The sequence below is a fragment of the Micromonospora fulviviridis genome (assembly GCF_014648395.1).
In the GTDB taxonomy this organism is placed as follows: Bacteria; Actinomycetota; Actinomycetes; order Mycobacteriales; family Micromonosporaceae; genus Micromonospora; species Micromonospora fulviviridis.
This window is the reverse complement of sequence record NZ_BMRA01000018.1, coordinates 1-91,444: the sequence shown is the minus strand read 5'-3', so window position 1 is coordinate 91,444 and position 91,444 is coordinate 1. Positions and strand designations below refer to the sequence as shown.

Below are 91,444 nucleotides of genomic sequence, written 5' to 3'. Positions count from 1 at the left end.
TCGCCGAGCCGGAGGCCGCCGCCGTGCCGGGGAACCGAACCAGCCCCCGGTGCCCCGCACCGGCAATGCCCCGCCGGTGCCCGGTGCCGGGCCCGACGCCGACCGCCGGCCGGAGGGACCCGCGCCGACCCCGCGCCGCGCCCCCGCCGCCGCCCCGCCCGGCTCCCAGCCCGGTCCCGGCGCCGCCGTGCCGCCGGCCGGCCGGCGAGCCGGCGCCGCCCCTTCTACGCCCGGCGGCCGCACGGCCCCGGACGCACCGGCGGTCCCGCCCGGTCGCCGTGGCGCTCCCGACGACGTCGCGATGCCGGCCGGTGGGCACGCGGCGCCCGAGAGCCCCGCCGTGCGGCGCGGCCGCCGCGCCGGCCCGGACGAGGCGGCGACGCCGTCCGGCCGACGGGCCGCCGCCGACGACGGCATGGCGCCGGGTCGCCGGGGTGCACCCGACGACGACACGGCGATGCCGTCCGGCCGGCGGGCCGCCGGCGACGGCCCGGCCGCGCCCGGCCGTCGTGCCACGCCTGACGGCACGGCCGGCCGCCGTGCCGCGCCCGATGCTCCGGCCGGCCGCCGCGCCACTCCCGATGCTCCGTCCGGTCGTCGTGCCGCGTCCGATGCTCCGGCCGGCCGTCGTGCCGCGTCCGAGGCGGCGGGTGGACCCGGCGCGACCGGCGACGCTCCGCCGGCCCCGCGTCGCGGGGCGCGCGGGGAGGCCGACGAGCCGCGGCCGCAGCGGCCCGAGCGGCCCGCCGACTGGCTGCGGCAGGCCGGCCGCACCTCGCACAGCGACCCCGCCATGCCGGCGGTCCGCCGCCCCGGCGGCCCCCCGGCCGACGAGCCGACCGCCGCCCGGCGCGGCGGGCCGGCGGGACCCGACCACGGCCCGGCCGGCCGCGTCGGCGCGGCCGTGCCGCCGGTGAAGCCCGACCAGCCCGGCCCCGCCCGTGGCGCGGCCCGACCCGGCGGCCCGGCCGCCCGGCCTACCGCTCCGGACGACGGCGCCCGTGGCGCCGCCCGACCGGACCGGGACCGCACCGGCGGTTTCCCGGCCGGTGGTGACCCGACCCGCACCGGCGGTGTGCCCACCGGCGACCGTCACGGCGGACGGGGTCCGGGCGCCACCGCTGGGTTCCCGGCCGGTGACCCGGCACGTACCGGAGGCCTGCCGGCCGGCGGGCGTGGTCCGGGCGGCGACCCGGCGCGCACGGGCGGCTTCCCCGCCGGTGATCCCGCACGGACCGGTGGCTTCCCCGCCGGCGGCGACCCGCGTGGTCCCGCCCGCGGCGCGGCCCGCCCGGACGGCGCCGTGCCGCCGGCGGGCGACCCGCACCCGGCCGGCGAGCCGGGCCCACGCGCCGCGGCCGTTGCGCCCCCGGTGGCCCGCGCGGCCGCCTCGGTGGCCCGCCCCGCGGCNNCGGCCGGCCGGCCGGGCCACCCCGCCCGCGCCGGACCCCACCCGACCCGGCCCGGCCGGCCCGGGCGCCGTACCGCCGGGACGCGGCGCGCCGGCGGTGGCGCGGGCCGCGGCGGTCGTACCGCCCGGAGAGCCGGCGGTGGCGCGGGCCGCCGCGGTCGTACCACAGGGCGAGCCGGCGGTGGCGCGGCCGGGACCGGGCGACGGCGCCGGACCGGCGCTGCGGCGGGCCGAGGGCGCGCCCGGGGAGGCCGACGACACGGCGGGCGGCCTGCGGGGCGCCCGCTCGGAGCTGCGCCGGCAGATGCGTGAGCGACGGCGGCTGCGGATGGGCATCCTCGCCCTGGTCAGCGTGGTGCTGCTCGGCGCGGTGCCGCTCTTCTTCGGGCTGCGCACGCTGAGCCACGACCCGGTCTTCGACACCCTCGACGCGCTGGGCGTGCCGTCCTGGGCGGCGGCCAAGACGGTGGACAACGTGAGCGGCAGCCGGTGGTGTTTCCAGGACTGCCGGCTGCGCGAACGCACCGTCGAGTCGCAGAAGGCGTGGAAGGAGACCGCCCAGGTCTACGAGGCGGCGCTGTCCCGCGACGGCTGGGAGCGCTGGAAGGTGGACCGCTGCCCGGAGCAGCAGGTCAAGGGGAGCTACACCTGCTGGCGCCGGGACGAGCTCACCCTCGACCTCTGGGTCCGCGAGCCCACCTGCGTGCCGGCTCCGGAGGCCGGCCAGGCTCCGCCGTCTCCGGCGCCCGCGGCCGCAGCGGGGGAGTGCGCCGGCTCGTTGGTGTCGGTGAAGGTGCGCAACGCGATCGACGACGAGCGCATTGGACCACAGCCGAGCACCGATCCGTCACTCACCGGTGAGGACCCGTACCCGACCCTCACCGACGATCCGCTCGGCGAGGCGACACCCTCACCGTCGTGAGCCGGTTTCCATCACGGACGGTAGGGTCTGGGGCTGGCGGGGCCCGTCCGCCCCGTTGACCGGTCAGGGGTCGGCGTGCGGCGGACCGGGTAGGTACGGTCGCGCGTCCCGGGGCGTCGGGCCCCGGGACACTGCTTGAGGAGGACATGGGCGTGAGTGGTGGAGAGATCGCTGCGCTGATCGCGGCCGGCGCGTTCCTGATGCTGGTGCTCGTGCTGGCGGTGCCGATCCTGCGGCTGCGGCACACCGTGGACGCGACGACCCGCATGATCGCCGACCTGAACGACCGCACCGCGCCGCTGCTCGGTGACGTGAACACCACGGTGAAGAACGTCAACACCGCCCTGGAGCAGGTGCAGACCTCCCTGGACGGTGTCAACCTGCAACTCGCCAAGGTGGACACCATGACCACCCACGCGCAGAACGTCACCGCCAACGTGGCGAACCTGGCCGCCGTGGTCTCCGCCGCCGCCGCGAACCCGCTGGTCAAGGTCGCCGCGTTCGGCTACGGCGTGCGCAAGGCCGCCGCCGCCCGCCGGCACGCGGAGACCGAGCGCGAGGTGCGCGACACCATCAAGCAGCAGCGCCGGGCCGCCAGGCGCGGCAACCGCTGACCCGGCCGGCGAACAGCGGGAGGATGAGAGCATGAGGCGGTTGTTCTGGCTGGGCATCGGGCTGGCCGTGGGCGTGCTGGTGGTCCGTAAGGCCACCCGCACGGCGCAGGCGTACACGCCGGCGGGCATCGCCAGCGGGCTGTCCGAGTCCGCCGGCGGACTCGTGGAGTCGGTCCGGAGTTTCGTGGACGACGTCCGGGCCGGGATGGCCGAGCGCGAGCAGGAGATCCACGAGGCCTTCGCCCGCGGCGAGGCGTACGACGACCAGTTCGCCGAGCTGCGGGAGGACCCGCGTATCGGCGACCGAGAGATTTTCCCGGAGGAGCACCAGCGATGAAGACGGCGGAGATCAAGCGGCGGTACCTCGCCCACTTCGAGGCCAACGGCCACGCCGTGGTGCCGTCCGCTCCGCTGCCCGCCATCAGCGACCCGAACCTGCTGTTCGTCAACGCCGGCATGGTGCAGTTCGTCCCCTACTTCCTGGGCCAGCAGACCCCGCCGTACCGGCGCGCGGTCAGCGTGCAGAAGTGCATCCGGACGCCGGACATCGACGAGGTCGGCAAGACCAGCCGGCACGGCACGTTCTTCCAGATGAACGGCAACTTCTCCTTCGGCGACTACTTCAAGGACGGCGCCATCCCGCTGGCCTGGGACCTGGTCACCAAGCCGGTCGAGGCGGGCGGTTTCGGGCTGGACCCGGAGCGGATCTGGCCGACGGTCTACCTGGACGACGACGAGGCGTTCCAGATCTGGCGTTCGGTCGGCGTGCCCGCCGAGCGGATCGTCCGCCGGGGCAAGGCCGACAACTTCTGGTCGATGGGCATCCCCGGCCCGTGCGGCCCGTGCTCCGAGCTGTTCTACGACCGCGGCCCCGAGTACGGCCGCGAGGGCGGCCCGGCGGTCGACGAGGACCGCTACATGGAGTTCTGGAACCTCGTCTTCATGCAGTTCGATCGGGGTCCGGGCACCGGCAAGGAGGACTACCCGATCCTCGGTGAGCTGCCGGCGAAGAACATCGACACCGGCATGGGCCTGGAGCGGATGGCCTCCATCCTCCAGGGCGTCGACAACCTCTACGAGATCGACGAGGTCCGGCCGATCCTGGACCGGGCCGCCGAGCTGACCGGCAAGCGCTACGGCGCGCACTCCGGCCACGTGGCCAGCGAGTCGCACCCGGACGACGTGCGGCTGCGGGTGATCGCCGACCACGTGCGTACCGCGCTGATGCTGATCGGTGACGGGGTGACCCCGTCCAACGAGGGCCGCGGCTACGTGCTGCGCCGGATCATGCGCCGCGCCATCCGCGCGGTCCGCCTCCTCGGCTACCAGGACCGGGCGCTGCCCGAGCTGCTGCCGGTGGCCCGGGACTGCATGGCCCCGTCCTACCCGGAGCTGGCCGAGGAGTTCGGCCGGATCTCCCAGTACGCGTACGCCGAGGAGGACGCCTTCCTCGCCACGCTGCGCGCCGGCACCACGATCCTGGACACCGCCATCGCGGAGACCAAGTCGGCCGGGCAGGCGTCGATCTCCGGCGACAAGGCGTTCCAGCTGCACGACACGTACGGCTTCCCGATCGACCTGACCCTGGAGATCGCCGCCGAGCAGGGCCTCCAGGTCGACGCGGAGGGCTTCCGCCGGCTGATGGCCGACCAGCGAAGCCGGGCCAAGGCCGACGCCCAGGCGCGCAAGACCGGGCACACCGACGTGTCGGCGTACCGGTCGGTGCTGGACGGCGGCGGGGCGGTGGAGTTCACCGGCTACACCGAGCTGACCCGGGAGTCCCGGGTGCGCGCGCTGCTGGCCGGCGGCGCCGAGGTGGCCGCGGCGGTCGAGGGCGACACCATCGAGCTGGTGCTCGACACCACCCCGTTCTACGCCGAGGGCGGCGGCCAGCAGCCCGACCAGGGTCTGATCACGGTCGGCGGCGGCCAGGTCGAGGTCTTCGACGTGCAGCAGCCGGTGCCGGGGTTGATCGTGCACCGCGCCAAGGTGCTCCGCGGCGAGGTGCGCGCCGGGGAGACGGGCTACGCCGAGATCGACGTGTCCCGCCGGCGGGCCATCTCCCGCTCGCACACCGCCACGCACCTGGTGCACCAGACCATGCGCAACTTCCTCGGTGAGTCGGCCACGCAGGCGGGTTCGCTGAACGCGCCGGGCCGGCTGCGGTTCGACTTCAACACCCCGACCGGGGTGGCGCCGAGCGTGCTGCACGACGTGGAGCAGCAGGTCAACGAGGTGCTCCTGGCCGACCTGGAGGTGCACGCCTTCATCACCACCCAGGAGGAGGCGCGCCGGATCGGCGCCATGGCGCTGTTCGGCGAGAAGTACGGCGAGCGGGTCCGGGTCGTCGAGGTCGGCGACTACGCCCGGGAGCTGTGCGGCGGCACCCACGTGGCCCGCTCGGCCCAGCTCGGCCTCGTCAAGATCCTCTCCGAGGCGTCGGTCGGCTCCGGCGTGCGCCGGATCGAGGCGCTGGTCGGCATGGACGCCTTCGGCTTCCTGGCCCGCGAGCACCTGCTGGTCTCCCGGCTCGCTGAGCTGTTCCGGGTGCCGGGCGACCAGGTCGCCGACCGGGTGGAGCAGACCGTCACCCAGCTCCGCGACGCGGAGAAGGAACTGGAGAAGCTCCGCGCCCAGCTCGTGCTCGGCGGGGCCGCGGCCCTCGCGGCGCAGGCGAAGGACGTCCGCGGCGTCGCGTACGTCGGCACCGAGGCGCCCGAGGGCGCGGCCGGCAACGACGTGCGGACCCTGGCCCAGGAGATCCGGGGCCGGATCGACCCGGCCCGCCCGGCCGTGGTGGCGGTGGCCGCCCGGGCCAACGGGAAGGCGTCCCTGGTGGTGGCCGTGAACCAGGCCGCCCGGGGGCGGGGCCTGACCGCGAAGGATCTGGTGAAGGCGGCCTTCTCCGGTCGGGGCGGCGGCAGCGACGACCTCGCCCAGGGCGGCGGCCTGCCCGCCGCGGAGGCGCCGAACCTGCTGGCCACCGTGGAGAAGGCGATCGCCGACGCCTGATGTACGCACCGATCGACGCCAGGGCGGACCACCGGGTCCGCCCTGGCCTGTACCGGAGGAAAGGTGTCCGGTAGATGGCTGAACTGTCCCGTGGTGTCCGGCTCGGCGTCGACGTCGGCCAGGTCCGTGTCGGGGTGGCCCGATCCGACCCGCACGGCGTCCTGGCCACCCCGCTGGTCACCCTCGCCCGCGACCTGACGGCCGCGCCGGACGCGGTGCCCACCGACATCGCCGAGCTGGTCCGGCTCGCCGCCGAGCACGAGGCGGTCGAGATCGTGGTCGGCCTGCCGGTCAACCTCGCCGGAAAGCACGGCCCCGCGGCGGAAAACGTCTCGGCCTATGCTGCCCGGTTGGCCGATGTAATGGGGCCGATTCCGGTGACGCTGACGGACGAGAGGATGTCGACCGTGGTCGCGAGTCGTAGGCTGGCCGAACGGGGCGTCCGGGGAAAGCGCCAACGGGCGGTGGTCGACCAGGCCGCCGCGGTGGAGATTCTGCAGAGCTGGCTGGACGCGCAGCGGAGGCGGACGCAATGATCGACGATCTTGATCTGGGCTTCGACGAGGCGGAGAGGGGGGAGAAGGGCCGGCACCGGCGCAGCGCCGTGCGCAAGCGCAACGGCGGTTCGGGCGGTGGCCGGGGCAAGACCATCTTCGCCCTGCTGATGGCGCTCGTGCTGCTGGGCGGCATCGGTGGTGGCGCGTACGTCGGCTTCGACCGGATCCGCAACCACTTCGTCACGCCGGACTACGACGGCCCGGGCACGGGCGAGGCGATGGTCGAGGTGAAGGCCGGCGACACCCTCACCGACATCGGCAACACCCTCTACGACGCCGGCGTGGTGAAGAGCACCAAGGCGTTCATCGAGGCGGCCGACGCGAACTCACGCAGCAAGAACATCCAGGTCGGCCGGTACAAGGTCCGCAAGCAGATGAAGGCCGCGGACGTGATCACGCTGATGCTCGACCCGAAGAGCCGGGTGGTCAACGGGGTGACCATCCCCGAGGGCACGATCAGCCTGAACATCTACCAGATCCTCTCGAAGCAGACGAAGATCCCGGTCAAGGACTTCCAGGACGCCGCGAAGGATCCGGTCAAGCTGGGCGTGCCCGCCTTCTGGTTCAACCGGGAGGACGGCAAGAAGGGCCCGAAGAGCATCGAGGGCTTCCTCTACCCGTCCACCTACGAGATCCCGCCGAAGGCCACCGCCGAGCAGATCCTCTCGATGATGGTGAACGAGTTCCTCCGCGTCACCCAGGAGCTCAACTTCGTCGACCGGGCGCAGAAGGAGCGCAAGATCTCCCCGTACGAGGCGCTGATCACCGCCTCGATCGCCGAGGCCGAGTCGGTGAACGCGGTCGACCTGCCCAAGGTCTCCCGGGTGATCTACAACCGGGTCTACGCCGGCAAGATCGGCTGCAGGTGCCTCGGCATCGACAGTGGCATCAACTACTACTTCCGCCTGCAGGGCAAGGACCCGAAGGACTCCGACGACCTGCTGCAGAGCGAGATCAACGACCTGAAGAACCCGTACAACACGCACAACGTGGCCGGCCTGCCGATCACCCCGATCAGCAACCCGGGCCAGGCCGCGCTCAAGGGCGCCCTGGAGCCGCCGCCCGGCGACTGGATCTTCTTCATGACGGTGGACCAGAAGGGCACGATGGGCTACGGCTCGAACGACGCCGACTTCCGGAAGCTGCAGAAGCAGATGTGCGACAACAAGGTGCTCACCGGGGAGAACTGCACCTGATGAAGGCCGCCGTCGTGGGCCGGCCGATCGCCCACTCGCTCTCCCCGGTGATCCACAACGCCGGGTACGCGGCGGCCGGGCTGACCGGGTGGTCGTACACCCGGATCGAGTGCGCAGCCGACGAGCTGGCCGGCCTGGTCGCGGGCCTGGGCCCGGAGTGGGCCGGCCTGTCGGTCACCATGCCGGGCAAGGAGGCGGCGCTCGCGCTGGCCGACGAGGTCTCGCCGGTCGCCGCCGCGGTGGGCGCCGCCAACACCCTGGTACGCCGGCCGGACGGCACCTGGTACGCCGACAACACCGACGTCGCCGGCATGGTCGACGTGCTCACGGCCGCCGGCTGCGCGTCGGGCGCCACGGTCACGGTGCTCGGCGCGGGTGGCACCGCCCGGGCGGCCGTCGCGGCGGCGGCCCGGATCGGCGCGGCCGAGGTGACCGTGGTGGCCCGCCGGCCCGAGGCGGTGCACGAGCTGTGCCCGATGGCCGAGGCGGTCGGTGTCCCGCTGGTCGGCGCGCCCTGGGACGGCGACCCGGCGCACGCCCGGGCCGACCTCGTGGTCTCCACGGTGCCGAAGGGCGTGGCCGACCCGCTCGCGGACAACTTCGACTGGCGGCCGGCCACGGTCTTCTTCGACGTGGTCTACGACCCGTGGCCCACCCCGCTGGCCGCGGCGGCGCTCGCCGCCGGTTGCCGGGTGGTCTCCGGGCTGGACCTGCTGCTGGCCCAGGCGGTCGGCCAGTTCGAGCACTTCACCGGCGTCCCCGCGCCCCGGGAGGCGATGCGCGCCGCGCTGGCGCAGGCACGCGCCGCGGCCTGACGGCGAGTCCCGCTCGGGTCTCCGAACCCGCCGCGCGCCCGCCGCCCGGACGGTCGCGTCCGCAGGGCGGGACGCGGTGGGCAGGGCGACGCGGCGGACACCGGGCGTGACAGACTGACCGCTGTGTTGCGCTGGCTGACTGCAGGTGAATCGCACGGACCCGCCCTCGTCGCGCTGCTGGAGGGAGTACCCGCCGGCATCGAGGTGACCACCACGGAGATCTCCGGCGAGCTGGCCCGGCGCCGGCTCGGCTACGGCCGGGGCGCCCGGATGTCCTTCGAGCAGGACGAGGTCGAGATCATCGGCGGGCTCCGGCACGGCGTGACGATCGGCAGCCCGGTGGCCGTCCGGGTGGGCAACTCGGAGTGGCCGAAGTGGCGCACCGTGATGGCCGCCGACCCGGTCGACGCGGAGGAGCTCGCCGGGCAGGCCCGCAACGCTCCGCTCACCCGCCCCCGGCCCGGCCATGCCGACCTGGCCGGCATGCAGAAGTACGGCCACACCGACGCCCGGCCGATCCTGGAGCGGGCCAGCGCCCGGGAGACCGCCGCACGCGTCGCCGTGGGCGCGGTCGCCAAGGCCCTGGTGAAGCAGGCCCTCGGCATCGAGATCGTCTCCCACGTGGTGGAGCTGGGGCCGGTCGCCGCGAAGCCGGGCCTCCGGCCCACCCCGTCCGACGCCGCCCGGATCGACGCCGACCCGCTGCGCTGCCTCGACCCGGAGGCCAGCGCCCGGATGGTCGCCGAGGTCGACGCCGCCAAGAAGGCTGCCGACACGCTCGGCGGCGTGGTCGAGGTGCTGGCGTACGGGGTGCCGCCGGGCCTGGGCAGCCACGTGCAGTGGGACCGCAAGCTCGACGCCCGGCTGGCCACCGCGCTGATGTCGATCCAGGCCATCAAGGGCGTGGAGATCGGCGACGGCTGGCTGCAGGCGCGCTCCCGCGGCTCGGAGGCGCACGACGAGATCCTGCCCACCGCCACCGGCGTGCGGCGGGTGACCGACCGCGCCGGCGGCCTGGAGGGCGGCATCACCACAGGTGAGCCGCTGCGGGTGAAGGCGGCCATGAAGCCGATCTCCTCGCTGAACCGGGCGCTGTCCACGGTCGACGTGGTCACCGGCGAGCCGGCCACCGCCATCAACCAGCGCTCCGACGTGTGCGCGGTGCCGGCTGCGGCCGTGGTGGCCGAGGCCATGGTGGCGCTGGTGCTGGCCGAGGCGGCGGTGGAGAAGTTCGGCGGCGACTCGGTCGCCGAGATGCGGCGCAACCTGTCCGGTTACCTCGACGCCCTGGTGATCAGGTGAGCACCCGGCCGGTCTGCGTGCTGGTGGGGGCGCCCGGCTCGGGCAAGACCACGGTGGGGCAGGCGCTCGCCGCGGTGCTCGGCGTCGGGTTCCGGGACACCGACACCGACATCGAGCAGCTCGCCGGCAAGCCGATCCCGGAGATCTTCGTGGACGAGGGGGAGGAGCACTTCCGTACCCTCGAACGGGCCGCCGTGGCGGCGGGGCTGGCCTCACACCCGGGGGTGCTCGCCCTCGGCGGCGGCGCGGTCCTCGCCGAGGAGAACCGCGCCGCGTTGATCGGGCACACCGTGGTGCACCTGTCGGTGGAGCTGCCCGACGCGGTGAAGCGGATCGGCCTGGGTTCCGGCCGGCCGCTGCTGGCGCTGAACCCGCGCGCCACGCTCAAGCACCTCATGGAGCAGCGCCGGCCGCTCTACGCCGAGGTGGCCACCGCGACGGTGCTCACCGACGGGCGCGACCCCGAGGAGATCGCCACCGAGATCGCCGCCCTGCTCAAGCCCTGACCGCGACCGGCCGCGGCGCCCGCTCCGGCCGCCACGTGACGAGCAGGGCGAGGGCGAGCAGGATCTCGGCCAGGTCGCCGCCGTAGTACATGACCGTGGCGCCGGCCCGCAGCTCGTCCCCGGTCGCCGGCACGTCCACCAGCACGCCGGCGTAGAGCAGTTGGGCGAGCACGGCGTGCGCCACCACGCCCACCCCGAGCACCACGAGGCGGACCGGAACTTGGGGGCGGTGCGGTCCGGGGTCCGGGCCGGCGACCGACCAGCTGAAGAGGTAGCTGCTGAGCACGAAGTGCAGCAGCACCAGCCCGTGCAGCGCCGGCTGGGTCAGGGTCGCCCGGTACAGCGGGGTCAGGTACAGCAGCCAGAGGCCGCCCGCCGTGAGCAGCAGCCCGGTCACCGGGTGGGCGAGCACCCGCGGGACCGGGTGCCGCAGCAGCCGCAGCGCCGCCCGCCCGATCCGCCGGTCCACCGTGCGCAGCGCCAGCGTGCCGGGGGCGCCGAGCACCAGGGCGAGCGGCGCCAGCATGCCGAGCAGCAGGTGCTGCGCCATGTGCCCGGGCAGGTCGGCGGCGGGCAGCAGCAGCCCGGCCGCGAGCAGCGCCGCGCCGAGGCCGAAGCTCGCCGTCCGCCGGTGGTCCCACCCGGGCCGGCCCGGGTCCCGTTGCCGCAGCGCCGCCGCGAGGTAGGCCCAGAACAGCGCCAGGGGTACGAGCGCGGCGGCCGGGAAGCCGCCGGCCGGGTGCCCGGCATGGACGAGGCTCACCGCCGCTCCGCAGCGCAGAGGTCGACGACGGCGGCCCGCCGCTGCACCGCCCAGCCGACCGCGACGAGGACCGCGCCGAGGGCCAGGAAGCCCAGGTCCCACCAGAGCCGGTGCGGCCCCCCGTGCACGTGGTGGATGCCGAGGATCTGGTGGTCGACGATCCCCTCGACGAGGTTGAACAGGCCCCAGCCGACCAGCGCCCAGCCCCACAGGGCGGGGGAGCGCCACAGCCGGCCCCGGGACCGGGTGACCCGGGCGTAGAGCAGGGCCAGACCGGTCAGCACCGCCACCCAGGTGACCGTGTGGAACAGCCCGTCCCAGACGGTGTTCATCTGCAGCCCGGGCACGGTGTCGACCGGGTACGGCCTGATCCCGACGCGGTCGCTGTCGGTGCTGCTCAGCATGTGGTGCCACTGGAGGAGCTGGTGGAGCAGGATGCCGTCGGCGAAGCCGCCCAGTCCCACTCCGAGGATCGTGGCCGGCACCCGGATGTCCGCGCCGTCGATGGTTGGTCGGGTCATGCCTGCACCTCCGCCATTGGGGGTTTCGTCCCACAGTTACCTTCCGCACCTGTCCGGTCAACCCTCTGTGACGCCGCGCCGGCCACGGAGTGGACAGTCGCCGCCGCGACGCCGCCCGCTCGACTAGGCTGCCCGCGATGGACGAGGTGACCCGGATTCCGGTCGGCGGCGACCGGCCGTACGACGTGCTGGTGGGACGCGACCTGCTCGACCCGCCGCCCCGGCTGCTGCCCGGCGCCGAGCGGGTGGCCTTCCTGCACGCGCCCCCGCTCAAGGGGCTGGCCGAGGAGCTGGCCGGGCGGGTGCGCGCGGCCGGGGTGGCGCCGCTGCTCATCGAGGTGCCGGACGCCGAGGCGGGCAAGCACGTGGACGTGGCCGCGGCCTGCTGGGACCGGCTCGGCGAGGCCGGCTTCACCCGTAGCGACGCGGTGGTCGGGGTGGGCGGCGGAGCGGTCACCGACCTGGCCGGGTTCGTCGCGGCCAGCTGGCTGCGCGGGGTGCGCTGGGTGCCGGTGGCTACCTCCCTGCTGGGCATGGTCGACGCCGCCGTCGGCGGCAAGACCGGGATCAACACCGCGGCCGGCAAGAACCTGGTCGGCGCCTTCCACCCGCCGGCCGGGGTGATCTGCGACCTGGCGACCCTGGACAGCCTGCCGCGGGCCGACCTGGCCGCCGGGATGGCCGAGGTGGTCAAGTGCGGGTTCATCGCAGACCCGGTGATCCTCGACCTGGTGGAGCGGGACCCGGCCGTCGCGCTGGACCCGACCGGGCCGGTGACCCGCGAGCTGATCGAGCGGGCGATCCGGGTCAAGGCCGACGTGGTCTCCGGCGACCTGCGCGAGTCCGGGGTGCGCGAGGTGCTCAACTACGGGCACACGCTGGCACACGCGATCGAGAAGGTGGAGGGCTACCGCTGGCGGCACGGTCACGCCGTCGCCGTGGGCCTGGTCTACGCGGCCACCCTGGCCCGGCTCGCCGGGCGGCTGGACGCGGCCACCGCGCACCGGCACCGGTCCGTGGTGGCGGCGCTCGGCCTGCCCACCGGCTACCGGGCCGACGCCTGGCCCGAGCTGCTCGCCGCGATGCGGGTGGACAAGAAGGCCCGGGGCAGCCGGCTGCGCTTCGTGGTGCTGGACGGCCTGGCCCGCCCGGCGATCCTGGAGGCGCCGCCGGACGAGCTGCTGGCCGAGGCCTACCAGGAGATCAGCTCATGAGGGTGTACGTGCTCAACGGGCCGAACCTGGGCCGGCTCGGCACCCGCCAGGTCGACGTCTACGGGGTGACCAGCTACGCCGACCTCGTGGCCCTGTGCGAGCGGACCGGTCGTGAGCTGGGGCTGGACGTGGTGGTCCGGCAGACCGACGCCGAGCACGAGCTGCTGGGCTGGCTGCACGCGGCGGCCGACGAGGGCGCGGCGGTGGTGCTCAACCCGGCCGCCTGGTCGCACTACTCGATCGCGGTCCGGGACGCCTGCGCCATGCTCCGCGGGCCGCTGGTCGAGGTGCACATCTCCAACATCCACGCCCGTGAGGAGTTCCGGCACCACTCGGTGGTCTCGGCGGTGGCCACCGGGGTGATCTGCGGGCTGGGCGTGGACGGCTACCGGCTGGCCCTGCACCACCTGGCCGGCCGCCTCGCCGCCGGCGACGCCTGAGGAGCCGGCCCGAATCTCGCCGGCCGCGCCGGCCCGGCGGCGGTGGCTCTCCGTAGTTTTGTTGCCCGCGTCACGCACGGTGATTCCGTTGCCGACCCCGCCGGACGCCCGCTTCCCGCTTTGCTCTGCAGCCATCCACGCACTGCACCACTGACCTGCGACGATGTGAGTTCCCCCGACCGCGCTGCGGCCGACCCCGGTCGCGGAGAGTCACTGCTGCGTTGGTGGGTGCAGAGCAAAGGCGGCGATGGGGGTGGCCTGAGGTGGTCGGGGTGGTTGCACTGAGTGACGTTCGGCACGTCCGGAACGGGTGAACCGGGTCGGTAGGCCATGGCCGGCGCTCAGCACGGCGGACCCGGTTCGACACAGCTAGTAGACTTCCTAGGTCTGTCCGCCAATTGATGATCAAGGCAGGAAATGGCCACCACCAACGACCTCAAGAACGGCCTGGTACTCAACCTCGACGGCGAGCTGTGGGCCGTCGTCGAGTTCCAGCACGTCAAGCCCGGTAAGGGCGGTGCGTTCGTGCGTACCACGCTGAAGAACGTGCTGTCCGGCAAGGTGGTCGACAAGACCTTCAACGCGGGCACCAAGGTCGAGACCGCCACCGTTGACAAGCGCACCATGCAGTACCTCTACGCCGACGGCGAGGACTACGTCTTCATGGACCTGGAGACGTTCGACCAGATCACCGTCCCCGGCGGCACCGTCGGCGAGGCGGCCAACTACCTCCTCCCGGAGGCCGAGGCCACCGTCGCCACCCACGAGGGCGTGCCGCTCTACATCGAGCTGCCGACCTCGGTGGTGCTGGAGATCACCTACACCGAGCCGGGTCTGCAGGGCGACCGGTCGACCGGCGGCAACAAGCCGGCCACCGTCGAGACCGGCGCGACCGTCCAGGTGCCGCTCTTCATCACCACCGGCGAGAAGATCAAGGTCGACACCCGCGACGGCCGTTACCTCGGCCGAGCCTGATGGCCGAGGGTCCCAAGCAGCAGATGCCGGCGCGCCGCAAGGCGCGCAAGCGGGCGCTGGACGTGCTCTTCGAGGCCGACCTGCGGGACCGGCCGCCGGTGGAGGTGCTCGCCGGCTACCTCGAGCGGATCGAGAAGCCCCGCCCGGAACACCTGGGCTACGCGGTCGGCCTGGTCGAGGGCGTCGCGGCGCACCTGGACCGGATCGACGAGGTGATCGCCAGCTACGCCGAGGGGTGGACGCTGGACCGGATGCCCGTCGTCGACCGCAACCTGGCCCGGATCGCGGTCTACGAGTTGCTCTACGTGGACGAGATCGACGACGCGGTGGCGATCAGCGAGGCCGTCGAGCTGGCCCGCCAGATGTCGACCGACGACTCGCCGCGCTTCCTCAACGGCATCCTCGGCCGCATCGCCGAGTACGCCACCCGCTGACGCTCCGGCAACACCCGCTCGGCGCGTCCGGCGCCGCGCTGCTGACGACGAAGGGCCCGCGCCGAACGGCGCGGGCCCTTCGTGTCGGGCGGGTCAGGACGCGAAGAACGCGCGCGGGTCGGCGACCAGCACCCCGTGCTCGGTGAGCCGCTCGATCAGGCCCGACGGCGAGGCGTCGTAGACGATCGCGAGGGCACGCAGGTCGTCGGCGCGGATGGAGAGCACCCGGCCGTTGTAGTCACCGCGCTGCTGCTGGATGGCACGGGCGTACCGGGCGACGTAGGCGAGGTCCTCGGAGGCCTCGTCGTAGAGCCGCTCCAGGTCCAGGACGATCTTGCTGGTGGGCTCGTGGCGCACCCCGCTGCCGTCGGGCAGGAGCTCCGAGACGGGAACGCGGTAGAAGTCGGCCAGCTCCGCCAGGCGGGACACGGTGACGGCCCGGTCGCCGCGCTCGTACGAGCCGACCACCACGGCCTTCCACCGCCCGTTCGACTTCTCCTCCACCCCCTGCAGGGACAGGCCCTGCTGCTGGCGGATGGAGCGCAGGCGGGCGCCCAGCGACTTGGCGTATTCAGAGGGCATTCGGACACTCCCAGTGCTGCTCGGGGTTCTCCCAGCTATCGCTACGGAGCGTGACGGTACGGGGATTGCGACACGGGGTCAAGTGTTGGTGACGACCCCAGTTGGGAGGGCGTACGGCTTGTCCGCATTTCTCCACGCTGACCCGCTGGTCAGTACCGGCGGCGGCCGGCCCGGTGACCGCTGGTAACGTGGCGTGAAGCCCCGGTCCGGGTCCCTGCGGTCCGCCGGAGTCGATCAGACGTCCTTTAACGACCCGTCCCGTGAGGCGGGGAAGGAGGTCCGCCGTGGCCTACCCACCGGCTGCCCACTCGTCGCCGCCGCGACAACCCTCGGTGAAGGTGATCCTCGCCGCCGCCGACGTGTCGCGGGTGGTCGACCGCATCGCCCACCAGATCCTGGAGAAGACCCAGGGCGCCGCCGACACCGTGCTGCTCGGCATCCCCACCCGCGGCGTCCCGCTCGCGCGGCGCCTCGCCGCCCGGATCAGCACCTTCGAGGACGTCACCGTCCCGGTCGGGGTGCTCGACATCACGCTCTACCGCGACGACCTGCGCCGGCACGCCACCCGCGCGGTCGGCCCCACCGACCTGCCCCCTGACGGGATCGACGGCAAGCGGGTGATCCTCGTCGACGACGTGCTCTTCTCCGGCCGCACCGTGCGGGCCGCACTGGACGCGCTCAGCGACGTCGGCCGCCCGGCCTCGGTGCAGCTCGCCGTCCTGGTCGACCGGGGGCACCGCCAGCTGCCGATCCGCGCCGACTACGTCGGCAAGAACATTCCCACGGCGCTCGCCGAGAACGTCAAGGTCACCCTGGCCGAGACCGACGGCGCCGACGAGGTCCGGCTGCACGGGGGTGCCGCATGATCCGCCACCTGCTCTCCGGGGCCGACCTGGACGCGGCCACCGCCACCCAGATCCTGGACACCGCGGCCGAGATGGCCACCGTGGCCGGCCGCGAGGTCAAGAAGCTGCCCGCGCTGCGCGGCCGCACCGTGGTGAACCTCTTCTACGAGGACTCCACCCGGACCCGGATCTCGTTCGAGGCGGCCGCCAAGCGGCTCAGCGCCGACGTGATCAACTTCTCCGCCAAGGGCTCCAGCGTGGCCAAGGGGGAGAGCCTCAAGGACACGGCGCTCACCCTCCAGGCCATGGGGGCCGACGCGGTGGTCGTCCGGCACCCCGCCTCCGGCGCCCCGCACCGGCTGGCCAACTGGGTCGACGGCTCGGTGGTGAACGCCGGCGACGGCACCCACGAGCACCCCACCCAGGCGCTGCTCGACGCGTACACGATGCGCTCCCGGCTCGGCCGCCTGGACGGCCTGCACGTGGCGATCGTCGGCGACGTGCTGCACTCCCGGGTGGCCCGCTCCAACGTGCTGCTGCTCTCCACCCTCGGCGCGAAGGTCACCCTGGTCGGCCCGCCGACCCTCATCCCGGTCGACATCTCGCCCGCGCTCGCCCCCGGCACGGACGTCTCCTACGACCTCGACACCGTTCTTCCCGGTGTGGACGTGGTGATGATGCTGCGGGTGCAGCGGGAGCGGATGAACGACTCCTACTTCCCCTCGGCCCGCGAGTACGCCCGCCGCTACGGGCTGGACGGCCCGCGGATGCGCCGGCTGCCCGAGCACGCGATCGTCATGCACCCCGGCCCGATGAACCGGGGGATGGAGATCACGCCCGAGGTGGCCGACTCGCCCCGCTCCACCATCGTCGAACAGGTCGCCAACGGGGTCTCCGTGCGGATGGCCGTCCTCTACCTGCTGCTCGGAGGGAACAACCGGTGACCGCGTACCTCATCAGGAACGTGAGTGTGGTCGGCGGCGCGCCGACCGACCTGCTGATCCGCGACGGCGTCGTGGCCGAGACCGGCGCCGGGCTGACCGCGCCGGACGCCACGGTGCTCGACGCCACCGGCCTGGTGGCCCTGCCCGGCCTGGTCGACCTGCACACCCACCTGCGCGAGCCGGGCCGGGAGGACGCCGAGACCGTCGAGTCCGGCTCCCGGGCGGCGGCGCTCGGCGGCTACACCGCGGTCTGCGCCATGGCGAACACCTCGCCGGTGGCCGACACGGCCGGCGTGGTCGAGCAGGTCTGGCGGCTCGGCCGGGAGGCCGGCCTGGTCGACGTGCAGCCCATCGGCGCGGTCACCGTCGGCCTGGCCGGCGAGCGCCTGGCCGAGCTGGGCGCGATGGCCGACTCGGCGGCCCGGGTGCGGATCTTCTCCGACGACGGGCACTGCGTCGCCGACCCGAAGCTGATGCGCCGGGCGTTGGAATACGTCAAGGCGTTCGACGGTGTGATCGCCCAGCACGCCGAGGAGCCCCGGCTCACCGAGGGCGCGCAGATGCACGAGGGTGAGGTCTCCACCCGGCTCGGGCTGACCGGCTGGCCGGCGGTCGCCGAGGAGGCGATCATCGCCCGCGACGTGCTGCTGGCCGAGCACGTCGGCAGCCGGCTGCACATCTGCCACGTCTCCACGGCCGGCAGCGTCGAGGTGCTTCGGCACGCCAAGGCGCGCGGCGTGAAGGTGACCGCCGAGGTGACGCCGCACCACCTGCTGCTGACCGACGAGAAGGCGACCACCTACGACCCGGTCTACAAGGTCAACCCGCCGCTGCGCACCGCGGCCGACGTCGCCGCGCTGCGGGCCGCCCTGGCCGAGGGCGTGATCGACATCGTCGCCACCGACCACGCGCCGCACGCCGTGGAGGACAAGGAGTGCGAGTGGGCGTACGCCCGGCCGGGCATGCTCGGCCTGGAGACGGCGCTCTCCATCGCGCTGGACGTGCTCGGGCCGCAGTGGGACCTGATCGCCGAGCGGATGTCCCGCGCCCCGGCCCGGATCGCCGGGCTGGACTCCCACGGCCTCGACCCGGCCCCCGGCGTGCCGGCCAACCTGACCCTGGTCGACCCGGCCGCCCGCCGCGTCGTGGAGCCGGCGGAACTGGCCAGTCGCAGTCGCAACACCCCGTACGCCCGCATGACGCTGCCGGGTCGCATCGTGGCGACCTTCCTGCGCGGCGAGCCGACGGTCCTGGACGGAAAGGCAGTGCGATGACCAAGCGGAGGCCCGCGATCCTCGTCCTCGAGGACGGGCGCACGTTCCACGGCGAGGCGTACGGCAGCGTCGGGGAGACCTTCGGCGAGGCCGTCTTCAACACCGGCATGACCGGCTACCAGGAGACCCTCACCGACCCCTCCTACCACCGCCAGGTGGTGGTGCAGACCGCGCCGCACATCGGCAACACCGGCGTCAACGGCGAGGACGACGAGTCCGGCCGGATCTGGGTGGCCGGCTACGTGGTGCGCGACCCGGCCCGGATCGGCTCCAACTGGCGGGCCACCGGCGGCCTGGAGGACCGGCTCGCCGCCGAGGGCGTGGTCGGCATCAGCGGCGTGGACACCCGGGCGCTCACCCGGCACCTCCGCGAGCGCGGCGCCATGCGGGTCGGCATCTCCAGCGTCGACGACGACCCGGCCGCCCTGCTCGACCGGGTCCGCCGCGCGCCGCAGATGGTCGGCGCGGACCTCTCCGCCGAGGTGACCACCGACAAGCCGTACGTCGTCGAGGCGGTCGGCGAGCACCGCTTCACCGTCGCCGCCCTGGACCTGGGCATCAAGCGCAACGTGCCGCGCCGGCTCGCCGCCCGCGGCGTCACCACCCACGTGCTGCCCGCCGGCTCCTCGATCGACGACCTGCTGGCCACCGGCGCGGACGCCGTCTTCTTCTCGCCCGGGCCGGGCGACCCGGCCACCGCCGACGGGCCGGTCGCCCTGGCGCGGGAGGTGCTCGGCCGCCGGATCCCGCTGTTCGGCATCTGCTTCGGCAGCCAGATCCTCGGCCGGGCGCTCGGCTTCGGCACCTACAAGCTCGGCTACGGCCACCGCGGCATCAACCAGCCGGTGCTCGACCGGGCCACCGGCAAGGTCGAGGTGACCAGCCACAACCACGGCTTCGCCGTCCAGGTGCCGGGCGCGCAGGCCGGCGCCGTCGTCCCCGACCAGGTGATCGACACCGAGTTCGGCGGCGTCCAGGTGTCCCATGTCTGCCTCAATGACAACGTGGTCGAGGGGCTGCGGGCCAAGGACGTGCCCGCCTTCACCGTCCAGTACCACCCGGAGGCGGCGGCCGGCCCGCACGACGCGGACTACCTCTTCGACCGTTTCGCCGAGCTGATCGAGGGGCGCAAGGATGCCTAAGCGGACCGACCTCAAGCACGTGCTCGTGATCGGCTCCGGGCCGATCGTCATCGGCCAGGCCTGCGAGTTCGACTATTCCGGCACCCAGGCCTGCCGGGTGCTGCGCAGCGAGGGGATCCGGGTCAGCCTGGTCAACTCCAACCCCGCGACGATCATGACCGACCCGGAGTTCGCCGACGCCACGTACGTCGAGCCGATCACCCCGGAGTTCGTCGAGCTGGTCATCGCCAAGGAGCGCCCCGACGCGCTGCTGCCCACCCTGGGCGGGCAGACCGCGCTGAACACCGCGGTCGCCCTGCACGAGGCGGGCGTCCTGGAGAAGTACGGCGTCGAGCTGATCGGCGCCAACATCGACGCCATCAACCGCGGCGAGGACCGGCAGCTCTTCAAGGACATCGTGGCCAAGGCCGGCGTACGCCTCGGCCTGGCCGACCCGTCGTCCCTGGTGCCCCGCTCCCGGGTCTGCCACTCGATGGACGAGGTCCGCGACACCGTCGGCGAGCTGGGGCTGCCGGTGGTGATCCGGCCGTCGTTCACCATGGGCGGCCTCGGTTCCGGCATGGCGCACACCGACGAGGACCTGACCCGGATCGCAGGCGCGGGCCTGGCCGCCAGCCCCGTGCACGAGGTGCTCATCGAGGAGAGCGTGCTCGGCTGGAAGGAGTACGAGCTCGAACTCATGCGCGACCGCCACGACAACGTGGTGGTGGTCTGTTCGATCGAGAACGTCGACCCGATGGGCGTGCACACCGGCGACAGCGTCACCGTGGCGCCGGCCATGACGCTGACCGACCGGGAGTACCAGCGCCTGCGCGACCTGGGCATCGCGGTGCTCCGCGAGGTCGGGGTCGACACCGGCGGCTGCAACATCCAGTTCGCGGTGAACCCGGCCGACGGCCGGATCGTCGTCATCGAGATGAACCCGCGGGTGTCCCGCTCCTCGGCCCTCGCGTCGAAGGCCACCGGCTTTCCGATCGCCAAGATCGCCGCGAAGCTGGCCATCGGCTACACCCTCGACGAGATCCCCAACGACATCACCCTGAAGACCCCGGCGGCGTTCGAGCCGACCCTGGACTACGTGGTGGTGAAGATCCCCCGGTTCGCGTTCGAGAAGTTCCCCGGCGCGGACCCGGAGCTGACCACCACCATGAAGTCGGTGGGCGAGGCCATGAGCCTCGGGCGCAACTTCACCGAGGCGCTGAACAAGGCGATGCGCTCCATGGAGACCCGGGCCGGTGGGTTCTGGACCCAGCCGGACCCGGCGGGCGCCACGAAGGAGAACACCCTCGCCGCGCTGCGGATGCCGCACGACGGCCGGATCTACACGGTCGAGCGGGCGCTGCGGCTGGGCGCCTCGATCGCCGAGGTGGCCGAGGCGTCCGGCGGGATGGACCCCTGGTTCCTGGACCAGATCGCCGCGCTGGTGGAGCTGCGGGCCGAGATCGTCGACGCCCCGGTACTCGACGCCGAGCTGCTGCGCGCGGCCAAGCGGGCGGGCCTGTCCGACCGGCAGCTCGCCGCCCTCCGCCCCGAGCTGGCCGCCGAGGACGGCGTCCGCACCCTGCGCCACCGGCTCGGTATCCGGCCGGTCTACAAGACGGTGGACACCTGCGCGGCCGAGTTCGAGGCGACCACGCCGTACCACTACTCGACCTACGACCAGGAGACCGAGGTCGGGCCCTCGGACCGGCCCAAGGTGCTCATCCTGGGTTCCGGGCCGAACCGGATCGGGCAGGGCATCGAGTTCGACTACTCCTGCGTGCACGCCGTCATGGCGCTCCGGGAGGTCGGCTACGAGACCGTGATGGTCAACTGCAACCCGGAGACCGTCTCCACCGACTACGACACGGCCGACCGGCTCTACTTCGAGCCGCTCACCTTCGAGGACGTGCTGGAGGTCTGGCACGCCGAGGACACCTCCGGCAAGGCGGCCGGCGGCCCCGGCGTGGTCGGGGTCATCGTGCAGCTCGGCGGGCAGACCCCGCTCGGCCTGGCCCAGCGGCTCAAGAACGCCGGCGTGCCGATCGTCGGCACCTCCCCGGAGTCGATCCACCTGGCCGAGGAGCGCGGCGCGTTCGGCGCGGTGCTGTCCCGGGCCGGGCTGCGCGCCCCGGCGCACGGCATGGCCACCTCCTACGACGAGGCCAAGGCGATCGCCGACGAGATCGGCTACCCGGTGCTGGTCCGCCCGTCGTACGTGCTCGGCGGGCGGGGCATGGAGATCGTCTACGACGACGCCACCCTGCGCGACTACATCGGCCGGGCCACCGACATCTCGCCGGACCACCCGGTGCTGGTGGACCGCTTCCTCGACGACGCCATCGAGATCGACGTGGACGCCCTGGTCGACGCCGACGGCGCGGTCTACCTGGGCGGCGTCATGGAGCACATCGAGGAGGCCGGCATCCACTCCGGCGACTCCTCCTGCGCCCTGCCGCCGATCACCCTGGCCGGCTCGCACCTGGCCCAGGTACGCCGCTACACCGAGGAGATCGCCCGCGGGGTCGGGGTGAAGGGCCTGCTCAACGTCCAGTACGCGCTCCAGGGCGACATGCTGTACGTGCTGGAGGCCAACCCGCGCGCCTCCCGGACGGTCCCGTTCGTCTCCAAGGCCACGGCGGTGCCGCTGGCCAAGGCGGCGGCCCGGATCGCGCTGGGCGCCACCATCGCCGAGCTGCGCGCCGAGGGGTTGCTGCCGCCCACCGGGGACGGCGGGACCATGCCGGCCGACTCCCCGATCGCGGTCAAGGAGGCGGTGCTGCCGTTCAAGCGGTTCCGCACCCCGTCCGGCAAGGGCATCGACGTGCTGCTCGGCCCGGAGATGAAGTCCACCGGCGAGGTGATGGGCATCGACACCAACTTCGGGCACGCCTTCGCCAAGTCGCAGTCCGCCGCGTACGGGTCGCTGCCGACCGCCGGGAAGATCTTCGTCTCGGTGGCCAACCGGGACAAGCGCGGCATGATCTTCCCGATCAAGCGCCTGGCCGACCTGGGCTTCGACATCGTGGCCACCACCGGCACGGCCGAGGTGCTCCGCCGGCACGGCATCGCCTGCGAGCAGATCCGCAAGCACTACGAGTCGGGCGAGGGCGAGGACGCGGTCTCCCTGATCCTCGGCGGCGACGTGGCCCTGGTGGTGAACACCCCGCAGGGCTCCGGCGCCAGCGCCCGCTCGGACGGCTACGAGATCCGCAGCGCCGCCGTGACGGCCGACATCCCCTGCATCACCACGGTGCCGGGAGCGGCGGCGGCGGTGATGGGCATCGAGGCGAGGATCCGCGGCGACATGCGCGTCCGCCCCCTCCAGGAGCTCCACGCCGCCCTCCGGGCCGGCGAGTGACCCCCGGGCTCACCCCGTCGATCATGAGGCTGGCGGCGGTCGAGGAGATCGACTTCGCCGTCAACCTCATGATCACCGAGGTGGGGGTGGACGGGCGGTGATCTTCGAGAAGGTTGTTCGGCCTCGGTTGTTCGGCATCGGGGGTGGGGACGCCGAGGCGGCGCACGAGTGGACACTGGAGCGGCTGGCCTCGGTGTCGCGGCGGCCGGCCGTGCTGGCGGCGCTGCGGGCGCGGTACTTCCGGGCGGCGCCGCGGACGGTGTTCGGGGTGGACTTCCCGAACCCGGTGGGGCTGGCGGCCGGGATGGACAAGAACGGGGTGGCGCTGCCGGCGTGGCCGGCGCTGGGCTTCGGCTTCGTCGAGGTCGGCACGGTCACCGCGCACGCCCAGCCGGGCAACCCCCGGCCCCGGCTGTTCCGGCTGCGCGACAGCGAGGCCGTGGTCAACCGGATGGGCTTCAACAACGCCGGCGCCGAGGCCCTCGCGGCCCGGCTGGCGGCGCTGCCGCGCCCGCTCGGCGTACCGCTGGGCATCTCGCTGGGCAAGTCCAAGGTGACCCCGCTGGACGAGGCCGTCGAGGACTACCTGGCCTCCTACCGGGCGCTGAAGGGGCACGGCGACTACTTCGCGGTCAACGTGTCCTCACCGAACACCCCGGGGCTGCGGTCCCTTCAGGACCGGTCCCACCTGGACGCGCTGCTCGCGGCCCTCGTCGGGGAGAAGCCGGTGCTGGTGAAGATCGCCCCCGACCTCACCGAGCCGGCCGTCGCCGAGCTGCTGGAGGTCTGCCTCGCCCGCGGCGCGGCCGGGGTGATCGCCACCAACACCACGCTGGCCCGCGACGGGCTCGCCCCCGCCGACCGGGCGCGGGGAGCGGAGACCGGCGGCCTCTCCGGCCGCCCGCTGGCCGCCCGCGCCCGTGAGGTGGTCGCCTTCGTGCACCGCGAGACCGGCGGCCGGCTGCCGGTGATCGGCGTCGGCGGCATCCTCGACCCGGACGACGCGGCCCGGATGTTCGACGCCGGCGCGAGCCTGATCCAGCTCTACACCGGCTTCATCTACCGGGGCCCGGCCCTGGTCCGCGCCGCAACCCGAACGACCCCACCACCACCCCGCTGACCCCCTTCCTCCGCGCGATCTTCCAGTTCGTGCCCGGCGCATCGCCCGTTCCGGGGCGGATCGCGGGCCGGAACCGCAGGATCGCGGGGGAGGGAGGGGGAGGGAAGGAGAGCCTGTGACGCCTGAGGAGATCCTTGCCGCTGATCGGCGGCACGTGTGGCATCCCTATGCGGCTCTGCCGCCGGCCAGCTCGCCGTACGTGGTGGACAGCGCCGAGGGGGTCCGGCTGCGGCTGGCCGACGGCCGGGAACTGGTCGACGGGATGTCGTCCTGGTGGGCGGCGATCCACGGCTACCGGCACCCGGTGCTGGACGCGGCGGTCACCGACCAGCTCGGCCGGATGAGCCACGTGATGTTCGGCGGCCTCACCCACGAGCCCGCCGTACGCCTGGCGCGGACGCTGGTGGAGCTGGCTCCGGACGGCCTGGAGCACGTCTTCCTGGCCGACTCCGGCTCGGTCAGCGTCGAGGTGGCGGTGAAGATGTGCCTGCAGTACCAGCGGGCCGTGGGGCGGCCGGAACGCCGTCGGCTGGGCACCTGGCGGGGCGGCTACCACGGCGACACGTTCCACCCCATGAGCGTCTGCGACCCGGAGGGCGGCATGCACCACCTCTGGGGCGACGTGCTGCCCCGGCAGGTGTTCGCGCCGGTGCCGCCGGCCGGCTTCGACACCCCGCCCGACCCGGCGTACGAGGCGGCGCTGGTGGACGCGGTGGAGCGGCACGCGGGCGAGCTGGCCGCGGTGATCGTGGAGCCGGTGGTGCAGGGCGCCGGCGGGATGCGGTTCCACCACCCGCACTACCTGCGGGTGCTGCGCGAGGTGACCCGGGCGCACGGCATCCTGCTGGTCTTCGACGAGATCGCCACCGGCTTCGGCCGGACCGGCGCCATGTTCGCCGCCGAGCACGCCGGCGTCGCCCCGGACGTGCTCTGCGTCGGCAAGGCCCTCACGGGCGGCTATCTCACCCTGGCCGCGGCGCTCTGCACCCCCGAGGTGGCCCGGGCCATCTCGGCCGACGGGGTGCTGGCGCACGGCCCGACCTTCATGGGTAACCCGCTCGCCTGCGCCGTCGCCAACGCCTCCCTGGAGCTCCTGCGGGCCGGGGACTGGGCGGGGCGGGTGGCGAGGATCTCCGACGGGCTGCGCGCCGGCCTGGAACCGCTGCGCGGCGCCCCCGGCGTGGCCGACGTGCGGGTGCTGGGCGCGATCGGCGTCGTCCAGCTCGACCACGAGGTGGACATCCCCCGGGCGACCGCCGCCGCGGTGGCGCAGGGCGTCTGGCTGCGGCCGTTCCGGGACCTGGTCTACACCATGCCCCCGTACGTCACCGACGAGGCGGACGTGGCGCGGATCGCGGCCGGGGTCGAGGCGGCCGTCAAGGCGGGCTGAGCCGGCGGGAGGCCACCGGCGACCGGCGTCCGGTGGCGGCAGGACGCCCGGCCGCGCGGCGGCCGGGACAGGACCACGAGCGGCGGCGTACCCGTCGCGGACACCGCGGCCCGAGGCCGCGCCAGGAGAGGGAGAGACGCGATGGAGACCTTCGGCGCCCGCCTGCACCGGGCCGTGGCCGAGCGGGGACCGCTCTGCGTGGGGATCGACCCGCACCCCGGGCTGCTCGCCCGCTGGGGACTGTCCGACGACGTCGAGGGCCTCGACCGGTTCTGCCGGATCGTGGTGGAGGCCATCGGCGACCGGGTGGCCGTCGTCAAGCCCCAGTCGGCGTTCTTCGAGCGCTTCGGGTCCCGTGGTGTCGGAATTCTTGAGTCAACTATCCGACAGTTGCGAAATTCGGGCTCGCTCGTTCTGCTCGACGTCAAGCGCGGCGACATCGGCTCGACGGTCAGCGCGTACGCCTCGGCCTACCTCGATCCATCCAGCCCGCTGTATGTCGACGCGGTCACCGCGAGTCCCTACCTGGGAGTAGGTTCGCTCGCCCCGATGTTCGAGTTGGCCGCCGCGCACGGCGGCGGGGTGTTCGTCCTGGCGCTCACCTCGAACCCCGAGGGAGCCTCCGTGCAGCGTGCCGTCGGGGCCGACGGGCGCACCGTCGCGCAGACCGTCATCGACGAGATTTCCCAGCTCAACCGGGGTGCCGATCCTCTCGGCAGCTTCGGTCTGGTGGTCGGCGCGACGATCGGCGACACCGGTCACGACCTCGCCGCGGTGAACGGTCCGCTGCTCGCGCCCGGGCTGGGCGCGCAGGGCGCGACGGCCGCCGACCTGCGTACCGTGTTCGGCTCCAGCCTGCCCTCGGTGCTGCCGTCCTACTCCCGCGAGGTGCTGGGCGCGGGGCCGGACCAGGAGGCCCTGCGGGCCGCGACCGACCGGGTGCTGGCCGAGTGCCGGGCCGCCCTGGCCGCCGCGTGACTGACTGACGGCTCGGTCACTTTCCGTTGATCTTCGCGCGCCCACGTTGCCGAGAACTCCGTTGACCGCTAGTTTTCCACGCGCTGGGAACCACGGACCCCTTTGGTTGCCAGCGACACCACGTTTCACAGATGCGGCGGTGCGCCCCGCCCGTCGTACTAGGGACCTGAGGAGAACTGGTGCCGCTCCCGTCACTGACCCCCGAACAGCGCGCTGCCGCGCTGGAGAAGGCCGCGGAGATCCGCAAGGCCCGTGCTGAGCTGAAGGAGCAGCTCAAGCAGGGCAAGACCACCCTCGCCACCGTCCTCGAGCGGGCCGAGTCCGACGACGTCGTGGGCAAGCTGAAGGTTTCGGCCGTGCTCCAGGCGATGCCGGGCATCGGCAAGATCCGAGCCACCCAGATCATGGAGAAGCTCAAGATCGCTGACAGCCGTCGGCTGCGTGGCCTGGGCGAGCAGCAGCGCAAGGCGCTGCTTGGAGAGTTCGCCGCCAACTGAACGGCCCACCGTGTAGAAACAAGCGGTGAGCATGGATGACGAGGCGCGCCCGGCGGCTCGGCTCACTGTCCTGGCCGGCCCTTCTGGGGCCGGCGGGGGGAGTGTCGTCGAGCTGGTCCGGGCGCGCCTCCCGTCCGTGTGGGTGCCGGTGGCCGCGACCACCCGGCCGGCCTGCCCCGGCGAGGTGGACGGCGTCGACCGGCTCTTCCTGGACGCGACCGGCTTCGACCGCATGGTCGCGGCCGACGAGCTGCTGGAGTGGAGCCGGATGGGGCCGTACCGGCGCGGGGTGCCGCGCGCGGGGGTGCGGGCCCGGCTCGCGGAGGGGCAGGCGGTGCTGCTCCCGCTGGACCTGCCGGGCGCGCTCGCCGTCCGGGCCGTGGTCCCGGACGCGCGGCTCGTGCTGCTCACCCCGCCGGCGTACCGGCCGGACCCGGCCGTCGCGGCCGCCTTCGCACACGCCGTGGTGCACGACCGGACCGAGCGCGCGGCCGAGGAGCTGGTAGGCTTGCTCGGTTCTTCCTTCCTGGCTCCGGCCCGACCGCGCCCGAGCGGTTGAGAGGCCACCGCCTCCGGGCGGTGCACAAAGACGCAGAGGTTATTTCGTGGGATCCATCGCCAACCCCGAGGGCATCACCAACCCGCCGATCGACGAGCTCCTCGAGAAGACCACCTCGAAGTACGCGCTGGTCATCTTCGCCGCCAAGCGCGCGCGCCAGGTCAACGCCTACTACAGCCAGCTCGGTGAGGGCCTGCTGGAGTACGTCGGCCCGCTGGTGGAGACCACCCCCCAGGAGAAGCCGCTCTCCATCGCCATGCGCGAGATCAACGCGGGTCTGCTCACCGCCGAGCCGACCGACCAGCCGTAAGCCCCGCCCGCGCCGATGGCCGCCGAGATCGTCCTCGGGGTCGGTGGCGGCATCGCCGCCTACAAGGCGTGTGAGCTGCTCCGGCTCTTCACCGAGTCGGGCCACCGGGTCCGGGTCGTGCCGACCGCGTCGGCGCTCCGGTTCGTCGGGGCGCCGACCTGGGCCGCGCTCTCCGGCCAGCCGGTCACCGACGACGTCTGGTCCGACGTCCACGAGGTGCCGCACGTCCGCCTCGGGCAGCACGCCGACCTCGTCGTGGTGACACCCACCACCGCCGACCTGCTCGCCAAGGCCGCCCACGGCCTCGCCGACGACCTGCTCACCAACACGCTGCTGACCGCGCGCTGCCCGGTGGTGCTGGCGCCGGCCATGCACACCGAGATGTGGGAGCACCCGGCCACCGTCGCCAACGTGGCCACCCTGCGGTCCCGCGGCGTCGTGGTGATCGAGCCCGCCGTCGGCAGGCTCACCGGCAAGGACACCGGCAAGGGCCGGCTGCCCGACCCGGCCGAGATCTTCGCGGTCGCCCGCCGGGCCCTCGCCCGGGGCGGCGCCGCCCCGGCCGACCTGGCCGGCCGCCACGTGGTGGTCACCGCCGGCGGCACCCGGGAGCCGCTCGACCCGGTCCGCTTCCTCGGCAACCGCTCCTCCGGCAAGCAGGGCTACGCCTTCGCCCGCGCCGCCGTGGCCCGGGGCGCCCGGGTCACCCTGGTCTCGGCCAACGTCGCGCTCGCCGACCCGGCCGGCGTCGACCTCGTGCGGGTGGGCAGCACGGAGGAGTTGCGCAAGGCCACCCTGGAGGCGGCCGCCGACGCGGACGCCGTGGTGATGGCCGCCGCACCCGCCGATTTCCGTCCGGCGACGTACGCGCCCGGTAAGATCAAGAAGTCGGACGACGGCAGCGCGCCCACCATCGAGCTGGTGACCAACCCGGACATCGCGGCGGAGCTCGGCCGACGCCGGCGGCCGGAGCAGGTGCTGGTGGTCTTCGCCGCGGAGACCGGCGACGCCGAGGCCAACGGCCGGGCCAAGCTGGCCCGCAAGCGCGCCGACCTCATCGTGATCAACGAGGTCGGGGTGGACAAGGTCTTCGGGGCCGAGACCAACGCCGCCACGGTGATCGGGGCGGACGGGTCCGTGCACCGGATGCCCGAGCAGCCCAAGGAGGACCTGGCCGACGCCGTCTGGGACCTCGTGGCCGCCCGGTTGCGGGAGCGGTCCTGACGGTTGGTCACTCTCCGGTTCCCCGGGTCACCCTGGGAGCACGGTGACTAAACTGCCGCCGAGCGACCTTTAAAAGTCTTCACATGCTTAGGAGTGCCGTGACACGTCTCTTCACGTCCGAATCGGTCACGGAAGGCCACCCGGACAAGATCGCCGACCAGATCAGTGACGGCATTCTCGACGCACTGCTCTCCAAGGACCCGCACAGCCGCGTCGCGGTCGAGACGCTGATCACCACCGGCCAGGTGCACGTCGCCGGCGAGGTGACCACGAAGGCGTACGCCGACATCCCGACCATCGTGCGGGACACCATCCTGTCGATCGGCTACGACTCGTCGAAGAAGGGCTTCGACGGCGCCTCCTGCGGCGTGAGCGTCTCCATCGGCGCCCAGTCGCCGGACATCGCGCAGGGCGTGGACAACGCGTTCGAGCTGCGTACCGGCTCGTCGGAGAGCGCGCTGGACGCGCAGGGCGCCGGCGACCAGGGCATGATGTTCGGCTTCGCCTGCTCCGAGACGCCCGAGCTGATGCCGCTGCCCATCGCGCTCGCCCACCGGCTGGCCCGCCGGCTCGCCCAGGTGCGCAAGGACGGCACGATCCCCTACCTGCGGCCCGACGGCAAGACCCAGGTGACCATCGAGTACGACGGGCTGCGCCCGGTCCGGCTCGACACCGTCGTGGTCTCCAGCCAGCACGCGGCCGACATCTCGCTCGAGTCGCTGCTCACCCCGGACGTCCGCGATCACGTCATCACCCCCGAGCTGGAGGGCCTCGGCCTGGACACCGAGGGCTACCGGCTGCTGGTCAACCCGACCGGGCGCTTCGAGATCGGCGGGCCCATGGGCGACGCCGGCCTCACCGGCCGGAAGATCATCGTCGACACCTACGGCGGCTACGCCCGGCACGGTGGCGGCGCGTTCTCCGGCAAGGATCCGTCCAAGGTGGACCGCTCGGCCGCGTACGCCATGCGCTGGGTGGCCAAGAACGTGGTCGCCGCCGGCCTGGCCGAGCGCTGCGAGGCGCAGGTCGCGTACGCGATCGGCAAGGCCCACCCGGTGAGCCTCTTCATCGAGACCTTCGGCACCGAGACCGTGCCGGTCGCCTCGATCGAGAAGGCCGTGGCCGAGGTCTTCGACCTGCGCCCGGCCGCGATCATCCGGGACCTCAACCTGCTCCGCCCGATCTACCAGCAGACCGCCGCCTACGGCCACTTCGGCCGGGAGCTGCCGGACCTGACCTGGGAGAGCACCGACCGGGCCGCCGACCTCAAGTCGGCCGCGGGAGCCTGACCGGCACCAGGCGCGGCGACCGGCGACCCGCCGAGGGGTCGCCGGTCGCTCGCGTCTGCGTGGATGTGCCGCTGCCGCACCTCGACCGCCCCTTCGACTACCTCGTTCCGGACACCCTGGACGCCGACGCCCGGCCCGGGGTGCGGGTGAAGGTCCGCTTCGCCGGGCAGCTCGTCGACGGCTGGCTGCTGGAGCGCGTGGCGGAGTCCGCGCATCCCCGGTTGGCGTACCTGGAGAAGGTGGTCTCCCCGGTGCCGGTGCTGGCGCCGGAGGTGGCCGAGCTGGCCCGCGCGGTCGCCGACCGCTACGCCGGCAGCCTCGCCGACGTGCTCCGGCTCGCCGTCCCGCCCCGGCACGCCCGGGTCGAGAAGGACGTCACCGCGACCGCCCTCGCCGGCGCCGACGCCACCCCGCCGACCCCCGCCGACCCCGCCACCGTGCCGGCCGCCGGCACCGATCGCGCCACTCCGGCGTCCGCCGGCGCCGGCGATCCGGCCACTCCGGCGGCCGCCGATGCCGCCGGCCCTGCCGATCCCGCCACCCGGGCGCACGTCGACGACGCCACCCCGGCGACCGGCTCCGTGGACACCGGCCCGGGCGCTGCCGACCCCGTCGACCCGCGCGGGTGGCGGGACTACCCGGCCGGGCCGGCGTTCCTGCGTGCCCTCACCGCCGGGCGGGCGCCCCGGGCCGTCTGGTCCGCGCTGCCCGGCGAGGACTGGGCCGACCGGTACGCCGACGCCGTGGCCGCGACCGTGGCCGGCGGCCGGGGCGCCGTGGTCGTGGTGGCCGACGCCCGGGACCTGGACCGGCTGGACGCCGCCCTGACCGCCGTCCTCGGGCCCGGCCGGCACGCCTGCCTCTCCGCGGCCGCCGGACCGGCCCGCCGCTACCGCGCCTTCCTCGCCGCCCGCCGCGGCGACGTGCCCGTGGTGATCGGCACCCGGGCGGCAATGTTCGCCCCGGTCGAGCGGCTCGGTCTGGTCGCCGTCTGGGACGACGGCGACGACCTGCACGCCGAGCCCCGCGCGCCCTACCCGCACGCCCGGGACGTGCTGCTCACCCGGGCCCAGCTCGCCGGGGTCGCCGCCCTGGTGGGCGGGTACGCCCGCACCGCCGAGGCTCAGCTGCTGGTGGAGACCGGCTGGGCTCGAGAGGTGGTCGCCGACCGGGCGACCGTACGGGCCCGGATGCCGGCGATCGTGCCCACCGGGGACGACCCGCACCTGGCCCGGGACCCCGGTGCCGCCTCCGCCCGGCTGCCCAGCCTGGCCTGGACCACCGCCCGGGACGCGCTCCGCGCCGACCTGCCGGTGCTGGTGCAGGTGCCCCGCCGCGGCTACCTGCCCTCGGTGGCCTGCGCCGACTGCCGCACCCCGGCCCGCTGCCCGCACTGCGCCGGCCCGTTGGGCCTGCCGTCGGCCGAGGGGACGCCGGCCTGCCGCTGGTGCGGCCGGGTCGCCGCCGCGTACGCCTGCCCGGAGTGCGGCGGGCGGCGGCTGCGCGCCTCGGTCACCGGGGCCCGGCGGACGGCCGAGGAGCTGGGCCGGGCCTTCCCGGGGGTGCCGGTGCGCACCTCGGGGCGGGAGGAGGTGCTCGCGACGGTGCCGGCCGGCGCCGGCCTGGTGATCGCCACCCCCGGCGCGGAACCGGTCGCCGAGGGCGGTTACGGGGCGGTGCTGCTGCTCGACTCGTGGGCGCTGCTCACCCGGGCCGACCTGCGGGCCGGGGAGGAGGCGCTGCGCCGCTGGCTGGCCGCCGCCGCGCTGGCCCGCCCCGGGCCGGCCGGCGGCCGGGTGGTGGTGGTCGCCGACGGCGCCCTCGTGCCGGTGCAGGCGCTGCTGCGCTGGGACTCCGCCTGGTTCGCCACCCGGGAGTTGGCCGAGCGCCGCGAGCTGGGCTTCCCGCCGGCGGTGCGGATGGCCAGCGTCACCGGCGTGGCCGACGCGGTGGCGGACCTGCTGGCCGGCGCCCGGCTGCCCGACGGCGCCGAGGTGCTCGGCCCGGTGCCGGCCGACGAGGGACGGGAACGGATGCTCGTCCGGGTGCCCCGGGCCCGGGCCGCCGCTCTGGCCGGGGCGCTGCACGCGGCGGCCGGGCAGCGCAGCGCCCGCAAGGCGGCCGACCCGGTCCGGCTCCAGATCGACCCGCTCAGCCTGTTCTGAGCCCGGCGGCCACCCGTGACGTGGCGCACCCGGGCCGTCGCGTACGGTCGTGACCTGGGGTTTGTCGGACACCTCGTCCGGCAAATGGGTGGAAGACGCGTGATAGCATCGCCCGTCATGCCCAGGCGCACGACGGCTCCCGGGCGCGGCGCGGTGAAGCGGGAGTGCGTCGAGCCGACGCGGATTCGATGATGTCAATCAGCCGGTGATCAGGGGTGGACCAGTCGTGACCGTTCGTCAGTCGATCGTCTTCAACGGTGACCTCGGCAGCGGCAAGAGCACCGTTTCCGTCGAGATCGCCAAGCGGCTGGGGCTGCGCCGGGTCAGCGTCGGCGACCTCTACCGCCAGATGGCCCAGGAGCGGCAGATGACCGCCCTCCAGCTCAACCTGCACGCCGAGCTGGACCAGGCCGTCGACGGCTACGTCGACCAGCTCCAGCGGGACATCGCCGCCTCCGGCGAGAGCCTGGTGATGGACTCCCGGCTGGCCTGGCACTTCTTCACCGACGCGCTCAAGGTGCACATGATCACCGAGCCGACCGAGGCGGCCCGCCGGGTGCTGGCCCGCCCGTCCGGCCCGGCCGAGAGCTACACCTCGCTGGAGGAGGCGAAGGCCAAGCTCCGCGAGCGCAGCGAGAGCGAGCGCGGCCGGTTCATCGTGCGCTACGGCGTCGACAAGGCCCGGCTGCGCAACTACGACCTGGTCTGCGACACCACCCGGGCCACCCCGGAGCAGGTGATCCAGCACGTCGTCGACGTCTACGAGGGCCGGCTCGGCGCGGAGGTGCTGCGCGACGGCCAGCCGCTGCTGCTGCTCGACCCGGCCCGGGTCTACCCGACCGAGGACATCACCGCCCTGCGCGGCCTCTGGGACTCGGAGTTCGTCGGTGAGGTGGCCGGGTCCGGCGACGAGGCCCTGGAGCCGCTGACCATCGGCTACACCGGCGAGTACTTCTTCGTGGTCGACGGCCACCGCCGGCTCAGCGCCGCCCTGCAGAGCGGCTTCCCGCTGGTCCCCGCGCGGCTGGTCGCCGAGGTGGACGAGCCGGTGGTCGGCGGGATGAGCGCCGTCGACTTCTTCGCCGCCCAGGTCCGGCCCGGCCTGATCCACGACTGGGAGGCCGCGCACGGCCTCCAGTTGCCGCTGCCCGAGCACGCCCTGCTCGGCGGGGGCGCGGTGCTGGCGGGGGAGCCGGGCGCCGGCGCCTGAGGCGTACCGCCCGGGTGGCGGGGGATCGCCGGATCGGGCCGGCGGGAGCATGATGGAGGCTTCCGACGCCCGGGGAGGCCGACCGTGGACCCTGCCGACGCCCTCGCCCTGCTGCTGTCCCCCGAGGGGCGGGTGAATCCCTACCCGACCTACGAGCGGCTGCGCGGCCACGGCCCGGTGGTCCAGGCCGGGCCGGCGTTCCATCTGGTCACCGGCTACGCGGAGGCCGACGCGATCCTGCGCGACGCCCGGTTCGGCGTGATGGACGACGACCTGCGCGACCAGTTCCTCCCCGGCTGGCGGGAGAGCCCCGCCGTCGCCTCGATCTCCCGCTCGATGCTGCGCACCAACCCGCCCGACCACAGCCGGATGCGCCGGCTGGCGGCCGGCGCCTTCACCCCGCGCCGGATCGCCGCCATGCGGGACGTGGTCGAGGCGCAGGCCGACGAGCTGGTGGACGGGATGGTGGCCCGGGCCGCGTCGGGTGAGCCGGTCGACTTCATGGCCGAGTTCGCGTACCCCCTGCCGGTGGCGGTGATCTGCGCGCTGCTCGGCGTGCCGGCGGCGGACCGGCCGCTGTTCCGGCGCTGGGCCACCGATCTCACCGGGGTGCTGGAGCCGGAGATCAGCCCGGACGAGCTGGCCCTCGCCGACCGGGGCGCCACCGAGCTGCGGGACTACTTCACCGACCTCGTCGCGGCCCGCCGGCGCGCCCCGGCCGACGACCTGACCACCGCGCTGGTGCAGGCGCACGACGGCGACGGCGACCGGCTCTCCGGCGACGAGCTGCTGTCGAACCTGGTCGTCCTGCTGGTGGCCGGTTTCGAGACCACCACCAACCTGCTCGGCAACGGCCTGGTGGTGCTGCTCGACCACCCGGCCGCGGCGGCGACCCTGCGCGAGCGCCCCGAGTTCGCCCCCGGCTACGTCGAGGAGCTGCTGCGCTACGACTCGCCGGTGCAGCTCACCTCGCGGACGAGCACCGCGCCGACCCGCTACGGCGGGGTGGACCTGCCCGCCGGGAGCTGGCTCATCCTGCTGCTCGGCGCGGCCAACCGGGACCCCGGCCGCTACCCGGAGCCGGCCCGGTTCGACCCGTGGCGCCCCGCGGTGCACCCGCTCTCCTTCGGCGCCGGCCCGCACTACTGCCTGGGCGCCGGCCTGGCCCGGCTGGAGGCGCAGGTGGCGTTCCCGCTGCTGCTGCGCCGGCTGCCCGGCCTCACCCTGGCCGGGCCGGGCGAGCGGCGGGTCCGGCTGACCCTGCGCGGCTACGCCACCCTGCCGGTCACCGTCGGTGACGAAGCGTCCCCGGTCACCGATCGCGGTACGCCGGCCGGGGCGACCGGACCGACTCCGTAGACTGGTACGGCACCACTCGTCCCAGACAAGGAGCCACTCCGCGTGACCGTTCAGCCCATCCGTCTGTTCGGCGATCCGGTGCTGCGCACGCCGGCCGACCCGGTCGTCGACTTCGACGCCGAGCTGCGCAAGCTCATCGCCGACCTGACCGACACGATGCGCGAGCAGAACGGCGCCGGCCTGGCCGCGCCGCAGCTCGGGGTGGGCCTGCGGGTGTTCACCTTCGACGTGGACGACGTCCTCGGTCACCTGGTGAATCCGGTGCTGGAGTTCCCCGACGAGGAGGAGCAGGACGGCCCGGAGGGCTGCCTGTCCATCCCGGGGCTCTACTTCGACACCAAGCGCCGGCAGAACGTCATCGCCAAGGGCTTCAACGGCTACGGCGACCCGCTGCAGATCGTCGGCACCGGCCTGATGGCCCGCTGCGTGCAGCACGAGACCGACCACCTCGACGGGGTGCTCTTCGTCGACCGGCTCGACCCGGCCGGCCGCAAGGAGGCCATGAAGGCGATCCGCCAGGCCGAGTGGTACGACGAGGCCGCCCCGCCGACCGTCAAGCTCAGCCCGCACGCCGCGGGCAACCCGTTCGGCCTGGGGCGGTGACCCGGATGCGCCTGGTCTTCGCCGGCACGCCGGCCGTCGCCGTTCCCGCGCTGGACGCCGTCGCCGCCTCCGGCCACGAGCTGCTCGCCGTTGTCACCCGCCCCGACGCGCCCGCCGGCCGGGGCCGGGGCCTGGTCCGCTCCCCGGTCGGCGCCTGGGCCGACGCGCACGGCGTCGAGGTGCTCACCCCGGCGCGACCGCGCGAGCCCGAGTTCCTCGACCGGCTCCGCGAGCTGGCCCCGGACTGCGTGCCGGTGGTCGCCTACGGCGCGCTGGTGCCGCCGGCGGCGCTGGAGATCCCCCGGCTCGGCTGGATCAACCTGCACTTCTCGCTGCTGCCCGCCTGGCGCGGCGCGGCGCCCGTGCAGCACGCCGTGCTGCACGGCGACGAGCTGACCGGGGCCAGCGTCTTCCAGCTGGAGGAGGGGCTGGACACCGGCCCGGTCTACGGCACGGTCACCGACGAGGTCCGGCCCGCCGACACCTCCGGCGACCTGCTGGAGCGGCTCGCCCACTCCGGCGCCGGGCTGCTCGTGGCCGTGCTCGACGCGCTGGAGGCCGGCACCGCCCGGGCCGAGCCGCAGCCGGCCGACGGGGTCTCCCTCGCGCCGAAGCTCACCGTCGAGGACGCCCGGGTCCGCTGGGCCGACCCGGCCTTCGCGGTGGACCGCCGGATCCGCGCCTGCACACCGGCCCCCGGCCCGTGGACCACCTTCCGCGGCGACCGGGTCAAGCTCGGCCCGGTCACGCCGGTGGCCAACGGCCCGGAGCTGAAGCCCGGCGAGCTGCTGGTGGAGAAGGCCCGGGTGCTGGCCGGCACGGGCACCGTCCCGGTGCAGCTCGGCGAGGTGCGCGCGGCCGGCAAGAAGGCCATGTCGGCGGGCGACTGGGCGCGCGGCGCCCGCGTCGCCGCCGGCGAGGTGCTCGCGTGACCGGGCCGTCCGAGCCCCGGGGCGAGCGTTCCTCCGACGACGGTCCGCGCGGCGGCCGGTCCGGCGACGCCGGGCGGTTCTTCGGCGGCGAACGGTCCCGCGACGGTGGCCGGCCGGAGCGCGGTGAGCGTCCCGGGCGCCGGGGCGACGGGCCGCCGCGCGAGGGGCGTTTCGGCGCCGACCGGCGCGGCGGGGTCCGGCGTCCGGCCCGTCCGGCCGTGGACCTGCCCCGGCACGTCGCGTACCAGGCGATCGCGGCGGTGCACCGGGACGACGCGTACGCCAACCTGGTGCTGCCCGCGATGCTGCGCGACGAGGGGCTGACCGGCCGGGACGCCGCCTTCGCGACCGAGCTGACCTACGGCACGCTGCGCCACACCGGCACCCTGGACGCGATCATCACCGACGCGGCCGGCCGGGACGTGGAGCGGATCGACCCGCCGGTGCGGGACGCGCTGCGGCTCGGGACCTACCAGCTCCTGCACACCCGGGTGCCCGCGCACGCGGCCGTGTCGTCCACCGTGGACCTGGTCCGCACGGTCGGTCCCGGGGCCACCGGCTTCGCCAACGCGGTGCTCCGCGAGGTGGCCGGCCGGGACACCGACGGCTGGGTGGCGAAGCTCGCCCCGTCCGAGGAGACCGACCCGATCGGCCGCCTCGCGCTGGCGTACAGCCATCCGCAGTGGATCGTCCGGGCCTTCGCCGAGGCGCTCGGCGGCGACCTGCGCGAGACCGCCCGCCTGCTCATCGAGGACAACGAGCGCCCGCCGGTGCACCTGTGCGCCCGGCCCGGCCTGGCCGACCCGGTGGCGCTGGCCGACGAGGTCGGCGGGGCGCCCGGCGCCTTCTCGCCGTACGCGGTCTACCTCTCCGGCGGCGCCCCGGGTGAGCTGGCGGCGGTGGCCGACGGGCGTGCGCACGTCCAGGACGAGGGCTCCCAGCTGGTGGCGAACGCCCTCGCGGTGGCGCCGCTGGACGGGCCGGACGGCCGCTGGCTCGACCTGTGCGCCGGCCCCGGCGGCAAGGCCGGCCTGCTCGGCGCCCTGGCCGCGGAGCGCGGCGCCCGGCTCACCGCGGTCGAGGTCGCCGAGCACCGGGCCCGGCTGGTCGCCCAGGCCACGCGGGGCCTGCCGGTCACCGTGGTACACACCGACGGGCGCACGGTCGGGGCCGATCCGAAGCTGCCGGAGGGGCACTTCGACCGGGTGCTGGTCGACGCCCCGTGCACCGGGCTCGGCTCGCTGCGCCGCCGGCCGGAGTCCCGCTGGCGCCGGCAGCCGTCGGACCTGCCGCCGCTGACCCGGTTGCAGCGCGAGCTGCTCACCGCCGCGCTGCGGGCGGTACGGCCGGGCGGCCTGGTCGCGTACGTGACCTGCTCGCCGCACACGGTGGAGACGCACGTGACGGTGACCGAGGCGTCCCGCCGGTGCGGCTTCCCGGTCGACTTCGTCGACGCCCGTCCGCTGCTGCCCGCCGGCATGCCCGGCCTGGGGGACGGCCCGACCGTGCAGCTGTGGCCGCAGCGGCACGGCACCGACGCGATGTTCCTGGCTGTGCTGCGCCGGGGCTGAGCGCGGACCCGATTGACGGGTCCGGATGGTTGGGGTATGCCTGCACCACCCGGCCCGGCGCGCGCTCGCGTGCCGGGCGGGTGGGAGGGGCGCATGGATGCCGAGGATCCGCCGTCAGGCCGGCCGTGGGCCGGGTTCGGCCGTGAGCTGCGCGTGTGGCGCCGGCGGGCCGGGCTGACCCAGGGGCAGCTCGGCCTGCGCGTCGGCTACCACTACAGCGTGATCAGCAAGCTGGAGAGCGGCCTGCGGGAGCCCCCGATGGGGTTGCCGGCCCGGCTCGACACGCTGCTCGGCTCGGGCGGCGCGCTGACCGCGCTGGCCGAGCCGGGCGACGTGCGCCGGCCGGCCGGCGGGCCGTCCGACCCGACGCTGTTCCCGGTGCTGCCGGCCGTGGAGGGCATCGAGACGCTGGCCGCGCCCGGGGTGCCGGTCTGGCCGACCCGGCTGCCGTACGCGGGATTCGCCTGCCCGCAGCACGGTGCCGCCGGGTGCCCGGTGGCCGGGCCGCACGACGTGCTGCCGGCGCTCGCCCGGCTGGTCCACGGCGGTCCGGCGGCACTGCCGGACCGGCCCGTGCCGGACCTCGTGCACGGCCTCACCGCGCTGCTGCCCGGCTACACCCGGGCGGCTGTCGAGCAGGTCTCCACCGAGGTGGTCACCTCGATCGAGCGGATTCTGCACCTGCTGGTGGCCTGGGCGGAGAAGGTCGACCGGGTCGGCCGCTCGCCGCTGCCGCTGCTCCGCCTCGCCGCCCAGTACGCCCAGCTCGCCGCCCGGCTGCGCATGCAGCGGGGGCAGAGCGTGGTGGGGATGGCCTGGGTGGCGCACGGGCTGCGGTGGGCCGGGGCGGGCGACGACGCGGTGGCGCGGGCGACCCTGTTCAGCGACTTCTGCACGCTGACCCGGCTGGACCGGGATCCGGCCTCGTCGCTGGCGTACGCGCGGGCGCTCGGCGCGGTCGACCGGCAGCGCGGCTGGATGTCCACCCTCTCGCACCTCTACCAGGCTCGGGCGCACGGCCTGGGCGGGGACGCCGCCGAGTGCCGCCGCCAGGTGTTGCTGGCCCGCCGGTGGCTGGACCGGCTGGACGACCGGGACGCGGCGGAGGCGCCCTGGCTCACCGGGGACGCCGGGGTGGTGCGCGCGGAGTCCTCGATCGGCGGGGCGCTGCGCGACCTCGCCGCGCACACCGGGGACCGGGCCGAGGCCCGCCGTGCCGTGCACGCGACCGCCCGCTCGCTGGCCCACCTGCCGGCCCGGATGCGTCCCTCGTACCTGCTGCTCACGGTGCGCCTGGCGGACGCGCACGCCTGCGCTGGCGAACCCGACGCGGCCGTCGCGGTGCTCGCCCCGGTCGCCGAGGAGGCGGCCGGGACCGGCCGCGCCACCATCCGACACGAGCTGCGCGGCCTGCGGGCTCGCCTGGCGCACGGCTGGTCGGATCTGCCCGAGGTACGGGAGCTGACCGAGCGGCTGCGCGTCGCGGGGGAGTGAACCGCCCGGCGGATGTGCCGGAATGTGACAGGCGTCCACGACCCCACTCCGCGCACCATGTGACACTCCCGTTGACTCTTACATCGATACATGTAACTGTTCCGATCACTGGTCCGCGGGGCTCCCACCGGAGTCCACGGGTCGCGCCACCCCGCCATTACGTCCCGCCGACCCCCACGAGGAGTCTCCATGAGACGCAGAACGCCGACCGCGGGCCTCGCGCTCGCCCTCTTCGCCGCCGTGACGGCGACCCTCACCACCACGGCCGCCTCCGCCGCCCCCGCGCCGGTGAGCGCCGCCCCCGCGCTCGCCGCCGCCGCGCCGGACATCTCGGTGACGAACGTCCAGGCCCACCTCACCCAGCTCAACACCATCGCCAGCAACAACGGCGGCACCCGGCGGGCCGGCTCGGCCGGCTACACCGCCTCGGTCAGCTACGTGAAGGCCAAGCTCCAGGCCGCCGGCTACACGGTCACCGAGCAGTACTGTTCCGCCTGCACCTACCCGTCGAACAACCTGATCGCCGAGTGGCCGCAGGGCCCGGCCGACCAGGTGGTCATGTTCGGCGCGCACCTGGACAGCGTCTCCGCCGGCCCGGGCATCAACGACAACGGCTCCGGCTCGGCCACCCTGCTGGAGAACGCGCTGGTCCTCGCCCAGCAGAACCCGAGCATGACCAAGCGGGTCCGGTTCGCCTGGTGGACCGACGAGGAGCAGGGCCTCAACGGCTCGGAGTTCTACGTCAACCAGCTCAGCGCCACCCAGCGCGGCTACATCAAGGGCTACTACAACTTCGACATGGTCGGCTCGACCAACGGCGGCTACTTCATCAACCGGCTCACCTCCACCACGGCGGCTCCGCTGAAGGCGTACTGGGACTCGCTCAATCTTCAGCCGGAGGAGAACGTCGAGGGCCAGGGTCGCTCCGACGACTACTCCTTCCAGCAGGCCGGCATCCCCACCTCCGGCTACGCGGCGGGCGCCAGCGCCCGCAAGACCACCGCCCAGGCCGCCAAGTGGGGCGGCACGGCGAACTCCGCGTACGACTCCTGCTACCACCGCTCCTGCGACACCACCGCCAACGTCAGCGCCACGGTCCTCAACCGCAGCGCCGACGGTGTCGCGTACGCGATCTGGCAGCTCGCGGTCGGCGGCGGCACCCCGACCAACGACTTCTCCGTCGCGGTGAGCCCGACCTCCGGCAGCGTCGCCCGGGGCGGCTCCACCACCGCCACCGTCAGCACCGCCACCACGAGCGGCAGCGCCCAGACCGTGAACCTGTCGGCCACCGGCGCCCCGAGCGGGGTGACCGTGAGCTTCAGCCCGTCCTCGGTCACCTCGGGCGGCTCGGCCACCATGACGGTCAGCGCCTCCGCGACGGCCACCACCGGCACCTTCACCATCACGGTCACCGGCACCGGCTCGGTCACCCGCAGCGCCGGCTACACCATCACGGTCACCGGCACCGGCGGCTGCACCGGCGGCCAGCTCATCGGCAACAGCAGCTTCGAGTCGGGCAGCGCGCCGTGGACGGCGTCGTCGGGTGTCATCACGAACTCGTCGAGCCAGGCGGCGCGGACGGGTTCGTACAAGGCGTGGCTGGACGGGTACGGCAGCAGCCACACGGACACGTTGTCGCAGTCGGTGAGCGTCCCGGCCGGGTGTTCGAGCTACACGCTGTCGTTCTGGCTGCACATCGACACGGCCGAGACGACGACGGGTACGGCGTACGACAAGCTGACCGTGCAGGTCGGCACGACCACGCTGGCGACGTACTCGAACCTGAACGCGGCCAGTGGTTACGTGCAGCGCAGTTTCAACCTGGCGGCGTACGCCGGGCAGACGGTGACGTTGAAGTGGACCGGGGTGGAGGACGCCTCGCTCCAGACCAGTTTCGTCATCGACGACGTCACACTCCAGGTCGGCTGAGCGACCCGGGCGGGGTGGGCTCGCGGGCCCACCCCGTTCCGCTCAGGTGACCGGCAGGGCCTTGCTGCCGCCGCCCTTGACCGAGCGGGTCAGCGTCCGGTCCGAGACCCAGAGGAAGCACTGCACGCCGCGGTCGCCGTCCTGCCACTCCTCCTCGAAGGGGTGGTAGATGATCGTGCCGGCCCGGTAGACCATGTCGCTGTTGTTCGGCACCTTCACGTACTTCGCGATCAGCCCGCGGCAGCCCTTGTGCGCCCGCAGCGAGGTGCGCTGGAACTCGGCGTAGCTGATGTCCGGGAACTGGTAGACCCCGACGAACTCGGCGTGGTGCTTGGCGGTGCAGGCGACGGGCTGCATCTCCTCCACGTCGTCCTTCTTGAGCTTCGGGTTGAAACAGCCCAGCGCCAGCGGCGAACCGGCCTTCAGGGCGTTGCGCAGGCTGCCGCTGCGCGCGGTGACGCTGCCGTCGTCCAGGCCGGCCACCTCGGAGACGTCGCAGCGGAACCAGCGGGCCCCGCCGGTCCAGGCCAGGGCCGACGGGAAGACCACCGACAGCCGCAGCCGCCCCGAGTGCCAGTCGGCGCCGACCGCCTTGTTGACCTGCTTGGCGCACTCGGCGTGCGCGGTCCGGGTGCCGGCCGAGCCGGCCCGCGGGGGAGCGCCGCGTTCCGCGTCCGGGCCGGTCAGCGTGCCCACGTGCAGCGTCTCGGCGCGGTGGGTGGTCGCGCAGTCGACCGGGTTGTAGCCGCTGAGGTAGCCGACGTCCTGGATGGTGCGGTGGCAGGCGCCGGACTCGGGCACGAAGGCCGCCGGGGCGCCGAATGCGGGCCAGTCGTCGGCCAGGTCCCGGTCGACCCCGGCCGGCGCGCCGCAGCCGCCCAGTGCCAACGCCGCCGTCACGCCCACGGCGACCGCCGCCCACCATCGCCGCATCGCGACCGACCTCCCCGTCGTCCGTGGTCGGGCCACCGGCGTAAAGCGCCGGGTACGCCTCGGCGGTGCAGCATACGGCACCGGGGCTCAGATGACGGGTAGTCCCTCGGGGCCGGCCCCGCGCATCGACCGGGTCAGCTTGCGGTCGTCGCTCCACAGGAAACAGCGCACCCCCCGGTCGCCCTCCTCCCACTCGCGCTGCGACGGCGGGTAGAAGATCGAACCGGCCCGGTACGGCAGGTCGGCGTTGTTCGGCACGGCGGCGAAGGCGGCGATCAGCGCCATGCAGCGGCGGTGCACCTCCGCCGCCGCCCGGGTGAAGTCCGGCCAGCTCCGGTCCCGCTCCTCGTAGACGCCGACGAACTCGGCGCGGTGCGGCTCGGTGCAGAGCACCGGGGCCATGTAGTTCAGGTTCTCGCCGATCAGCTTCGGGTCGAAGCAGCGGTGCACCAGCGGATTGTCGCCCACCATGGCGCCGCGCAGGCTGCCCAGCCGGTTGACCGGCCGGGTGTTGTCGATGCTGTCGGTCTCGGCCAGGTCGCAGCGGAACCAGCGGGCCCCGGCCACCCAGGCGGTCACCGGGGGCAGCGCGATGTTGAGGGTGAGCCGGGCGGAGTGCCAGTCCCCGCCGATGACCTCGCGGGCCCGCTGGTCACATTCGGCGCGGGCGGAGCGCAGCGCGGGCGACCCCGACTCCGGCCGGGCGCCCTGCGCCGTCGGCCCGGTGAAGGTGCCGACGTGCACCGCCTCGGCCAGATGGCTGCCCGCGCAGTCCACCGTCTCGTAGGTGGCGGCCTGCACCACCGCGGTGAGCCGGGGCAGGCAGGCGTCCGTGGCGGGGACGAACAGGTGCGGCGCCGGCAGCGCGGCCCAGTCGTCGGTGAGGTCCCCGTCGGGCCGGTGCGGCGGGACGCAGCCGGCCAGGACCACCGTCGCCGTGCCGGTCAGCGCCAGCGTCAGGAGCCACCGTCGCATCGTCCGCCCTTCCCGGGAGATGACAGCCGGTCGTCACGGCCCGTGCGGCGTTCCCCGCGACCGGGCGAGCAGCATACGTGACCGTCCCTGTAGGAGTTTCGCCCTGTTTCGATCGATCGGCCAGTCACGGATGGCTTTTCGTGTCGATTCTGCGCGCCGGACGGGCCGGTTCTGCACCGGGGGTCACGGCCGGGTCACAGCGGGTTCCCGGCGGTGCCGCGCTGCGGGCGGTGGGTGACCGCGTTCGTACACTGGCCCCGTGACCGTACCGCCGCTGATCGTCGCGCCCAGCATCCTGGCCGCCGACTTCGCCCGCCTCGCCGACGAGGTCCGCGCCGTCGAGCACGCCGCCGACTGGTTGCACGTGGACGTCATGGACAACCACTTCGTGCCCAACCTGACCATCGGGCTGCCGGTGGTGCAGAGCCTGCGCGCGGCGACCGAGCTTCCCTTCGACGTGCACCTCATGATCGAGGACCCGCGCCGCTGGGCGCCCGGGTACGCCGACGCCGGCGCGTACAACGTCACGTTCCACGCCGAGGCGTGCGACGACCCGGTGGCGCTGGCCAAGGACCTGCGCTCGGCCGGGGCGAAGGCCGGGCTGGCGATCGACCGGGACACCCCGATCGAGCCGTACCTGGACCTGCTGCCGAGCTTCGACACGCTGCTGATCATGACGATCAAGGCCGGCTTCGGCGGCCAGCGGTTCATCCCCCAGATGCTGGACAAGGTGCGCGCCGCCCGGCGGCACGTCGCGAGCGGCCACCTGGAGCTGCGCATCGAGGTGGACGGCGGGATCGCCGCGGACACCATCGAACAGGCCGCCGCGGCCGGCGCCGACGCCTTCGTCGCCGGCACCGCGGTCTACGGCGCCGACGACCCGGCCGAGGCGGTCCGCCGGCTGCGCGGCCTGGCGGAACGCGCGACGACCGGGGCCTGACGTGGACCCGGCCGGCGACCGACCCGACGTCATCCTGGTCGTCGACGACGACGAGGACATCGCCCGCTTCGTCGAGTTCAACCTCCGGCTGCACGGCTTCGAGGTGCTGCACGCCGGCGACGGCCAGGAGGCCCTGGAGGTCATCGAGCGGCACCGGCCGGACCTGGCCGTGGTCGACCTGATGATGCCGCGGATCGACGGCCTGGAGCTGACCCGCCGGCTGCGCGCCGACCCGATGACCTCGGCCCTGCCCGTGATCATGCTGACCGCCAAGGGGATGACCTCCGACAAGGTCAACGGCCTCAGCGCCGGTGCCGACGACTACCTGGTCAAGCCCTTCGACACCGCCGAACTGGTCGCCCGGGTCAGCTCCACGCTGCGCCGTAACAAGGAGTTCCGGGAGGTCTCCCCGCTGACCGGGCTGCCCGGCAACAGCCGGATCCGGCGGGAGATCAGCGACCGGGTGCGCAGCGGCGTGGACTACGCCGTCGGCTACATCGACATCGACCGGTTCAAGAGCGTCAACGACCGGTACGGCTTCGTCCGCGGCGACGAGTTCATCTCCGCGCTGGCCCGCAGCCTGCACCGGGCGGTGGTCTCGATCGGGCTGCCACCGGCCTTCCTCGGCCACGTCGGCGGCGACGACTTCGTCATCGTCTGCACCCCGTCCCAGGTCCGGCCGCTCACCAGCCGGGCCGTGGTCGACTTCGAGACGGCCGCCGACGCCCTCTACGACCCGACCGACCGGGAGCGCGGCTTCGTCGAGCTGAAGGACCGGCGGGGCAACATCCGCCGGGCCGCCCTCGTCACCCTCTCCATCGGCGTCTCCCTCTCCGACCCCGGCAAGCGCTTCACCGACCCGCTGGAGGCGATCGCCGTCGCCTCGGAGATGAAGACGGTCGCCAAGAGCCAACCGGGGTCATACGTCGCGGTCGACCGGCGCCGGGGCGTGACGTGACGAACCGGTCCCCGCTGTGAGGTAGCTCGCCTCTGTGGCGCGACCGGCCGCCCAGCGTGTAAGACTTCCCGTGTACCCACCACGCGCTGGCGGGGCTCGGTGAAATTCCGAACCGGCGGTGATCCACGGTCCGACCGTGGTAAGCCCGCGACCCGGACGGCTTCGGCCGGACGGTGGACCTGGTGAGAATCCGGGGCCGACGGTTGGGGTGCGGCTCGTCCGCCCCCAGACAGTCCGGATGGGAGACAGCGCGCGGGACGGGGAGGGCCCTGCCGGGCGCTGAGCACCCTCAGCCGCCGCGTGGGCTCCCCGGGGTCGGCTCCGCCGTCCCCGGATCTCCGCCGCCGCGTGTCCGCGGCACCCGTGCCGCCTTCTCCCTGAACCGCCCGCGCGCGACCGGCGAGCGAGAGGACAGGGCTGGCGATGGCGAGCGTCTCCGTGGACGAGGCGATGCGTCGCGCGATCGCGCTGGCCGCCCGCGGCCTCGGCGCCACCAGCCCCAACCCCGTGGTCGGCTGCGTCCTGCTGGACGCCGACGGCGAGGTCGTCGGCGAGGGCTTCCACGCGTACGCGGGCGGTCCGCACGCCGAGATCGTCGCGCTGGCCCAGGCCGGCAGGCGGGCCCGCGGCGGCACCGCCGTGGTCACCCTGGAACCCTGCGACCACACCGGCCGCACCGGCCCCTGCAGCCACGCGCTCATCGCGGCCGGCGTCGCCCGCGTCGTCGTCGCCGTCCCGGACCCCAACCCGGTCGCCTCCGGCGGCGCGGCCACCCTGCGGGCCGCTGGCATCCAGGTCGAGGTCGGGGTACGCGCCGAGGAGGCCGAGGCCGGCAACATCGCCTGGCTCACCTCGATGCGCCGCGGCTGGCCGTACCTGATCTGGAAGTACGCGGCCACCCTCGACGGGCGCTCGGCCGCGGCCGACGGCACCAGCATGTGGATCACCTCCGAGGCGGCCCGGATCGACGTGCACGCCCTGCGCGGCACCGTCGACGCGGTGATCGCCGGGGTGGGCACCGTGCTCGCCGACGACCCCCGGCTCACCGCCCGCAACCTGCGCGACGGCACCCTCGCCATCCGGCAGCCGCTGCGCGTGGTGGTGGACAGCTCGGGGCGTACCCCGGCCGAGGCCCGGGTCCGCGACGGCGCCGCCCGGACCTGGGTGGCCACCGCCGCGGAGGTCGGGGCCGGCCCGGACGGCCGGGTCGACCTCGCGGCGCTCCTCGCCGAGCTGCACCACCGCGGCGTGCGGGCCGCGCTGCTGGAGGGCGGCCCCACCCTGGCCGGCGCGTTCCTCGCCGCCGGCCTGGTCGACAAGATCGTCGGGTACGTCGCGCCGAAGCTGCTCGGCGCCGGCCCGACCGCGCTGCTCGACGCCGGCGTGACCACCATCGCCGACGCCATCGACCTGGAGCTCACCGACGTTACGCAGGTCGGCCCCGACCTGCGGATCACCGCGCTGCCCCGGAAGAGGGAGGCCTGACATGTTCACCGGCATCGTCGAGGAACTGGGCGAGATCGTCCGGACCACCGACACCGGGGGTGACTCGGCGCTGGTCGCGGTCCGCGGCCCGCTGGTCACCTCGGACGCCCGGCACGGCGACTCCATCGCGGTCAACGGGGTCTGTCTCACCGTGGTCGACGTCGACGGCGGGGTCTTCACCGCCGACGTGATGGGGGAGACGCTGCGCCGCACCGCGCTCGGCGCGCTTCGTCCCGGCGACCCGGTCAATCTGGAGCGGGCCGCCGCCCTGAACAGCCGCCTCGGCGGCCATCTGGTGCAGGGACACGTCGACGGGGTCGGCGAGCTGCTGAGCCGGGAGCCGGCCGCGCAGTGGGAGACGGTCCGGTTCCGGCTGCCCGCCGGCCTGTCCCGCTACGTGGTGGAAAAGGGCTCGATCACCGTCGACGGCATCTCGCTGACCGTCGCCGGGGTCGGCGACGACTGGTTCTCGGTCGGGCTGATCCCCACCACCCTCAAGCTCACCACCCTCGGCGCCAAGGGCGTCGGGGACCCGGTCAACCTCGAGGTGGACGTGCTGGCCAAGTACGTCGAGCGGCTTCTCGGCGACCGCGCGGCGGGGGGTGACCGGTGATGGGCCCGCTCGGCTGGCTGCTCGACGCCCAGGTGCACGTGGCCGGCTCGCCGGTGCTGGTCCGGGAGATCGTCGGCAACGTCTTCGGCCTCGCCTCGGCGCTGCTCGGGCTGCGCCGGGTCGTCTGGGCCTGGCCGGTCGGCATGATCGGCAACGCGCTGCTGTTCACCGTCTTCCTCGGCGGGGTGTTCGCCACCCCGCAGGCGCACGACCTCTACGGCCAGGCCGGCCGGCAGGTCTTCTTCTTCGCGGTCAGCGTCTACGGCTGGTGGCGCTGGTCGCGCAACCGCCGCGCGGGCGGCGGGGAGCAGCCGGCGGTCACCCCGCGCTGGGCGACCTGGCCGGAGCGGCTGGGCCTGATCGCCGCCGCGGCGGTCGGCACCGCCGCCGCGTACCCGGTGCTGGCCGCGCTGGGCTCCTGGGGGCCGCTGCCGGACGCCTGGATCCTGGTCGGCAGCCTGCTGGCCACCTACGGCATGGCCCGCGGCTGGGTGGAGTTCTGGCTGATCTGGATCGCCGTCGACGCGGTCGGCGTGCCGCTGCTGCTCCAGGGCGGCTTCTACCCGTCGGCCGCCATGTACCTGGTCTACGGCGGGTTCTGCGCCGCCGGCATGTACGCCTGGTGGCGCACCTCCCGGGCCACCCCACCCGCCCGCACCCCGATCCCGCCGACCTATTCGGAGGCTGTGGCATGAGCAGCTTTGGCAGCATCGAGCAGGCGGTGGCGGACATCGCCGCCGGCCGGCCCGTCGTCGTGGTCGACGACGAGGACCGGGAGAACGAGGGCGACCTGATCTTCGCGGCCGAGCTGGCCACCCCGGAGCTGGTCGCGTTCATGGTCCGCCACACCTCCGGCTACATCTGCGTGCCGCTCACCGAGAGCGAGTGCGACCGGCTGGACCTGCCGCCCATGCACCACACCAACCAGGACCGGCGGGGCACCGCGTACACGGTGACCGTGGACGCCCGGGAGGGGGTCAGCACCGGCATCTCCGCCGCCGACCGGTCGCACACCATCCGGCTGCTCGCCGCCGCGTCGACCGACCCGACCGACCTGGCCCGCCCCGGGCACGTGGTGCCGCTGCGCGCCCGCCAGGGCGGGGTGCTGCGCCGCCCCGGGCACACCGAGGCGGCCGTGGACCTGACCCGGCTGGCCGGGCTGCGCCCGGCCGGGGTGCTCTGCGAGCTGGTCAACGACGACGGCACCATGATGCGCCTGCCCGACCTGGAGAAGTTCTGCGCCGAGCACGGGCTGACCCTGGTCACCATCGCCGACCTGATCGCCTACCGGCGGCGTACCGAGAAGCAGGTCGAGCAGGTCGCCGAGGCGCGGATGCCCACCCCGTACGGGGTGTTCCGGGCGCTCGGCTACCGCGCCGAGCACGACACCGCCGAGCACGTGGCGCTGGTCATGGGCGACCTCGGCGACGGGAAGGACGTGCTGGTCCGGGTGCACTCCGAGTGCCTCACCGGGGACGTCTTCGGCTCGCTGCGCTGCGATTGCGGCCCGCAGTTGCAGGCCGCGCTGGCCCGGGTGGCCCAGGAGGGTCGGGGCGTGGTGCTCTACGTGCGCGGGCACGAGGGGCGCGGCATCGGCCTGCTGCACAAGCTCCAGGCGTACCAGCTCCAGGACCAGGGCCGGGACACCGTGGACGCGAACCTCGACCTGGGTCTGCCGGCCGACGCGCGGGACTACGGCACCGGCGCGCAGATCCTCTACGACCTCGGCGTCCGCTCGATGCGGCTGCTGACCAACAACCCGGCCAAGCGGGCCGGGCTGGAGGGGTACGGCCTCACGGTGAGCGGCCGGGAGGGCCTGCCCGTGCGGTCCAACCCGGAGAACGTGCGCTACCTGCGCACCAAGCGGGACCGGATGGGCCACCTCCTGGAGGGGCTGGACGAGGTGACCGAGGCGCCGATGGGCCGCCCGGTCGCCGGCGACGAGATCGGAGCGTAGACATGGCGGGTTTCGGCGAACCGGGCGTGACCGTGGTGGACGCCGCGGGGCTGACCGTCGGCATCGTGGCCGCGCGCTGGCACGGCGACCTCACCGACCACATGGTCGACCGGGCGGTGGCCGCGGCCGAGGCGTGCGGCGCGCAGTCCATGGTGGCCCGGGTGGCCGGCTCGGTCGAGCTGCCCGTGGTGGCCCAGGCGATGGCCCGCCGGTACGACGTGGTGGTGGCCCTCGGCGTGGTGGTGCGGGGCGCGACCGCGCACTTCGACTACGTCTGCCAGTCGGTCACCGAGGGGCTGACCCGGGTGGCGCTGGACGAGGGCAAGCCGGTGGCCCACGGGGTGCTCACCGTGGAGACCATCGAGCAGGCCCGGGACCGGGCGGGGCTGCCCGGCTCGGCGGAGGACAAGGGCTGGGCGGCCACCGTGGCGGCGCTGGACGCGGCGCTGGCCGTCCGCGGCCTGGACGCCACCAACGGCAAGCGGGTCGGTTTCGGCGTCTGAGCCCCACCGGGCGCGACCTCCGTCCGCGCGCACGGCTGACGGGCCGCCACTCGGCGGCCCGTCAGCGTTGCCGCGAGGCCGTGTCGCCGGGGCGTCAGCGCCTCACCGGCGGCGGAGCCGCACCGCGAACGTGATCGACGCGAGCAGCGGCCACAGCACCCAGCCGTAGAGCCCGACCAGCCAGGTGGTCTGAAAGACCGGCGACGGCACAACCACCCCGGCCACGCTGCTGAGACCGGCGACGGCGAGGACGGTGCCGAGCCAGCACAGCCAGCGGGCCACGATCCGACCGCGCAGGGCGGCCAGCGAGAACGCCCCCATCAGCAGCGACTGGGCCACCACGGCGATCTCGCCCAGCATCTGGCCGACGTGTGCGGTGGCGTACCAGGTCTGCACCGTGGCGTCGTCGAGCGCCGCCAGGTCGGGCAGCACCCAGAGCAGGGTGAAGCCGGTGACGAGCGTGTTGATCGCGGCCAGCAGACCGCCGCCCAGCAGCGTGATCCCGCCGAGCACCGAGTTCGGCGCGGCCTGCCGGACCAGGTTCGCGAGCGCTGCGGTGAGCACCAGCAACGCGACCACGGAGAGGACCCCGGCGAACGCGTTGAGCTGCAGGGTGGATGCGGCGTCGGCGGCCCAGGCCCGGATGCCGGCGGCGTCCGTCCGGCCCACCTCCGGCGACTCCGGGGTCCAGGTGCCGAACATCAACGCGAACAGGGCCAGGGAGGCGCCGGCCGCGACGCCCAGTCCGGCTCGCGCCGGGGCCTGCGGCGTGACCGGTTCGACGTCGGCTCCGGTAGTGATCGTGGACATGCGGTCTCCAAGGTGGTGAGAGGGTTCTGCCTGCCCCTCGACTCTTCGCCGACCCGCGCCCCGGGGGCGATGGACGCCCGTCCCCGCCGTGCCCACCGACCGCCCGGACGGAACGGGACGAACGTCCCGCGACAGTGGGACGCCGGCGACGTTAGGGTCGTCCGCACCGTCGGAGGCGAGGAGGGTCCCGTGGCAGGTCGCGGCACCGCCCGTGCCGTCGCGGTCGGCAGCCTCGGCCTGTCGATCGCCTGCTACGGCCTGACCGTGGTGGGGGCCGGTTTCGTCTCCGGCGTCACCCCGCCGACCGCCGCGGATCTCGTCTGGTTCACCGGGTTCCTGGCCTTCCCGCTGGTGGGCGCGGTGATCGCGGTGCACCGGCCGGCCAACGGCGTCGGCTGGCTCTTCCTCGCCGTCGGTGTGCTCCAGTTCGGTGCCGCGATCCTCGACGGCCTCGCCCAGCACACCCTGGCGACCTGTCCGGGCTGCCCGACGGGCCCGATGCTGGTCCTGGCGCAGAACGCGTTGTTCGCGGTCGCGTGGGTCTGCGCCACCACCTATCCGCTGCTGCTGTTCCCGGACGGCCGTCCGCCGTCGCCGCGCTGGGGCTGGATCCGCACCGCCACGACCATCGCGCTGGTGGTCCTCGTCGTCTCGGTCGTGGTCACCCCCGGCCGGGTGATCGAGGACGACGCGGCGGCCAACCCGTTCGGCGTGCCGTCACTGGCGGGCCTCGCCCCGCTGATCACGAACGTCACCCTGTTCGCCCTGCTCGCCCTGACCCTGGCCGCGATGGCGTCGTTCATCGTCCGGTGGCGCCGGGCCGGCGGCGTGGACCGGCGACGGCTGGCCTGGCTGGCGCTGGCCGCCCTGATCTTCATCGGCACGACGCTGACCGGCCTGCTTGTCGACCGGTGGACCGCGCCGTGGGTGGGCGCCCTGCTGGAGAGCGTCGGCATCGCCGCCCTGCCGGTGGCGACCGGGATGGCCGTCCTCCGCGCCAACCTGTTCGACATCGCCGCCATGCTCGACCGCACGCTCACCTACACCGCCCTGTCCGCGATCGTGGTCGTCACCTACCTCGGCTGCCTCGCGGTGACCTCCGCTCTGCTCGACCCGGCGGGAAGCCGGGGTTCCTCGCTGGTGGGGACCGCCGTGGTCGCGGTCTCCCTCAATCCGGTGAAGGACCGCCTGATGAGCGGGATCGACCGGCTGCTCTTCGGCGACCGGGACCGCCCGTACGAGGTGGTGACCCGGCTGGCCGAGCGGCTGTCCCGCACCGAGGCGCTGGAGGAGCTGCTGCAGACCGTCACGGAGACCCTCACCACCATGCTGCGCGTGCCGTACGCCCGGGTCGTGCCCGGTGACCTGGTCGACCCCCCGGCCGACGCGCACCCGTTCCCGCTGGTCAGCAGCGGCCGGCAGGAGGGCATCCTGCTGGTCGGGCGGCGCAGTGGCGGCACCCCGTTCGAGGCGCGGGAGCTGGACCTGCTGGCCGACCTCGCCGGGCAGATCGCGGTCGCCGTGCGGGCGGCCCGGCTGGAGGAGGACCTGCGCGAGTCGCGGGAGCGCATCGTCCGGGCCCGGGAGGAGGAGCGGCGCCGGCTGCGGCGGGACCTGCACGACGGGCTGGGGCCGCTGCTCGCGGCGGCCAGTCTCCAGGTCGACGTGCTCGCCGAGCAGGTCGCCGCGGACCCCGCCGCCCATCCACTGGCCACGAAGATCAAGTCCGTGATCGGCCAGTCCGTCTCGGACGTGCGGGAGATCGTGCACGGGCTGCGCCCGCCGTCCCTGGACGATCTCGGCCTGCCGGGTGTCGTCCGCGAGCACGCCGCCGCGTTGCGGGCCACGGGGCTGGACGTCGAGGTGGACTGCGACCACGACCTGCGGGTCACCAGCGCCGCCGTCGAGGTCGCCGCCTACCGCATCGTCACCGAGGCGATGACGAACGTGGCCCGCCACGCCCGCGCCACCACCTGCCGGGTCCGGATGAGCCTCCGGGACGGCCGGCTGCGGCTGGAGATCGCCGACGACGGGTGCGGGCTGGCCGTCCCGCACCGGGACGGCGTCGGCCTGGCGTCGATGCGGGAGCGGGCCGACGAGCTGGGCGGCACGTTCGTCGTCGAGCCGCGAAGCGGCGGCGGCACGAGCGTCCGGGCGGAACTGCCGGTGCCCGTCGTGGCCGGGAGGAGTTGAGATGCCGGACCCGGTACGGGTGCTCCTGGTGGACGACCACCCGATCTTCCTGGACGGGCTGTTGACGGCGCTGGGCGGGCTGCCCGGGATCGACGTCGTCGGCACCGCGGCCGACGGCGAGGCGGCCCTGCGCGCGGTCGGGGAGTTGCGCCCCGACGTCGTGCTGATGGATCTCGCCATGCCGGGCATCGGCGGCGTCGAGGCCACCCGGCGGATCACCGCCCGGGGCGACGCCGCGGTGCTCGTGCTGACCATGCACGCCGACGACGAGTCGGTGTATGCCGCCATCCGCGCCGGCGCCGCCGGCTATCTGCTCAAGGGCGCCGCCCGGGACGACGTGACGCGGGCGGTGGCCGCCGTGGCGGCCGGCGAGGCGGTCTTCGGCACCGAGATCGCCCAGCGGGTGCTGCGCTTCTTCGCCGAGGGCCCCCGGTCGCCGTCGACCCGGCCGTTCCCGGAACTCACGCCGCGGGAGATGGAGATCCTCGACCTGGTGGCGCACGGGCTCGGCAACCAGGCGATCGCCCGCCGGCTCTCCGTCGCCCCGAAGACCGTCCGCAACACCGTGTCGACCATCCTCGGCAAGCTGCACGCGGCCGACCGGGGCGAGGCCGTGGCCCGCGCCCGGGCCGCCGGCCTGGGACAACTGCCGGGCCGGCCGGCGACCGCGACCTGACCGCCATCCGGAACCGGCCGGACCCGGCGCGCATGGTCACCCGGGGCGGCTGGAAGAATCGCCTTCCGTGAAGACGTTCGAGGAGTTGTTCGCCGAGCTGCAGGCCAAGGCCGCCGCCGGCACCCCGGGCTCGGGCACGGTCGCCGCTCTGGAGAAGGGCGTGCACTTCATCGGCAAGAAGGTCGTCGAGGAGGCGGCCGAGTCGTGGATGGCCGCCGAGCACGAGGGCCCGGAGCGGGCCGCGGAGGAGATCTCCCAGCTGCTCTACCAGGCCCAGGTGCTGATGCTGGCCACCGGTCTCGACCTGAAGGACGTCTACCGACATCTCTGAGTGCCCCGTCCGCTGATCAGTTGATCGATCGAAGGAGCACTCCCATGCTGCGTGTCGCCGTACCCAACAAGGGCGCCCTGGCCGAGTCGGCCGCCGGGATGCTGCGCGAGGCGGGCTACCGCCAGCGCACCGACCCGAAGGACCTGGTCTGCCGGGACGAGCCCAACGACATCGAGTTCTTCTACCTGCGTCCCAAGGACATCGCCACCTACGTCGGCTCCGGCGACCTGGACGTCGGCATCACCGGGCGGGACCTGCTGGTCGACTCCGGCGCGCCGGCCGAGGAGATCGTCGACCTCACCTTCGGCCGGGCCACCTTCCGGTTCGCGGCCCGCCCCGACGACGTGGACTCGGTCCAGCAGCTCGGCGGGCGGCGGATCGCCACCGCGTACCCGGGGCTGGTCGAGCGGCACCTGGCCGACCTGGGCGTCAAGGCCGAGGTGATCCGGCTGGACGGCGCGGTGGAGAACGCCATCCGGCTCGGCGTGGCCGACGTGGTCGCCGACGTGGTGGAGACCGGCGCCACCCTGCGCCAGGCCGGCCTCGTGGTGTTCGGCGAGCCGCTGCTGCGCTCCTCGGCGGTGCTGGTCCGCCGGGCCGGCGCCCCCGGCAGCGCCCAGCAGGAGCAGCTGCTGCGCCGGCTGCACGGCGTGCTGGTGGCCCGCCGCTACGTGATGCTCGCCTACGACGTGCCGGCCGGCCTGCTGGACCGGGCCAGCTCGCTCACCCCGGGCATCGAGTCGCCGACGGTCTCCCCGCTGCACCGGGAGGGCTGGGTGGCCGTGCAGGCCATGGTGCTGCGCGACGACGTGCACCGGATCATGGACGAGCTGTACGAGCTGGGCGCCCGGGCCATCCTGGTCACCAACATCCACGCCTGCCGGTTGTGAGGCCGCTGCCGGTTCCGGCCGCCCTGGCCGTGGTCGTCCTCGGCGGGGTGGCCTCGGCCGCGCAGGGCGTGGTCAACGCCGAGCTGGGTGAGCGGGCCGGCGACCCGCTCATCGGCGCGGTGGTCAACAACCTCGGCGGCTCCCTGATCGTGCTGCTGGGGCTGGTCGCCGTCCCCTCGATGCGCGCCGGGCTGGCCGGGTTGCGCCGCTCCGGCCTGCCCTGGTGGGCCTTCCTGGGCGGGCTGGGCGGGGCGGCGATCGTGGTGATCGGGCCGTTCGTCGTGCCGGCGCTCGGGGTGGCGATCTTCACGATCGCCCAGGTGGCCGGGGGCAGTATCGGCGGCCTGGCCGTCGACCGGGCCGGGCTGGCCGCGACGGGCCGGCTGCCGCTCACCGGACCCCGGGTCGCCGGGGCGCTGCTCGGGATCGCCGCGGTGACCCTGGCCCAGCTCGGCCGGCCGGTCGGCGACCTGGCGGTCGGGCTGGTGCTGCTCTCGGTCGCCGGCGGCCTGGCGGTGGCGTTGCAGTCCGCGCTCAACGGGCGGGTCGCCGCGGCCGTCGGCCCGGCCGCCGGGCTGGCGGTGAACTTCGCGGTCAGCACCTCGGTGATCGCCGCCGTGGCGGCGCTGGCCGGCGCGCTGGCCCGCCATCCGAGCTGGCCCACCCAGTGGTGGCTCTACGTCGGCGGCCTGTTCGGCGTCGGCATCGTGCTCGCCCTGCTGGTGGGCGTCCGCGCCGCCGGGGTGCTGCGCACCGGCCTGGCGCTGGTGGCCGGGCAGCTCGGTGGGGCCCTGCTGCTGGACGTGGCGCTCCCCGGCGGCGCCGGGGTCCGGCTGCCGGTGCTGGCCGGGGCGGCCCTCACCGGGGTGGCGGTGCTGGTGGCGGGCCTGCGGCGGCGCGCCCCGCAGCGCGTGGCGGCGGAACGTGAGCCCGAGCCGGATGGCAGACTGGTCCCGTGAGCGAGCGGAGCGAGCGAACCAGCAGGCTCAGCAGCGCGGCGCCTCGCGCCGGCGCGGAGCGAAGCGAGGCGGCGGTTCGAGGCGATTCTGTGGTGACCGTGCGGCCGCGGCGCGTCCGGGTGGTCTGCTGGGCGTCGGCTGTCACGCTGCTGGTGGTGTTCAGCCTGGTGGCCACCTCCCTGACCGGTGCGACGGGCGACGGCTACGGCTCGTTCCAGCGGGGCGACCAGCTCGCCATGGTGGGGCTGGGCGTCTTCGGTGCCCTCGGCTTCCTGCTCTTCACCCGTCCCCGGGTGGTGGCCGACGCCCGGGGTGTCCGGGTCCGCAACGTGATCAGCTCGTACGAGCTGCCCTGGGAGGTGATCCGCGGGGTCCGGTTCGACCGCGGCGCCCCGTGGGCCAGCCTGGAGCTGCACGACGACGACCTGCTGCCGATGGTCGCCCTCCAGGCCGCCGACAAGGAGCGTGCCGTCGAGGCGGTCCGCGCCCTGCGCCGCCTGCACCAGGCCCACCTGGCCGCCCTGGCCGACCCGGCCACCCCGCGCTGACCGCCCCGCCGCGTCCCGGCCGGCCCGGTTTGGGGAGGGCTGGGGCGAGGGTGTAGTGTTGCGGAGTCGACCAGACCGCCCTTTGGGCGGTCCTGAAGCGGAGCGCCTGCTCCCACCCGAGTCGCCCCCGTAGGTGGCCGGGTCCCGGTCTCCCGGTTCCGGGCACGTCCCGGTCCCGGATGCGCGATCATGTGATCGTGCCGACCGGTCGAGTGGGCCCTGGCATGCGCCGGGGCCTTCTGCTTTCCGGGTCGGCTCCCGTCCGGGAGCCCGCGGAGTCGGCATCGTAGAAGACTCGACTCGAGGAGGCCCCATCAGCGTCGAACCACGCGTGAACGAGCAGATCCGGGCACGTGAGGTCCGACTGGTCGGCCCTGAGGGTGAGCAGGTGGGCATCGTCCCGCTGGAGCGCGCCCTGCAGCTGGCCGCGGACGTCGACCTGGACCTGGTCGAGGTTGCGCCGATGGCGCGCCCGCCGGTGTGCAAGCTCATGGACTTCGGCAAGTTCAAGTACGAGAGCGCACTCAAGGCGCGCGAAGCGCGGCGTAACCAGCAGCAGACCGTCATCAAGGAGATGAAGCTCCGGCCGAAGATCGACCCGCACGACTACGAGACCAAGAAGGGTCACGTGGTGCGGTTCCTCAAGGCGGGCGACAAGGTCAAGGTGACGATCATGTTCCGCGGTCGCGAGCAGAGCCGCCCGGAGCTGGGTTACCGGCTCCTGCGTCGGCTCGAGTCCGAGATCACGGACCTGGGATACGTCGAGGCCGCTCCGAAGCAGGACGGCCGCAACATGATCATGGTTCTCGCTCCGCACCGGGCCGTGAAGGCCTCCGCGGTCGCCGCCACGGCGTCCCGCGGCGGGCCCCGGGACCGGGCCGCGGAGGAGTCCGCCGCCCCGGCAGGTGGCGAGACCCCGGCGGCCGGCGAGACCGCAGCAGCCGGCGAGACCGGCACGATCGCTGACACCAGCGGTCAGTAACAGGGGAGAGACGTTCCACATGCCGAAGATGAAGAGCCACACGGGTATGGGCAAGCGGGTCAAGGTGACCGGCAAGGGCAAGATCGTCGCCCAGCAGGCCGGCCTCCGCCACCACCTGGAGCTGAAGTCCTCCACCCGGACCCGGCGGCTGACCGGCACGGTCGAGCTGGCCAAGGCCGAAACCAAGCGCATCAAGAAGCTGCTCGGCCGCTGACGCGCGCCACCTGAACCGAAGAAGGAGTTGAGATGGCACGCGTCAAGCGGGCTGTGAACGCCCAGAAGAAGCGTCGTACCCTGCTGGAGACCGCGAGCGGCTACCGCGGTCAGCGCTCCCGGCTCTACCGCAAGGCCAAGGAGCAGGTGCTGCACTCGATGCAGTACGCCTACCGGGACCGCCGCGACCGCAAGGGCGACTTCCGGCAGCTCTGGATCCAGCGGATCAACGCCGGCGCCCGGGCCAACGGGATGACCTACAACCGGCTAATCCAGGGCCTGCGCCTGGCCGGCATCGAGGTCGACCGCAAGATCCTGGCCGACCTCGCCGTCAACGACGCCGCGGCGTTCGCCGCGATCGTCGAGCTGGCCCGCGCCGCCGTGGCGGCCGAGGGCACCGGTGGCGCCGCGGCCCAGGCCGCCTGATCCACCCGTACCAGCAGATCGAGGCGTCTCCCATGCCGTCAGCACCGCACGGGAGGCGCCTCGACGCTGTTCCCGGCCCGTTCACCCCGCGTACCCCGCGGGTGGTCGCCGCCCGCCGGCTCCAGCGCCGGCGGGACCGGGAGGCCACCGGCCGGTTCCTGGCCGAGGGGCCGCAGGCCGTCCGCGAGGCGCTCGCCCGCGCCGGCACAGTGGTCGAACTGTTCGGCACCCCGGCCGCGCTGGACCGGTACGCCGACCTCGCCGCGCTGGCGGCCCGCGCCGACGTGCCGGTCTCCGAGGTCACCGACGAGGCCCTCGCCGCGCTCGCCGAGACCGTCGCCCCGCAGGGCCTGGTCGCCGTCTGCCGGCATCTCGACGTACCCCTGGACGCCGCCCTGGCACGCGGGCCGCGCCTGGTCGCGGTGCTCGCCGAGATCCGCGACCCGGGCAACGCCGGGACCGTGCTGCGCACCGCCGACGCGGCCGGCGCCGGCGCGGTGATCTTCGCGGGCGACGCCGTCGACCCCTACAACGGCAAGTGCGTGCGGGCCTCCGCCGGCAGCCTGTTCCACGTCGACGTGGTCCGCGCCGCCGAGCCGGTCGCCGTGGTCGCCGCGCTGCGGGCCGCCGGGCTCACCGTCCTGGCCACGACGGGGTACGGCGACAGCGACCTCGACGACCTCGCCGACGCCGGCCGGCTCGCCGCACCGACCGCCTGGCTCTTCGGTTCCGAGGCGCACGGGCTGCCCGAGGAGTTGACCGCCGCGGCCGACGCCCAGGTCCGGGTGCCGCTGCACGGGCGCGCCGAGAGCCTGAACCTGGCTGCGGCCGCGGCCGTCTGCCTGTACGCTTCAGCGAGAGCACTGCGCCGACCCGCGGGTCCGCGCGGCCACACAGCAGGGGAGTCAGCCGGATGATGAACGCGCCACGGCGTTCGTTTAGCCAGCCCGCCGGTGTCGGCGGGCGGCGGGCCTGACCCTTCCTCCTGCGCGATCTCCCACCGGCGGGCTGCGGCGAAGCCGCGCGTCCGTAGACTCGCCTAGCCGCCTGTGAGGGCCGGCGCCGCCGTGAGGGAGTGCCCGTACGCCATGAGCTACCGCAACGATCCGTACGACCCGAAGCAGGTCGCCCTGCTCGACCCGGACGCCCTGGCCGCGGCCGTGGCCGACGCCGAGAAGGCGTTCGCCGCCGCCGCCGACCCGGACGCGCTGACCGCGCTGCGCCCCGCGCACCTCGGGGACCGGTCCCCGGTGTCGCTCGCCCGCCGGGAGATCGGCGCGCTGCCGCCGGCCGCCAAGTCCGACGCCGGCAAGCGGGTCAACGAGGCCCGCCGCGCCATCGAGAGCGCGTACGCGGCCCGGCAGGAGATCCTGGAGCGCGAGCAGGCCGAGCGGGTGCTGGTCGAGGAGCGGGTCGACGTGACCCTGCCCTACGACCGGCGGCCGCGCGGTGCCCGCCACCCGCTGAGCACCCTGATGGAGCAGATCAGCGACCTGTTCATCGGGATGGGCTACGAGGTGGCCGAGGGCCCCGAGGTCGAACTTGAGTGGACCAACTTCGACGCGCTGAACATCCCCGCCGACCACCCGGCGCGCGGCCTCATGGACACCTTCCACATCGCACCCCCGGCCGGCGCGGACAGCTCGGGCCTCGTTCTGCGCACCCACACCTCGCCGGTGCAGGCGCGAACCATGCTGACCCGCAAGCCGCCGATCTACGTGGTGGTGCCCGGCCGGGTCTACCGCACCGACGAGTTGGACGCCACCCACGCCCCGGTCTTCCACCAGGTCGAGGGCCTCGTGGTCGACAAGGGCATCACCATGGCGCACCTGCGCGGCACGCTCGACCACTTCGCCCGGGCCATGTTCGGCGAGGGCGCGAAGACCCGGTTCCGGCCGCACTACTTCCCGTTCACCGAGCCGTCCGCCGAGTTCGACGTCTGGTTCCCGGAGCACCGGGACGGTCCGCAGTGGGTCGAGTGGGGCGGCTGCGGCATGGTGAACCCGCGGGTGCTGCGCGCCTGCGGCATCGACCCGGAGGTCTACTCCGGATTCGCCTTCGGCATGGGCATCGACCGGACCGTGATGTTCCGGCACGGGGTCAGCGACATGCGGGACATGGCCGAGGGCGACGTGCGGTTCACCCGCGCGTTCGGGGTCTGACGGTGCGGGCACGAGTTACGGAGACGGTGGTTTAACAGTCATGCGAGTTTCTGTCAGTTGGCTGCGGGAGCACGTCGACCTCCCGGCCGACCTGCCCACCGGCGACCTGGAGCAGGCGCTGGTCGACCTCGGCATCGAGGTCGACTCCGTGGTGGACCTGCGGGAGACCGTCACCGGCCCGCTGGTGGTCGGTGAGGTGCTGGAGATCGAGGAGCTGACCGGCTTCAAGAAGCCGATCCGGTTCTGCCGGGTGGACGTCGGCGCCGCGAACGGCACCGGCGAGCCGCAGGAGATCGTCTGCGGGGCGCGCAACTTCGCCCAGGGCGACCGCGTCGTGGTGATCCTCCCCGGCGGCGTGCTGCCCGGCGACTTCCACATCGGCGCGCGCAAGACGTACGGGCGCAACTCGAACGGCATGATCTGCTCCGCCAAGGAGCTGGGCCTGGGCGACGACCACTCGGGCATCATCGTGCTGCCCGAGGACTCCCCGGCCAAGCCCGGCGACGACGCCCGCCCGGTGGTCGGCCTCGACGACGTCGTGGTCGAGCTGGAGATCACCCCGGACCGCGGGTACGCGCTCAGCGTCCGGGGCCTCGCCCGCGAGCTGTCGCACGCCCTCGGTGTGCCGTTCCGCGACCCGGCCGACCTGCCGGCCCCGGGCGCGACCGCCGAGCCGGCGTACCCGGTCGAGGTGCGCGACACCGTGGGCTGCGACCGGTTCGCCGCGCGGATGGTCCGCGGCGTCGACCCGACCGCCCAGACCCCCGGCTGGATGGCCCGGCGGCTCACCGTGGCCGGTGTCCGCAGCATCTCGTTGCCGGTCGACATCACCAACTACCTGATGCTCGAACTCGGCCAGCCGATGCACGCCTTCGACGCCGACCGGATCAGCGGGCCGCTGGTGGTCCGCCGGGCCGAGGCGGGGGAGAAGCTGACCACCCTGGACGGCGTCACCCGCACGCTGGTCGCCGAGGACATGGTGATCTGCGACGACACCGGGCCGATCTCGCTCGCCGCGGTGATGGGCGGCGAGACCAGCGAGGTCGTCGCCTCCACCACGGACGTGCTCTTCGAGGCGGCGCACTGGGACCCGGCCATGGTCGGCCGCACCGCCCGGCGGCACAAGCTGTTCAGCGAGGCGGCCAAGCGCTGGGAGCGGGGCGTCGACCCGGCGCTGCCGCTGGTCGCGCTGGAGAAGGCGGTCCGGCTGCTCACCGAGCACGCCGGTGGCACGGCCGGCGCCGAGGTGCTCGACCTCGACCACGTGCGGCCGCGTACGCCGGTGACCCTGCCGGCGGACCTGCCGTCGCGCCGGGTCGGCGTGGCGTACCCGGCGGAGCGGGTGGTGGAGCTGCTGGAGCAGGTCGGCTGCACGGTCACGCGGGGCGCCGACCGGCTCGCCGAGGACCCGGGCGAGACCGGCGTCGCCGCCGCTGGCGACGGTGCCGTGCTGAGCGTGACCCCGCCGAGCTGGCGGCCCGACCTCACCGACCCGGCCGACCTGGTCGAGGAGGTGGTCCGCCTCGACGGCTACGACCGCGTGCCGTCGGTGCTGCCCACGGCGCCCCCCGGCCGCGGCCTCACCGCACCGCAGCAGCGCCGCCGGGCGGTCGCCCGGTCGCTCGCCGAGCGCGGGTACGTCGAGGTCCTGGCGCACCCGTTCGTGGCCGCGGAGCTGGCCGACCAGCTCGGCCTGCCGGCCGACGACCCGCGCCGCCCGGCGGTGCGGGTGGCCAACCCGCTGTCCGAGGAGGAGCCGCTGCTGCGCACCACGCTGCTCGGCCCGCTGCTCGGCATCCTCAAGCGCAACGTCGGCCGGGGCCAGCGGGACGTGGCGATCTACGAGATCGGCACGGTGTTCCACCCGCGTCCGGGCGCCGGCGCGCCGCCGGCCATGGGCGTGGACCGGCGACCGACCGACGAGGAGTTCGCCCGCGCCGACGCCGTGGTGCCGGAGCAGCCGCGGCACGTCGCCGTGGCGCTCACCGGCGAGATGGACCCGGCCGGCTGGTGGGGCGCGGGCCGCGCGGCCGGCTGGGCGGACGCCGTGGAGGCCGGCCGGACGGTGCTCGCTGCCGCCGGCATCCCGGCCGACCGGGTCACCGTCCGGGCCGCGGAGCGCGCCCCCTGGCACCCCGGCCGCTGCGCCGAGCTGCTGGTGGACGACACGGTGGTCGGGTACGCCGGTGAGCTGCACCCGACCGTCGTGGCCACGCTGGAGCTGCCCCGGCGCACCAGCGCCATGGAGCTGAACCTGGACGCGCTGCCCGCCGCGCCGGTGGTGGCCGGCCCGGCCGTCTCCACCTTCCCGCCCGCCCTCATCGACGTGGCGCTCGTGGTGGACGAGTCGGTCCCGGCCGCCGAGGTGGAGCGGGCCCTCGTCGAGGGGGCCGGCCCGCTGCTGGAGGACGTCCGGCTCTTCGACGTGTACGCCTCCGAGCAGCTCGGCGCGGGCCGCCGGTCGCTGGCGTACAAGCTGACGTTCCGGGCCCCGGACCGGACCCTCGCGGGCGAGGAGGCGGTGGCCGCCCGGGACGCGGCGGTGGCCGAGGCCGCCCGCCGCTTCGGCGCCACCCTGCGCGGCGCCTGACGGCGGACCGGACGGGCCCCACCCACCACGGGTGGGGCCCGTCCGCGTGCTCAGCCCGTGTAGGGCAGCGTGATCCGGGAGGAGTCGCCGACGCCCAGCGTGGTCGGGGTGCCGCCGATGGCGTTCCACACCTCGACGCGTACCGTCCCGCCGGTTAGGTCGCCGAGGGCGCCGGTGGCCGAGCGCAGCCCCTGGGTCTGCCGGTAGTGCTCCCAGCCCGGGATCGGGTCGGTGGCGAAGTACGCGTACGTCTCCACCCGGTCCCAGCCGCCGTCGCCGGTCCGGTCGTACGAGATCCGCACCTGGACCCCGTCGCCCACCGCCGTGCCGGCGTCGACGGACAGGTCGAAGGCGGTGGCCCCGCCGGTCCACCGGCCGGTGAGGCCCCGGGCGGTGAAGACCTGCGGGTTGGTGGGCGTGCCGTCGTGGTTGCCCCCGGCGGCGGCCAGGGTCACCGTGCCGGCCGTGCCGGTGGCGGGGTCGAGCGCGCCACCGGCCCGCAGGTAGCGGGTCGCGCTGAACGGGCCCGGAGTCGCCGTGGTGGACGGGCTGGGCGAGGGGCTGGGGCCGCCGCCGGGGCCGAAGGGGCTGAGCGTGATCCCCGCGGCCCGCGGGTCGCCGTCGTGCACCAGCGACTCCTGGTTCAGCACGTCGTCGAAGGCGAACCCGTACGCCTTGCCGTCGGCCATGTTGGCGTGCACGATCCGCGAGTAGTGGTTGGTCAGCGCGCCCCGGTAGAAGTCGGCCGGCCCCCCGGAGGGCTGGAGGTCGAGGGTGCCCAGCGTGGACCGGTGCAGGGCGGCGCAGAGGGTCCGGGCGATCGGGCCGACCACCTGGTCGTTCGGGGCGGCCAGCGCCCCGTCGCAGCCCCACACGTCGGCGCTGGACGGCCGGCGGAACGTGGCCACCTGCCGGCCGGCGCCGTCGGTGAAGGTCATCTGGTCGCCGCTGGTGCGCCCGTAGTAGCGCACGCCCGGCTGGTCGGTGAAGGGCGCCACGGTCAGCGTCCGGGTCGCGTACGCCTGCCAGGCCGAGGCGATGTACGGGTCGAGGTAGGTGCGGCTGAACAGCCCGGCGTCGGCGGCCTTGCCGGGGGCGAGCACCCGCAGCACGGTCCCGTCGGCGCGGGTCTGCACGGCGCCGCTCCAGCCCGGCTGGGCGCGGACCGCGGCGATCACCCGGTTGCGCCCGTCGTCGACCGGTTGCCCGGTCCGCCGGATAGTCCCGGTGGCGCCGGTGACGCTCACCGCGTGCGGCACGGCGAACATGTCCACCTGTGAGCTGTTGAGCCAGAGCCCGGCGTCGTTGTAGGTGAACTCGGACCAGTCGAACAGCAGGTCCCGGTTGGGGTCGCCGGCCGCCCAGGGCGCCGGCTGGACCAGGCCGTCCGGGGTGAGGAACAGCTTGAGCTTGGCGCCGAAGGAGAAGTAGACCCGGCCGGAGAGGTTGCGGGGCAGCCGCAGCACGGTGCTCGCCCCGTTGGCCGGGCCGGGCACGGCGACGTCCGGGGCGGGGGTGGGCGGCAGGCCGCCGGCCGGCCAGGGGGTGAAGGCGCCGCCGGCGGTGACGTAGCCGAGCCGTCCGGTGGTCAGGTCGGTGCCGAGCACGTAGAGCCAGGTGGCCTCGGTGCGGCCGGTGGCGTTGGTGACGGTCAGCGGGAGCAGGTCGGGGCCGGTGGCGCGGGCCAGCGAGGCGGCGGCCACCGAGCCGGTGGTGGCCAGCGCGAGCGCGAGCAGGACGCGCAGCAGTCTCCTGGGGGTGGGCACGGGTGCTCCTTCCACCCGCCGCGGCCTGCGGCGGGCGCGGGGTGGTGGGCGTGGTGGAGTGCGCGGACGCGGGCGGGACGGCCCGGGAGAGCGCTCTCTCAGCATCGGTCCTATATGCGCGCCTGTCAATGCAATGCGAGATGCGTGCAGTTTCATGCGCCACACCGTATGAACTTGCAGAGGGCCATGATCACTGCTAGCCTTCTCTGCATAGTCATACGGAGGTGAGTATGGGCATCCGAGTCGCGGTCGCCGGCGCGAGCGGGTACGCCGGCGGCGAGCTGCTCCGGTTGCTCGCCGGGCACCCCGAGTTCGACCTGGTCGCCGCCACCGCCCATGCCTCGGCCGGCCGGCCCGTCGCCGCCGTACACCCGCAGCTCACCGGGCTGGACCTGGTCTTCGGGGCGACCGACCCGACCACCCTGGCCGACGCGGACCTGGTCTTCCTGGCCCTGCCGCACGGCCAGTCGGCGGCCCTCGCGGCGGCCCTGCCCGGCGGGGTCAAGGTGGTCGACCTCGGCGCGGACCACCGGCTGCGCGACGCCGACGCCTGGGCCCGCTACTACGGCGGCGACCACGCCGGCGCCTGGACCTACGGGCTGCCCGAGCTGCCCGCCCAGCGGGCCGCCATCGCGGCGGCCGACCGGGTCGCGAGCACCGGCTGCTACGCGGTCGCCACCACCCTGGCGCTCGCCCCGCTGATCGCCGCCGGCGCGGTGTTCCCCACCGACGTGGTGGTGGTCGCCGCCTCCGGCACCTCCGGCGCCGGCCGGGCCGCCAAGGCGCACCTGCTGGGCAGCGAGGTGATGGGCGACCTGTCGCCCTACAAGGTCGGCGCCCACCAGCACGTGCCGGAGATCAAGCAGGCCACCGGCGCGACCAGCCTCTCCTTCACCCCGGTCCTGGCGCCCATGCCGCGCGGCATCCTGGCCACCGTCACGGCCGTCCCCACGGGCGACGCCGACCCGCGCGAGGTGCTGGCCGCGGCGTACGCCGACGAGCCCTTCGTGCACCTGCTGCCCGAGGGGGCCTGGCCGCACACCGCCGCCACCGGGGGCGGCAACTCCTGCCACCTCCAGGCCACGGTCGACGTCGACTCCGGCCGGGTGATCGTGGTCAGCGCCGTGGACAACCTCGGCAAGGGCGCCGCCGGCCAGGCCGTGCAGAACGCCAACCTGATGTTCGACCTCCCCGAGACCACCGGACTCTCCGTGTTGGGAGTAGCCCCATGACAGTCACCACCCCCCGGGGCTTCCGCGCCGCCGGCGTGGCCGCCGGCCTCAAGGCCAGCGGCGCCGGCGACGTCGCCCTGGTCGTCAACGACGGCCCCGACGCCGGAGTCGCCGCCGTCTTCACCGCCAACCGGGTCAAGGCCGCCCCGGTGCTCTGGACCCAGCAGGTCGTCCGGGGCGGCGTGGTCCGCGCCGTGGTGCTCAACTCCGGCGGCGCCAACGCCTGCACCGGCCCGGCCGGCTTCCAGGACACCCACGCCACCGCCGAGCACACCGCCGCCGCGCTCACCGCCAGCAGCCCCCGGCTCATGGTCGGCGCCGGCGAGGTGGCGGTCTGCTCCACCGGCCTGATCGGCGAGCGCCTGCCCATGGACAAGCTCCTCCCGGGCGTCCGCGGCGCGGTGCGCGGCCTGTCCCGCGACGGCGGCCACCCGGCCGCCGAGGCGATCATGACCACCGACACCCGGCCCAAGACCACCGTGGCCCGGGGCAGCGGCTGGACCGTCGGCGGCATGGCCAAGGGCGCCGGGATGCTCGCCCCGGCCATGGCCACCATGCTCTGCGTGCTCACCACCGACGCGGTGGCCGGGCCGGAGACCCTGGACGCCGCGCTGCGCGCCGCCACCCGGGTCACCTTCGACCGGGTCGACTCCGACGGGTGCATGTCCACCAACGACACGGTGCTGCTGCTGGCCAGCGGCGCCTCCGGCATCGAGCCCACCGTCGCGGAGCTGACCGCCGCGGTGACCGCCGCCTGCCACGACCTGGCCCAGCAGCTGGTCGCCGACGCCGAGGGCGCCACCAAGCAGATCGCCATCGACGTGGTCGGCGCGGCCGACGAGGACGACGCGGTCGAGGTGGGCCGCTCGGTGGCCCGGAACAACCTGGTCAAGACCGCGCTGTTCGGCAACGACCCGAACTGGGGGCGCATCCTCGCCGCCGTGGGCACCACCGCCGCCGCGTTCGAGCCGGACGGCGTGGACGTCGCGGTCAACGGGATCTGGGTGTGCCGGAGCGGCGCCGCCGCCGAGGACCGGGCCAAGGTGGACCTCACCGGCCGGGACGTCACCATCCGGATCGACCTGCACGCCGGCGAGGCCGCGGCGACGATCTGGACCAACGACCTGTCGCACGCGTACGTGCACGAGAACTCGGCGTACTCCACATGAGCCTCTCCGCCGACCTCACCCGGGCCCAGGCCAAGGCCGAGACGCTGATCGAGGCCCTGCCCTGGCTGGCCCGCTTCTCGGGCGCCACCGTCGTGGTCAAGTACGGCGGCAACGCCATGGTCGACCCCGAACTCCAGCGGGCGTTCGCCGCGGACATGGTCTTCCTCCGCTACGCCGGCCTCAAGCCGGTCGTCGTGCACGGCGGCGGGCCGCAGATCTCCGCCATGCTCGGCCGGCTCGGCATCGCCAGCGAGTTCAAGGGCGGCCTGCGGGTCACCACCCCCGAGGCCATGGACGTGGTCCGGATGGTGCTCGTGGGGCAGGTCGGCCGCGAGCTGGTCGGGCTGATCAACGCGCACGGCCCGTTCGCCGTCGGTCTCTCCGGCGAGGACGCCGGCCTGTTCACCGCGGTGCGCCGCCCCGCGTACGTGGACGGGGAGCCGGTCGACGTCGGGCAGGTCGGCGACGTGGAGTCGGTGGACGTCTCCGCGGTGGCCGACCTCATCGCGGCCGGCCGGATCCCGGTCATCTCCACGGTCGCGCCGGACGTCGACGGGGTGCTGCACAACCTCAACGCCGACACGGCCGCCGCCGCGCTCGCCATCGCCCTGGACGCCCGCAAGCTGGTCGTCCTCACCGACGTGCCCGGCCTCTACGCCGACTGGCCCGACACGGCCAGCCTGGTCAGCGAGATCACCGCCGACGACCTGGCGAAGCTGCTGCCGGCCCTGGAATCCGGGATGGTCCCGAAGATGGAGGCCTGCCTGCGGGCGGTGCGCGGGGGAGTGCCCGCCGCGCACGTCGTCGACGGCCGGGTCGCCCACTCCACGCTCCTCGAAGTGTTCACCTCGGAAGGATTCGGCACGATGGTGGTCGACTCATGAGCACGCTCGTCGAACGGTGGGGCGCGGCCATGATGGACAACTACGGCACGCCGCCGCTGGCGCTCGTCTCCGGCTCCGGCGCCGTCGTGGTCGACGAGACCGGCCGGGAGTACGTCGACCTGCTCGGCGGCATCGCGGTCAACGCACTCGGCCACGCCCACCCGGCCGTGGTGGCCGCCGTGTCCCGGCAGGTCGCCACCCTCGGGCACGTGTCGAACCTGTTCGTCGCGGAGCCGCCGGTGGCGCTGGCCGAGCTGCTGCTGGCCCTGGCCGGCCGCCCCGGCCGGGTGTTCTTCGCCAACTCGGGCGCCGAGGCCAACGAGGCGGCGTTCAAGCTCTCCCGGCTCACCGGGCGCACCCACGTGGTGGCCACCCACGGCGGTTTCCACGGCCGCACCATGGGCGCCCTGGCGCTGACCGGCCAGCCCGCCAAGGCCGACCCGTTCCGCCCGCTGCCCGGCGAGGTCACCCACGTGCCGTACGGCGACGCCGCCGCCCTGGCCGAGGCGGTCACCGACGCCACCGCCATGGTGATCGTCGAGCCGATCCAGGGGGAGAACGGCGTCGTCGTCCCGCCCTCCGGCTACCTGGCCGAGGCCCGCCGGATCACCGCCGCGCACGGCGCGCTGCTGGTGCTCGACGAGGTGCAGACCGGCGTCGGCCGGACCGGGCACTGGTTCGCCCACCAGGCCGAGGGCGTCGAGCCGGACGTCGTGACCCTGGCCAAGGGGCTCGGCGGCGGGCTGCCGCTCGGTGCCTGCCTGGCCTTCGGGCGGGCCGCCGACCTGCTCACGCCCGGCTCGCACGGCACCACGTTCGGGGGAAACCCGGTCAGCTGCGCCGCGGCGCTCGCCGTGGTCGCCACCATTGCCAACGAGGGGCTGCTCGACCACGTCAAGCGGATCGGGGAGCGGCTGCGGCGCGGCGTCGAGGGGCTCGGGCACCCGCTCGTCGCCGAGGTCCGCGGCGCCGGCCTGCTGCTCGGCATCGTGCTCGACGCGCCGGTCTCCGGCGCGTTGACCGGCGCGCTGCGGGAGGCCGGGTTCCTGGTCAACCCGGTGCAGCCGGGCGTGGTCCGGCTCGCCCCGCCGCTGATCCTCACCGCCGAGCAGGCCGACGCCTTCCTCGCCGCGCTGCCCGCCGCCCTGGACGCCGCGGCGCCCGCCCCCACCGCCACGGAGGTCCCCGCATGATCCGCCACTTCCTCCGCGACGACGACCTCTCGCCCGCCGAGCAGGCCACCGTGCTCGACCTGGCGGCCCGGATGAAGGCCGACCGGTTCGCCCACACGCCGCTCGCCGGGCCGAGGTCGGTGGCGGTGCTCTTCGACAAGCAGAGCCTGCGCACCCGGATCTCCTTCGACGCCGGCATCGCCGAGCTGGGCGGGCACCCGCTCGTGGTGGACACCCAGGTCACCCACTTCGGCCGGGGCGAGTCGCTGGCCGACGCGGGCCGGGTGCTGTCCCGCTACGTCGCCGCGATCGTGCTGCGTACGCACGGCGACGACCGGATCGCCGAGGTCGCCACGCACGCGACCGTGCCGGTGGTCAACGCGCTCACCGACACCTACCACCCCTGCCAGCTCCTCGCCGACCTGCTCACCGTCCGCGAGCGCTGCGGCGGCACCGCCGGGCGCACCCTGGCCTACGTCGGGGACGCGGCGAACAACATGGCGCACTCGTACCTGCTGGCCGGGGCGACGGCCGGGATGCACGTGCGGATCGCCGGCCCGGCCGGATTCCAGCCGGACCCCGAGATCGTCGCCCGGGCCGAGAAGATCGCCGCCGGCACCGGCGGTTCGGTCCGGGTGCTCACCGACCCGGTCGAGGCGGTCCGCGCCGCCGACGTGGTCGCCACCGACACCTGGACCTCGATGGGCCAGGAGTCCGACGGCCAGGACCGGGTCACCCCGTTCCTGCCGTACCAGGTCAACGACGCGCTGCTCGGCCACGCCGCGGCCGAGGTGATCGTGCTGCACTGCCTGCCCGCCCACCGGGGCGAGGAGATCACCGACGAGGTGCTCGACGGGCCGCACAGCGCCGTCTTCGACCAGGCGGAGAATCGCCTGCACGCCCAGAAGGCGCTGCTCACGTTTCTCCTGGAGGCATCATGACCGCCCCGCTGACCCGCACCGCGCGGCACGCCCGCATCGTCGAGCTGATCCGCGACAAGGCCATCCACTCGCAGACCGAGCTGGCCGACCTGCTCGCCGGTGACGGCATCCAGGTCACCCAGGCCACCCTCTCCCGGGACCTCAAGGAGCTCGGGGCGGTCACCGCGCGCGGCGGCGACGGGCGGGGCGTCTACCTGATCCCGGAGGACGGCCACCGGCCGCTGCGGGAGGCCGAGGCCGCGCCGGCCCGCCTCGTCCGGCTGCTGCGCGAGCTGCTCAACGGGGTCGATTCCAGCGGCAACATCGCCGTGCTGCGTACCCCGCCGGGCGCAGCGCACTACCTGGCCAGCGCGTTGGACCGAGCGGGCCTGTCCGAGATCGTCGGCACCATCGCCGGCGACGACACCATCCTCGTCGTGGCCCGCGAGGCCGTCGGCGGCGCCGCGTTGGGCGACAAGCTCGCCGCGTGGGCCCGCCGGGAAGAGAACGTTGAAGGGAGCACCACACCATGACTGAGCGGGTCGTCCTGGCGTACTCCGGGGGTCTCGACACCTCCGTCGCCATTCCCTACCTGGCCGAGCAGACCGGCGCCGAGGTGATCGCGGTCGCGGTCGACGTCGGCCAGGGCGGCGAGGACATGAACCTCATCCGGCAGCGCGCGCTGGACTGCGGCGCCGTCGAGTCCGAGGTGGTCGACGCGCGCGACGAGTTCGCCGCCGAGTACTGCCTGCCGGCCATGCGGGCCAACGCCCTCTACATGGACCGCTACCCGCTGGTCTCCGCGCTGTCCCGGCCGCTGATCGTCAAGCACCTGGTCGCCGCGGCCCGCAAGCACGGCGGCACCATCGTGTCGCACGGCTGCACCGGCAAGGGCAACGACCAGGTCCGCTTCGAGGTCGGCCTGGCCGCGCTCGCCCCCGACCTGAAGATCATCGCGCCGGCCCGGGACTTCGCCTGGACCCGGGACAAGGCGATCGCCTTCGCCGAGGAGAAGGGCCTGCCGATCGACGTGTCGGCGAAGTCGCCGTACTCCATCGACCAGAACCTGTGGGGACGCGCGGTGGAGACCGGCTTCCTGGAGGACATCTGGAACGGCCCGATCGAGGACCTCTACTCCTACACGGCCGACCCCGCCGAGCCGCGCGACGCCGACGAGGTGGTCATCACCTTCGACGCCGGCGTGCCGGTCGCCGTCGACGGCGAGACCGTCACCCCGTACCAGGCGATCCTGGAGCTGAACCGGCGTGCCGGCGCCCAGGGCGTCGGCCGGCTCGACATGGTCGAGGACCGCCTGGTCGGCATCAAGAGCCGCGAGGTGTACGAGGCTCCCGGCGCGATCGCGCTGATCGCCGCCCACCAGGAGCTGGAGGCGGTCACCGTCGAGCGGGACCTGGCCCGGTTCAAGCGCGGCGTCGACCAGCGCTGGGGCGAGCTGGTCTACGACGGCCTCTGGTTCTCGCCGCTGAAGCAGGCGCTCGACGCGTTCATCGACGACGCCCAGCAGCACGTCTCCGGCGAGGTGCGGCTCACCCTGCACGGCGGCCGGGCCACCGTCACCGGCCGGCGCTCGGAGGCCAGCCTCTACGACTTCGGCATGGCCACCTACGACACCGGCGACACCTTCGACCAGTCCCTCGCCAAGGGCTTCGTGCAGCTCTGGGGCCTGCCCAGCAAGATGGCCGCCGAGCGGGACGCCCGGCTGGGTGGCGCCTGATCGTGGGCACCACAATGGGTGGGGTGGACGACAAGAGCCTGACCGAGAACAGCGCCCCCGCCAACCGGACGAGCCTCTGGGGAGGCCGGTTCGCCGGCGGCCCCGCCGAGGCGCTCGCGCGGCTGTCGGTGAGCGTCCAGTTCGACTGGCGCCTCGCCCCGTACGACATCGCCGGCTCCCGGGCGCACGCCCGGGTGCTGGCCGGCGCCGGCCTGCTCGACCCGGAGGAGCTGGGGCGGATCCTGGCCGCGCTTGACGACCTGGAGGCCGCCTGTGCCTCCGGGGCGTTCCGCCCCACGGTCGACGACGAGGACGTGCACACGGCCCTGGAGCGCGGCCTGCTGGAGCGGTTGGGCAGCCTCGGCGGCAAGCTGCGGGCCGGCCGTTCCCGTAACGACCAGGTCGCCACCGACCTGCGGCTCTACCTGCGCGACCACGCCCGCGGCGTGGCCGCCCGGCTGGTCGAGCTGGCCGAGGCCCTGGTCGAGCAGGCCGAGCGGCACGTGGACACGGCCGCGCCCGGCATGACCCACCTCCAGCACGCCCAGCCGGTCACCTTCGGGCACTGGCTGCTCGCCCACGTGCAGCCGCTGCTGCGGGACCTGGAGCGGCTGCGCGACTGGGACCACCGGTGTGCCGTCAGCCCGCTCGGCGCGGGCGCGCTCGCCGGGTCCGGGTTGCCGCTGGACCCGGTGGCGGTCGCCAAGGAGCTGGGCTTCCGCACGTCCTTCGCCAACTCGATGGACGCGGTCGCCGACCGGGACTTCGTCGCCGAGTTCCTCTTCGTCACCGCGATGATCGGCGTGCACCTGTCCCGCCTCGGCGAGGAGGTGGTGCTCTGGACGTCGCACGAGTTCGGCTGGGTCGAGCTGGACGACGCGTTCGCCACCGGGTCGTCGATCATGCCGCAGAAGAAGAACGCGGACATCGCCGAGCTGGCCCGGGGCAAGTCCGGCCGCCTGGTCGGCGGCCTCATGAACGTGCTCACCATGCTCAAGGGCCTGCCGATGACCTACGACCGGGACATGCAGGAGGACAAGGAACCGGCCTTCGACGCGGTCGACACCCTGGAACTGCTGCTGCCCGCCCTCGCGGGAATGATTTCCACCATGACGGTCCGGGTCGACCGGCTGGTGGCCGCCGCGCCGGTCGGCTTCTCGCTGGCCACCGAGGTCGCCGACTGGCTGGTCCGCCGGAACGTGCCGTTCCGCGACGCGCACGAGATCACCGGCCGGCTGGTGGCGCTCTGCGTGGCCCGCGACTGCGCGCTCGACGAGGTCTCCGACGAGGACCTGGCCGCGGTCAGCGAGCACCTCGACCCTTCGGTGCGGGACGTGCTCTCGGTGCGCTCCGCCCTGGCCGCCCGCACCACCCCCGGCTCCACCGGCCCCGGGCCGGTGGCCGACCAGCTCGCGGCCGCCGCGGACAAGCTGGCCGGCTGGCGGGACTGGACCGCCGAGCGGGTCGTGCCCCGCTGAGTCCGACGCCCCGCGCGGTGGCTCCGGCCGCCGCGCGGGGTCAGGCCGTCGGCCGCTCGCGCCTGGGCAGCTTCGCCACCACCGCGTCGTACGACCCGTCGACGGCCTCGATCAGCTCGTCGTCCGGGATGGCGCCGGCGAGCCGCAGCGTGTTCCAGCCGGAGCGGCCGATGTAGGGGGAGGAGCGGGCGTCGTCGGGGAACCGGTGCAGCCACTCGTCGGCCACCTCCCGGGACGGGCCGCACTTGACCCCCACCCGGGCCTCGCCCTCCGGGGAGCCCAGGAAGGCGAAGATCCGGCTGCCCACCTTGACCACCTCGTCGCCCTCCCAGGGCCGGTCCAGCCAGGCGCCCGGCTTGGCCAGGCAGTAGGCCAGCATCTCCTCGCGCGTCATCGCGTCCTCCCGTGCCCTCGTCCGGGACAGTCTCGCCCGCCGCTGTGACAGTCCGGCGGTGATCAGTCGCCGGTGCCGGTGCGCACGGTGAGCCGCTCGTAGCGCTGCCGGGCCGCCTGGGCGCTGCCCAGCCCCAGCCCGAAGGCGATCGCCTGCCAGGTCAGCCCCCGGCCGCGGGCCACCTGCAGCAGCCCGGCCTCCAGCGCGTCGACCTCGGCGCGGACGTGCGGGATCAGGGTCAGCGCGGCCATCAGGTCGGCCTGGTCGACCGCCTCCTCGCCCTCCGCCAGCTCCGCCCCGCCGGCCAGCGCCATCACCAGCGTCGCCGCCTCGTAGGCGTCGGGGACGTCGGGGTGTGCGTAACGCCGTCGGCGGGCATCGGTGCCGGCGTGCCGCTCGGCGATCCGCAGCAGCGCCGCGTAGTTGCGGTGAGCCCGCGCCTGGGCAGCATCCGGAGCGGTGAACGGGTCGTTATCCAGCGTGACCATGTCGTCCATCCCACACCCTTGAACGACATTTTGTCAACACCCCGTTGAAAGCAATTCGTGCTCACCGTCATGGGTCCGGTTAGGGTTCTCCGGTGACCGCCACCGACCTCACCGCTCTCTCGGACCTGCTCGCCGGCCCGGTGGTTCCCGCCGCCCGGGGGCTGCTCGGCTGCCGGCTCAGCGGGCACGGGGTCACGGTCCGGATCACCGAGGTCGAGGCGTACGCCGGCACCGCCGGCGATCCCGCCTCGCACGCCCACCGGGGGCGGACCCCGCGCAACGCGGTGATGTTCGGCCCGGCCGGGCACGCCTACGTCTACTTCACCTACGGCATGCACTGGTGCGTGAACGTGGTGACCGGGCCGGACGGCGAAGCCTCGGCGGTGCTGCTGCGTGCCGGCGAGGTGGTCGACGGCCTCGACGTCGCCCGGGAGCGCCGACCGGCCGTACGCCGGGACGTGGATCTCGCGCGCGGGCCCGCCCGGCTCTGCGCGGCGCTCGGCATCGACCGGTCCGTCTACGGCGCCGACCTGCTCGGCGACGGCCCGGTGCGGCTGCGGCCCCCGCTCGCCCCGGTGCCGGAGGCGGCGGTCACCGCCGGGCCCCGGGTGGGCGTCACCGGCGCCTACGACGTGCCGTGGCGCTTCTGGCTCGCGGGCGACCCGACGGTGAGCGCGTACCGCCGGCACGTCCCCCGGGCCCGCCGCTGATCGGGCGCTCGGCGCGCCGGGTGTGAATCCTGTCGGTGGGTGTGGCGATAATCACGGCACCCGCGACGATGGAGGACGCCATGACGACCCTGCTCGCGATCGGCACCGGCAAGGGGCTCTTCCTGGCCACCAGCCCCGACCGGCGGGACTGGACGGTGAGCGGCCCGCACTTCCCGATGACCGGGGTCTACGCGGTCGCCGTCGACAAGCGCCCCGGCCGGCCCCGGCTGCTCGCCGGCATGACCAGCTCGCACTTCGGCCCCAGCGTGGCCACCAGCGACGACCTGGGCGGCTCGTGGCGGGAGCCCGACCAGGCGCCCGTGGCGTTCCCGGCCGACACCGGGGCCAGCCTGGGCCGGGTCTGGCAGCTCACCCCGGCCGGCCCGGACCAGCCCGACGTGGTCTGGGCGGGCAGCGAACCGTCCGCGCTGTTCCGCTCCGACGACGGCGGGCGCAGCTTCAGCCTGGTCCGGGCGCTCTGGGACCACCCCCACCGCGAGCAGTGGGCCGCCGGCTTCGGCGGCCAGGCCGTCCACAGTGTGCTCCCGCACCCGGGCGACCCGGCCCGGATGGCGGTGGCGATGTCCACCGGCGGGGTCTACCGCACCGAGGACGCGGGGGCGAGTTGGGCGCCGGGCAACACCGGCATCCGGGCGTACTTCCTGCCCGACGAGTGGCCCGAGTTCGGCCAGTGCGTCCACAAGATCGCCCGGGACGCCGGCGACCCCGAGCGCCTGTACGCGCAGAACCACCACGGGGTCTACCGCTCGGACGACGACGGCCGCAGCTGGACGTCGATCGCCGCCGGCCTGCCCAGCGACTTCGGCTTCCCGATCGTCGCCCACCCGTCCCGCCCCGGCACCGTCTACGCCTTCCCGCTCACCGCGGACGGCGAGCGGTTCCCGACCGACCGGCGCTGCCGGGTCTACCGCTCGGCCGACGCCGGCGAGAGCTGGCAGCCGCTCACCGCCGGCCTGCCCGACGGGCCGTTCTATCCCTCGGTGCTGCGCGACGCCATGTGCGCCGACGACCACGACCCGGCCGGGGTCTACTTCGGCACCCGCTCCGGCGAGGTCTACGCCAGCGCCGACGAGGGCGACTCCTGGTCGCGGGTCGCCGCGCACCTGCCCGACGTGCTGTGCGTCCGGGCCGCGGAGGTCTGAGTGGTCACCGTGCTGCTGCCCGGCCCGCTCCGGCCCGAGGCGGGCGGCGAGAGCCGGCTGACCGTGGCCGCCGCCGGCACCCTGGGCGCGGTCCTGGACGAGTTGGCCGCCACCTGGCCCCGGCTGGCGCGCCGGATCCGCGACGAGCGCGGCGAGCTGCGCCGCTACGTCAACGTCTACGTCGACGGCGAGGACTGCCGCCACGCCGGCGGCCTCGACACCCCGGTCCCCGACAACGCCGAGATCCAGGTGCTGCCCTCGGTGGCCGGCGGCTGACCGCTCACGGCAGCTCGTACTCCAGGACGTACCGGTGCCCACCGTCCGGGTCCCGGATGATCTGTCCGGCACCGCGCAGCCCGCGCAGCTCGCCGGTCCCGGAGTCGGGCACGACCGTCCAGGCGAGCGTCGACCCCTCCTCGGCGTGGGCGGTGGCGTCGTGGTGCAGCACGAAGCTGCCCTGCCGGCCGCCCAGCGTGCCGGTGAACCGCTCGAAGCCCGAGTACGCCGCGCTGGTGTCGACCTGCGCCTGGCACATCAGGATGCGCGTGGTGCTCGTGCCGGCGAGGTCACCGGTGAAGGTCTTGGTGATCCGTGCCAGGGCCAGTATTGCGCCCTCGGCCTCGTCGTACGCCTCCTGCTCCCAGCTGTCGAGGGTGAAGCTGCCCGCCGCGCGTTGAGTCATGGTCCGCATCCTGCCGAGAGAGGCTGACATCCATGGTCAGGTACCGCGCGGGTGAGCTGCGCCACGCCCGGCCGGGTGCGCGACGGAATAGTTGACTCGTCAAATATGTTGTGCGGAGCGATCCCGGGCCGGAGTGGTCCGGGCCCCACGCGAGGAGCTGGTCATGCAGTTCGGAGTCTTCACCGTCGGCGACGTCACGGTCGACCCGACCAACGGGCGGCTGCCGTCCGAGCATGAGCGGATCAAGGCCATGGTGGCCATCGCGCTCAAGGCCGAGGAGGTCGGGCTGGACGTGTTCGCCACCGGCGAGCACCACAACCCGCCGTTCGTGCCGTCGTCGCCCACCACCCTGCTCGGCCACATCGCCGCCCGCACCGAGCGGCTGCTGCTGTCGACGGCGACCACGCTGATCACCACCAACGACCCGGTGAAGATCGCCGAGGACTACGCGATGCTCCAGCACCTGGCCGACGGCCGGGTGGACCTCATGATGGGTCGCGGCAACACCGGCCCGGTCTACCCGTGGTTCGGGCAGGACATCCGCAACGGCATCCCGCTCGCCATCGAGAACTACGACCTGCTGCACCGGCTGTGGCGCGAGGACGTGGTCGACTGGAAGGGCCGGTTCCGCACCCCGCTGCAGTCGTTCACCTCGACCCCGCGCCCGCTCGACGGCGTGCCGCCGTTCGTCTGGCACGGCTCGATCCGCAGCCCCGAGATCGCCGAGCAGGCCGCCTACTACGGCGACGGCTTCTTCGCCAACCACATCTTCTGGCCGAAGGAGCACACCCAGCGGATGGTCGGGCTCTACCGGGAGCGCTTCGCGCACTACGGCCACGGCTCGGCCGACCAGGCCATCGTCGGCCTCGGCGGCCAGGTCTTCATGCGCAGGAACTCGCAGGACGCGGTACGCGAGTTCCGGCCGTACTTCGACAACGCCCCGGTCTACGGGCACGGGCCGTCGCTGGAGGAGTTCACCCGGGAGACCCCGCTGACCGTGGGCAGCCCGCAGCAGGTCATCGACCGGACGCTGGGCTTCCGCGAGTACGTCGGCGACTACCAGCGCCAGCTCTTCCTCATGGACCACGCCGGGCTGCCGCTGAAGACCGTCCTGGAGCAGCTCGACATCCTGGGGGAGGAGGTCGTCCCGGTGCTGCGCAAGGAGTTCGACTCGCTGCGCCCGGCGCACGTGCCCGAGGCGCCGACGCACGCCTCGATGCTGGCCGCGGCGGGCGGCGCCAAGGACAGCACCGTCCACGCCGTCGACGACGTGACCGGCAAGGCGCCCGAGGAGTCCCGATGACCCGCCGCACCCTGGCCGTGGTCTCGGCCGGCCTCGGCCAGCCCTCGTCGACCCGGCTGCTCGCCGACCAGCTCGCCGCGGCCGCCCGCGACGAGCTGGTCCGGCGCGGCGCCGAGGTGGAGATCCACACGGTGGAGCTGCGCGAGCACGCCCACGACGTGGTGAACCACCTGCTCACCGGCTTCCCGCCGGCCGCCCTGCGCGCGGCGCTGGACACCGTCGCCGGGGCGGACGGGCTGATCGCGGTCACCCCGATCTTCAACGCCTCGTACAGCGGGCTGTTCAAGTCGTTCTTCGACGTGGTGGAGAAGGAGGCGCTGGCCGACCGGCCGGTGCTGATCGGGGCCACCGGCGGCACGGCCCGGCACTCGCTCGCCCTGGAGCACGCGGTCCGGCCGATGTTCGCGTACCTGCGGGCCGTGGTGGTGCCGACGGCGGTCTTCGCCGCGCCCGAGGACTGGGCCGGCGACGGCGACGACAGCGCGTTGCGGGCCCGGATCCGGCGGGCCGGGACGGAGCTGGCCGAGCAGGTGGACCGCCGCCCGGCGGCGACCGGCCCGGCCGACCCCTTCGCCCTCACCACCAGCTTCGAGAACCTGCTCGCCGGCCGCGACCCGGCCTGAGCCGGCCGCGGTCCGGCGGGCGCCCGGTGGTCAGTCCGCGGGCTCGTAGGGGTGGGCCACCAGCACCGGGCAGTGGGCGTGCTGCACCAGCGCCTGGCTGACCGAGCCGAGCAGCAGCCCGGCGAAGCCGCCCCGGCCCCGGGAACCGACCACCACCAGCGCCGCCTCCCCGCTGGCCTCGACGAGCGCCTGCTCCGGGGAGGCGGCCGGCACCGGCCGCTCCACGACGTTCAGCACCGGATGGTCCGCGCGGATCCGGGCGGCCGCCCCGGCCAGCAGCTCGGCGGACTCGGCCTGCCCGGCCGCCTCGGCCTCGGCCGCCCGCTCCGGCGCGGCCCCGCCGCGCTCCGGCGGCCGGACGTGCACCAGCACCAGGTCGGCGTCCCGGCGGACCGCCTCGTCGGCGGCGAGCCGGACGGCGTACCCGGCTGACTCGGACCCGTCCACCCCGACCAGCACCGGGCCCCGTACCGGGATCGGCTGCTCCGCCGGGCGGACCACCAGCACCGGGCAGTGCGCGTGCTGCGCGACCTGGTTGCTGACCGAGCCGAGCAGCAGCCCGGCGAAGCCGCCAACGCCCCGGCTGCCCACCACCACGAGCTCGGCCCGGCGGGACTCCTCGACCAGAGTGGCACCGGGGCCGCCGGCCACCTGGCGCACCTGCACCCGCAGGGTCGGATGCCGGCCGACCAGTTCGGTGGCCACCTGCTCCAACATCTTCTGCGCCTCCTCGGTGGGCGCCGGCACCCCGAGGTCGTACGGGTTGAGCGGCACGCCGTAGCCCAGCGGGTGCAGGTAGCCGTGCACCAGATGCAGCGGCCGGGACCGCGCGACGGCGGCCCGGGCGGCATGCTCGGCGGCGGTGAGGCTGGTCGACGATCCGTCGACACCCACCACGACTGGTCGGTTCATCGGCATCCCTCCGGTCGGTTCCGCCCATTGTCGACCACGACCCGGCCCGTGGCGCCCGAACGCCGACGGCCGTCCGCGCCGGCCGTGGGGGGAAGTGGCCGGCGCGGACGGTGCGGGGTCAGCTCGCGGCGTGGCCCCGGCGGTGCCGGACGATGGCCAGCGGGCTGCGCGCGTGGTGCAGCACCGCGTGGCTGACCGAGCCGAGCAGCAGCCCGCCCAGGGCGCCCCGGCCGTGCGCCCCGACCACGACCAGCTGCGCGTCCGTGGACTCCGCCACCAGCACCGGTGCCGGGGCGCCGGCGACCAGCTTCTGCCGTACCCGGACCTCGGGGTAGCGCTCGGCCCAGCCGGCGACCGCCTCGGCGAGCACCCGCTCCTCCTCCGCGCGCAGCTGCTCCGGGTCGTACACCAGCGGCACGATGTCGCCGGGCCCGACCGGGGCCGGGTAGAGCCAGGCGTGCACCGCCACCAGGTCGGCACCGCGCTGCGCCGCCTCGGCGAACGCGAAGCCGATCGCCTCGGTGGAGAGCGCGGAGCCGTCGACCCCGACCACGACCGGGCCGTCGGCGCGCGGCTCGCCCCGTACCACCAGCACCGGGCAGTCCGCACGGGCGGAGAGCCCGACGGCCGCCGAGCCGACCAGCAGCTCGGCGAAGCCGCCCAGCCCGCGGTGGCCGAGGACCAGCAGCGCCGCGTCCCGGCTCTCCTCCAGCAGCACGGCGACGGCGCCGCCGTCGCGCGCCACGCCGGTCACCGGCAGCTCGGCGTCGACCTTGCGGGCCTCGTCGACGGCCTCGGCGACCAGCTTGTCCGCCTCCCGCCGCAGGTCCTCGTGCGGCAGGGTGGCCGCCACCGGACCGAGCGGGGTGCCGAGCACCGGCCACAGGAACGCGTGCACCACCCGCAGCGGCCGGTGCCGGGCGACCGCCTCCCGAGCGGCCACCCGGACCGCGTCCAGAGCGGTGGGGGAACCGTCCACGCCCACCACGACAGGGGCACCGGATCTGTCGGTCATCACGTCCTCCTTCGTCCACCTCCAGGGTTCTCCGGTCGGCGCCTCGCCGGCAGAGGCCTTGCACCCGGCCGGTTCGGGACCAACGGCCCTGACGGTCCGGGCCGGACGGGAGTCCGATGGAGTCGGGACGATCCGCCCGTGACGCGTGCGCACCGGAACCCGGTGGGCGGCCGGGGTCCCCCGTCCGAGCTGGAGGCGAGCGACCGATGACCCCGCTGGAGATGCTCCGCGTACACCCCTTCCTCGCCGGGCTGCCCGAGGAGTGGCTGCCCCCGCTGACCGGCTACGCCCGCCCGGTGGTCTGGCACCCCGGGCACCGGCTGTTCCGGGCCGGACAGCCGGCCGAGCGGTTCTGGCTGGTCCGCGGCGGCGAGGTGGCGCTCGACTTCCCGGTGCCCCGCCGCGGTGACGTGGGGATCGAGACGATCGGCCCGGGCGGGGTGCTCGGCTGGTCGTGGCTCTTCCCGCCCTACCGCTGGCAGTTCGGCGCGGTCGCCGTCCAGCGCAGCACGGCGGTCGAGCTCAGCGCCGCGGGCGTACGCCGCCTGATGGAGTCCGACGACGCGCTGGGCCGGCAGCTCACCACCCGCTTCATGAGCGTCGTGGTGGACCGGCTCCAGGCCGCCCGGATCCGCCTGCTCGACCTCTACGACCTCCCCGCGGTGCTGCCGCCGACCGGCTGATCGACCGTGTGTCGGCGGACGACCAGGTCGTCCACCTCCAGCCGGCCGATCCGCAACTCCCGGATCACCGCCCGCTTGACGGCGAGACGGGCGATCATCAGCTGGCCGATCGCCACCGCGCCGAGCGCCGCCGCGGCGAGTGCCAGCGGGGCGGCCGCCGTCGGGCCCAGGGCACGCGGGCCGGCCGCCGTCGGCCCGGTCACGGAGAGTCGGTGGGTACGCGTCGGAAGTGCCCGGCTCCGCGGGCGCTGCAGCATCCTGTTCACCCGGCGATCCTCCGCCCCCAACCCGTCCGCCCGGTGCCGGTCGGGACGCCGGTCCACCCGCCGTGTGACGTGACGGCCCGGTCCGCACGGCACCTCCACCGCTGGCGCGGCCCCGGATCGGGCACGGCCGCCGGCCTCGACGGAGGCGGCGGCCGTACCCGGGGTGGGTCAGCGGTCGACGACCAGGCGGCGGGCCCGCAGCGCCCGGGCCCACCACGGCCGCCGGTCCGGCCGCAGCGGCGGCAGCGGGGCGCCGCGCAGGCTGACCCAACCGCCGGGGCCCATGGTGACCGTGCGGATCGCCGGCGGCCGGCGTCGGGCCGCCGCCACCACCCCCACCGCGGTGACGAGCGCGGCCACGGCGAAGGCCCCGGCGGCGGCCGCGACGAGCCGGTCCGGGTCGGCCAGCCGGCGGTAACGGACCCGCCCGCCGGCCACGACGAACGCACCGACCGGCCGGCCCGCGTGGGTGACCGGCACCAGCGCGGCGGCCGGCGTGCCGGGCAGGTCCAGCACCGGGCCGATCGGCGCGGCCGGGGCCGGCGTGGGGAGGAGTGAACGGGTCGGCACCGGGGCCGGTGCCGGACCCGTCGGGTTGAAGATGGCGGTCATCGCAGCTGCCCTCCTAGCGGGAGTCGGACGTGCCGGTGGTGGGGGCGGCGGCCGCCCGGCCGGCGGCCAGCCGGGCGATCGGCACCCGGTACGGCGAGCAGGACACGTAGTCCAGGCCGGCCTCGGCGAAGAACGCCACCGAGTCCGGGTCGCCGCCGTGCTCCCCGCACACCCCGACGGTCAGCCCGGGCCGGGCCGCCCGGCCCTCGGCGACGGCCAGCCGGACCAGCCGGCCGACGCCGGTGGCGTCGATGCGCTCGAACGGCGACACCGGGAAGATTCCGCGCTCCAGGTACGCCCCGAAGAACGAGCCCTCCACGTCGTCCCGGGAGAACGCCCAGGTGGTCTGGGTCAGGTCGTTGGTGCCGAAGGAGAAGAAGTGCGCCTCGGCGGCGATCTCCCCGGCGGTCAGCGCCGCCCGGGGCACCTCGATCATGGTGCCGATGGGGATCTCCGGGGCCCCGTCGACGCCGGCCAGCACCCGCTCGGCCTCGTCGCGGACCGCGGCGAGCTCCCGTACGTCCCCGACCAGCGGCACCATGATCTCCGGGCGCGGGTCGCCGCCGGCCCGGATCCGCTCGGCGGCCGCCTCGGCCACGGCCCGCACCTGCATGGCGAACAGCCCCGGCACCACCAGCCCGAGCCGGACGCCGCGCAGCCCCAGCATCGGGTTGGCCTCGTGCATCCGGCGCACCGCGGTGAGCAGCGTGCCGTCCCGGCCCGGGTCCTCGCCGAGCGCCTCGGCGCGGGCCACCCGGGCGGTCAACTCGGCCAGCGGGGGCAGGAACTCGTGCAGCGGCGGGTCGAGCAGCCGGATGGTCACCGGCAGCCCGTCCATCGCGGTGAGGATGCCGACGAAGTCGGCGCGCTGCAACGGCAGCAGCGCGGCCAGCGCGGCCTCCCGCTCCGCCGGCCTGTCGGCCAGGATCAGCCGCTCGACGAGGGACCGGCGTTCGCCCAGGAACATGTGCTCGGTGCGGCACAGCCCGACGCCGGTGGCGCCGAGGCGGCGGGCCCGGCGGGCGTCCTGCGGCGTGTCCGCGTTGGCCCGTACGCCCAGCTTCCGCACCGCGTCGGCGTGGCCGAGCAGCCGGTGCACGGCGGCGACCAGCGGGTCCGCCTCGGCGTCCAGCTCACCGGCCAGGTAGCGGGCCACCGGGGACGGCTGCACGGGGATCTCGCCCAGCCAGATCCGGCCGGTGTCGCCGTCGATCGAGATCACCTCGCCGGCGCGGACCACCCGGTCGCCGACGGTGATCTCGCCGCGCTCCGGGTCGATCCGCAGCGCCTCGGCCCCGCACACGCAGGTCCGCCCCATGCCGCGGGCCACCACGGCGGCGTGCGAGGTCTTGCCGCCGCGGGAGGTGAGCACCCCGGCCGCCGCGATCATGCCGGGCAGGTCGTCGGGGTTGGTCTCCCGGCGTACCAGGATCACCGGGTCGGTGGCGGCCGCCGCGGCGGCCGAGTCGAACACGACCCGCCCGACGGCCGCGCCCGGCGAGGCGCCCACCCCGACCGCGAGCGGCTCGGGCGCGCCGGTCAGGTCGAACGCGGGGAACATGAGCTGGGCGAGCTGCGCCCCGGTGACCCGGGTCAGCGCCTCGTCCGCGGTGATCAGCCCCTCGTCGACGAGCTGCGCGGCGATCACGAACGCCGCCGCGGCCGTGCGCTTGCCGACCCGGGTCTGCAACATCCAGAGCCGGCCGCGCTCGATGGTGAACTCGATGTCGCAGAGGTCCCGGTAGTGCCGCTCCAGCGTCGCCATGATCTCGCTGAGGCGGCGGAAGCTCACCGGGTCGAGCCGCGCCAGCTCGGCCAGCGGGACCGTGTTGCGGATGCCCGCCACCACGTCCTCGCCCTGCGCGTCGGCCAGGTAGTCCCCGTACACGCCGGGGGCGCCGGTGGCCGGGTCGCGGGTGAACGCCACCCCGGTGCCGGAGTCCGGGCCCAGGTTGCCGAAGACCATGGCCATCACGTTCACCGCGGTGCCGAGGTCGTGCGGAATGCGCTCCTGCCGCCGGTAGATCCGGGCGCGCTCCGAGTTCCACGACGCGAACACCGAGCGGATCGCCAGGAAGAGCTGCTCGTGCGGGGCCTGCGGGAAGTCGTGCCCGACGTGCCGGGCGAAGATCTTCTTGTACGTGTCGACCAGGTCCCGCAGCTGCCCGGCGCTCGGCCCGTCCGGCCCGGCGGTGGCCCGCACCGCCGCCAGCTCGTGAGCGAACTCCTCGGGCGGGATGCCGTGCACGGTGTGGCCGAACATCTGGATGAGCCGCCGGTACGAGTCCCACGCGAACCGCTCGTCGCCGCTGCGCGCGGCCAGCCCGCCGACGGTGGCGTCGTTGAGCCCGATGTCGAGGATCGTCTCCATCATCCCCGGCATCGAGTACCGGCCACCGGACCGGACGGCCAGCAGCAGCGGGTCACCCGGGTCGCCGAGCCGCCGGTCCAGCCGCGCCTCGATCGCCCGCAGGTGCGCGTTGACCTCCTCGAACAGCCCGGCCGGTGGAGCGCCGGTGGCGAGGTAGGCCCGGCAGGCGTCGGTGGTGACGGTGAACCCGGGCGGGACGGGCAGCCCGAGCCGGGTCATCTCGGCCAGGTTCGCGCCCTTGCCGCCGAGCGCGTCGGCCCGGCTCCGGTCACCCTCGATGAAGTCGTAGACGTACCTGGCCATGTCCGGCCTCCTCGGCTCAGCACGGGACCCGGTGTCCCACTCCCCAGGTAACCGGTGCGACCGGCCGCCGCGGCAGGGCCGGACGGGACCCGGGCCGGGCCGGAGGTCCCGAACCTGTCGGTGGGTCCGCGTATCGTCCGCCGGGTGACCAGTGAGGTGCGGCTCCGGCCGGTACGCGACGAGGACCTGCCGGCGTTCTTCGCCCACGAGCAGGATCCGCAGGCCAACTGGATGGCCGCCTTCGGCCCGAAGGACCCGGCCGACCGGGCCGCCTTCGACGCCCACTGGGCGCGCATCCGGGCCGACCCGCGCATCGTGAACCGCACCGTGACCGTCGACGGCGCGGTGGTCGGGCGCGTGGCCGCCTTCCCGGTGGGGGAGCGCACCGAGGTCAGCTACTGGATCGACTCCGCTCACTGGGGGCGCGGCCACGCCACCGCCGCGCTCGCCGCGCTGCTGCGCGAGCTGCCGCAGCGGCCGGTGCACGCCCGCGCCGCCAAGGACAACGCCGCCTCCCTGGCGGTGCTGCGCAAGTGCGGCTTCGTGGTGGTCGGCGAGGACTCCGGCTACGCCGCGGGCCGCGGCGCCGAGGTCGAGGAGTACGTGCTGGAGCTGCCCGCCGAGGCGACTGACCAGGGCGACCACTAGTCTCCCCGGGGTGAACTGGCTGGAACTCGTCGGCTGGGCCGGCTCCGCGCTGCTGGTCTGGTCGCTGCTGCAGACCCGCATCCTGCGGCTGCGCGCGCTCAACCTGCTCGGCTGCCTCATCCTGATCGGCTACAACGCCGCCGTGCACGTGTGGCCCATGGTCGGGCTGAACGTGGTGCTCGCGGTGATCAACGTCTGGTACCTGCGGCGGATGCTGGCCACCCGGCACGACGCGCAGACCTACGAGGTGGTCGAGGTGGGCACCGGCGACGCCTTCCTGGCCCACACCCTGCGGGTGCACGCCGCCGACATCGCCCGGTTCAACCCGGACTTCCGCTGGGACCCGGCCGCCGCCGACCGGTCGGCGTTCCTGGTGGTCCGCGCCGACGAGGTGGTCGGCGTGGTGGTCTCGCACGCCGAGGCGGGCGGGGTGGCCCAGATCGACCTGGACTACGTGACCCCGCCGTTCCGCGACTTCACCCCGGGCGAGTTCGTCTACCGGCGCAGCCGCCTGTTCACGGACCGGGGCTTCCGCCGGGTGGTGAGCCCGCCCGGCATGGTCGCCCCCTACTACCACCGGCTCGGCTTCCGCCCCGAGGGCGACGCGTACGTGCTGGACCTGCCCGCGCCCGCCTGACCCCCGGCCGGAGGATTGCGCGGCCCGCCCGCGGGGCACAGAGGGGCGACGCCGACCGGGACACGGTCGGCGACGGGGCGGCCACGGCGGCCGGCCCGGGTCGGGTCGAGGGAGAGAACCGCGCGTGCAGAGCTACTGGAGCCAGCTGGCCCTGGTCGGAGTTCTGGTCATCGTCAACGCGGCCTTCGCCGGCAGCGAGATGGCGCTGGTGTCGCTGCGCGACAGCCAGCTCCAGCGGCTGGAACGCAGCAGCCGGGCCGGCCGCACCCTGGCCCGGCTGGCCAAGGACCCCAACCGGTTCCTGGCCACCATCCAGATCGGCATCACCCTGGCCGGCTTCCTGGCCTCCGCCGCCGCCGCGGTGTCGCTGGCGAAGCCCCTCGTCCCGCTGCTCGGGGCGCTCGGCGACGCCGCCGAGACGGTCGCCATCGTCGTGGTCACCCTGGCGCTCACCTTCGTCACCCTGGTCTTCGGGGAGCTGGCCCCGAAGCGCATCGCCATGCAGTCCGCCGAGCGGTGGGCCCTCGTCGTGGCCCGCCCGCTCGACCTGCTGGCCAGCGTCACCCGGCCGGCCGTCTGGGCGCTCGGCGCCACCAGCGACCTGGTGGTCCGCCTCTTCGGGCTGAACCCGAAACACGAGCCGGAGGAGATCGGCCCGGACGAGCTGCGCGACATCGTGGCCGGCAACCACGGCTTCACCAAGGAGCAGCGGACCATCATCGCCGGCGCCGTGGAGATCGCCGACCGGCAACTGCGCGCGGTGCTCGTACCCCGGTTGCAGGTCTTCACCCTGGACAGCGGAACGACCGCGGAGGCCGCCCGACTGGTCCTCGCCGCGACCGGCCACTCCCGGGCGCCGGTGGTCCGGCACGGCGGCCTGGACGACGCGGTCGGGGTGATCCACCTGCGCGACCTGGTCGGCGTCCCCGACGACCGGCCGGTCGACGAGATCGCCCGGCCCCCCATGCTGCTGCCCGACTCGCTGCCGGTGGTCGACGCGCTGCGCCAGTTCAAGGCGGAGCGCCAGCACATCGCGCTGGTGGTCGACGAGCGCGGCGCGGTCGACGGCATCGTCACCCTGGAGGACATCCTCGAGGAGATCGTCGGCGAGATCTACGACGAGACCGACCGGGACCTCAGCTCGGTCCGCACCGAGGAGGACGGGACGCTGGTGCTGCCCGGCACCTTCCCGGTGCACGACCTCACCGACCTCGGCGTGGAACTGCCCAACCGCCCGGCGGGCGACTACACCACCATCGCGGGGCTGGTGCTCATCTGCCTCGGGCACATCCCGACGGTGGCGGGGGAGAGCGTCAGCGTCGACGGCTGGGACCTCGCGGTGGCCGGCGTCGACCACCACGCGATCACCGAGGTCCGGGTCCGCCGCCACCGCCGCCACGAGCGGCACGACGACTCCGAGGAGGTCGAGGCGCCGGTCCTCGACGAGGCACGGGGCTGACCCGCCCCGCCTGCCACGGCCGGCGCGGCGGCCTCGCCCGGGCTCAGCTCAGGTCGGCCGGTGACCCGAACGGGAAGCCGGACACCGGCGGGAGCAGCTGCACCGAGTCGGCGGGCAGCTGGCGGGTGCTCCGGCTCAGCACCCGGGTCACGGCCCGCAGCAGCCACGGCCCCGACGGGTGCCGCTCCGGCGCGATCAGCCGGCTGGCCACCCGGGCCCACCAGTGGCCGGTCACGATCACGTCGGTGATCCGCAGCCGCTCCGGCGGCCAGCCGCCCCGCACCACCACGTCGACCACCCGGCCCAACCGCCGGCCGCGCAGGTCGTACGCGGTCCGGCCGAGCAGCTCACCCGCTCGCACGGTTCGCCCCCGGGATCCGGTCGATGAGGTGCCGGCGCAGCCACGACTCCACCGGCGAGGGCGGCAGGTCGGCGGCCGGGCAGCGCAGCCGCACCACGCTGTCCACCCGGTCGACCTGGGTCAGCGGCACGCGCAGCGGCGGCACCGGCGGGTCGTCGGTGAACCGGTCGGCCACGGCCACCAGCAGCCGCCCGAGCCGGCCGCCGATCCGCTGCCCGAGCGCGGCCTGCCCGGTGAGCAGGCAGTCCACGTACGGGTAGCCCTCCTCGTCGACGGCGAACGCGATGTCGTCGACCCGCCCGACGAGCCGGCCGTCGACGTCGACGATCTGCCGGTCGAGCAACTGCTTGGCCAGCTGGATCCTCATCGCCCCATCCTCGTGATGATCGCCAGGGGGATCGCCGCCACCGAGGCGGCGACGATGAGCAGCAGGAACACCGCCCCGAGCAGGTTCGTCCACCGCCCGTTGACCCGGTCGCCGAGGTAGTTGCGGTCGTTCGCCACCACCAGGATCGGCAGGTAGGTCAGCGGCAGCACCACCGCGCTGAGCACCAGCATGTACTCGGTGAGCCGGACCGGGTCCACGGCGGTCATCAGCATCAGCACCCCGAACAGCAGCCCGACGAGCAGCACGCTGTGGAACCGGGCCGCCTCCCGCGGGCTGACCCGCTTGCCCCACTGCCAGCCGAAGTACTGCGACGCCGCGTACGCGGCCGACAGCCCGGTCTCCAGAGCCGCGCCGAAGGTCACCGCGAAGAACGCCAGCACCGCGGCGGCCAGGCCGGCCCCGCCCAGCGCGGTCAGCACGGGCCGGGCCACCTGGTCGAGGGTGTCCAGCGACGCCCCGGACGGGTGGTACGCCACCGTCGCCACGGCGATCAGCGACAGCGCCAGGAACCCGCCGACCGGGAAGCCGATCAGCACGTTCGAACGGGCGTGCGCCAGGTCGGCCGGGCTCCACCGCTCCTCGACCCCGCCCGAGGAGAAGAAGAACACCTCGTACGGGCTGACCGTCGAGGCGAACAGCGCCACCGCCACGAACCAGTACACCGACCAGGTCTCGCCCGAGGAACTCACCCGCAGCGCCCCGTGCCCGAGCTCCGCCCAGTCGGTCGGCAGCGCGAACAGCGCGACCGCGAAGACCAGCAGGGCCAGCCCGGCCAGGCCGAAGACCCGTTCCATCAGCTCGAAGCGCATCCGCCAGAGCACAAGCCAGACCGCCACCGCGGCCACCGGCACCCAGAGCAGGTAGCTCAACCCGGTCGCGAGCTGCAACGCCAGCGCCACCCCGCCCAGCTCCGCGGCCAGCGTGACCACCGTGACCAGCCAGGAGGCGACCAGGTTGAGCAGCGCGACGCGGGGCCCCAGCCGCTCCCGGACCAGGTCGAACACCGCCCGGCCGCTCACCGCCGCGATCCGGCCGGCCATCTCCGCGTACGCGCAGATGCCCACCACCCCGACGAGCAGCACCCAGGCGTGGGCCATCCCGAAGCGGGCCCCGGCCTGGCTCGCCGCCACGAGGTCGCCGATGTCGACGAAGCCGCCGATGGCGGACAGTACGCCGAGTGTGGCGGCGAGGAGCTTCCTCACGTCGGGTCGGGAGCGGAGGGTCTCATCGACGCGACGATATCGGCGTCAGATCCCTCTTTTCGGGCGAATCGACCAGCCCGGGATCAGGCGGCGGTGAGGTTCTGCAACCGCACCTGACCGCGCGAGACCAGCCGGCCGCCCTCGTCGGTGATCTCCACCAGCCAGAGCTGCTGGCTGCGGCCCCGGTGGATCGGGGTGCCGACCGCGGTCAGCTCACCGTCGCGGACGGCGCGCAGGAAGTCGGTCTGGTTGGACACCCCGACCACCTTGCCCCGGTCACCCAGCCACAGCGCGCCGCCGATGCTGGCCGCCGTCTCCACCACCGAGCAGTAGACCCCGCCGTGCTGGATCCCGTACGGCTGGTGCAGCTCCGGACGGACCTGCCAGCGGATCACCACCCGGTCCCCGCTCACCTCGTCGAACTTCAGGCCCAGCAGGGCGACGAAGCCCCCGGTCAGATCCGGCTCCTCCACGGCGACCCCTCCCTCTCGCGCGACGGCGTCGCCAGCCTAGTCGGCACCGAGGTCGGCAAACCCGGTACGGGTGCGGGCCGGTGATGGGGGAGAATTGGTGACCGTGACCGACAGCAACCTCCCGCAGGGGCGGGACTCCCTGACCGACGACCTGCTGTGGCGGGGCCTGATCCAGGACTCGACCGGCCTCGACGAGCTGCGCGAGCTGCTCGACGGCGGGAGCACCACCTTCTATGTGGGCTTCGACCCGACCGCGCCCAGCCTGCACGTCGGCAACCTCATGCAGGTCGTGATGGCCCGCCGGCTCCAGCTGGCCGGGCACCGGCCGCTGCTGCTAGTGGGTGGCGCCACCGGTCAGATCGGCGACCCGAAGGAGAGCGCCGAGCGCACTCTCAACCCGCCCGAGGTCATCGCCGGCTGGGTGCAGCGCATCCACGACCAGCTCTCGCCGTTCGTCTCGTACACCGGGGAGAACGCGGCGCAACTGGTCAACAACCTGGACTGGACCGGTGAGATGTCGGTGGTGGAGTTCCTCCGGGACGTCGGCAAGCACTTCCCCGTGAACAAGATGCTGGCCCGCGAGGTGGTCAAGGCCCGGCTGGAGACCGGCATCAGCTACACCGAGTTCAGCTACCAGCTGCTCCAGGCCAACGACTTCTTCGAGCTGCACCGCCGGCACGGCTGCCAGCTCCAGTACGGCGGCTCCGACCAGTGGGGCAACATCACCGCCGGCGTGGACTACATCCGCCGCCGCGGCGCCGGCCCGGTGGAGGCGTTCACCACGCCGCTGGTGACCAAGTCGGACGGCACCAAGTTCGGCAAGAGCGAGACCGGCGCCGTCTGGCTCGACCCGCAGATGACCAGCCCGTACGCCTTCTACCAGTTCTGGGTCAACGCCGACGACCGCGACGTCACCCGCTACCTGCGCTACTTCAGCTTCCGCTCCCGGGAGGAGCTGGACGAGCTGGAGAAGGCCACGGCGGAACGGCCGCAGGCGCGCCTCGCCCAGCGGGCACTCGCCGAGGAGCTGACCACGCTGGTGCACGGCGAGCGGGAGATGGCCCAGGCCGTCGCGGCCAGCCAGGCGCTCTTCGGCCGCGGGTCGCTCGACGAGCTGGCCCCGGAGACGCTGCGCGCCGCGCTCACCGAGGCCGGTCTCGTGCACCTCGCCGAGCTGCCCGACGTCGCGGGCCTGCTCAAGGAGTCGGGCCTGGTGCCGAGCATGAAGGAGGCCCGGCGGGTGATCGCCGAGGGCGGCGCGTACGTCAACAACGTGCGCATCGCCGAGGTGGACGCCACGGTGTCGCAGGCGGACCTGCTGCACGGCCGCTACCTGGTGCTGCGCCGCGGCAAGCGCAACTTCGCCGGCGTTGAGCTGGGCAGATAGCTCCACGTCGACGGTGTGACGCGGGACGCGCCCAGCGGATTTGACGATCAATCCGCTGGGCGCGTAACTTTCTCTCTGCCAGCGCGGAACGGACGAAACAGGGCGAAGCACCTGGGAGGCCGGAGCGCAGGACCGAATACGGGCGGTGCCCCGGATTCGCCGGGAGGCGGATTTGGTGAGGCGGAGCCGACCGGGTAAGGTTATCGGCCGGCAGGGACACGGACGAGCGAGCGGGAAACCGCAGCGGCCGTCCTGCCGAATTCCACGAAACGCCCGGCGCGAGCCGGTCGAATAGTGGTGCCCGGCAAAAGGGTGGAAGGCGCGACAAACCGCGAAACACCGGTTTGACACGCTAGAAACCACCGGGTAACGTAGTAAAAGTGCCCGGCGCGAGAGCGGCGGGTGCGGGTGAACGAAATGCCCCG

Annotated in this window: 90 protein-coding genes and 1 riboswitch; of the genes, 71 read left to right on the top strand and 19 right to left on the bottom strand. The window is 74.3% G+C overall.

The window, feature by feature from the left end; all coding sequences use genetic code 11:
- Nucleotides 1-1,715: 1,715 nt before the first annotated feature.
- The 9 genes from IEY96_RS31180 to IEY96_RS31140 all read left to right on the top strand — a co-directional run bounded on the left by IEY96_RS31180 (nt 1,716) and on the right by IEY96_RS31140 (nt 10,335).
- Nucleotides 1,716-2,333 carry a hypothetical protein gene (locus IEY96_RS31180; RefSeq protein WP_189198384.1) on the top strand — a complete coding sequence of 206 codons (618 nt, stop codon included), beginning with the start codon at nt 1,716-1,718 and terminating at the stop codon, nt 2,331-2,333.
- A gap of 152 nt (nt 2,334-2,485) precedes the next feature.
- A complete protein-coding gene (locus IEY96_RS31175) occupies nt 2,486-2,947 on the top strand; it encodes a DUF948 domain-containing protein (protein ID WP_091321699.1) in 462 nt (153 codons plus the stop codon).
- A 31-nt stretch (nt 2,948-2,978) separates the two neighbouring features.
- Complete coding sequence (locus tag IEY96_RS31170; protein WP_148426735.1) at nt 2,979-3,284, top strand: DUF6167 family protein; 306 nt, start codon at nt 2,979-2,981, stop codon at nt 3,282-3,284.
- Nucleotides 3,281-5,959 carry an alanine--tRNA ligase gene (gene alaS / locus IEY96_RS31165; protein WP_189198378.1) on the top strand — a complete coding sequence of 893 codons (2,679 nt, stop codon included), beginning with the start codon at nt 3,281-3,283 and terminating at the stop codon, nt 5,957-5,959. Before IEY96_RS31170 ends, alaS begins: the two co-directional genes overlap by 4 nt.
- A 74-nt stretch (nt 5,960-6,033) precedes the next feature.
- Nucleotides 6,034-6,495 carry a Holliday junction resolvase RuvX gene (gene ruvX / locus IEY96_RS31160; protein ID WP_189198377.1) on the top strand — a complete coding sequence of 154 codons (462 nt, stop codon included), beginning with the start codon at nt 6,034-6,036 and terminating at the stop codon, nt 6,493-6,495.
- Nucleotides 6,492-7,712 (top strand): endolytic transglycosylase MltG, encoded by a 1,221-nt coding sequence (gene mltG / locus IEY96_RS31155; protein ID WP_189198376.1) that lies wholly within the window; start codon nt 6,492-6,494, stop codon nt 7,710-7,712. Before ruvX ends, mltG begins: the two co-directional genes overlap by 4 nt.
- On the top strand, nt 7,712-8,527 hold the full coding sequence (locus IEY96_RS31150; RefSeq protein WP_189198375.1) for a shikimate dehydrogenase: 816 nt from the start codon (nt 7,712-7,714) through the stop codon (nt 8,525-8,527). Before mltG ends, IEY96_RS31150 begins: the two co-directional genes overlap by 1 nt.
- Before the next feature lie 123 nt (nt 8,528-8,650).
- Nucleotides 8,651-9,829, top strand: a complete 1,179-nt coding sequence (gene aroC / locus IEY96_RS31145) for a chorismate synthase (protein ID WP_189198374.1) — start codon at nt 8,651-8,653, stop codon at nt 9,827-9,829.
- Nucleotides 9,826-10,335 (top strand): shikimate kinase, encoded by a 510-nt coding sequence (locus tag IEY96_RS31140; RefSeq protein ID WP_189198373.1) that lies wholly within the window; start codon nt 9,826-9,828, stop codon nt 10,333-10,335. The genes aroC and IEY96_RS31140 overlap by 4 nt, the downstream gene beginning before the upstream one ends.
- On the opposite strand, the gene IEY96_RS31135 is transcribed toward IEY96_RS31140, so the two are convergent.
- Nucleotides 10,325-11,098, bottom strand: coding sequence for a cytochrome c oxidase assembly protein (locus IEY96_RS31135; protein WP_189198372.1), 774 nt, complete (start codon nt 11,096-11,098; stop codon nt 10,325-10,327). The genes IEY96_RS31140 and IEY96_RS31135 overlap by 11 nt on opposite strands.
- Complete coding sequence (locus IEY96_RS31130) at nt 11,095-11,619, bottom strand: DUF2243 domain-containing protein (RefSeq protein ID WP_189198371.1); 525 nt, start codon at nt 11,617-11,619, stop codon at nt 11,095-11,097. The genes IEY96_RS31135 and IEY96_RS31130 overlap by 4 nt, the downstream gene beginning before the upstream one ends.
- 137 nt (nt 11,620-11,756) lie before the next feature.
- Here IEY96_RS31130 and aroB point away from each other — a divergent pair, with 137 nt between their 5' ends.
- The 4 genes from aroB to nusB all read left to right on the top strand — a co-directional run bounded on the left by aroB (nt 11,757) and on the right by nusB (nt 14,682).
- Nucleotides 11,757-12,833 carry a 3-dehydroquinate synthase gene (gene aroB, locus IEY96_RS31125; RefSeq protein ID WP_189198370.1) on the top strand — a complete coding sequence of 359 codons (1,077 nt, stop codon included), beginning with the start codon at nt 11,757-11,759 and terminating at the stop codon, nt 12,831-12,833.
- On the top strand, nt 12,830-13,273 hold the full coding sequence (gene aroQ / locus IEY96_RS31120) for a type II 3-dehydroquinate dehydratase (protein WP_189198369.1): 444 nt from the start codon (nt 12,830-12,832) through the stop codon (nt 13,271-13,273). The genes aroB and aroQ overlap by 4 nt, the downstream gene beginning before the upstream one ends.
- A 417-nt stretch (nt 13,274-13,690) precedes the next feature.
- Complete coding sequence (efp, locus tag IEY96_RS31115) at nt 13,691-14,248, top strand: elongation factor P (RefSeq protein ID WP_007075814.1); 558 nt, start codon at nt 13,691-13,693, stop codon at nt 14,246-14,248.
- A 23-nt stretch (nt 14,249-14,271) separates the two neighbouring features.
- Complete coding sequence (gene nusB, locus IEY96_RS31110) at nt 14,272-14,682, top strand: transcription antitermination factor NusB (protein WP_189198383.1); 411 nt, start codon at nt 14,272-14,274, stop codon at nt 14,680-14,682.
- A 93-nt stretch (nt 14,683-14,775) separates the two neighbouring features.
- On the opposite strand, the gene bldD is transcribed toward nusB, so the two are convergent.
- Nucleotides 14,776-15,264: a transcriptional regulator BldD gene (gene bldD / locus IEY96_RS31105; RefSeq protein ID WP_013285505.1), complete on the bottom strand. Its 489-nt coding sequence runs from the start codon at nt 15,262-15,264 to the stop codon at nt 14,776-14,778.
- 284 nt (nt 15,265-15,548) lie between these two features.
- Here bldD and pyrR point away from each other — a divergent pair, with 284 nt between their 5' ends.
- From pyrR to IEY96_RS31000, 21 genes are all read left to right on the top strand, one after another.
- Nucleotides 15,549-16,130 carry a bifunctional pyr operon transcriptional regulator/uracil phosphoribosyltransferase PyrR gene (gene pyrR / locus IEY96_RS31100; protein WP_189198368.1) on the top strand — a complete coding sequence of 194 codons (582 nt, stop codon included), beginning with the start codon at nt 15,549-15,551 and terminating at the stop codon, nt 16,128-16,130.
- Nucleotides 16,127-17,053 carry an aspartate carbamoyltransferase catalytic subunit gene (locus IEY96_RS31095; RefSeq protein ID WP_189198367.1) on the top strand — a complete coding sequence of 309 codons (927 nt, stop codon included), beginning with the start codon at nt 16,127-16,129 and terminating at the stop codon, nt 17,051-17,053. The genes pyrR and IEY96_RS31095 overlap by 4 nt, the downstream gene beginning before the upstream one ends.
- Complete coding sequence (locus IEY96_RS31090; protein ID WP_189198366.1) at nt 17,050-18,327, top strand: dihydroorotase; 1,278 nt, start codon at nt 17,050-17,052, stop codon at nt 18,325-18,327. Before IEY96_RS31095 ends, IEY96_RS31090 begins: the two co-directional genes overlap by 4 nt.
- A complete protein-coding gene (carA, locus tag IEY96_RS31085; protein WP_189198365.1) occupies nt 18,324-19,469 on the top strand; it encodes a glutamine-hydrolyzing carbamoyl-phosphate synthase small subunit in 1,146 nt (381 codons plus the stop codon). Before IEY96_RS31090 ends, carA begins: the two co-directional genes overlap by 4 nt.
- The gene (carB, locus tag IEY96_RS31080; protein ID WP_189198364.1) at nt 19,462-22,809 is read left to right on the top strand and encodes a carbamoyl-phosphate synthase large subunit; all 3,348 of its coding nucleotides are present in this window, start codon (nt 19,462-19,464) and stop codon (nt 22,807-22,809) included. Before carA ends, carB begins: the two co-directional genes overlap by 8 nt.
- 97 nt (nt 22,810-22,906) lie before the next feature.
- Nucleotides 22,907-23,929, top strand: a complete 1,023-nt coding sequence (locus IEY96_RS31075) for a quinone-dependent dihydroorotate dehydrogenase (protein WP_189198363.1) — start codon at nt 22,907-22,909, stop codon at nt 23,927-23,929.
- A 115-nt stretch (nt 23,930-24,044) separates the two neighbouring features.
- On the top strand, nt 24,045-25,319 hold the full coding sequence (locus IEY96_RS31070; protein WP_189198362.1) for an adenosylmethionine--8-amino-7-oxononanoate transaminase: 1,275 nt from the start codon (nt 24,045-24,047) through the stop codon (nt 25,317-25,319).
- Nucleotides 25,320-25,460: 141 nt separating this feature from the next.
- On the top strand, nt 25,461-26,297 hold the full coding sequence (pyrF, locus tag IEY96_RS31065; RefSeq protein WP_189198361.1) for an orotidine-5'-phosphate decarboxylase: 837 nt from the start codon (nt 25,461-25,463) through the stop codon (nt 26,295-26,297).
- Between the two features lie 179 nt (nt 26,298-26,476).
- The gene (gene mihF, locus IEY96_RS31060; protein WP_013285515.1) at nt 26,477-26,794 is read left to right on the top strand and encodes an integration host factor, actinobacterial type; all 318 of its coding nucleotides are present in this window, start codon (nt 26,477-26,479) and stop codon (nt 26,792-26,794) included.
- Nucleotides 26,795-26,819: 25 nt separating this feature from the next.
- Nucleotides 26,820-27,353 carry a nucleoside/nucleotide kinase family protein gene (locus tag IEY96_RS31055; protein ID WP_189198360.1) on the top strand — a complete coding sequence of 178 codons (534 nt, stop codon included), beginning with the start codon at nt 26,820-26,822 and terminating at the stop codon, nt 27,351-27,353.
- Nucleotides 27,354-27,399: 46 nt separating this feature from the next.
- Nucleotides 27,400-27,663: a DNA-directed RNA polymerase subunit omega gene (gene rpoZ / locus IEY96_RS31050; RefSeq protein ID WP_007075826.1), complete on the top strand. Its 264-nt coding sequence runs from the start codon at nt 27,400-27,402 to the stop codon at nt 27,661-27,663.
- A 15-nt stretch (nt 27,664-27,678) separates the two neighbouring features.
- Nucleotides 27,679-28,887, top strand: a complete 1,209-nt coding sequence (gene coaBC, locus IEY96_RS31045) for a bifunctional phosphopantothenoylcysteine decarboxylase/phosphopantothenate--cysteine ligase CoaBC (RefSeq protein WP_189198359.1) — start codon at nt 27,679-27,681, stop codon at nt 28,885-28,887.
- A 98-nt stretch (nt 28,888-28,985) separates the two neighbouring features.
- Nucleotides 28,986-30,176: a methionine adenosyltransferase gene (gene metK, locus IEY96_RS31040; RefSeq protein WP_229791991.1), complete on the top strand. Its 1,191-nt coding sequence runs from the start codon at nt 28,986-28,988 to the stop codon at nt 30,174-30,176.
- A gap of 59 nt (nt 30,177-30,235) precedes the next feature.
- On the top strand, nt 30,236-32,341 hold the full coding sequence (locus tag IEY96_RS31035) for a primosomal protein N' (RefSeq protein ID WP_189198357.1): 2,106 nt from the start codon (nt 30,236-30,238) through the stop codon (nt 32,339-32,341).
- Nucleotides 32,342-32,567: 226 nt separating this feature from the next.
- Nucleotides 32,568-33,551 carry an AAA family ATPase gene (locus tag IEY96_RS31030; RefSeq protein ID WP_189198356.1) on the top strand — a complete coding sequence of 328 codons (984 nt, stop codon included), beginning with the start codon at nt 32,568-32,570 and terminating at the stop codon, nt 33,549-33,551.
- Between the two features lie 84 nt (nt 33,552-33,635).
- Complete coding sequence (locus IEY96_RS31025; protein WP_189198355.1) at nt 33,636-34,910, top strand: cytochrome P450; 1,275 nt, start codon at nt 33,636-33,638, stop codon at nt 34,908-34,910.
- A 42-nt stretch (nt 34,911-34,952) separates the two neighbouring features.
- Nucleotides 34,953-35,513 (top strand): peptide deformylase, encoded by a 561-nt coding sequence (def, locus tag IEY96_RS31020; RefSeq protein WP_189198354.1) that lies wholly within the window; start codon nt 34,953-34,955, stop codon nt 35,511-35,513.
- A gap of 5 nt (nt 35,514-35,518) precedes the next feature.
- Complete coding sequence (fmt, locus tag IEY96_RS31015; RefSeq protein WP_189198382.1) at nt 35,519-36,445, top strand: methionyl-tRNA formyltransferase; 927 nt, start codon at nt 35,519-35,521, stop codon at nt 36,443-36,445.
- A complete protein-coding gene (locus tag IEY96_RS31010) occupies nt 36,442-38,016 on the top strand; it encodes an RsmB/NOP family class I SAM-dependent RNA methyltransferase (RefSeq protein WP_189198353.1) in 1,575 nt (524 codons plus the stop codon). The genes fmt and IEY96_RS31010 overlap by 4 nt, the downstream gene beginning before the upstream one ends.
- Before the next feature lie 93 nt (nt 38,017-38,109).
- Nucleotides 38,110-39,510, top strand: a complete 1,401-nt coding sequence (locus IEY96_RS31005) for a helix-turn-helix domain-containing protein (protein ID WP_189198352.1) — start codon at nt 38,110-38,112, stop codon at nt 39,508-39,510.
- A gap of 189 nt (nt 39,511-39,699) precedes the next feature.
- Nucleotides 39,700-41,439 carry a M28 family peptidase gene (locus IEY96_RS31000; protein ID WP_189198351.1) on the top strand — a complete coding sequence of 580 codons (1,740 nt, stop codon included), beginning with the start codon at nt 39,700-39,702 and terminating at the stop codon, nt 41,437-41,439.
- A 42-nt stretch (nt 41,440-41,481) separates the two neighbouring features.
- Here IEY96_RS31000 and IEY96_RS30995 read toward each other — a convergent pair whose 3' ends face one another.
- The gene (locus IEY96_RS30995) at nt 41,482-42,372 is read right to left on the bottom strand and encodes a septum formation family protein (RefSeq protein ID WP_189198350.1); all 891 of its coding nucleotides are present in this window, start codon (nt 42,370-42,372) and stop codon (nt 41,482-41,484) included.
- 87 nt (nt 42,373-42,459) lie between these two features.
- The gene (locus tag IEY96_RS30990; protein ID WP_189198349.1) at nt 42,460-43,347 is read right to left on the bottom strand and encodes a septum formation family protein; all 888 of its coding nucleotides are present in this window, start codon (nt 43,345-43,347) and stop codon (nt 42,460-42,462) included.
- Nucleotides 43,348-43,606: 259 nt separating this feature from the next.
- Between IEY96_RS30990 and rpe the strand changes: the two genes are divergently transcribed.
- From rpe to ribH, 7 genes are all read left to right on the top strand, one after another.
- Nucleotides 43,607-44,287: a ribulose-phosphate 3-epimerase gene (gene rpe / locus IEY96_RS30985; protein ID WP_189198348.1), complete on the top strand. Its 681-nt coding sequence runs from the start codon at nt 43,607-43,609 to the stop codon at nt 44,285-44,287.
- A 1-nt stretch (nt 44,288) separates the two neighbouring features.
- Nucleotides 44,289-45,245 carry a response regulator gene (locus IEY96_RS30980; RefSeq protein ID WP_189198347.1) on the top strand — a complete coding sequence of 319 codons (957 nt, stop codon included), beginning with the start codon at nt 44,289-44,291 and terminating at the stop codon, nt 45,243-45,245.
- An 81-nt stretch (nt 45,246-45,326) separates the two neighbouring features.
- Nucleotides 45,327-45,499, top strand: a riboswitch (FMN riboswitch).
- Nucleotides 45,500-45,668: 169 nt separating this feature from the next.
- Entirely contained in the window at nt 45,669-46,730 is a 1,062-nt protein-coding gene (gene ribD, locus IEY96_RS30975; RefSeq protein ID WP_189198346.1) for a bifunctional diaminohydroxyphosphoribosylaminopyrimidine deaminase/5-amino-6-(5-phosphoribosylamino)uracil reductase RibD, read from the top strand.
- A 1-nt stretch (nt 46,731) separates the two neighbouring features.
- Nucleotides 46,732-47,343, top strand: coding sequence for a riboflavin synthase (locus IEY96_RS30970; protein WP_189198345.1), 612 nt, complete (start codon nt 46,732-46,734; stop codon nt 47,341-47,343).
- Complete coding sequence (pnuC, locus tag IEY96_RS30965) at nt 47,343-48,038, top strand: nicotinamide riboside transporter PnuC (RefSeq protein ID WP_189198381.1); 696 nt, start codon at nt 47,343-47,345, stop codon at nt 48,036-48,038. The genes IEY96_RS30970 and pnuC overlap by 1 nt, the downstream gene beginning before the upstream one ends.
- The gene (locus IEY96_RS30960; RefSeq protein WP_189198344.1) at nt 48,035-49,300 is read left to right on the top strand and encodes a bifunctional 3,4-dihydroxy-2-butanone-4-phosphate synthase/GTP cyclohydrolase II; all 1,266 of its coding nucleotides are present in this window, start codon (nt 48,035-48,037) and stop codon (nt 49,298-49,300) included. The genes pnuC and IEY96_RS30960 overlap by 4 nt, the downstream gene beginning before the upstream one ends.
- 2 nt (nt 49,301-49,302) lie before the next feature.
- Complete coding sequence (gene ribH / locus IEY96_RS30955; RefSeq protein ID WP_189198343.1) at nt 49,303-49,803, top strand: 6,7-dimethyl-8-ribityllumazine synthase; 501 nt, start codon at nt 49,303-49,305, stop codon at nt 49,801-49,803.
- 102 nt (nt 49,804-49,905) lie between these two features.
- On the opposite strand, the gene IEY96_RS30950 is transcribed toward ribH, so the two are convergent.
- A complete protein-coding gene (locus tag IEY96_RS30950; RefSeq protein WP_189198342.1) occupies nt 49,906-50,613 on the bottom strand; it encodes a hypothetical protein in 708 nt (235 codons plus the stop codon).
- A 189-nt stretch (nt 50,614-50,802) separates the two neighbouring features.
- On the opposite strand from IEY96_RS30950, the gene IEY96_RS30945 reads away from it, so the two are divergent.
- The 12 genes from IEY96_RS30945 to pheT all read left to right on the top strand — a co-directional run bounded on the left by IEY96_RS30945 (nt 50,803) and on the right by pheT (nt 62,583).
- Nucleotides 50,803-52,806, top strand: coding sequence for a sensor histidine kinase (locus IEY96_RS30945; RefSeq protein WP_189198341.1), 2,004 nt, complete (start codon nt 50,803-50,805; stop codon nt 52,804-52,806).
- Between the two features lies 1 nt (nt 52,807).
- The gene (locus IEY96_RS30940) at nt 52,808-53,482 is read left to right on the top strand and encodes a response regulator (RefSeq protein WP_189198340.1); all 675 of its coding nucleotides are present in this window, start codon (nt 52,808-52,810) and stop codon (nt 53,480-53,482) included.
- Between the two features lie 67 nt (nt 53,483-53,549).
- Entirely contained in the window at nt 53,550-53,813 is a 264-nt protein-coding gene (locus tag IEY96_RS30935; RefSeq protein ID WP_189198339.1) for a phosphoribosyl-ATP diphosphatase, read from the top strand.
- Between the two features lie 44 nt (nt 53,814-53,857).
- Entirely contained in the window at nt 53,858-54,703 is an 846-nt protein-coding gene (hisG, locus tag IEY96_RS30930; protein WP_189198338.1) for an ATP phosphoribosyltransferase, read from the top strand.
- Complete coding sequence (locus IEY96_RS30925; protein WP_189198337.1) at nt 54,700-55,662, top strand: DMT family transporter; 963 nt, start codon at nt 54,700-54,702, stop codon at nt 55,660-55,662. Before hisG ends, IEY96_RS30925 begins: the two co-directional genes overlap by 4 nt.
- A gap of 89 nt (nt 55,663-55,751) precedes the next feature.
- The gene (locus tag IEY96_RS30920) at nt 55,752-56,210 is read left to right on the top strand and encodes a PH domain-containing protein (RefSeq protein WP_189198336.1); all 459 of its coding nucleotides are present in this window, start codon (nt 55,752-55,754) and stop codon (nt 56,208-56,210) included.
- A 331-nt stretch (nt 56,211-56,541) separates the two neighbouring features.
- On the top strand, nt 56,542-57,192 hold the full coding sequence (infC, locus tag IEY96_RS30915; protein WP_189198335.1) for a translation initiation factor IF-3: 651 nt from the start codon (nt 56,542-56,544) through the stop codon (nt 57,190-57,192).
- A 19-nt stretch (nt 57,193-57,211) separates the two neighbouring features.
- Nucleotides 57,212-57,406 (top strand): 50S ribosomal protein L35, encoded by a 195-nt coding sequence (gene rpmI, locus IEY96_RS30910; RefSeq protein WP_189198334.1) that lies wholly within the window; start codon nt 57,212-57,214, stop codon nt 57,404-57,406.
- A gap of 32 nt (nt 57,407-57,438) precedes the next feature.
- Entirely contained in the window at nt 57,439-57,831 is a 393-nt protein-coding gene (rplT, locus tag IEY96_RS30905) for a 50S ribosomal protein L20 (RefSeq protein ID WP_030335718.1), read from the top strand.
- Between the two features lie 32 nt (nt 57,832-57,863).
- Nucleotides 57,864-58,748 carry a TrmH family RNA methyltransferase gene (locus IEY96_RS30900; RefSeq protein WP_189198333.1) on the top strand — a complete coding sequence of 295 codons (885 nt, stop codon included), beginning with the start codon at nt 57,864-57,866 and terminating at the stop codon, nt 58,746-58,748.
- A gap of 171 nt (nt 58,749-58,919) precedes the next feature.
- Nucleotides 58,920-59,993, top strand: a complete 1,074-nt coding sequence (gene pheS, locus IEY96_RS30895) for a phenylalanine--tRNA ligase subunit alpha (protein WP_189198332.1) — start codon at nt 58,920-58,922, stop codon at nt 59,991-59,993.
- A gap of 40 nt (nt 59,994-60,033) precedes the next feature.
- Entirely contained in the window at nt 60,034-62,583 is a 2,550-nt protein-coding gene (gene pheT / locus IEY96_RS30890; protein WP_189198331.1) for a phenylalanine--tRNA ligase subunit beta, read from the top strand.
- 50 nt (nt 62,584-62,633) lie between these two features.
- Here the strand turns inward: pheT and IEY96_RS30885 are convergent, their stop codons facing one another.
- Nucleotides 62,634-64,349, bottom strand: coding sequence for a beta-1,3-glucanase family protein (locus IEY96_RS30885; protein WP_229791990.1), 1,716 nt, complete (start codon nt 64,347-64,349; stop codon nt 62,634-62,636).
- Nucleotides 64,350-64,579: 230 nt separating this feature from the next.
- Here IEY96_RS30885 and argC point away from each other — a divergent pair, with 230 nt between their 5' ends.
- From argC to argH, 8 genes are read left to right on the top strand one after another with little or no spacing between them, the layout of a single operon-like run.
- Nucleotides 64,580-65,581, top strand: a complete 1,002-nt coding sequence (argC, locus tag IEY96_RS30880; RefSeq protein ID WP_189198329.1) for an N-acetyl-gamma-glutamyl-phosphate reductase — start codon at nt 64,580-64,582, stop codon at nt 65,579-65,581.
- Entirely contained in the window at nt 65,578-66,750 is a 1,173-nt protein-coding gene (argJ, locus tag IEY96_RS30875; protein ID WP_189198328.1) for a bifunctional glutamate N-acetyltransferase/amino-acid acetyltransferase ArgJ, read from the top strand. The genes argC and argJ overlap by 4 nt, the downstream gene beginning before the upstream one ends.
- Nucleotides 66,747-67,634: an acetylglutamate kinase gene (gene argB / locus IEY96_RS30870; RefSeq protein ID WP_189198327.1), complete on the top strand. Its 888-nt coding sequence runs from the start codon at nt 66,747-66,749 to the stop codon at nt 67,632-67,634. The genes argJ and argB overlap by 4 nt, the downstream gene beginning before the upstream one ends.
- The gene (locus IEY96_RS30865) at nt 67,631-68,827 is read left to right on the top strand and encodes an acetylornithine transaminase (RefSeq protein ID WP_189198326.1); all 1,197 of its coding nucleotides are present in this window, start codon (nt 67,631-67,633) and stop codon (nt 68,825-68,827) included. Before argB ends, IEY96_RS30865 begins: the two co-directional genes overlap by 4 nt.
- The gene (gene argF, locus IEY96_RS30860; RefSeq protein ID WP_189198325.1) at nt 68,824-69,747 is read left to right on the top strand and encodes an ornithine carbamoyltransferase; all 924 of its coding nucleotides are present in this window, start codon (nt 68,824-68,826) and stop codon (nt 69,745-69,747) included. The genes IEY96_RS30865 and argF overlap by 4 nt, the downstream gene beginning before the upstream one ends.
- The gene (locus IEY96_RS30855; RefSeq protein WP_189198324.1) at nt 69,744-70,259 is read left to right on the top strand and encodes an arginine repressor; all 516 of its coding nucleotides are present in this window, start codon (nt 69,744-69,746) and stop codon (nt 70,257-70,259) included. The genes argF and IEY96_RS30855 overlap by 4 nt, the downstream gene beginning before the upstream one ends.
- Nucleotides 70,256-71,461 (top strand): argininosuccinate synthase, encoded by a 1,206-nt coding sequence (locus IEY96_RS30850; protein ID WP_189198323.1) that lies wholly within the window; start codon nt 70,256-70,258, stop codon nt 71,459-71,461. Before IEY96_RS30855 ends, IEY96_RS30850 begins: the two co-directional genes overlap by 4 nt.
- Before the next feature lie 14 nt (nt 71,462-71,475).
- Nucleotides 71,476-72,939, top strand: a complete 1,464-nt coding sequence (gene argH, locus IEY96_RS30845) for an argininosuccinate lyase (RefSeq protein ID WP_189198380.1) — start codon at nt 71,476-71,478, stop codon at nt 72,937-72,939.
- A 40-nt stretch (nt 72,940-72,979) separates the two neighbouring features.
- Here the strand turns inward: argH and IEY96_RS30840 are convergent, their stop codons facing one another.
- Both IEY96_RS30840 and IEY96_RS30835 read right to left on the bottom strand, forming a co-directional pair.
- Nucleotides 72,980-73,333: an MmcQ/YjbR family DNA-binding protein gene (locus IEY96_RS30840; RefSeq protein ID WP_189198322.1), complete on the bottom strand. Its 354-nt coding sequence runs from the start codon at nt 73,331-73,333 to the stop codon at nt 72,980-72,982.
- Between the two features lie 62 nt (nt 73,334-73,395).
- On the bottom strand, nt 73,396-73,821 hold the full coding sequence (locus IEY96_RS30835; protein ID WP_189198321.1) for a DNA-binding protein: 426 nt from the start codon (nt 73,819-73,821) through the stop codon (nt 73,396-73,398).
- A 92-nt stretch (nt 73,822-73,913) separates the two neighbouring features.
- Between IEY96_RS30835 and IEY96_RS30830 the strand changes: the two genes are divergently transcribed.
- The 3 genes from IEY96_RS30830 (at nt 73,914) to IEY96_RS30820 (ending at nt 75,970) form a co-directional block, all read left to right on the top strand.
- Entirely contained in the window at nt 73,914-74,531 is a 618-nt protein-coding gene (locus IEY96_RS30830) for a DNA-3-methyladenine glycosylase (protein WP_189198320.1), read from the top strand.
- 80 nt (nt 74,532-74,611) lie between these two features.
- Entirely contained in the window at nt 74,612-75,694 is a 1,083-nt protein-coding gene (locus IEY96_RS30825) for a WD40/YVTN/BNR-like repeat-containing protein (RefSeq protein WP_189198319.1), read from the top strand.
- Entirely contained in the window at nt 75,695-75,970 is a 276-nt protein-coding gene (locus IEY96_RS30820; protein ID WP_148426681.1) for a ubiquitin-like small modifier protein 1, read from the top strand.
- A gap of 4 nt (nt 75,971-75,974) precedes the next feature.
- On the opposite strand, the gene IEY96_RS30815 is transcribed toward IEY96_RS30820, so the two are convergent.
- Nucleotides 75,975-76,376: a DUF3224 domain-containing protein gene (locus IEY96_RS30815; protein WP_189198318.1), complete on the bottom strand. Its 402-nt coding sequence runs from the start codon at nt 76,374-76,376 to the stop codon at nt 75,975-75,977.
- Between the two features lie 163 nt (nt 76,377-76,539).
- Between IEY96_RS30815 and IEY96_RS30810 the strand changes: the two genes are divergently transcribed.
- Together IEY96_RS30810 and IEY96_RS30805 are read left to right on the top strand one after the other, a co-directional pair.
- Nucleotides 76,540-77,679 (top strand): LLM class flavin-dependent oxidoreductase, encoded by a 1,140-nt coding sequence (locus tag IEY96_RS30810; protein WP_189198317.1) that lies wholly within the window; start codon nt 76,540-76,542, stop codon nt 77,677-77,679.
- Nucleotides 77,676-78,302: an FMN reductase gene (locus IEY96_RS30805; RefSeq protein WP_189198316.1), complete on the top strand. Its 627-nt coding sequence runs from the start codon at nt 77,676-77,678 to the stop codon at nt 78,300-78,302. Before IEY96_RS30810 ends, IEY96_RS30805 begins: the two co-directional genes overlap by 4 nt.
- Nucleotides 78,303-78,332: 30 nt before the next feature.
- Here the strand turns inward: IEY96_RS30805 and IEY96_RS30800 are convergent, their stop codons facing one another.
- On the bottom strand, nt 78,333-79,220 hold the full coding sequence (locus tag IEY96_RS30800; RefSeq protein ID WP_189198315.1) for a universal stress protein: 888 nt from the start codon (nt 79,218-79,220) through the stop codon (nt 78,333-78,335).
- Nucleotides 79,221-79,332: 112 nt separating this feature from the next.
- Nucleotides 79,333-80,229 carry a universal stress protein gene (locus IEY96_RS30795; protein WP_189198314.1) on the bottom strand — a complete coding sequence of 299 codons (897 nt, stop codon included), beginning with the start codon at nt 80,227-80,229 and terminating at the stop codon, nt 79,333-79,335.
- A gap of 206 nt (nt 80,230-80,435) precedes the next feature.
- Here IEY96_RS30795 and IEY96_RS30790 point away from each other — a divergent pair, with 206 nt between their 5' ends.
- Nucleotides 80,436-80,912: a cyclic nucleotide-binding domain-containing protein gene (locus tag IEY96_RS30790; RefSeq protein WP_189198313.1), complete on the top strand. Its 477-nt coding sequence runs from the start codon at nt 80,436-80,438 to the stop codon at nt 80,910-80,912.
- Here the strand turns inward: IEY96_RS30790 and IEY96_RS30785 are convergent.
- From IEY96_RS30785 to ppdK, 3 genes are all read right to left on the bottom strand, one after another.
- Nucleotides 80,876-81,115, bottom strand: coding sequence for a hypothetical protein (locus IEY96_RS30785; protein ID WP_189198312.1), 240 nt, complete (start codon nt 81,113-81,115; stop codon nt 80,876-80,878). The two genes, IEY96_RS30790 and IEY96_RS30785, sit on opposite strands and share 37 nt — an antisense overlap.
- A 231-nt stretch (nt 81,116-81,346) precedes the next feature.
- On the bottom strand, nt 81,347-81,790 hold the full coding sequence (locus IEY96_RS30780) for a hypothetical protein (RefSeq protein WP_189198311.1): 444 nt from the start codon (nt 81,788-81,790) through the stop codon (nt 81,347-81,349).
- Nucleotides 81,791-81,803: 13 nt separating this feature from the next.
- Complete coding sequence (gene ppdK / locus IEY96_RS30775) at nt 81,804-84,464, bottom strand: pyruvate, phosphate dikinase (RefSeq protein WP_189198310.1); 2,661 nt, start codon at nt 84,462-84,464, stop codon at nt 81,804-81,806.
- 144 nt (nt 84,465-84,608) lie between these two features.
- On the opposite strand from ppdK, the gene IEY96_RS30770 reads away from it, so the two are divergent.
- The 3 genes from IEY96_RS30770 (at nt 84,609) to IEY96_RS30760 (ending at nt 87,208) form a co-directional block, all read left to right on the top strand.
- Nucleotides 84,609-85,112: a GNAT family N-acetyltransferase gene (locus IEY96_RS30770; protein WP_189198309.1), complete on the top strand. Its 504-nt coding sequence runs from the start codon at nt 84,609-84,611 to the stop codon at nt 85,110-85,112.
- A gap of 10 nt (nt 85,113-85,122) precedes the next feature.
- On the top strand, nt 85,123-85,749 hold the full coding sequence (locus IEY96_RS30765; RefSeq protein WP_189198308.1) for a YgjV family protein: 627 nt from the start codon (nt 85,123-85,125) through the stop codon (nt 85,747-85,749).
- 124 nt (nt 85,750-85,873) lie between these two features.
- A complete protein-coding gene (locus tag IEY96_RS30760; protein WP_189198307.1) occupies nt 85,874-87,208 on the top strand; it encodes a hemolysin family protein in 1,335 nt (444 codons plus the stop codon).
- A gap of 43 nt (nt 87,209-87,251) precedes the next feature.
- Here the strand turns inward: IEY96_RS30760 and IEY96_RS30755 are convergent, their stop codons facing one another.
- The 4 genes from IEY96_RS30755 to IEY96_RS30740 all read right to left on the bottom strand — a co-directional run bounded on the left by IEY96_RS30755 (nt 87,252) and on the right by IEY96_RS30740 (nt 89,632).
- A complete protein-coding gene (locus tag IEY96_RS30755) occupies nt 87,252-87,569 on the bottom strand; it encodes a PRC-barrel domain containing protein (protein ID WP_189198306.1) in 318 nt (105 codons plus the stop codon).
- Nucleotides 87,556-87,936, bottom strand: coding sequence for a hypothetical protein (locus IEY96_RS30750; RefSeq protein WP_189198305.1), 381 nt, complete (start codon nt 87,934-87,936; stop codon nt 87,556-87,558). Before IEY96_RS30750 ends, IEY96_RS30755 begins: the two co-directional genes overlap by 14 nt.
- The gene (locus tag IEY96_RS30745) at nt 87,933-89,159 is read right to left on the bottom strand and encodes an NRAMP family divalent metal transporter (RefSeq protein WP_189198304.1); all 1,227 of its coding nucleotides are present in this window, start codon (nt 89,157-89,159) and stop codon (nt 87,933-87,935) included. Before IEY96_RS30745 ends, IEY96_RS30750 begins: the two co-directional genes overlap by 4 nt.
- A gap of 83 nt (nt 89,160-89,242) precedes the next feature.
- A complete protein-coding gene (locus IEY96_RS30740) occupies nt 89,243-89,632 on the bottom strand; it encodes a PaaI family thioesterase (protein ID WP_189198303.1) in 390 nt (129 codons plus the stop codon).
- 103 nt (nt 89,633-89,735) lie between these two features.
- Here IEY96_RS30740 and tyrS point away from each other — a divergent pair, with 103 nt between their 5' ends.
- The gene (gene tyrS / locus IEY96_RS30735; RefSeq protein ID WP_189198379.1) at nt 89,736-91,019 is read left to right on the top strand and encodes a tyrosine--tRNA ligase; all 1,284 of its coding nucleotides are present in this window, start codon (nt 89,736-89,738) and stop codon (nt 91,017-91,019) included.
- Nucleotides 91,020-91,444 lie beyond the last annotated feature (425 nt).

Bases quoted from the DNA above. Each gene is read 5' to 3' on its own strand.
- IEY96_RS31180 (WP_189198384.1), top strand. From the start codon at position 1,716: ATGCGTGAGCGACGGCGGCTGCGGATGGGCATCCTCGCCCTGGTCAGC.
- IEY96_RS31170 (WP_148426735.1), top strand. From the start codon at position 2,979: ATGAGGCGGTTGTTCTGGCTGGGCATCGGGCTGGCCGTGGGCGTGCTG.
- alaS (WP_189198378.1), top strand. From the start codon at position 3,281: ATGAAGACGGCGGAGATCAAGCGGCGGTACCTCGCCCACTTCGAGGCC.
- ruvX (WP_189198377.1), top strand. From the start codon at position 6,034: ATGGCTGAACTGTCCCGTGGTGTCCGGCTCGGCGTCGACGTCGGCCAG.
- mltG (WP_189198376.1), top strand. From the start codon at position 6,492: ATGATCGACGATCTTGATCTGGGCTTCGACGAGGCGGAGAGGGGGGAG.
- IEY96_RS31150 (WP_189198375.1), top strand. From the start codon at position 7,712: ATGAAGGCCGCCGTCGTGGGCCGGCCGATCGCCCACTCGCTCTCCCCG.
- IEY96_RS31130 (WP_189198371.1), bottom strand. From the start codon at position 11,619: ATGACCCGACCAACCATCGACGGCGCGGACATCCGGGTGCCGGCCACG.
- aroB (WP_189198370.1), top strand. From the start codon at position 11,757: ATGGACGAGGTGACCCGGATTCCGGTCGGCGGCGACCGGCCGTACGAC.
- aroQ (WP_189198369.1), top strand. From the start codon at position 12,830: ATGAGGGTGTACGTGCTCAACGGGCCGAACCTGGGCCGGCTCGGCACC.
- efp (WP_007075814.1), top strand. From the start codon at position 13,691: ATGGCCACCACCAACGACCTCAAGAACGGCCTGGTACTCAACCTCGAC.
- nusB (WP_189198383.1), top strand. From the start codon at position 14,272: ATGCCGGCGCGCCGCAAGGCGCGCAAGCGGGCGCTGGACGTGCTCTTC.
- bldD (WP_013285505.1), bottom strand. From the start codon at position 15,264: ATGCCCTCTGAATACGCCAAGTCGCTGGGCGCCCGCCTGCGCTCCATC.
- IEY96_RS31095 (WP_189198367.1), top strand. From the start codon at position 16,127: ATGATCCGCCACCTGCTCTCCGGGGCCGACCTGGACGCGGCCACCGCC.
- carA (WP_189198365.1), top strand. From the start codon at position 18,324: ATGACCAAGCGGAGGCCCGCGATCCTCGTCCTCGAGGACGGGCGCACG.
- carB (WP_189198364.1), top strand. From the start codon at position 19,462: ATGCCTAAGCGGACCGACCTCAAGCACGTGCTCGTGATCGGCTCCGGG.
- pyrF (WP_189198361.1), top strand. From the start codon at position 25,461: ATGGAGACCTTCGGCGCCCGCCTGCACCGGGCCGTGGCCGAGCGGGGA.
- coaBC (WP_189198359.1), top strand. From the start codon at position 27,679: ATGGCCGCCGAGATCGTCCTCGGGGTCGGTGGCGGCATCGCCGCCTAC.
- fmt (WP_189198382.1), top strand. From the start codon at position 35,519: ATGCGCCTGGTCTTCGCCGGCACGCCGGCCGTCGCCGTTCCCGCGCTG.
- IEY96_RS31005 (WP_189198352.1), top strand. From the start codon at position 38,110: ATGGATGCCGAGGATCCGCCGTCAGGCCGGCCGTGGGCCGGGTTCGGC.
- IEY96_RS31000 (WP_189198351.1), top strand. From the start codon at position 39,700: ATGAGACGCAGAACGCCGACCGCGGGCCTCGCGCTCGCCCTCTTCGCC.
- IEY96_RS30995 (WP_189198350.1), bottom strand. From the start codon at position 42,372: ATGCGGCGATGGTGGGCGGCGGTCGCCGTGGGCGTGACGGCGGCGTTG.
- IEY96_RS30990 (WP_189198349.1), bottom strand. From the start codon at position 43,347: ATGCGACGGTGGCTCCTGACGCTGGCGCTGACCGGCACGGCGACGGTG.
- ribD (WP_189198346.1), top strand. From the start codon at position 45,669: ATGGCGAGCGTCTCCGTGGACGAGGCGATGCGTCGCGCGATCGCGCTG.
- IEY96_RS30970 (WP_189198345.1), top strand. From the start codon at position 46,732: ATGTTCACCGGCATCGTCGAGGAACTGGGCGAGATCGTCCGGACCACC.
- pnuC (WP_189198381.1), top strand. From the start codon at position 47,343: ATGGGCCCGCTCGGCTGGCTGCTCGACGCCCAGGTGCACGTGGCCGGC.
- IEY96_RS30960 (WP_189198344.1), top strand. From the start codon at position 48,035: ATGAGCAGCTTTGGCAGCATCGAGCAGGCGGTGGCGGACATCGCCGCC.
- ribH (WP_189198343.1), top strand. From the start codon at position 49,303: ATGGCGGGTTTCGGCGAACCGGGCGTGACCGTGGTGGACGCCGCGGGG.
- IEY96_RS30950 (WP_189198342.1), bottom strand. From the start codon at position 50,613: ATGTCCACGATCACTACCGGAGCCGACGTCGAACCGGTCACGCCGCAG.
- IEY96_RS30940 (WP_189198340.1), top strand. From the start codon at position 52,808: ATGCCGGACCCGGTACGGGTGCTCCTGGTGGACGACCACCCGATCTTC.
- hisG (WP_189198338.1), top strand. From the start codon at position 53,858: ATGCTGCGTGTCGCCGTACCCAACAAGGGCGCCCTGGCCGAGTCGGCC.
- rpmI (WP_189198334.1), top strand. From the start codon at position 57,212: ATGCCGAAGATGAAGAGCCACACGGGTATGGGCAAGCGGGTCAAGGTG.
- rplT (WP_030335718.1), top strand. From the start codon at position 57,439: ATGGCACGCGTCAAGCGGGCTGTGAACGCCCAGAAGAAGCGTCGTACC.
- IEY96_RS30900 (WP_189198333.1), top strand. From the start codon at position 57,864: ATGCCGTCAGCACCGCACGGGAGGCGCCTCGACGCTGTTCCCGGCCCG.
- pheS (WP_189198332.1), top strand. From the start codon at position 58,920: ATGAGCTACCGCAACGATCCGTACGACCCGAAGCAGGTCGCCCTGCTC.
- pheT (WP_189198331.1), top strand. From the start codon at position 60,034: ATGCGAGTTTCTGTCAGTTGGCTGCGGGAGCACGTCGACCTCCCGGCC.
- argC (WP_189198329.1), top strand. From the start codon at position 64,580: ATGGGCATCCGAGTCGCGGTCGCCGGCGCGAGCGGGTACGCCGGCGGC.
- argJ (WP_189198328.1), top strand. From the start codon at position 65,578: ATGACAGTCACCACCCCCCGGGGCTTCCGCGCCGCCGGCGTGGCCGCC.
- argB (WP_189198327.1), top strand. From the start codon at position 66,747: ATGAGCCTCTCCGCCGACCTCACCCGGGCCCAGGCCAAGGCCGAGACG.
- IEY96_RS30865 (WP_189198326.1), top strand. From the start codon at position 67,631: ATGAGCACGCTCGTCGAACGGTGGGGCGCGGCCATGATGGACAACTAC.
- argF (WP_189198325.1), top strand. From the start codon at position 68,824: ATGATCCGCCACTTCCTCCGCGACGACGACCTCTCGCCCGCCGAGCAG.
- IEY96_RS30855 (WP_189198324.1), top strand. From the start codon at position 69,744: ATGACCGCCCCGCTGACCCGCACCGCGCGGCACGCCCGCATCGTCGAG.
- IEY96_RS30850 (WP_189198323.1), top strand. From the start codon at position 70,256: ATGACTGAGCGGGTCGTCCTGGCGTACTCCGGGGGTCTCGACACCTCC.
- argH (WP_189198380.1), top strand. From the start codon at position 71,476: ATGGGTGGGGTGGACGACAAGAGCCTGACCGAGAACAGCGCCCCCGCC.
- IEY96_RS30840 (WP_189198322.1), bottom strand. From the start codon at position 73,333: ATGACGCGCGAGGAGATGCTGGCCTACTGCCTGGCCAAGCCGGGCGCC.
- IEY96_RS30835 (WP_189198321.1), bottom strand. From the start codon at position 73,821: ATGGTCACGCTGGATAACGACCCGTTCACCGCTCCGGATGCTGCCCAG.
- IEY96_RS30825 (WP_189198319.1), top strand. From the start codon at position 74,612: ATGACGACCCTGCTCGCGATCGGCACCGGCAAGGGGCTCTTCCTGGCC.
- IEY96_RS30815 (WP_189198318.1), bottom strand. From the start codon at position 76,376: ATGACTCAACGCGCGGCGGGCAGCTTCACCCTCGACAGCTGGGAGCAG.
- IEY96_RS30810 (WP_189198317.1), top strand. From the start codon at position 76,540: ATGCAGTTCGGAGTCTTCACCGTCGGCGACGTCACGGTCGACCCGACC.
- IEY96_RS30805 (WP_189198316.1), top strand. From the start codon at position 77,676: ATGACCCGCCGCACCCTGGCCGTGGTCTCGGCCGGCCTCGGCCAGCCC.
- IEY96_RS30800 (WP_189198315.1), bottom strand. From the start codon at position 79,220: ATGCCGATGAACCGACCAGTCGTGGTGGGTGTCGACGGATCGTCGACC.
- IEY96_RS30795 (WP_189198314.1), bottom strand. From the start codon at position 80,229: ATGACCGACAGATCCGGTGCCCCTGTCGTGGTGGGCGTGGACGGTTCC.
- IEY96_RS30790 (WP_189198313.1), top strand. From the start codon at position 80,436: ATGACCCCGCTGGAGATGCTCCGCGTACACCCCTTCCTCGCCGGGCTG.
- IEY96_RS30780 (WP_189198311.1), bottom strand. From the start codon at position 81,790: ATGACCGCCATCTTCAACCCGACGGGTCCGGCACCGGCCCCGGTGCCG.
- ppdK (WP_189198310.1), bottom strand. From the start codon at position 84,464: ATGGCCAGGTACGTCTACGACTTCATCGAGGGTGACCGGAGCCGGGCC.
- IEY96_RS30750 (WP_189198305.1), bottom strand. From the start codon at position 87,936: ATGAGGATCCAGCTGGCCAAGCAGTTGCTCGACCGGCAGATCGTCGAC.